Origin of the sequence: Nocardioides sp. (genome assembly GCF_044226765.1) — a bacterium.
Classification (GTDB): domain Bacteria; phylum Actinomycetota; class Actinomycetes; order Propionibacteriales; family Nocardioidaceae; genus Nocardioides.
Genome location: NZ_JBGAGJ010000006.1, coordinates 1 through 112,861, shown reverse-complemented (window position 1 = coordinate 112,861; position 112,861 = coordinate 1). Strand labels below are relative to the sequence as shown.

At 72.6% G+C, this 112,861-nt stretch carries 112 protein-coding genes and 2 tRNA genes (1 of these 114 cut by a window edge); 80 read left to right on the top strand and 34 right to left on the bottom strand.

Annotated features, from left to right (window positions below; genetic code table 11):
* The 4 genes from ACILRH_RS14220 to ACILRH_RS14205 form a co-directional block, all read left to right on the top strand.
* Positions 1–86, top strand: partial view of an NAD(P)H-dependent oxidoreductase gene (locus tag ACILRH_RS14220; protein WP_395694313.1) — the 3' end only. It extends 478 nt beyond the left edge of the window; the window shows 86 of its 564 coding nt (coding positions 479–564); its start codon lies beyond the left edge, outside the window; its stop codon occupies positions 84–86.
* Between the two features lie 25 nt (positions 87–111).
* Entirely contained in the window at positions 112–1,512 is a 1,401-nt protein-coding gene (locus ACILRH_RS14215; RefSeq protein WP_395694311.1) for an amidase, read from the top strand.
* 374 nt (positions 1,513–1,886) lie between these two features.
* Entirely contained in the window at positions 1,887–2,543 is a 657-nt protein-coding gene (locus tag ACILRH_RS14210) for an SDR family oxidoreductase (RefSeq protein WP_395694309.1), read from the top strand.
* A gap of 28 nt (positions 2,544–2,571) precedes the next feature.
* Positions 2,572–2,973, top strand: a complete 402-nt coding sequence (locus tag ACILRH_RS14205; RefSeq protein WP_395694307.1) for an MmcQ/YjbR family DNA-binding protein — start codon at positions 2,572–2,574, stop codon at positions 2,971–2,973.
* A gap of 19 nt (positions 2,974–2,992) precedes the next feature.
* On the opposite strand, the gene ACILRH_RS14200 is transcribed toward ACILRH_RS14205, so the two are convergent.
* From ACILRH_RS14200 to ACILRH_RS14190, 3 genes are read right to left on the bottom strand one after another with little or no spacing between them, the layout of a single operon-like run.
* Positions 2,993–3,604 carry an energy-coupling factor transporter transmembrane component T family protein gene (locus ACILRH_RS14200; protein WP_395694305.1) on the bottom strand — a complete coding sequence of 204 codons (612 nt, stop codon included), beginning with the start codon at positions 3,602–3,604 and terminating at the stop codon, positions 2,993–2,995.
* Positions 3,601–4,290: an energy-coupling factor ABC transporter ATP-binding protein gene (locus ACILRH_RS14195; RefSeq protein ID WP_395694547.1), complete on the bottom strand. Its 690-nt coding sequence runs from the start codon at positions 4,288–4,290 to the stop codon at positions 3,601–3,603. Before ACILRH_RS14195 ends, ACILRH_RS14200 begins: the two co-directional genes overlap by 4 nt.
* Before the next feature lie 20 nt (positions 4,291–4,310).
* Entirely contained in the window at positions 4,311–4,919 is a 609-nt protein-coding gene (locus ACILRH_RS14190) for a biotin transporter BioY (RefSeq protein WP_395694303.1), read from the bottom strand.
* Between the two features lie 139 nt (positions 4,920–5,058).
* Between ACILRH_RS14190 and ACILRH_RS14185 the strand changes: the two genes are divergently transcribed.
* On the top strand, positions 5,059–5,652 hold the full coding sequence (locus tag ACILRH_RS14185; RefSeq protein WP_395694301.1) for a TetR/AcrR family transcriptional regulator C-terminal domain-containing protein: 594 nt from the start codon (positions 5,059–5,061) through the stop codon (positions 5,650–5,652).
* 10 nt (positions 5,653–5,662) lie between these two features.
* Entirely contained in the window at positions 5,663–6,112 is a 450-nt protein-coding gene (locus ACILRH_RS14180) for an iron chaperone (RefSeq protein ID WP_395694300.1), read from the top strand.
* A 37-nt stretch (positions 6,113–6,149) separates the two neighbouring features.
* Here the strand turns inward: ACILRH_RS14180 and ACILRH_RS14175 are convergent, their stop codons facing one another.
* Genes ACILRH_RS14175 through ACILRH_RS14145 form a run of 7 tightly spaced genes read right to left on the bottom strand, consistent with a single transcriptional unit; the run spans position 6,150 to position 9,331 of the window.
* On the bottom strand, positions 6,150–6,740 hold the full coding sequence (locus ACILRH_RS14175) for a pentapeptide repeat-containing protein (protein WP_395694298.1): 591 nt from the start codon (positions 6,738–6,740) through the stop codon (positions 6,150–6,152).
* A complete protein-coding gene (locus tag ACILRH_RS14170) occupies positions 6,733–7,014 on the bottom strand; it encodes a DUF2087 domain-containing protein (RefSeq protein ID WP_395694297.1) in 282 nt (93 codons plus the stop codon). The genes ACILRH_RS14175 and ACILRH_RS14170 overlap by 8 nt, the downstream gene beginning before the upstream one ends.
* Positions 7,011–7,583, bottom strand: a complete 573-nt coding sequence (locus tag ACILRH_RS14165; protein ID WP_395694295.1) for a M23 family metallopeptidase — start codon at positions 7,581–7,583, stop codon at positions 7,011–7,013. Before ACILRH_RS14165 ends, ACILRH_RS14170 begins: the two co-directional genes overlap by 4 nt.
* Before the next feature lie 10 nt (positions 7,584–7,593).
* A complete protein-coding gene (locus tag ACILRH_RS14160) occupies positions 7,594–8,025 on the bottom strand; it encodes a VOC family protein (RefSeq protein ID WP_395694294.1) in 432 nt (143 codons plus the stop codon).
* Positions 8,022–8,228, bottom strand: coding sequence for a DUF6767 domain-containing protein (locus tag ACILRH_RS14155; protein WP_395694292.1), 207 nt, complete (start codon positions 8,226–8,228; stop codon positions 8,022–8,024). The genes ACILRH_RS14160 and ACILRH_RS14155 overlap by 4 nt, the downstream gene beginning before the upstream one ends.
* Before the next feature lie 9 nt (positions 8,229–8,237).
* A complete protein-coding gene (locus ACILRH_RS14150) occupies positions 8,238–8,429 on the bottom strand; it encodes a DUF6767 domain-containing protein (protein ID WP_395694290.1) in 192 nt (63 codons plus the stop codon).
* Entirely contained in the window at positions 8,426–9,331 is a 906-nt protein-coding gene (locus ACILRH_RS14145) for a 3-methyladenine DNA glycosylase (protein ID WP_395694288.1), read from the bottom strand. The genes ACILRH_RS14150 and ACILRH_RS14145 overlap by 4 nt, the downstream gene beginning before the upstream one ends.
* A gap of 54 nt (positions 9,332–9,385) precedes the next feature.
* On the opposite strand from ACILRH_RS14145, the gene ACILRH_RS14140 reads away from it, so the two are divergent.
* The 6 genes from ACILRH_RS14140 (at position 9,386) to ACILRH_RS14115 (ending at position 15,463) form a co-directional block, all read left to right on the top strand.
* On the top strand, positions 9,386–11,803 hold the full coding sequence (locus ACILRH_RS14140) for a penicillin acylase family protein (protein WP_395694286.1): 2,418 nt from the start codon (positions 9,386–9,388) through the stop codon (positions 11,801–11,803).
* A 37-nt stretch (positions 11,804–11,840) separates the two neighbouring features.
* Positions 11,841–12,650 (top strand): fumarylacetoacetate hydrolase family protein, encoded by an 810-nt coding sequence (locus tag ACILRH_RS14135; RefSeq protein WP_395694284.1) that lies wholly within the window; start codon positions 11,841–11,843, stop codon positions 12,648–12,650.
* Positions 12,647–14,134, top strand: coding sequence for a glutamate--tRNA ligase (gltX, locus tag ACILRH_RS14130; RefSeq protein WP_395694283.1), 1,488 nt, complete (start codon positions 12,647–12,649; stop codon positions 14,132–14,134). The genes ACILRH_RS14135 and gltX overlap by 4 nt, the downstream gene beginning before the upstream one ends.
* 13 nt (positions 14,135–14,147) lie before the next feature.
* The gene (locus tag ACILRH_RS14125; protein WP_395694282.1) at positions 14,148–15,119 is read left to right on the top strand and encodes a lysostaphin resistance A-like protein; all 972 of its coding nucleotides are present in this window, start codon (positions 14,148–14,150) and stop codon (positions 15,117–15,119) included.
* 76 nt (positions 15,120–15,195) lie between these two features.
* Positions 15,196–15,267: transfer RNA gene (locus ACILRH_RS14120), tRNA-Gln, on the top strand.
* A 120-nt stretch (positions 15,268–15,387) separates the two neighbouring features.
* Positions 15,388–15,463 (top strand) — tRNA-Glu (locus tag ACILRH_RS14115).
* 254 nt (positions 15,464–15,717) lie between these two features.
* Here the strand turns inward: ACILRH_RS14115 and ACILRH_RS14110 are convergent.
* Positions 15,718–17,223, bottom strand: a complete 1,506-nt coding sequence (locus ACILRH_RS14110; RefSeq protein WP_395694280.1) for an aldehyde dehydrogenase family protein — start codon at positions 17,221–17,223, stop codon at positions 15,718–15,720.
* Between the two features lie 365 nt (positions 17,224–17,588).
* Between ACILRH_RS14110 and ACILRH_RS14105 the strand changes: the two genes are divergently transcribed.
* Positions 17,589–18,251 carry a DUF4389 domain-containing protein gene (locus ACILRH_RS14105; protein WP_395694278.1) on the top strand — a complete coding sequence of 221 codons (663 nt, stop codon included), beginning with the start codon at positions 17,589–17,591 and terminating at the stop codon, positions 18,249–18,251.
* A 13-nt stretch (positions 18,252–18,264) separates the two neighbouring features.
* Here ACILRH_RS14105 and ACILRH_RS14100 read toward each other — a convergent pair whose 3' ends face one another.
* From ACILRH_RS14100 to ACILRH_RS14090, 3 genes are read right to left on the bottom strand one after another with little or no spacing between them, the layout of a single operon-like run.
* The gene (locus tag ACILRH_RS14100; RefSeq protein WP_395694276.1) at positions 18,265–20,928 is read right to left on the bottom strand and encodes an MGH1-like glycoside hydrolase domain-containing protein; all 2,664 of its coding nucleotides are present in this window, start codon (positions 20,926–20,928) and stop codon (positions 18,265–18,267) included.
* A complete protein-coding gene (locus tag ACILRH_RS14095; RefSeq protein ID WP_395694275.1) occupies positions 20,906–22,447 on the bottom strand; it encodes a hypothetical protein in 1,542 nt (513 codons plus the stop codon). Before ACILRH_RS14095 ends, ACILRH_RS14100 begins: the two co-directional genes overlap by 23 nt.
* Before the next feature lie 24 nt (positions 22,448–22,471).
* Positions 22,472–23,542, bottom strand: coding sequence for an LCP family protein (locus ACILRH_RS14090; protein ID WP_395694273.1), 1,071 nt, complete (start codon positions 23,540–23,542; stop codon positions 22,472–22,474).
* Positions 23,543–23,711: 169 nt separating this feature from the next.
* Here ACILRH_RS14090 and ACILRH_RS14085 point away from each other — a divergent pair, with 169 nt between their 5' ends.
* Both ACILRH_RS14085 and ACILRH_RS14080 read left to right on the top strand, forming a co-directional pair.
* A complete protein-coding gene (locus ACILRH_RS14085; protein WP_395694272.1) occupies positions 23,712–25,226 on the top strand; it encodes an AlkA N-terminal domain-containing protein in 1,515 nt (504 codons plus the stop codon).
* Position 25,227: 1 nt separating this feature from the next.
* Positions 25,228–25,707 carry a methylated-DNA--[protein]-cysteine S-methyltransferase gene (locus tag ACILRH_RS14080; RefSeq protein ID WP_395694270.1) on the top strand — a complete coding sequence of 160 codons (480 nt, stop codon included), beginning with the start codon at positions 25,228–25,230 and terminating at the stop codon, positions 25,705–25,707.
* A 227-nt stretch (positions 25,708–25,934) separates the two neighbouring features.
* Here the strand turns inward: ACILRH_RS14080 and ACILRH_RS14075 are convergent, their stop codons facing one another.
* Positions 25,935–26,660 carry an IclR family transcriptional regulator gene (locus tag ACILRH_RS14075; protein WP_395694268.1) on the bottom strand — a complete coding sequence of 242 codons (726 nt, stop codon included), beginning with the start codon at positions 26,658–26,660 and terminating at the stop codon, positions 25,935–25,937.
* Positions 26,661–26,745: 85 nt separating this feature from the next.
* Between ACILRH_RS14075 and leuC the strand changes: the two genes are divergently transcribed.
* The 3 genes from leuC to ACILRH_RS14060 all read left to right on the top strand — a co-directional run bounded on the left by leuC (position 26,746) and on the right by ACILRH_RS14060 (position 29,734).
* Complete coding sequence (gene leuC, locus ACILRH_RS14070) at positions 26,746–28,179, top strand: 3-isopropylmalate dehydratase large subunit (RefSeq protein ID WP_395694267.1); 1,434 nt, start codon at positions 26,746–26,748, stop codon at positions 28,177–28,179.
* On the top strand, positions 28,179–28,787 hold the full coding sequence (gene leuD, locus ACILRH_RS14065) for a 3-isopropylmalate dehydratase small subunit (RefSeq protein WP_395694265.1): 609 nt from the start codon (positions 28,179–28,181) through the stop codon (positions 28,785–28,787). Before leuC ends, leuD begins: the two co-directional genes overlap by 1 nt.
* A 266-nt stretch (positions 28,788–29,053) precedes the next feature.
* Positions 29,054–29,734, top strand: a complete 681-nt coding sequence (locus ACILRH_RS14060; RefSeq protein ID WP_395694263.1) for an HU family DNA-binding protein — start codon at positions 29,054–29,056, stop codon at positions 29,732–29,734.
* Between the two features lie 73 nt (positions 29,735–29,807).
* On the opposite strand, the gene cofC is transcribed toward ACILRH_RS14060, so the two are convergent.
* Complete coding sequence (cofC, locus tag ACILRH_RS14055; protein WP_395694262.1) at positions 29,808–30,443, bottom strand: 2-phospho-L-lactate guanylyltransferase; 636 nt, start codon at positions 30,441–30,443, stop codon at positions 29,808–29,810.
* A gap of 43 nt (positions 30,444–30,486) precedes the next feature.
* On the opposite strand from cofC, the gene ACILRH_RS14050 reads away from it, so the two are divergent.
* Together ACILRH_RS14050 and ACILRH_RS14045 are read left to right on the top strand one after the other, a co-directional pair.
* The gene (locus ACILRH_RS14050) at positions 30,487–31,248 is read left to right on the top strand and encodes a lysophospholipid acyltransferase family protein (protein WP_395694261.1); all 762 of its coding nucleotides are present in this window, start codon (positions 30,487–30,489) and stop codon (positions 31,246–31,248) included.
* Positions 31,245–32,255, top strand: a complete 1,011-nt coding sequence (locus ACILRH_RS14045; RefSeq protein WP_395694259.1) for an NAD(P)H-dependent glycerol-3-phosphate dehydrogenase — start codon at positions 31,245–31,247, stop codon at positions 32,253–32,255. The genes ACILRH_RS14050 and ACILRH_RS14045 overlap by 4 nt, the downstream gene beginning before the upstream one ends.
* Positions 32,256–32,507: 252 nt before the next feature.
* Here ACILRH_RS14045 and ACILRH_RS14040 read toward each other — a convergent pair whose 3' ends face one another.
* A complete protein-coding gene (locus ACILRH_RS14040) occupies positions 32,508–33,572 on the bottom strand; it encodes a trans-sulfuration enzyme family protein (RefSeq protein ID WP_395694258.1) in 1,065 nt (354 codons plus the stop codon).
* A 43-nt stretch (positions 33,573–33,615) separates the two neighbouring features.
* Between ACILRH_RS14040 and ACILRH_RS14035 the strand changes: the two genes are divergently transcribed.
* Both ACILRH_RS14035 and ACILRH_RS14030 read left to right on the top strand, forming a co-directional pair.
* Positions 33,616–34,740, top strand: coding sequence for a D-alanine--D-alanine ligase family protein (locus tag ACILRH_RS14035; protein ID WP_395694256.1), 1,125 nt, complete (start codon positions 33,616–33,618; stop codon positions 34,738–34,740).
* A gap of 307 nt (positions 34,741–35,047) precedes the next feature.
* Positions 35,048–35,479: a hypothetical protein gene (locus ACILRH_RS14030; protein ID WP_395694254.1), complete on the top strand. Its 432-nt coding sequence runs from the start codon at positions 35,048–35,050 to the stop codon at positions 35,477–35,479.
* A 7-nt stretch (positions 35,480–35,486) separates the two neighbouring features.
* Here the strand turns inward: ACILRH_RS14030 and ACILRH_RS14025 are convergent, their stop codons facing one another.
* Both ACILRH_RS14025 and ACILRH_RS14020 read right to left on the bottom strand, forming a co-directional pair.
* Positions 35,487–36,032, bottom strand: coding sequence for a DUF3515 domain-containing protein (locus ACILRH_RS14025; RefSeq protein ID WP_395694252.1), 546 nt, complete (start codon positions 36,030–36,032; stop codon positions 35,487–35,489).
* Complete coding sequence (locus ACILRH_RS14020) at positions 36,033–36,269, bottom strand: Lrp/AsnC ligand binding domain-containing protein (RefSeq protein ID WP_028636164.1); 237 nt, start codon at positions 36,267–36,269, stop codon at positions 36,033–36,035.
* A 123-nt stretch (positions 36,270–36,392) separates the two neighbouring features.
* Here ACILRH_RS14020 and ACILRH_RS14015 point away from each other — a divergent pair, with 123 nt between their 5' ends.
* Positions 36,393–37,343 (top strand): thiamine-phosphate kinase, encoded by a 951-nt coding sequence (locus tag ACILRH_RS14015; RefSeq protein WP_395694251.1) that lies wholly within the window; start codon positions 36,393–36,395, stop codon positions 37,341–37,343.
* 354 nt (positions 37,344–37,697) lie between these two features.
* Here the strand turns inward: ACILRH_RS14015 and rpmB are convergent, their stop codons facing one another.
* Positions 37,698–37,883, bottom strand: a complete 186-nt coding sequence (gene rpmB, locus ACILRH_RS14010) for a 50S ribosomal protein L28 (protein ID WP_011756723.1) — start codon at positions 37,881–37,883, stop codon at positions 37,698–37,700.
* A gap of 170 nt (positions 37,884–38,053) precedes the next feature.
* Between rpmB and ACILRH_RS14005 the strand changes: the two genes are divergently transcribed.
* The 15 genes from ACILRH_RS14005 (at position 38,054) to ACILRH_RS13935 (ending at position 55,294) form a co-directional block, all read left to right on the top strand.
* Complete coding sequence (locus ACILRH_RS14005; protein ID WP_395694249.1) at positions 38,054–39,706, top strand: DAK2 domain-containing protein; 1,653 nt, start codon at positions 38,054–38,056, stop codon at positions 39,704–39,706.
* A gap of 27 nt (positions 39,707–39,733) precedes the next feature.
* On the top strand, positions 39,734–41,968 hold the full coding sequence (locus tag ACILRH_RS14000; protein WP_395694248.1) for an ATP-dependent DNA helicase RecG: 2,235 nt from the start codon (positions 39,734–39,736) through the stop codon (positions 41,966–41,968).
* Positions 41,965–42,537 (top strand): 16S rRNA (guanine(966)-N(2))-methyltransferase RsmD, encoded by a 573-nt coding sequence (gene rsmD / locus ACILRH_RS13995; protein ID WP_395694246.1) that lies wholly within the window; start codon positions 41,965–41,967, stop codon positions 42,535–42,537. Before ACILRH_RS14000 ends, rsmD begins: the two co-directional genes overlap by 4 nt.
* On the top strand, positions 42,534–43,013 hold the full coding sequence (coaD, locus tag ACILRH_RS13990) for a pantetheine-phosphate adenylyltransferase (protein WP_395694244.1): 480 nt from the start codon (positions 42,534–42,536) through the stop codon (positions 43,011–43,013). Before rsmD ends, coaD begins: the two co-directional genes overlap by 4 nt.
* A 270-nt stretch (positions 43,014–43,283) precedes the next feature.
* Positions 43,284–43,661: a YceD family protein gene (locus tag ACILRH_RS13985; RefSeq protein WP_395694242.1), complete on the top strand. Its 378-nt coding sequence runs from the start codon at positions 43,284–43,286 to the stop codon at positions 43,659–43,661.
* Positions 43,662–43,731: 70 nt separating this feature from the next.
* The gene (gene rpmF / locus ACILRH_RS13980) at positions 43,732–43,917 is read left to right on the top strand and encodes a 50S ribosomal protein L32 (protein WP_395694241.1); all 186 of its coding nucleotides are present in this window, start codon (positions 43,732–43,734) and stop codon (positions 43,915–43,917) included.
* 58 nt (positions 43,918–43,975) lie between these two features.
* The gene (gene rnc, locus ACILRH_RS13975) at positions 43,976–44,668 is read left to right on the top strand and encodes a ribonuclease III (protein ID WP_395694239.1); all 693 of its coding nucleotides are present in this window, start codon (positions 43,976–43,978) and stop codon (positions 44,666–44,668) included.
* A gap of 9 nt (positions 44,669–44,677) precedes the next feature.
* Positions 44,678–45,565 carry a bifunctional DNA-formamidopyrimidine glycosylase/DNA-(apurinic or apyrimidinic site) lyase gene (mutM, locus tag ACILRH_RS13970; RefSeq protein ID WP_395694237.1) on the top strand — a complete coding sequence of 296 codons (888 nt, stop codon included), beginning with the start codon at positions 44,678–44,680 and terminating at the stop codon, positions 45,563–45,565.
* 78 nt (positions 45,566–45,643) lie between these two features.
* The gene (locus tag ACILRH_RS13965; RefSeq protein WP_395694235.1) at positions 45,644–45,850 is read left to right on the top strand and encodes a hypothetical protein; all 207 of its coding nucleotides are present in this window, start codon (positions 45,644–45,646) and stop codon (positions 45,848–45,850) included.
* A 59-nt stretch (positions 45,851–45,909) separates the two neighbouring features.
* Positions 45,910–47,178, top strand: coding sequence for an MFS transporter (locus tag ACILRH_RS13960; protein ID WP_395694234.1), 1,269 nt, complete (start codon positions 45,910–45,912; stop codon positions 47,176–47,178).
* Between the two features lie 260 nt (positions 47,179–47,438).
* Positions 47,439–51,005 carry a chromosome segregation protein SMC gene (smc, locus tag ACILRH_RS13955; protein ID WP_395694233.1) on the top strand — a complete coding sequence of 1,189 codons (3,567 nt, stop codon included), beginning with the start codon at positions 47,439–47,441 and terminating at the stop codon, positions 51,003–51,005.
* Positions 51,002–51,457 carry an acyl-CoA thioesterase gene (locus ACILRH_RS13950; RefSeq protein WP_395694232.1) on the top strand — a complete coding sequence of 152 codons (456 nt, stop codon included), beginning with the start codon at positions 51,002–51,004 and terminating at the stop codon, positions 51,455–51,457. The genes smc and ACILRH_RS13950 overlap by 4 nt, the downstream gene beginning before the upstream one ends.
* A gap of 31 nt (positions 51,458–51,488) precedes the next feature.
* Positions 51,489–52,040, top strand: coding sequence for a hypothetical protein (locus tag ACILRH_RS13945; RefSeq protein ID WP_395694230.1), 552 nt, complete (start codon positions 51,489–51,491; stop codon positions 52,038–52,040).
* 75 nt (positions 52,041–52,115) lie between these two features.
* Positions 52,116–53,375 (top strand): nucleotide sugar dehydrogenase, encoded by a 1,260-nt coding sequence (locus tag ACILRH_RS13940; protein ID WP_395694228.1) that lies wholly within the window; start codon positions 52,116–52,118, stop codon positions 53,373–53,375.
* Positions 53,372–55,294, top strand: a complete 1,923-nt coding sequence (locus tag ACILRH_RS13935) for a glycosyltransferase (protein ID WP_395694227.1) — start codon at positions 53,372–53,374, stop codon at positions 55,292–55,294. The genes ACILRH_RS13940 and ACILRH_RS13935 overlap by 4 nt, the downstream gene beginning before the upstream one ends.
* Here the strand turns inward: ACILRH_RS13935 and ACILRH_RS13930 are convergent.
* On the bottom strand, positions 55,278–56,234 hold the full coding sequence (locus ACILRH_RS13930) for a class I SAM-dependent methyltransferase (RefSeq protein WP_395694225.1): 957 nt from the start codon (positions 56,232–56,234) through the stop codon (positions 55,278–55,280). The two genes, ACILRH_RS13935 and ACILRH_RS13930, sit on opposite strands and share 17 nt — an antisense overlap.
* 225 nt (positions 56,235–56,459) lie before the next feature.
* Between ACILRH_RS13930 and ACILRH_RS13925 the strand changes: the two genes are divergently transcribed.
* The 9 genes from ACILRH_RS13925 to ACILRH_RS13885 all read left to right on the top strand — a co-directional run bounded on the left by ACILRH_RS13925 (position 56,460) and on the right by ACILRH_RS13885 (position 66,292).
* The gene (locus ACILRH_RS13925) at positions 56,460–56,684 is read left to right on the top strand and encodes a hypothetical protein (RefSeq protein ID WP_395694224.1); all 225 of its coding nucleotides are present in this window, start codon (positions 56,460–56,462) and stop codon (positions 56,682–56,684) included.
* 24 nt (positions 56,685–56,708) lie between these two features.
* Positions 56,709–57,845: a signal recognition particle-docking protein FtsY gene (gene ftsY, locus ACILRH_RS13920; RefSeq protein ID WP_395694222.1), complete on the top strand. Its 1,137-nt coding sequence runs from the start codon at positions 56,709–56,711 to the stop codon at positions 57,843–57,845.
* Between the two features lie 372 nt (positions 57,846–58,217).
* A complete protein-coding gene (locus tag ACILRH_RS13915; protein ID WP_395694220.1) occupies positions 58,218–59,507 on the top strand; it encodes an ammonium transporter in 1,290 nt (429 codons plus the stop codon).
* Positions 59,504–59,842 (top strand): P-II family nitrogen regulator, encoded by a 339-nt coding sequence (locus ACILRH_RS13910; protein WP_395694218.1) that lies wholly within the window; start codon positions 59,504–59,506, stop codon positions 59,840–59,842. The genes ACILRH_RS13915 and ACILRH_RS13910 overlap by 4 nt, the downstream gene beginning before the upstream one ends.
* 116 nt (positions 59,843–59,958) lie before the next feature.
* The gene (locus ACILRH_RS13905) at positions 59,959–61,365 is read left to right on the top strand and encodes an ammonium transporter (protein WP_395694216.1); all 1,407 of its coding nucleotides are present in this window, start codon (positions 59,959–59,961) and stop codon (positions 61,363–61,365) included.
* A complete protein-coding gene (locus ACILRH_RS13900) occupies positions 61,362–61,700 on the top strand; it encodes a P-II family nitrogen regulator (protein ID WP_395694215.1) in 339 nt (112 codons plus the stop codon). The genes ACILRH_RS13905 and ACILRH_RS13900 overlap by 4 nt, the downstream gene beginning before the upstream one ends.
* 40 nt (positions 61,701–61,740) lie before the next feature.
* Positions 61,741–63,969 carry a [protein-PII] uridylyltransferase gene (locus ACILRH_RS13895; protein ID WP_395694214.1) on the top strand — a complete coding sequence of 743 codons (2,229 nt, stop codon included), beginning with the start codon at positions 61,741–61,743 and terminating at the stop codon, positions 63,967–63,969.
* Between the two features lie 240 nt (positions 63,970–64,209).
* Positions 64,210–65,784, top strand: coding sequence for a signal recognition particle protein (gene ffh / locus ACILRH_RS13890; RefSeq protein ID WP_395694212.1), 1,575 nt, complete (start codon positions 64,210–64,212; stop codon positions 65,782–65,784).
* 142 nt (positions 65,785–65,926) lie between these two features.
* Entirely contained in the window at positions 65,927–66,292 is a 366-nt protein-coding gene (locus ACILRH_RS13885; protein ID WP_395694211.1) for a hypothetical protein, read from the top strand.
* 88 nt (positions 66,293–66,380) lie between these two features.
* Here ACILRH_RS13885 and ACILRH_RS13880 read toward each other — a convergent pair whose 3' ends face one another.
* Positions 66,381–67,544: an ROK family protein gene (locus ACILRH_RS13880; RefSeq protein WP_395694209.1), complete on the bottom strand. Its 1,164-nt coding sequence runs from the start codon at positions 67,542–67,544 to the stop codon at positions 66,381–66,383.
* A gap of 134 nt (positions 67,545–67,678) precedes the next feature.
* On the opposite strand from ACILRH_RS13880, the gene ACILRH_RS13875 reads away from it, so the two are divergent.
* Both ACILRH_RS13875 and ACILRH_RS13870 read left to right on the top strand, forming a co-directional pair.
* Complete coding sequence (locus tag ACILRH_RS13875) at positions 67,679–69,637, top strand: glycoside hydrolase family 3 protein (protein WP_395694207.1); 1,959 nt, start codon at positions 67,679–67,681, stop codon at positions 69,635–69,637.
* Positions 69,638–69,658: 21 nt separating this feature from the next.
* On the top strand, positions 69,659–70,738 hold the full coding sequence (locus tag ACILRH_RS13870; protein ID WP_395694205.1) for an amidohydrolase family protein: 1,080 nt from the start codon (positions 69,659–69,661) through the stop codon (positions 70,736–70,738).
* Between the two features lie 338 nt (positions 70,739–71,076).
* Here the strand turns inward: ACILRH_RS13870 and ACILRH_RS13865 are convergent, their stop codons facing one another.
* Positions 71,077–71,670 carry a hypothetical protein gene (locus ACILRH_RS13865; RefSeq protein WP_395694203.1) on the bottom strand — a complete coding sequence of 198 codons (594 nt, stop codon included), beginning with the start codon at positions 71,668–71,670 and terminating at the stop codon, positions 71,077–71,079.
* 202 nt (positions 71,671–71,872) lie between these two features.
* Between ACILRH_RS13865 and rpsP the strand changes: the two genes are divergently transcribed.
* The 14 genes from rpsP to ACILRH_RS13795 all read left to right on the top strand — a co-directional run bounded on the left by rpsP (position 71,873) and on the right by ACILRH_RS13795 (position 83,332).
* Positions 71,873–72,403, top strand: a complete 531-nt coding sequence (gene rpsP / locus ACILRH_RS13860; protein WP_395694202.1) for a 30S ribosomal protein S16 — start codon at positions 71,873–71,875, stop codon at positions 72,401–72,403.
* A gap of 5 nt (positions 72,404–72,408) precedes the next feature.
* Entirely contained in the window at positions 72,409–72,651 is a 243-nt protein-coding gene (locus tag ACILRH_RS13855) for an RNA-binding protein (protein ID WP_395694200.1), read from the top strand.
* A gap of 97 nt (positions 72,652–72,748) precedes the next feature.
* Complete coding sequence (gene rimM, locus ACILRH_RS13850) at positions 72,749–73,300, top strand: ribosome maturation factor RimM (RefSeq protein WP_395694199.1); 552 nt, start codon at positions 72,749–72,751, stop codon at positions 73,298–73,300.
* Positions 73,297–74,472: a tRNA (guanosine(37)-N1)-methyltransferase TrmD gene (trmD, locus tag ACILRH_RS13845; RefSeq protein ID WP_395694198.1), complete on the top strand. Its 1,176-nt coding sequence runs from the start codon at positions 73,297–73,299 to the stop codon at positions 74,470–74,472. The genes rimM and trmD overlap by 4 nt, the downstream gene beginning before the upstream one ends.
* A 184-nt stretch (positions 74,473–74,656) precedes the next feature.
* Positions 74,657–75,007 (top strand): 50S ribosomal protein L19, encoded by a 351-nt coding sequence (rplS, locus tag ACILRH_RS13840; protein ID WP_395694197.1) that lies wholly within the window; start codon positions 74,657–74,659, stop codon positions 75,005–75,007.
* A 48-nt stretch (positions 75,008–75,055) separates the two neighbouring features.
* Positions 75,056–75,850, top strand: coding sequence for a signal peptidase I (gene lepB / locus ACILRH_RS13835; protein ID WP_395694195.1), 795 nt, complete (start codon positions 75,056–75,058; stop codon positions 75,848–75,850).
* A 34-nt stretch (positions 75,851–75,884) separates the two neighbouring features.
* A complete protein-coding gene (locus ACILRH_RS13830) occupies positions 75,885–76,691 on the top strand; it encodes a ribonuclease HII (protein WP_395694193.1) in 807 nt (268 codons plus the stop codon).
* Between the two features lie 25 nt (positions 76,692–76,716).
* Positions 76,717–77,025 carry a DUF2469 domain-containing protein gene (locus ACILRH_RS13825; RefSeq protein WP_395694191.1) on the top strand — a complete coding sequence of 103 codons (309 nt, stop codon included), beginning with the start codon at positions 76,717–76,719 and terminating at the stop codon, positions 77,023–77,025.
* A gap of 71 nt (positions 77,026–77,096) precedes the next feature.
* The gene (locus tag ACILRH_RS13820) at positions 77,097–77,564 is read left to right on the top strand and encodes a TadE/TadG family type IV pilus assembly protein (RefSeq protein ID WP_395694189.1); all 468 of its coding nucleotides are present in this window, start codon (positions 77,097–77,099) and stop codon (positions 77,562–77,564) included.
* A 1-nt stretch (position 77,565) separates the two neighbouring features.
* Positions 77,566–79,197, top strand: coding sequence for a pilus assembly protein TadG-related protein (locus ACILRH_RS13815; protein WP_395694187.1), 1,632 nt, complete (start codon positions 77,566–77,568; stop codon positions 79,195–79,197).
* Between the two features lie 101 nt (positions 79,198–79,298).
* Positions 79,299–79,673 (top strand): YraN family protein, encoded by a 375-nt coding sequence (locus ACILRH_RS13810; protein WP_395694185.1) that lies wholly within the window; start codon positions 79,299–79,301, stop codon positions 79,671–79,673.
* Positions 79,673–81,259 (top strand): YifB family Mg chelatase-like AAA ATPase, encoded by a 1,587-nt coding sequence (locus ACILRH_RS13805; protein WP_395694183.1) that lies wholly within the window; start codon positions 79,673–79,675, stop codon positions 81,257–81,259. Before ACILRH_RS13810 ends, ACILRH_RS13805 begins: the two co-directional genes overlap by 1 nt.
* Positions 81,256–82,365, top strand: coding sequence for a DNA-processing protein DprA (dprA, locus tag ACILRH_RS13800; RefSeq protein ID WP_395694181.1), 1,110 nt, complete (start codon positions 81,256–81,258; stop codon positions 82,363–82,365). The genes ACILRH_RS13805 and dprA overlap by 4 nt, the downstream gene beginning before the upstream one ends.
* A 28-nt stretch (positions 82,366–82,393) precedes the next feature.
* The gene (locus tag ACILRH_RS13795; protein WP_395694180.1) at positions 82,394–83,332 is read left to right on the top strand and encodes a tyrosine recombinase XerC; all 939 of its coding nucleotides are present in this window, start codon (positions 82,394–82,396) and stop codon (positions 83,330–83,332) included.
* Here the strand turns inward: ACILRH_RS13795 and ACILRH_RS13790 are convergent.
* The gene (locus tag ACILRH_RS13790) at positions 83,280–83,918 is read right to left on the bottom strand and encodes a M23 family metallopeptidase (protein ID WP_395694178.1); all 639 of its coding nucleotides are present in this window, start codon (positions 83,916–83,918) and stop codon (positions 83,280–83,282) included. The two genes, ACILRH_RS13795 and ACILRH_RS13790, sit on opposite strands and share 53 nt — an antisense overlap.
* A gap of 402 nt (positions 83,919–84,320) precedes the next feature.
* Between ACILRH_RS13790 and rpsB the strand changes: the two genes are divergently transcribed.
* From rpsB to rlmN, 7 genes are all read left to right on the top strand, one after another.
* On the top strand, positions 84,321–85,301 hold the full coding sequence (gene rpsB, locus ACILRH_RS13785; RefSeq protein ID WP_395694176.1) for a 30S ribosomal protein S2: 981 nt from the start codon (positions 84,321–84,323) through the stop codon (positions 85,299–85,301).
* A 39-nt stretch (positions 85,302–85,340) separates the two neighbouring features.
* Complete coding sequence (gene tsf, locus ACILRH_RS13780; RefSeq protein WP_395694175.1) at positions 85,341–86,153, top strand: translation elongation factor Ts; 813 nt, start codon at positions 85,341–85,343, stop codon at positions 86,151–86,153.
* 130 nt (positions 86,154–86,283) lie between these two features.
* Entirely contained in the window at positions 86,284–86,997 is a 714-nt protein-coding gene (gene pyrH / locus ACILRH_RS13775; protein WP_395694173.1) for a UMP kinase, read from the top strand.
* A gap of 45 nt (positions 86,998–87,042) precedes the next feature.
* Complete coding sequence (gene frr / locus ACILRH_RS13770) at positions 87,043–87,597, top strand: ribosome recycling factor (protein ID WP_395694545.1); 555 nt, start codon at positions 87,043–87,045, stop codon at positions 87,595–87,597.
* A gap of 16 nt (positions 87,598–87,613) precedes the next feature.
* Entirely contained in the window at positions 87,614–88,501 is an 888-nt protein-coding gene (locus ACILRH_RS13765; RefSeq protein ID WP_395694171.1) for a phosphatidate cytidylyltransferase, read from the top strand.
* 245 nt (positions 88,502–88,746) lie between these two features.
* Positions 88,747–89,136, top strand: a complete 390-nt coding sequence (locus tag ACILRH_RS13760; RefSeq protein ID WP_395694170.1) for a hypothetical protein — start codon at positions 88,747–88,749, stop codon at positions 89,134–89,136.
* Between the two features lie 63 nt (positions 89,137–89,199).
* Positions 89,200–90,321: a 23S rRNA (adenine(2503)-C(2))-methyltransferase RlmN gene (gene rlmN, locus ACILRH_RS13755; RefSeq protein ID WP_395694168.1), complete on the top strand. Its 1,122-nt coding sequence runs from the start codon at positions 89,200–89,202 to the stop codon at positions 90,319–90,321.
* Positions 90,322–90,324: 3 nt separating this feature from the next.
* Here rlmN and ACILRH_RS13750 read toward each other — a convergent pair whose 3' ends face one another.
* The 5 genes from ACILRH_RS13750 to ACILRH_RS13730 all read right to left on the bottom strand — a co-directional run bounded on the left by ACILRH_RS13750 (position 90,325) and on the right by ACILRH_RS13730 (position 95,543).
* Complete coding sequence (locus ACILRH_RS13750; RefSeq protein ID WP_395694166.1) at positions 90,325–91,950, bottom strand: TIGR03767 family metallophosphoesterase; 1,626 nt, start codon at positions 91,948–91,950, stop codon at positions 90,325–90,327.
* A gap of 28 nt (positions 91,951–91,978) precedes the next feature.
* Positions 91,979–93,061 (bottom strand): LOG family protein, encoded by a 1,083-nt coding sequence (locus tag ACILRH_RS13745; protein ID WP_395694164.1) that lies wholly within the window; start codon positions 93,059–93,061, stop codon positions 91,979–91,981.
* Between the two features lie 33 nt (positions 93,062–93,094).
* On the bottom strand, positions 93,095–93,958 hold the full coding sequence (locus ACILRH_RS13740; protein WP_395694163.1) for a serine protein kinase RIO: 864 nt from the start codon (positions 93,956–93,958) through the stop codon (positions 93,095–93,097).
* A gap of 218 nt (positions 93,959–94,176) precedes the next feature.
* Positions 94,177–94,770 (bottom strand): rhodanese-like domain-containing protein, encoded by a 594-nt coding sequence (locus ACILRH_RS13735; protein ID WP_395694161.1) that lies wholly within the window; start codon positions 94,768–94,770, stop codon positions 94,177–94,179.
* Positions 94,767–95,543, bottom strand: a complete 777-nt coding sequence (locus tag ACILRH_RS13730; RefSeq protein ID WP_395694159.1) for a hypothetical protein — start codon at positions 95,541–95,543, stop codon at positions 94,767–94,769. Before ACILRH_RS13730 ends, ACILRH_RS13735 begins: the two co-directional genes overlap by 4 nt.
* A gap of 79 nt (positions 95,544–95,622) precedes the next feature.
* Here ACILRH_RS13730 and ACILRH_RS13725 point away from each other — a divergent pair, with 79 nt between their 5' ends.
* The gene (locus tag ACILRH_RS13725) at positions 95,623–97,116 is read left to right on the top strand and encodes a M1 family metallopeptidase (RefSeq protein WP_395694157.1); all 1,494 of its coding nucleotides are present in this window, start codon (positions 95,623–95,625) and stop codon (positions 97,114–97,116) included.
* 4 nt (positions 97,117–97,120) lie between these two features.
* Here ACILRH_RS13725 and ACILRH_RS13720 read toward each other — a convergent pair whose 3' ends face one another.
* Entirely contained in the window at positions 97,121–98,536 is a 1,416-nt protein-coding gene (locus ACILRH_RS13720; RefSeq protein WP_395694155.1) for an NAD(P)/FAD-dependent oxidoreductase, read from the bottom strand.
* Entirely contained in the window at positions 98,521–98,991 is a 471-nt protein-coding gene (locus ACILRH_RS13715) for an Lrp/AsnC family transcriptional regulator (RefSeq protein ID WP_395694154.1), read from the bottom strand. The genes ACILRH_RS13720 and ACILRH_RS13715 overlap by 16 nt, the downstream gene beginning before the upstream one ends.
* Positions 98,992–99,177: 186 nt before the next feature.
* On the opposite strand from ACILRH_RS13715, the gene ACILRH_RS13710 reads away from it, so the two are divergent.
* From ACILRH_RS13710 to ACILRH_RS13695, 4 genes are read left to right on the top strand one after another with little or no spacing between them, the layout of a single operon-like run.
* Positions 99,178–100,359, top strand: a complete 1,182-nt coding sequence (locus ACILRH_RS13710) for an extracellular solute-binding protein (RefSeq protein WP_395694152.1) — start codon at positions 99,178–99,180, stop codon at positions 100,357–100,359.
* On the top strand, positions 100,343–101,506 hold the full coding sequence (locus ACILRH_RS13705; protein WP_395694151.1) for an ABC transporter ATP-binding protein: 1,164 nt from the start codon (positions 100,343–100,345) through the stop codon (positions 101,504–101,506). The genes ACILRH_RS13710 and ACILRH_RS13705 overlap by 17 nt, the downstream gene beginning before the upstream one ends.
* Positions 101,506–102,417, top strand: a complete 912-nt coding sequence (locus ACILRH_RS13700) for an ABC transporter permease (protein ID WP_395694149.1) — start codon at positions 101,506–101,508, stop codon at positions 102,415–102,417. The genes ACILRH_RS13705 and ACILRH_RS13700 overlap by 1 nt, the downstream gene beginning before the upstream one ends.
* Complete coding sequence (locus ACILRH_RS13695) at positions 102,414–103,217, top strand: ABC transporter permease (RefSeq protein WP_395694147.1); 804 nt, start codon at positions 102,414–102,416, stop codon at positions 103,215–103,217. The genes ACILRH_RS13700 and ACILRH_RS13695 overlap by 4 nt, the downstream gene beginning before the upstream one ends.
* 496 nt (positions 103,218–103,713) lie before the next feature.
* On the opposite strand, the gene ACILRH_RS13690 is transcribed toward ACILRH_RS13695, so the two are convergent.
* Positions 103,714–105,141: an aspartate aminotransferase family protein gene (locus ACILRH_RS13690; RefSeq protein WP_395694145.1), complete on the bottom strand. Its 1,428-nt coding sequence runs from the start codon at positions 105,139–105,141 to the stop codon at positions 103,714–103,716.
* A gap of 106 nt (positions 105,142–105,247) precedes the next feature.
* Between ACILRH_RS13690 and speB the strand changes: the two genes are divergently transcribed.
* From speB to ACILRH_RS13670, 4 genes are all read left to right on the top strand, one after another.
* Positions 105,248–106,249 (top strand): agmatinase, encoded by a 1,002-nt coding sequence (gene speB / locus ACILRH_RS13685; protein WP_395694144.1) that lies wholly within the window; start codon positions 105,248–105,250, stop codon positions 106,247–106,249.
* Positions 106,249–107,871 (top strand): amidohydrolase, encoded by a 1,623-nt coding sequence (locus ACILRH_RS13680; RefSeq protein ID WP_395694143.1) that lies wholly within the window; start codon positions 106,249–106,251, stop codon positions 107,869–107,871. The genes speB and ACILRH_RS13680 overlap by 1 nt, the downstream gene beginning before the upstream one ends.
* 72 nt (positions 107,872–107,943) lie before the next feature.
* Entirely contained in the window at positions 107,944–109,377 is a 1,434-nt protein-coding gene (locus ACILRH_RS13675) for a gamma-aminobutyraldehyde dehydrogenase (protein WP_395694141.1), read from the top strand.
* Between the two features lie 123 nt (positions 109,378–109,500).
* The gene (locus ACILRH_RS13670) at positions 109,501–110,709 is read left to right on the top strand and encodes a saccharopine dehydrogenase family protein (protein WP_395694139.1); all 1,209 of its coding nucleotides are present in this window, start codon (positions 109,501–109,503) and stop codon (positions 110,707–110,709) included.
* Positions 110,710–111,057: 348 nt separating this feature from the next.
* Here the strand turns inward: ACILRH_RS13670 and ACILRH_RS13665 are convergent, their stop codons facing one another.
* Together ACILRH_RS13665 and ACILRH_RS13660 are read right to left on the bottom strand one after the other, a co-directional pair.
* Positions 111,058–111,411 carry a hypothetical protein gene (locus tag ACILRH_RS13665; RefSeq protein ID WP_395694137.1) on the bottom strand — a complete coding sequence of 118 codons (354 nt, stop codon included), beginning with the start codon at positions 111,409–111,411 and terminating at the stop codon, positions 111,058–111,060.
* A 2-nt stretch (positions 111,412–111,413) separates the two neighbouring features.
* Positions 111,414–112,304, bottom strand: a complete 891-nt coding sequence (locus ACILRH_RS13660) for an alpha/beta fold hydrolase (RefSeq protein ID WP_395694136.1) — start codon at positions 112,302–112,304, stop codon at positions 111,414–111,416.
* A gap of 132 nt (positions 112,305–112,436) precedes the next feature.
* On the opposite strand from ACILRH_RS13660, the gene ACILRH_RS13655 reads away from it, so the two are divergent.
* Positions 112,437–112,802: a 2Fe-2S iron-sulfur cluster-binding protein gene (locus ACILRH_RS13655; protein ID WP_395694134.1), complete on the top strand. Its 366-nt coding sequence runs from the start codon at positions 112,437–112,439 to the stop codon at positions 112,800–112,802.
* Positions 112,803–112,861 lie beyond the last annotated feature (59 nt).

The window sequence follows — 112,861 nt, the reverse complement described above, 5'->3', positions numbered from 1 at the left end:
TGCTCACCGACCCCGACGTGCTGGAGCGCCTCACTCGCGCGGTCCGCACGCTGGCCGACCACGACGTGACGACGGTCGCGGCCTGACCCTCGCGTCGCCTACGGTCGGCGCATGGCAGAGCTGCACGACCTGACCGCGTTGGAGCAGGGCGAGCTGGTGCGCCGCCGGGAGGTATCGCCCCGCGAGCTCGCCGAGCACTACCTCGGACGCGCCGACCGGCTGGACACGGTCGGCGCGTTCGTCACGCTCACCCCCGAGCTCGCCCGGGCCCGCGCCGACGCGGTGGGGGCACCCGGTCCCGAGCGCTCCCCGCTCTTCGGGGTCCCGACCGCGATCAAGGACCTCAACCTGACGGCGGGCGTGCGCACCACGTTCGGGTCCGCAGCCTTCGCCGACTTCGTGCCCGACGTCTCCGACAACGTCACGCTCTCGCTCGAGGCGGCCGGGATGGTCAGCCTCGGCAAGACGAGCACGCCGGAGTTCGGGTCGCCCTGCTACACCGAGCCGGACGTCGCCCCGCCCGCGGTGACGCCGTGGGACCGCTCGCGGACGGCCGGTGGCTCCTCCGGTGGCGCGGCAGCCGCGGTCGCCGCCGGCCTGGTGCCCGTCGCCCAGGGCTCCGACGGCGGCGGCTCGATCCGCATCCCGGCGTCCTGCTGCGGGCTCGTGGGCCTCAAGCCCACGCGCGGGCGGATCAGCGGTCACCCGATGTACGGGGACCCGGTGGGTCTCGCGACGGCCGGGCCGATCGCCCGGACCGTGCGCGACGCGGCGGCGATGCTGGACGCGCTCGCCGGTCGTCGGGTGGGGGATCCCTCCTGGGCGCCACCTCCCTCCGAGACGTTCCTGGCTGCCTGCGACCGCGATCCGGGGCGGCTGCGGGTCGCTCGCTTCATCACACCGGTCATCACCGACACCCCGGTCGATGCCGACTGCGTGCAGGCCTGGGAGGACGCCTCCCGCCTGCTGGAGTCCCTCGGCCACGACGTCGTGGACGTCGACGTGCCGTTGCCGCGCGAGGCCGTGTCGACCTTCGAGACCTGCTGGGCGGTGCTGACCGCGCTGTCGGTGGTACCCCCGGAGAAGGAGCACCTGCTCCGCCCCCTCACCCGCTGGCTCGGCGACCGCGGGCGCGCGGTCAGCGGGCCGGAGTTCGGGCTGGCGATCGGAGCGATGCGTCGCTACGCCGCCGGCGCCCTGGAGGTGCTCGCGCCGTACGACGTCGTGCTCACGCCGACGCTCGCGACCCCGCCCCTGCCGGTCGGGGCGATGCGCGACGACGAGCACCCCGAGCGCGACTTCGAGGCACAGAAGGCGTTCACCCCGTGGACCTCGGCGTGGAACGTGACCGGCATGCCTGCCGTCTCGCTCCCGCTGCACTGGACCCCGCAGGGCCTGCCGGTCGGCGTCATGCTCGCCGCTCGTCCCGCCGAGGAGGAGCTGCTGCTCGCCCTCGCCGCCCAGGTCGAGGCCGCCGCCCCGTGGGCGCACCGGCGGCCGCCGGGCTGGTGAGCCGCGCGCGGACCGTCGGCCCACGGGCCCCAGCGGCCCAGCCGTCGCAGCTTCATCACGGTATGCAGGTGAACCGGCACTTCCCCTGGCGTGCCCGCCGTGGGAGGTGCAGGTTCGACGACAGACCATGGTGAACCTGCGGCGACGGCGACCCTCGCCCACTCGCCCGCCGCCGCCCCGGCGGCCCGGACCCCCAGCCGTCGCAGCTTCATCACGGTATGCAGGTGAACCGGCACTTCCCCTGGCGTGCCCGCCGTGGGAGGTGCAGGTTCGACGACAGACCGTGGTGAACCTGCAGCGGCTCGCCGCCCGCGGCCCACCCGCCCGCGGCGCCGCGCCGCGCCGCAGATCCGCACCACGCCTAGGCTGGCTGCATGAGCAGACCGGTGGTCGTCGTCGTCGGAGCAGGTCCGGGGGTGAGCGGATCGGTGGCGCGCCGCTTCGCGCGCGAGGGGTACGACGTCGCGCTGCTCGGGATCGACGAGGAGCAGCTGCTCACGCTCGCCGGTGAGCTGGGCGAGCTCGGTGCGACCGTCGGGCACGCGGTCGCGGACCTGACCGACACCGAGGCGGCGACCGCGGCGGTGCGGCGGTTCGGCGAGCACACCGGGCGCATCGACGTCCTGCACTTCAACCCGAGCGCGTTCCGGGACCGGGACCTGTTGGAGCTGACCGTGCCCGAGCTGCTCGAGGACGTCGCGCTCGGCGTCGGTGGGCTGCTCACCGCGGTGCAGGCGGCGTGGCCGTTCATGTCCGCGGGCGGCCGCATCACGGCCACCGGCAGCATGGCCGCCGACGAGCCGTGGCACCGGGCCGCGACGCTCGGCGTACAGAAGGCCGGCCTGCGCAACCTGGTGCACAGCCTGGACGCCGCGCTGGTCGGTGACGGCATCCGGGCCGTCTCGGTGACGGTGCGCGGCACCCTGGCCCGGGAGGGCGCGTTCACCCCCGACCGGGTGGCCGAGGCGGTCTGGGCGGCCGCCACCCAGGACGAGGGCACCTGGCGCAGCGAGGTGCCGTACGCCGGCTGACCCGGCGTGCCCGGCGTACGGTGACGCCGTGGCCACCGTCGACGACGTGCACGAGCTCGCGCTGGCGATGCCGCACGTCACCGTGGTCCACGGGGAGCGGGCGCGGAACCCGGTTTACCAGGTCGGGGGGAAGTCGTTCGTCTTCTTCCGCACCCCGCGACCCGACGCGTTCGACCCCGAGACGGGGGAGCGCTACGACGACGTGATCGTGCTGTGGTGCTCGGCGGAGGACAAGGAGGCGCTCGTGCAGGACGAGGCGTCGCCGTTCTTCACCACGCCCCACTTCGACGGCCACCCCTCGGTGCTGGTGCGGGCGAGCCGCCTCGGCGAGGTCTCCCGCGAGGAGCTGGCCGAGATCGTCCAGGACGCCTGGCTCTCGCGTGCCTCCGCGGCCCGCTGCCGAGCCTGGCTCGCGCAGCGCGGCGACTAGTCGAGCAACCGGGCCGAGGTCAGTCGTCGCCGATCCCGCGGGCCTGGAGCGCGTCGCCGGTCTCGTGGGCGCGGGCGACGACGCGGATGACGAATGGCGTCAGGTAGGCGCGGGGATGCCGCAGCCCGCGGGCGCGGGCGGCCTCGCGGGTCTCGATGGCGAGGGCGACGGTGCCGGGCAGCGACTGGATGGCCAGGCCGATCGTGAGCGCGACGCGGTCCGGGTCGACGCCCACGCGGCGCAGCGGCGTGATCCAGCGGATGAACGCGTCGAGCATGTCGTTGACCTGGGTGGTGGTCGTGACCACGATCGCGGCCAGCGCGAGGGTCACCAGGTCGACGAGCGTCTCGGTCGCCTTCGCCGGGCCGTAGAGCAGCCACTGCAGCGCGGCGAACACCGCGGCGAAGAGCACCACGGAGCGCAACGAGCGCGCGAGGAGCCGCAGGTCGATGCGGGCGACCAGAGCGGCCAGCACGGCCACGGCCAGGAACCCGAACGCCGCCGGCATGCTGCGGACCAGGACCACTGCCAGGCTGAAGACCGACAGGCCGGCGATCTTCAGCCCGACCGGCGCCCGGTGGAGCAGCGACCGGCCGGGCTGGTAGGTGCCGAAGAGGTAGCCGGGGTTCACGGCGCGACCGTCCCCAGGTAGTCGGCCACGGCCTCCTCGGCGGGCCCGTCGAAGCGGACGCGGGCCCGCTCGACCACGAGCACGCGGTCGCAGCGGCGGGCCAGGTCGAGGTCGTGCGTCACGAGGACGAGCTGCTGCGGGAGCCCGAGGAGGACGTCGCCGACCCGCCGGGTGTTGGCCAGGTCGAGCAGGGTGGTGGGCTCGTCGGCCACCAGGATCGCCGGCTCGGTCGCCAGCACCCCGGCGAGCGCGAGCAGCTGTCGCTGGCCGCCCGAGAGGCTGTGCACGCTCAGCTCCGCCTGGGCGGCCAGGCCGTAGCGGTCGAGGACCTCCAGGGCCCGGCGCCGCCGCTCCTTGGCGTCCTTGACCGAGCGCCGCAGGGACAGCTCGACGTCCTCGACGCAGGTCGGCATCACCAGCTGGGCCGACGGGTCGGTGAAGCAGAAGCCCACCCGTCGGCGTACGGCGGCGCCGTCGCGCGCCACGTCGACCCCGTCGACCAGCACCCGACCCGCGGTCGGCGTGACCAGTCCGTTGACGAGCCGGGCGAGGGTCGACTTGCCCGATCCGTTCGCGCCGATCAGCCCGATCCGCTGCTCGGTGAGGGACAGCGTCGTCGGCTCGAGGATGGTGTGCTCACCGCCCGTGACCGGGACCGTGACCGCCGCGTGGTCGAGCTCGATCAGGGGCACAGGAGCAGTGTGGCCTAGCGGCCGAGCAGGCGCGGGAACGCCCGGTGCACCTCGGCGGCGACGACCGCCACGACCAGCGACTTCACGATGTCGCCGATCCAGAACGGCGCGTCGAAGGTGAACGCCTGCTTCCAGGTGACGTCGAAGTAGATCTTCATCCCGACCACGCCGCAGACGTGGTTGAGGACGGTGCCGGCCATCGCGGCGAGGAAGACCCACAGGGCGCGGGTGCGGTGCTCGGGAAAGACGTACTGGACCAGGAAGCCCGCCAGCGCCGCGGCGAACGGGAACGAGATCAGGTAGCCGGCCGACGCGCCGGTGAACACCGAGAGCCCGGCCGAGTGACCGGCGAAGACCGGCAGGCCGATCGCCCCGAGCAGCAGGTAGAGGCTGACGGCGAGGAAGCCGCGGGTCATCCCGAGCACGCAACCGGCGAGCAGCACGCCGAAGGTCTGCAGGGTGATCTCGACGTTGCCGCCACCGGCCGGGATGCCCCCGACGACGGCGCAGGCGGCGATCAGCGCGGCGAAGGCGGCGATCAGGGCCAGGTCGGTCGAGGTCGAGCGCCGGCGCGGGGCGTCGGTCGCAGGGCTGGGGGTGGGGGCGGTCTCGGCCATGGCCATGCTCGGTTCCTTCGGGTGCGGCTGGTCTCGGGTCATGCAGGGGGAGGAGCCACCTGAACGCTGGTCAGGTGAACGGCGTTCAGGTTAGGGTCAGGGCCCGCACGGGTCAACGGTGACCGGTGGGTAGGGAGGGTGTGAGGTGCGTTACCGCCGCGAGGACGTGGTCGACCGGGCGCTCGGCGTCCTGGACGCCTACGGCCTGGCCGACCTCACCATGCGCCGCCTCGGCGCCGAGCTCGGGGTGCAGCCCAGCGCGCTCTACCACCACTTCGCGACCAAGCAGCTGCTGCTCGCCGCCGTCGCCGACGAGATCCTGGCCCGGGGACCGCACACCTCGCGGCCGGACCGCTGGGACGACGCCGTCGCGCTCGCCTGCCGCGACCTGCGCGACGCGGTGCTCGCCTACCGCGACGGGGCCGAGGTGGTCGCGACCTCCTCCGCCTTCGGGCTCGGCGCGGCCGCGCCGTACGACGACCTGGTCGGTGCGCTCGCGGCGGCCGGCCTCGACGCGGACCTGGTGCCCGTGGCCGCGCGGACGCTCCTGCACTTCGTGCTCGGCCACGCCACCGACGAGCAGACCCACCTGCAGGCCGGCAGCGCCGGCGCGATCGAGGACGACCCCCGGCCGGACTCCGACTTCGCCGCCGGGCTCGGCCTGGTCCTCGACGGGATCCGGCTCCGCGCCCAGGATCGATCAGGAATCGAGAAGCGTCCGACCCGACCCGGTGCCTAGCGTCGTCGGCATGACGACACCGACCGACAAGACCGGCCAGCACACCGGATTCACCGCCGCCGAGCGGGCCGCCATGAAGGAGCGGGCGGCCGAGCTCAAGGCGGAGGGCCGCAAGGGCGCCAGGAAGGCCGACGACCTCGAGGCCCTGCTGGCCAAGGTCGCGGAGATGCCCGACGCCGAGCGGGTGATGGCCGAGCGGGTCCACGCCATCGTCACCCGGGTCGCTCCGCAGCTCGACCCGAAGACCTGGTACGGGATGCCCGCGTGGGCGCGCGACGGCAAGGTCGTGTGCTTCTTCAAGCCCGGCTCGAAGTTCGGTGCCCGCTACTCCAACCTCGGCTTCAACGACCCGGCCCACCTCGACGACGGCGACATGTGGCCGACCGAGTACGCCCTGCTGCGGATCGGTGCTGACGAGACCGCCAGGATCGAGGAGCTGGTCGCCCGGGCGGCGGGCTGAGGGCGCTGCGGGTCCACGCCGACCCATCCGCGGCCCCTCAGCCGACGTCCACGACGGCGCCGTGCTGCTCGGCGAGCAGCACGGCGCCGTCGAGGTCCAGCGCGGTGCGGTCGAGACGGGCCGAGGCGAGGTCGACCCCGTCGAGCCGGGCGCCGCGCAGGTCGGCCCCGTCCAGCACCGCCTCGCGCAGCGTCGCGCCGGTCAGGTCGCTGCCGCGCAGCGAGGTGCCCCGCAGGTCGGCGAGCGAGAGGTCGGCGTCGCGCAGGTCGACGCCGTCCAGCTCGAGCCCGGACAGGTCGGCGCCGCGCAGGCCGACGCCGCGCCACACCCCGCCGCGCACGGCCAGCGGCCGCAGCGTGCACTCGGAGAACGTCGAGCCGGTGAGCTTGCAGCCGTCGAGCATCGCGTCGAAGAAGCTGCACCGCCGGAAGTCGCACGAGACGAACGCCGACGCCACGTGCGTCGACACGTTGAACCGGCAGGTGTGGAAGGTGCACCGCTCGAAGACGGCGCCGCGGGTGATCGCCTCGGTGAGGTCGACGTCGGTGAAGGTGACGTCCGCGTACGCCGCCGCGCCGAGCTCCTCGCCGTACCAGTCCAGGTCGCGCAGCTCCCGCACGTCAGACATCGACGGTCCCGCCGCTGCGCCAGTACACGCCGTCCTCTCGGCTGAGGAACCCGTTCTCGACCAGGTAGCGGCGTAGCGCCGCGCAGTCGGGATGGACCCGCCGCAGCACCAGGTTGACCTCCGACTCGTCGTAGCGCGCTCCGGGCTCGAAGGACTGGGCGAGCCGATCGAGGACCACGAGCAGCTTCGCGTGCCTGCTGGGGATGGTGTGCAGCGTGCCGTCCTCGGCGAAGAACGCGCGCAGCACCTGTTCGTCGCTCCGCGACCCGCTCATGCCGGCCCCGCCGGCGTCAGGTGCATCAGCGTCCGCGGCGACACGGCCGTCGACAGGTCACCGCCGAGAGCACGGCGCTCCAGGTGCAGGTGGCACCCGTCGGGTGCCCCCCGGTCGTTGGCCCGGGCGAACAGGGTGCCCCGGGGGACCACCTCGCCCTCCTGCACGTAGACGCGCCGGGTGTGCCCGACCACCAGGTCGAGGTGGTGGCGCCGGCTGCGCAGCAGCACCGGGTTGTCGCCGTACGCCGGCCCGAGGGTCGCGTTCGACACGACCCGCAGCCGCAGGCCCGCGTAGAGCGGCGTGCCGCAGCGCATCGCGACGTCGATCCCCTGGTGGAAGCCGTGCCCGTGCGCGCAGCGGGGGTCGGGGCTGTAGTAGGGGGCCCGGGTGCAGCCGAAGGGCACCATGATCCGGTGCGCGCCGGCGAACCACGGGGACGAGTAGCGGGTGGTGTCGTGGGTGTAGAAGACCCACCGCGGGTCGCCTGCCCGGGCCGGCCCGGTGAGGGCCGGGACCAGGACCGCCGCGAGGAGGAGACCCGCCAGGACCGCGCCGAGACGTCGCATGCCCGCCAACCTAGGCCGTCCCGCCGGCACCGAGGCTGAACTCGCCCGGGGCGAGGCTGCGCAGGACGCAGAGCTCGTTGCCCTCGGGATCGGCCATCACCACCCACGACACCTCGCCCTGGCCCACGTCCACGCGCCGGGCACCGAGGCCCTCGAGACGCGCGACCTCCTCGGCCTGCGTGCAGTCGACGGGGGAGAGGTCGAGGTGCAGGCGGTTCTTCACCGTCTTGCCCTCCGGCACCCGGGCGAACACCAGCGACCCGGCGACCGGTGCCCGGCGGATCGCCTCGAGCAGCTCGGCGTCGTCACGCCCGGGTGGTCCGATCTCGACCAGGTCGTCGTCGGCGTGGAGGACGGTGTAGTCGAGGGCGGCGCACCAGAAGGCGGCCAGGGCCGCAGGGTCGGCGCAGTCGACGGAGGTCTCGGTCAGTCGGGAGGTCACCCGACCAGTCGACCACCGGAGACGGCTCGCGCGCGACGGGATTGCCGCGCCTCCTCGCGCAGCTCGTGCAGCTCCACCTCGAGGTCGGGGTCGACGAGCATCAGCCAGACCACGCCGCAGGACCCGGGCCCGCTGGCCCCCGGCGCACACTGCGTGCACGGGTCACCCGGACGGACCGGGCAGAGCTCTGTGGTGAGCGTCACACCCGCAGGTTAGCGGGTGGTGGCGGCCTTCTGCTCGCGCCGCAGCTCGGCGAGCCGCTCGCGCAGGTCCGGGTCGTTCATGACCAGCCACACCAGGCCGCAGTCCTCCGGGCCGGTCACGCCGGGCTCGCAGAGCGTGCAGGGCTCGCCCACCCGGATCGGGCACCGGGGGACCGGCTGGTGCTGGACGGCTGCGCTCACACCCCGACGCTAGGCCGGGTGCTCCGTGTCTCGTAGGGCCGAACGTCACCGGCGGCCAGCAGCCGGTCGCACTCCTCCGCCAGCCGCCGGCGCAGGGGCGCGGCGCGGCGGCTGAAGTCCTCCTGGGCCGCGGCGTACTCCGCCTTGCCGGCGGCGGTCTCGACCCGCACCGGCGGGTAGCCCAGCTCGTCCAGGTCGTACGGCGACGCGCGCATGTCGAGCTCGCGGATCTCCCACGCCAGCTCGAAGCAGTCGGCCACCAGGTCCGAGCACACCATCGGGCTGAGGCGGAAGGCGTGCTTGTAGAGGTCCATGCCGGCGTGCAGGCAGCCGGGCTGCTCGAACTCGGCGCGGTCGTGCGGACCGGGGTGCAGCGTGTTGCGGGGCTCCGCGGCGGGGGTGAAGAAGCGGTAGGCGTCGAAGTGCGAGCAGGCGATCCGGTGGGACTCCACGACCGCGTCGGTGCCGGCTGGGCCGAGCCGCAGCGGTCGGGGGTGCCGGGCCCGCCCCTCCGGCAGCCGGTAGACCATCGCCCACTCGTGCATGCCGAAGCACCCGAGGTGCGCCGGCCGCGCGGCGGTCGCCCGCAGCAGCCGGCCGAGGGCGACCAGCAGCGGTCGCTGCGAGGCGACGTACGACGGGGTCACGCCCACCGCGCCGCCGACCTCCTCGTAGGCCTTCAGCCGGGCGTGCTCGGCCGCGTCGGCGAGCGCGACGCCGTAACCGGGGTGCCAGCGGCGCAGCTGGGCCGGGCGGTGGGAGTAGTAGCCGAAGAGGAAGTCGTGCACGGGGTGGGCCACCCCCGCCTCGCGCCGCGCCAGGTGCGGCCGGAGGTAGGGGTCGAGCCGCCGCGCGTGCGCGTCGGCACGCGCCTGCCACGACTCCCGGTCCAGCACCCGCACACCAACAGCGTAGATATCGAGCGGACGGGCCGACCGGCGGGTTAGTTTTCCGTCGTGCCTCTTCCGTATGAGCGTCGTCACAGTCGGTTCGCGCGCCTCGCCCTGGCCACCGTCCTTCTCGCCACCCCGGCCGCGCTCCTCGCGACCTCGACCACCTCGGGTGCGGACGCGTCCGCACCGCGGGGCGGAACGTCGCCGTACGCCGCCACGGTCACGATCACCCGGCACGGTATCCCGCACGTGCGGGCGAAGACCTTCCCGGGGGTCGCGTACGGCGCCGCCTGGGTCACCATGTCCGAGGCGACCTGCACGATGATGGACATGCTGCTCACCGCGCGCGGTGAGCGGTCGCTCTACCTCGGTCCGGACGGCACCTACAAGGACAACGTCGGCGGGTCGGGCACCAACCTGCAGTGGGACACCCTCGTCGGTGACCTGCACAACCGGCACGTCGTCGAGGACCTGCTCGCCGACCCGGTCCGCGGGCCGAGCTACCGGGCCAAGACGATGGTGGCCGCCGAGACCGCGGCCATCAACGACTGGCTCACGAAGAACCCGGTCACCGACCCGGAGTGCGCCGAGCAGACCTGGATCAAGCCCGACGTGACCAGGATCGACGTCTGGTACGCCTTCTACCTCGCCCAGCTGATCTCATCGGAGACCCGGCTGCTCACGGCGATCACCGACGCCGCGCCGCCGTCGGGCCGTCCCCGGCCCACGCCCCGGCCGACCGGGGCCCAGCTGCGGGCCGCGCTGACCGAGCACGACTTCGGCTCCAACGCGACCGCCATCGGCGGCGCCGACTCGTCCACCGGCCGGGGGATGATCCTGGGCAACCCGCACTTCCCGTGGCTGGGTCGCTACCGGTTCACCCAGATGCACCTGACGATCCCGGGGACCCTCGACGTGGCCGGTGGCGCCCTGACCGGCTTCCCGGCGATCAACATCGGCTTCAACAAGGACGTCGCCTGGAGCCACACCGTGTCGACGGCCTACCGCTTCACGCCGTACCAGTACACGACCGCCGGCTCGCCGACCACCTACGAGACCGACGGCGGCGGGACCGCGGAGCTGGAGAAGCGCACGGTCGACGTCCAGGTGAAGACCGATGACGGCGTGGAGACGGTGACCAAGTACCTCTACCGCACCCCCGAGGGCTACGTCATCAACGCTCCGAGCCTCTTCATGTCGTGGAACGACTACAGCTTCTGGGCGATCCGCGACGCCAACGCCGAGCACCTGCGGACCTTCGACACGTTCTTGTCGATGAACATGGCGAAGAACGTCCACGACCTGCTGGCGCGGCAGGACCGGGGCGGCGGCATGCCCTGGGTCAACACGATCGCTGCCGACCGGACCGGCGAGGCCCTCTACGCCGACCACTCGGTCGTCCCGAACGTGAGCAACGCGCTGGTCAAGCGGTGCCTGACCCCGACCGGCACGCTGATCTACGGCAAGGCCGGGCTCCCGGGCCTGGACGGGACCCGCGCCCAGACCTCGTGCAGGTGGGGCACCGACAAGGACGCGGAGCGGCCGGGGATCCTCGGACCGAAGAACCTGCCCGCGGTGTTCACGCGGCACTGGGTGATGAACGCGAACGACTCCTACTGGACGCCGAGCAGCACCATCCGGCTGACGGGCTACCCGCGCATCATCGGGTGCGAGGAGAACGGCAAGCCGGTCGTCAACGAGTCGGCCTGCCAGCGCACGATGCGCACCAAGATGGTGATGCGGTACGTCACCGACCAGCTGAAGTTGGGCAAGGAGACGCCGGCGACGCTCGCCTCGCACGAGTACGCCAACCGCGTGTACGCCGCCGAGGTCGCGCGGGTCGGCGGCCGGCTCGACCAGGTGTGCGACGCCACCGGCCTCACCGAGGCGTGCCAGGTCCTCGCCGACTGGGACGGCCGGTCGGACGCGTCCTCGTCGGCCGGGGCGGCGATCTTCGAGGAGTTCGCCTACCTCGCCAGCTCGCGTGGGGTGACGCTGTGGAAGGTGCCCTTCGACCCCGACCACCCGCTGACGACGCCGCGCACGCTCTCGACCGACCAGACGGTCGTGGACACCATGGCGGACGCGATCGAGAAGGTCACCGACCGCGGCGAGCTGACGGACACCTACGGCGACTTCCACCGCTCCGGTGATCGCGGCGACCCGGAGCCCGGCTACCCGCTGGGTGGGGGTCTCGGTGACACGACCGGTGACGCGAACGCGGTCAGCAGCACGCTGGGCGACCCGGTGCTCGACCCGGTCACGCGCGGGTCGTCGTACATCCAGCGGATCGCGTTCACCGGGAAGACGGGCATCGACGCCAAGACGATCCTGACCTACAGCCAGTACTCCGACCCCGCCTCGCCGTGGGTCTCGGACCAGACGAAGCTGTTCTCGCAGGACCGGTGGGTGTCGTTCCCGTGGACCTCGGCGCAGATCTCGGCGCAGCGGGTGCAGACGTTCCAGCTGCCCGCGACCTGAGCCACGCCCCGTGGGCGGCGGTCGCTAGGCTCGCCCGGTGCGCATCGCGAGATTCACCACCGGCGAGGACCCGCTCTACGGCGTGATCACCGGCGAGGTCGACGACCTCGGCGAGCCCGACCCCGACAGCGTGGTCGTCGCGCTCGCCGGCGACCCGTTGTACGTCGGGGTCAAGCTGCTCGAGGAGCAGCACCGGCTGGCCGACGTACGCCTGCTGGCCCCGGTGCTGCCGCGCAGCAAGGTGGTCGCCATCGGCAAGAACTACGCCGCGCACGCAGCCGAGATGGGCGGAGAGCCGCCGGCCGAGCCGTTGATGTTCCTCAAGCCGAACACCAGCGTCGTCGGACCGGGCGACCCGGTCTTCTACCCGCCGCAGACCAGCGACCTGCACTTCGAGGGCGAGCTGGCGGTCGTCATCGGGCGGATCTGCCGCGACGTGCCGGCCGACCAGGCGACCGACGTGATCCACGGCTACACGATCGCCAACGACGTGACGGCGCGCGACCTGCAGCGCAGCGACGGGCAGTGGACCCGCGCCAAGGGGTTCGACTCCTTCTGCCCCCTCGGCCCGTGGATCGAGACCGACCTGGACCCCCACGACTTCGAGGTCGGGCGCAGCATCCAGACGCACCTCAACGGCGATCTGAAGCAGGACGGCAACACCCGCGACCTGATCTTCGACATCCCGACCCTGATCGCCCACGTCACCAGCGTCATGACCATGCTGCCCGGTGACGTGATCCTCACCGGCACCCCCGAGGGCGTCGGTCCCATGCAGGTCGGCGACGAGGTCGAGGTCTCGATCGCCGGGCTCGGCACCCTCACGAACAAGGTGGTCCAGCGGTGAGCGACCGTCCCGTCCGCGTCCGCTTCTGCCCGTCGCCGACCGGCTCGCCGCACGTCGGCCTGGTCCGCACGGCGCTCTACAACTGGGCGTTCGCCCGGCACGCCCAGCTGCACGGGGCCGGCGGCTCGATCGTCTTCCGGATGGAGGACACCGACCGGGAGCGCAGCACCCAGGAGTCCTACGACGCCATCGTCGACCTCTGGCGCTGGCTCGGGCTCACCTGGGACGAGGGCATCGAGGTCGGCGGACCCCACGGTCCCTACCGGCAGAGCGAGCGCGGCGAGATCTACGCCGACGCGCTCGCCCGGCTGCGCGCGTCGTCGTACACCTACGACTGCTTCTGCACCACCGAGGAGGTCGACGCCCGGCGCAAGGCCTCCGGCTCCAAGGTGATGGGGTACGACGGCTTCTGCCGCGACCTCTCCGGCGAGCAGCGGGCCGCCTTCGAGGCAGAGGGGCGGCGGCCGGTGGTGCGGTTCCGGATGCCCGACGGGTCGATCACCTGGACGGACCTGGTCCGCGGCGACATCACCTTCGACACCGAGCACGTGCCGGACTACGCGCTGTGCCGGGCGAACGGCGACCCGCTCTACACCTTGGTGAACCCGGTCGACGACGCCCTGATGGAGGTCACCCACGTCCTGCGTGGCGAGGACCTCCTCTCCAGCACGCCCCGCCAGATCGCGCTCTACGCGGCGCTCACCGAGCTGGGGATCGCCCGGGGGACGCCCGAGTTCGGCCACCTGCCCTACGTGATGGGCCAGGGCAACAAGAAGCTCTCCAAGCGCGACCCCGAGGCCCACGCGCTGGCCTACCGCGACCAGGGGTTCCTGCCCGAGGGGCTGCTGAACTACCTCGCCCTGCTCGGCTGGGCGATCGCCGCCGACCGCGACGTGTTCACGCTCGAGGAGATGGTCGAAGCCTTCGACATCCGCGACGTCAACCCCAACCCGGCCCGCTTCGACCTCAAGAAGGCCGAGGCGATCAACACCGCCCACATGCGGCTGCTGTCGGTCGACGAGATGACCGACCGGGTCCTGCCCTACCTCCGGGACGCCGGCGTCGTCTCCGACCCGCTCGGTGACGCCGACGCCCAGCTGTTGGAGCAGGCGATGCCGCTGGTCGCCGAGCGGATCAACAAGCTCACCGAGGCCGCGGGCATGCTCGGCTTCCTCTTCGTCGACGAGGCCGACTTCCGCGTCGACGAGGCCGACGCCGCGAAGCTGCTCGACGAGAGCGGGCGGGCGGTCGTGCAGGCGTCGTACGACGCGCTGGCCGGTCTCGGCTCGTGGTCGACCGCCGCGATCCAGGACGCGCTCCAGGCGCGACTGGTGGACGAGATGGGCCTCAAGCCGCGCAACGCGTTCGGCCCGGTCCGGGTCGCCGTGACGGGGCGCCGCGTGTCCCCGCCGCTGTTCGAGTCCCTGGAGCTGCTCGGGCGCGAGCGGAGCCTGGGCCGGCTGCAGGCGGCCCTCACCCCATGAGCGGGGCCTGACGGTGCCCGCCGACGTGGAGGTGCCGGGACTCGCCTACCCCGAGGTCCAGCGAGCAGGCCATCGGGGCGCCTGGCGCTCGGTGCTGGGCATGGTGCTCCTGGGCCTCGCCATCGTCGCCGTCGTCCCGGTGCTGCTGCAGGTCCCGTTCGCCCTCGGGTTCGCGGTCGCGGGCCGCGACGTCGGGTCCAGCATGAGTCGGCTCGTCCACCTCGACGACCCCACGCCCCTCGGCCTGGCCTACCTGAACCTCGCGCTGGCAGCGGCGATCCCGGTGACCTGGCTCCTGATGCGGACCCTCCACGGGCTGCGGCCACGCTGGCTGGCCTCGGTCGCCCCGCGGATCCGCTGGCGCTGGTTGGTCGTGTGCTTCGGCCTCTCGCTCGTCTCCCTGGTCGCGACGCTCCTGGTGTCCTCGTTGGTGCCGGCTACCCCGGACAGCGCGGAGGTCGGCACCCACCTCAACGACTTCACGTCGACGACCCGCGACTTCCTCGTGGTCCTGGTGCTGCTGACGCCGCTGCAGGCGGCGGGGGAGGAGTACGCGTTCCGCGGCTACCTCACCCAGGCGTTCGGCAACATCTTCGGCTCCTGGTTCGGGCGGCCGGTCGCCGCCGTCCTCTTCCCCGCCCTGCTGTTCGCCGCCGCGCACGGCGCGCAGAGCCCGCCGGTCTTCTTCGACCGGTTCGCCTTCGGGATCGTCGCCGGCCTGCTGGTGGTGCTCACGGGCGGGCTCGAGGCCGGCATCGCGATGCACGTGCTCAACAACTGGCTCGCCTTCGGCCTGGCGCTGGCGTTCGGGGACATGGCCTCGACGCTCAACCCCGTGGGCGGGAGCTGGTGGACGATCCCGGTGACGCTCACCCAGTCGCTCAGCTACCTCGCGCTGGTGCTGCTGGCCGGTCGCCGACGACAGGTGCAGCGCAGGACCGCGGAACCGCCGTACGTTTTGGCCGGGTCGAGCCGTCGCGTGTAGTGTTCTCCACCGTGCCCGGGCGCTTCGGCGGACGGGCATTCGACACCGGAAAGCTACCCAATCAGTAGTAGACCAGTGGGATATGGTGTAATTGGCAGCACGACTGATTCTGGTTCAGTTAGTCTAGGTTCGAGTCCTAGTATCCCAGCGAGATCGCCGCTCCCGAGCGGCGATTTTGTGCGAGTGAGCGGCCACGGATAGAGTTCGGCAGGTTGCTCGTCGAGCACCCGCCCCCGGTGGGGTGGAGACAACAACTGAACAACCGCATGCCCCGTTCGTCTAGCGGCCCAGGACGCTGGCCTCTCACGCCGGAAGCACGGGTTCGAATCCCGTACGGGGTACCAGCACAGAGGCTCAGGTGGTCAGATGACCACCTGAGCCTCTGTCGTCATGTCGGGCCACTCTCGCCGGCGCTGTCCGTCGCCCCCACGGCCGACCAGGCCGCCACGCACCCCGGGCGTCACCGCCTGGGACGTCATCCGGGGCGGTCGCCGGGGCTGCCACCTCGTACGACGTCCCGTGGGGGCGGGGAGACGTCATGCGGGGCGGTCGCCGGGGCTGCCACCTCGTATGACGTCCCGAGGGGCAGGGGGAGGGGTCAGTCCTTGGCGCCGCGGCCGTGCATCACCCCGATGAGCTTGGCGAAGCGCTGGTCGGCCTTGTCGGTGCGGTCGAAGGTGGTGAGCTCCAGCGCCGGCTTGAACCTCTGCCGGGCGATCGCCTTGGCGTAGGTGAACTCCTTGAGCCCGTCGGCACCGTGGATGCGGCCGAAGCCGGAGTCGCCGATGCCGCCGAAGGGCAGGCTCGGGATCGCCGCGAACGTGATGACGCCGTTGACCGCCGACATCCCCGAGCGCACCCGGTCGGCGATCGTGACGCCCTCGGCCTTGCTGAAGACGGTGTTGCCCAGCCCGTAGCGCGACGCGTTCGTGAGCTCCACCGCCTCGTCCATGTCGCGCACCTTGGTGATCGTCAGGGTCGGCCCGAAGGTCTCCTCCTGGACGGCGATCGAGTCCTCCGGCACGTCGACCAGGATCGTCGGCTGCACGAAGCGGTCGCCGACGGCACCGGCACCCCCCACCACGGCGCGGCCGCCGCGGTCGAGGGCGTCGCGGACGTGCGCGTCGATGGCGTCGAGCTGGCTCGGCATGGTGATCGGGCCGATCTTGTCGTCGGGGCCGGCGTGGAGCGCCTGGGCCTTCGCGGTGATCGCGCTGACGAACTCGTCGTAGACCTTCTCGTGGACATAGGCGCGCTCCACGCCGATGCAGGTCTGGCCGGCGTTGCTGCAGGCTCCCCACAGGGCCGCGTCCGCGGCGGCCGGTACGTCGGCGTCGGCGTCGACGATCACCGAGTCCTTGCCCCCGGCCTCGATCAGCACGGGCGTCAGCGTCTCGGCGCACGCGGCCATGACCCGCTTCCCGGTCGCGGTCGAGCCGGTGAACGCGAGCTTGTCCACGCCGGCGCGGCACAGGGCGGCGCCGGTCGGTCCGAACCCGGTGACGACCTGGAGCACCGGGCGCCCCACGGCCTCCGTGAAGCGCGCCGCGAACCACTCGCCCACGCCCGGGGTGTACTCGCTCGGCTTGAACACCACGGCGTTGCCGGCAGCGAGGGCGTAGGCGATGGACCCCAGGGGTGTGAACACGGGGTAGTTCCAGGGCCCGATGACGCCGATCACGCCGAGCGGCTTGTAGGCCAGCGACGCCGACTGGTTGACCATCGTCAGTCCCGACGGGACGCGTCGCCGGCGCAGCACCCGCTTGGCGTTCTTGGCGGCCCACGCGATGTGCTCGACGGCGAGCCCCGCCTCGAGCGCGGCGTCGCCGCGCGGCTTGCCGCCCTCGCGGTGCATCAGGTCCACCAGCTCGGGCAGCCGCTGGACCATGGCCGCCTTCCATGCCGTCAGGTGGCGCCGACGGTCCGCGAAGTCGAGACCCGACCACCATTGCGCTTCGACGCGTGCCCGTTCGACGGCGGCGCGCACCTGCTCCTCGGTGTGCACGGGGTGGGTGCCGACGACCTGCCCGGTCGCCGGGTCCAGCGAGTCGAACGTCGTGGCCGCCGGGTGCTCCTGTGCCGGCGCCTGGTCGGTGATGCTCATGTGGTTCCCCTGTCGTCGATGTGCCCATGATGGCGCGCCGGGCGTGATCGTGCCCGCACCTGTCCAGCCGTGCGTGGGTCGGTCCCCGAGACCGGCGGTCGGGGGCCGCGCACGCACGGGTGCGGCAGCACCGACCAGGCGGGGCCCGGGCCGGCCCAGGCCTTTGGTCCGCCTTCCGGCAGGGACCAGTGCCCCGTACCGCGTGGCCTCGGCCTCTGGGGGCATCTGGTGGTGGCCGAGAGGCTGGTGGGGTGAAGGCGTCGGTCGTGCACGCCTCCGCTCGCACGAGGAGACGGTGCGGTCCGTCGCCACCGACACCGTGATCGGCCTGACCTGACCGGTCCCCTCGACGTCAGGAGCACCACATGTCCACCCCTGCCCAGCCGACCGTGCCGACGCCGGCGGCCTACCCGGCCCGGCTCGACGTCGACTTCGAGCCCGAGCACCACCGCGTCACGACGCTGTTCCGGCTCGTGCTCGTGATCCCGGTCGCCATCGTCTACGGCGCGCTCACCGCCGGTGCGACGAGCACCGTCGTCTACGAGAGCGGCCGCACGGTCACCACGAGCACCGGTGGGATCGTCGCCGGCCTGTCGACGGCGACCATGCTGATGATCCTGTTCCGCAAGCGCTACCCGCGGTGGTGGTTCGACTTCGCGCGCGAGCTCACCCGGTTCGCGACCAGGATCGGCGCGTACGTCGTGCTGCTCACCGACGACTACCCGTCGACGGTCGACGCGCAGAAGGTGCACCTCGACCTCGACTACCCCGACGTCGAGCGCGACCTCAACCGCTGGCTGCCCCTGGTCAAGTGGTTCCTCGCGATCCCGCACTACGTGGTGCTGTTCTTCTTGTCGATCGGCGCGTTCTTCGCGGTCGTCGTCGCCTGGTTCGCGATCCTCTTCACCGGCCGCTACCCGCGCTCGCTGTTCGACTACGTCCTCGGTGTCGGACGCTGGGCGCTCCGCGTGAACGCCTACGCGTTCCTGCTGCTCACCGACCGCTACCCGCCCTTCTCCCTCCGCTGAGCGGGGTCCGGCGTCAGCGCCGCACGTCGAAGAGCCGGTGCGCCCGGGCCGGCGGGTCCAGGAGCAGGTCCACGACCAGCGCGGTCCACCCGGTCTGGTGGCTCGCGCCCAGGCCCGCGCCGACGTCACCGTGGAAGTACTCGAAGAACAGCAGGTTGTCGCGCCAGGCCGGGTCGTCGGCGAGCAGCGGCTGGTCGCCGTGCACGGGCCGCCGGCCGTGCTCGTCGGGCAGCCAGATGCCCACGAGCCGGTCGGCCAGGTCGGACGCCACCTCGCGCACGGTGAGCCGCGTGCCCGACCCGGTCGGGTACTCCACGGTGAAGTCCTCGCCGAGGAACTCGTCGTAGAGCAGCAGCGAGCGGACCACGAGGTAGTTGGTCGGCATCCAGACCGGTCCGCGCCAGTTCGAGTTGCCGCCGTACATCGGGGTGGTCGACTCGGCCGGCTCGTAGTCGATGACCGCGTCCGGCAGGCCCGGGACCGAGTACGGCTGGACGTGCCTGCGCGAGACCGAGCGGAGCCCATGCGGGGACAGGAAGCCCTCCTCGTCGAAGAGCCGCTCGAAGGTGCGCAGTGCCTGTTCCGGCTTGACCAGCGCGACCACGGCGCGCTGGGTGCCGTCCCGCCCGGTGACGGGCAGCACGGGTCCGGCGGCCCGCTCCGCCCCGTCGAGGCGGCGGGCGAACCGCTTGCGCAGGGCGGCGAGCCGCTCGATCTGGTCCAGCGGCACCGACGCGGTGGCCAGCACCGGGATCACGCCGACCAGGGTCTGCACCTTGATCGGCGTCCGGTTCCCCGCGGCGTCGACGAGCCGGTCGTAGAAGAAGCCGTCGTCCTCGTCGTAGAGCCCGGAGGACTCCAGGGCGTCCGAGATCAGCAGGAACTGCTCGAGGAACTTGACCACCATGTCGTCGTACACGGGGTTCTCGGCGGCGAGGACGAGCGCGAGGACCAGCATCACCAGCGAGTACTGCGCCATCCACGCCGTCCCGTCCGCCTGCTCGATCCGGATCCCGTCCGGCAGGTGGGAGCGGTCGACCGGGCTGATGTTGTCCAGCCCGAGGAAGCCGCCGCCGAACAGGTTGTGGCCCTCAGGGTCCTCCCGGTTCAACCACCAGGTGAAGTTGACCAGCAGCTTCTGGAAGATCCGCTCGAGGAAGGCCACGTCGCGCGCGCCGTCGATGACGAAGACGCGCAGCGCGGCCAGCGCGTGGACCGGCGGGTTGACGTCGTCGAAGTTCCACTCGTACGCCGGCAGCGCGCCGTTGGGGTGCTGGAACCACTCGCGCAGCAGCACGCTGAGCTGGTACTTGGCGAACGCCGGGTCCAGGTGCGCCCAGGAGATCGCGTGGAAGGCCAGGTCCCACGCGGCGAACCAGGGGTACTCCCACGGGTCGGGCATCGCGAGCACGTCGAAGGAGTCCAGGTGCCGCCACCCGGCGTTGCGTCCGTGACGGTGGGACTCGGGCGGAGGTGGGCCGGCGGGGTCGCCGTCGAGCCACCGGCTGACCCGGTAGGGGTACATCTGCTTGCTCCACACGAGTCCGGCCGACGCCTGCCGCAGCACCCGCATGCGCTCCTCGTCGAGGTCGGCGCCGATCGCGCCGTAGAACTCGTCGGCGTCCGCGCGCCGCTCGGCGAGGACCCGGTCGACGGCGACGTCGTCCCACGCCGCCGGCGCCGCGGGCCGGTGCAGGCGCAGCCGCACCTGGCGCGTCTCCCCGGCCGGCACCGTCAGCCGGTACCAGAACGCGGCCTTGGTGCCGTGGCCGTCGGGAGCGACGGTGGCGGCGCCGCTGACGACGTGGTCGTTGATGCCGTCCTTGGGGTGGTCGGTGAGCGGTGGGGCGTCGTACAGGCGCGGCATGTTGGTCTCGTTGTCGCAGAAGAGCGCCTCCGGGCGGGTGCCGTCGGGAGCGTCGGCCGCCTGCAGCCGGTAGCCGCCGAGCCGCGGGTGGTCGACGACCACGGCGCCGCCCGAGAGCGACAGGTCCGGCAGGTCCGTGCGCCCCGACCACCGCCAGGTGTTGCGGAACCACAGCGTCGGCAGCACGTGCAGCGTCGCCTCGTCCGGACCGTGGTTGGTGACGTCGATGCACATGGCGATGTCGGTCGGCGAGGCCTTCGCGTAGGTGACATCGACGCCCCAGAAGCGACCGTCGTCGAAGACACCGGTGTCGACGAGCTCGTGCTCGAGGTCGCCGAGGCCACGGCGGGCGTTCTCCTCGACCAGCTCCTGGTAGGGGAACTCGGCCTGCGGGTAGTGGTAGCGCCACTGCAGCAGGGCGTGGCTCGGCAGGCCCTCGAGGTACCACCAGTACTCCTTGGCGTCCTCGCCGTGGTTGCCCTGCGGGCCGGTCAGGCCGAACATCCGCTCCTTGAGGATCGGGTCCCGCCCGTTCCACAGCGCCAGCGCCAGGCACAGCTCGTGGCGGATGTCGGAGATCCCGGCCATGCCGTCCTCGTTCCAGCGGAACGCCCGCGACCGCGCGTGGTCGTGGGGGAAGGAGGACCAGGCGTCGCCGTCGGAGCTGTAGTCCTCGCGGACCGTGCCCCAGGCCCGCTCGGCGAGGTAGGGGCCCCACTCGTACCAGGGGTTGGCGTGGAACAGGCCGTCCTCGGCGCGTCCGGTCGCCTCGGCGAGGCGCCGGTGCTCAGCGGTGGGCGGGGGTGTCATCGGTATCCTCCTCGAGGGCTGCGCTGACGCGGAACAGGTGCCATCCCCACGCGGGGAGCTCGACGTAGAGGCCGTCGACGAGGTCGTCGCCCGAGCGCTCGTACGCCGCCGCCTGCGTGGGGTCGTGCAGCAGCAGGCGTGCACTGCGCAGGTCGGGCCACGGCGTGGCCACGTGTGCCGCAGCCGGGACCTCGCCGAGGTTGACGACGACCAGCCACCGGGCGTCACCGGACCAGCACCACGACACCACCTGCGCAGCGGCCGGGTTGCCCTCCCAGCCGGTCGTCCGGCACAGCTGCCAGCTGCCGGTGCGGAAGGTCGGGTCGAGCAGCGCACCCAGGAGCCGCCGGTAGAAGGTCTCGAGCTCCGCGTCGACGGGCTCGTCAGGGTAGCGGCCCAGGAACACCGGGAGCCGGGTGCGTCGTCCCACGGTCTGGCCGTCGTGGACCAGCCGCAGGCCGCACTGGGTGAGGGTGGCGACCGCAGCGGCGCGGTGCCGTGCCGGGTCCAGCACGGCAGCGGCGCGGGGCTCGTCGTGGTTCTCCAGGAAGCGGACGAGGCGCCGCTGGTAGGCCGGTTCCGCGGCCAGGTGGGCCGCGACGTCGGCCGCGGGCGCACCGTCGACCAGTCGGTCGTAGAGCCGCTTGTCGTAGCAGTGGTCGAAGCCCTGGTCCTGCAGGGCCGCCTCGCGGTCCCAGTAGGCCTCCGCCAGGAAGAGGAAGCCCGGGTGGGTCTCCCGCACGGCCTCGACCACCTCCGGCCAGTAGGGCCGAGGCGGCGGCTCCCCGACCCGGTCGCCCCAGGTGCCAGCGAACACGTCGTCCATCACGAGCATCGCCATGTCGCAGCGCACGCCGTCGCACTGGCCGGCGATGTCGCGGAGCGTGCCGACGACGGCGGCGCGCAGGTCGGGGGAGAACGCGTCGAGCTGGACCACGTCGGGCCACGGCGGGAAGTAGGGGTCCCGACCCAGAGCGACGACGTGACCGGCCAGCTCGACGTACCCGGACGGGTCCTGCGCGAGGTCTTCCGCGGACCCGAGCACGAACCGCTCCGGGTGGCTCGACACCCACGGGTGGTCGGGCGCGACGTGGTTGGGGACGAAGTCGAGCACCAGACCGACGCCCCGGGCCCGCAGCTCGGCGCGGGCGACCGCGAGGGCGGCCGGCCCGCCGAACCGGTCGTCGACGACGTAGTCACGAACGCAGTAGGGCGACCCGACCACGTCGGCGTCGGCCAGGTCGGGCAGGGCGGCCCGGAAGGACGCGACGAGACCGGTGTCCGCGCGGGCGACGGCCACGCCGGCGGGGCTGCGCTGCCACACGCCCATCAACCAGACCAGGTCGTAGCCGCCGTCGGCCACCTGGTCCCAGACGTGCGGCGGCACCGTGGCGAGGTCGAGCTCGCGGCCCGCGGCCGCGGACAGGCCGGACAGCCACGGCCAGGTGTCGATCTCCAGGAGGAGCGGGTGTGCCGGGGCCCTCCTCGCGTCCGTGCGTCCCGACGGCTGCCCCTCCACGTGCCCGAGCCTAGGGCGAGACAGCTAGGCGCAGAGGCCGTTCTCCGCAGCCGACTGCTTGTCGCCGTGGGGATTCTTGGCGCTGACGGCACCCTTGCCGAACGCGCCCAGTGGCTGGTCGTGCCGCACCTTGCGCCAGAGCACCTTCGCGTCGGGCGTGAGCTGCAGCCGGCCCCAGTTCGGGTCGCCCACCGGGAAGTCGGTGGTCGGGGCGGTGACGAACTTGATGTGCTGGAGGTCCGCGTGCCGCAGCGAGGCGGCGAGCTGGACCAGCTTGCCCGCGCTGGCGATGTCGGGGCTGGTCTGGATCGAGTCCGCCAGGCTGGACGCGAACCGGTAGAGCCGGTCGGGGCGGGTCAGGGTCCCGGTCGACTTCACCTTGGCGATCATCGAGGCGATGAACGCCTGCTGGCGCTTCATCCGGCCGAGGTCGGAGTTCGCCGTGGAGTGCCGCTCACGCACGTACTGCAGCGCCCGGTCGCCGTCCAGCGTCTGCGTGCCGGCGTCGAAGTGGATGTGCGCCACGGTGTCGTCGATCGGCTGCGGGATGCAGACCTCGACGCCCTTGAGCGCGTCGACCATGTCCTTGAAGCCGCCGAAGTTCACGGTGATGTAGGAGTCGATGTAGACGCCGGTGACCGCCTCGACCTGCTCGACGGTGCACTCGGGACCCCCGAGGGCGAAGGCCTGGTTCCAGATCACGTCGTCGGCGCCCGGCACCACCGTGTCGCCGTTGCGGCACTCCGGACGGTCGACCAGCGTGTCCCGGGCGATCGAGATCCCGTACGCCGAGCGGCGTCCCTCGGCGATGTGCAGCAGGATCGTGGTGTCCGAGCCGCCCTCACCGGCCTCCTTGTCGATCCCGCAGCCGTCGCACGAGCGGGAGTCGGTGCCCATCACCAGGATGTTCATCGCCGAGGTCGGCGGCGGCTTCCGGGCGTGGTGGTGGATCGGCTCACCGGCCGAGATCTTGTGGTCGACGTGCTGGTAGGCGTAGACGACCCCGGCCCCGGTGAGGAGCGCGACCACGAGCTCCGCGACGACGATGACGCGGAGGACCGCCAGGCGGTGGCGACGACGCTCGGCCTCGGGCACGCACGGTTCCTTCCCGGACCCTCCCAGATCCTGGGCACACCCTACGGACCTCCCGCAACACCGGGTGACCGATGTCCCGCACGGCGGCCGATCGGGCGCGGGGGCCTAGGCTGGCCCTCGTGTCCGATTCCCGCCAGAAGCTGTCGGCGGCACCGGTCAGGATGGGCGCATGACCAGCGCGACGGCGTACCGCCAGCACCTCGACCCGGAGTCCTGCTACCGGGCCGTGAAGTCGCGGGACCGTCGCTTCGACGGCGTGTTCTACACGGCGGTGCGCACGACCGGGATCTACTGCCGGCCCTCGTGCCCCGCGCGGACCCCGGCGTACGCGAACGTGACCTTCCATCCGAGCGCGGCGTCCGCCCAGGCGGCCGGGTTCCGCGCCTGCAAGCGCTGCCTGCCCGACGCCACCCCCGGGAGCCCCGACTGGGACGTCGCCGCGACCGCGGCCGGCCGGGCGATGCGGCTGATCGCCGACGGCGTCGTCGACCGCGAGGGGGTCGAGGGGCTGGCGCGGCGCGTCGGCTACACCCCGCGGCACCTGACCCGGCTGCTCACGGCCGAGCTCGGTGCCGGGCCGCTCGCCCTCGCCCGCGCCCGGCGGGCCCAGACGGCCCGGGTCCTCATCGAGACGACCGCGCTGTCGTACGCCGACGTCGCGTTCGCCTCGGGGTTCTCCAGCGTCCGCCAGTTCAACGACACCGTCCGGGAGGTCTACGCGTCCTCGCCGACCGAGCTGCGCGGGCGTCGCGGTGACCGGTCCACGACAGGGACCGTCGTGATGCGGCTCGGCGTGCGCACCCCGTTCGCCGGCGGCGCGCTGCTCTCCTTCCTGGCCCACCACCTGGTGCCGGGCGTCGAGGTGGCGGGGCCGGGCTGGTACGCCCGCACCCTCGACCTCCCGCACGGACCGGGGACCGTGCGGGTCGACCTCGGCGACCTGCCCGCGACGTCCGGTGCCGCGTTCGTCACCGCGACGTTCGAGCTCGCCGACCTGCGCGACACCGCGGCCGCGGTCGAGCGCACCCGGCGGCTGCTCGACGCCGACTGCGACCCACTGGCCGTGGACGACCACGTCGCGGGTGACCCGCTCCTGGGCCCGCTGGCACGGCGGTGCCCTGGTCTGCGGGTGCCCGGTCAGGTCGACGGCGACGAGACCGCGGTCCGCGCGGTGGTCGGCCAGCAGGTCAGCGTCGCCGGGGCGCGCACCGTGACCGGCCGGATGGTCGCCGCCCACGGGCGCCCGGTGTCGACGACGGTCGCCGGGCTCACGCACCTGTTCCCGGACGCGGCCACCCTGGCCGCCGTCGACCCGGCGACACTGCCGATGCCCCGGTCGCGTGGCCGGGCCCTGGTCGGCCTGGCAGCGGCGCTCGCCGATGGCACGGTGTCCCTCGACCGGGGTCCCGACCGGGACGCCGTCCGTGGTGCGCTGCTCTCGCTGCCGGGCATCGGGCCGTGGACCGCCGACTACGTGGCCCTGCGGGCGCTGGGTGATCCCGACGTCTTCCTGCCCACCGACCTCGGGGTGCGCAACGCCCTGGTCGGGTTGGGGCACGACCCCGCCGCCGAGCTGGCCCGGCAGGACGCCTGGCGGCCGTGGCGGTCCTACGCCCTGCTGCACCTCTGGAACACCCTGATGCCACCTGCCCCCGCCGCGACCTCCCACAGCAAGGAGAACTGACATGTGGACCGTGATGGAGTCCCCGATCGGACCGCTGCGCATCGTGGAGCGCGACGGCGCGATCACCGCGATCGAGTTCACGCCCTTCCACGACTCCGACGGGCGCCCCCGCGGCGACCGGGACGACGCGCAGCCCGTCCTCACCGAGGCCGTGCGTCAGCTCGAGGCCTACTTCGCCCGCGACCTCAAGGAGTTCGACCTCCCGCTGGCGCCCGCGGGCAGCGCGTTCCAGCAGCGGGTGTGGGCCGAGCTGCTGGGCGTCGGGTGGGGGGAGACCGCGTCGTACGGCGAGATCGCCCACCGCCTCGGGATGACGAACGCAGCCTCCCGTGCTGTCGGGCTCGCCAACGGCCGCAACCCGATCCCGATCGTCATCCCGTGCCACCGGATCATCGGCGCCAACGGGACCTTGACCGGGTACGCCGGCGGCCTGGACCGCAAGCAGCGCCTCCTCGAGCTCGAGCAGGATGCCTTGTTCTGACCGGATCGCGAAGCGATCCGGTCAGCGTGACAAGGCAGGTCGAGTGACCGCGCGAGCGAGGGACGAGCTCGCGACCGGTCGTATCGAGACCTGGTGAGACGAGAGCCAAGCTCTGGACCCTCGGCTCACCGGGTCTCGATACGCGCGTCGCGACCTCCTTCGTCGGTCGCGGCGCTACTCGACCTGGCTGCAGATTCTCGGACCTCGCACGCTCGGTCCGAGGCAGCTCAGTCCGCAGCGGCAGCCCGCCGCAGCGACTCGCTGAGCCGCTCGGCGGCGGCGAGGACGGCCGGGGCGTGCATGCGGCCCGGCTGGCGCGAGAGCCGCTCGAGCGGCCCGGACACGGAGACCGCGGCGATGACCTTGCCGCCGGGGGAGCGCACGGGTGCGGAGACGGACGCGACGCCCTGCTCGCGCTCGCCGACCGACTGCGCCCAGCCGCGACGGCGGATGCCGGACAGGGCGGCGGCCGAGAACGCGGCGTTCTGCAGCCCCCGGTGCATGCGCTCGGGGTCCTCCCATGCCAGCAGCACCTGGGCGGCGGACCCGGCGCGCATGGTCAGCTGCGAGCCGACGGGGATCGTGTCGCGCAGGCCGGACGGGCGCTCGGCGGCGGCGACGCAGACGCGGTGGTCGCCCTGGCGGCGCCACAGCTGTGCGGACTCGCCGGTGATGTCTCGCAGGCGCGCGAGCACCGGACCGGCCGTGGCCAGCAGCCGGTCCTCGCCGGCCGCGGCGGACAGCTCGGCGAGGCGGGGGCCGAGGACGAAGCGGCCCTGCATGTCGCGCGCGACGAGCCGGTGGTGCTCGAGGGCGACGGCGAGCCGGTGCGCGGTCGGCCGCGCCAGCCCGGTGCCGGCCACGAGTCCGGCGAGGGTGGCCGGCCCCGACTCGAGAGCGGTGAGCACGAGGGCGGCCTTGTCGAGGACGCCGACGCCACTGGTGTTGTCCATATGGCAATACTGACGTCTCAGGGAGTGGGATGCAAGCGGTACAGTCGACGACTGCCAGCACCCGCGCAGAGAGAGGGAGTGTGCCATGGGCAAGACCTTGGCCGAGAAGGTCTGGGACGAGCACGTCGTCCGGTCGACACCGGGGGAGCCCGACCTTCTCTACATCGACCTCCACCTGATCCATGAGGTGACCTCGCCGCAGGCGTTCGACGGTCTGCGGCTGGCGGGTCGGTCGGTGCGTCGTCCGGACCTGACGATCGCGACCGAGGACCACAACGTCCCGACCGTGGACTGGGACAAGCCGATCGCGGACCCGGTGTCTCGCACGCAGGTGGAGACGCTGCGTCGCAACGCCGAGGAGTTCGGGGTGCGGCTGCACCCGCTCGGTGACACCGACCAGGGCATCGTCCACGTCGTCGGTCCGCAGCTCGGCCTGACCCAGCCCGGGATGACGATCGTGTGCGGCGACAGCCACACCAGCACCCACGGTGCGTTCGGCGCGATCGCGTTCGGCATCGGGACGTCGGAGGTCGAGCACGTCCTCGCCACGCAGACGCTGCCGCAGGCCAGGCCGAGGACGATGGCGGTCACCGTCGACGGCAGCCTGCCCGAGGGCGTGACCGCGAAGGACCTGGTGCTGGCGCTGATCGCGCACACCGGCACCGGTGGCGGCCAGGGCTACATCGTGGAGTACCGCGGTCAGGCCATCGAGGAGCTCTCGATGGAGGGCCGGATGACGGTGTGCAACATGAGCATCGAGTGGGGCGCCAAGGCGGGTCTGATCGCGCCGGACCAGAAGACGTTCGACTACATCGAGGGCCGTCCGGAGGCGCCGACGGGCGCGGACTGGGATGCCGCGGTGGAGCACTGGCGCAGCCTGCGCACCGACGACGACGCCGAGTTCGACGCCGAGATCGTCCTGGACGCCACGACGATGACGCCGTTCGTCACGTGGGGGACCAACCCGGGCCAGGGCGTGCCGCTGGGTGGCACCGTGCCGGACCCCGAGGACTTCGAGGACGAGTCGGACCGGGTCGCGGCCGAGAAGGCCCTGCAGTACATGGGTCTGGAGGCCGGCACCCCGATGCGCGAGGTCAAGGTCGACACGGTCTTCATCGGGTCGTGCACCAACGGCCGGATCGAGGACCTGCGTGCCGCGGCCGCGGTGGTCAAGGGTCGTCACGTCGACCCCGACACCCGGCTGCTGGTCGTCCCGGGCTCGGTGCGGGTGCGCCTGCAGGCCGAGGACGAGGGCCTCGACGTGATCTTCAAGGAGGCCGGCGCCGAGTGGCGCGGCGCGGGCTGCTCCATGTGCCTGGGCATGAACCCCGACACCCTCTCGCCCGGCGAGCGCAGCGCGTCGACCTCCAACCGCAACTTCGAGGGCCGGCAGGGCAAGGGCGGTCGCACCCACCTGGTGTCGGTGCCCGTCGCCGCGGCGACCGCGATCCGCGGCACCCTCTCGTCCCCCGCCGACCTGCCCGACCTGCCTGACCTGTCCGCCGAGGAGGAGCTGTGATGGAGAAGTTCACGACCCACACCGGCATCGGCGTGCCGCTGCGCCGCAGCAACGTCGACACCGACCAGATCATCCCGGCCGAGTACCTCAAGCGCGTGACCCGCACCGGCTTCGAGGACGGCCTGTTCGCGGCCTGGCGCAACGACCCGTCGTTCGTGCTCAACGACCCGGCGTACGCCGCCGGCTCGGTGCTGGTCGCCGGCCCCGACTTCGGCACCGGCTCCTCGCGTGAGCACGCGGTTTGGGCCCTGCAGAACTACGGCTTCCGGGTCGTCATCTCACCGCGGTTCGCCGACATCTTCCGCGGCAACTCCGGCAAGGCCGGCCTGCTCGCCGCCCAGGTCGACGAGAAGGTCGTCCAGCAGCTGTGGGACCACCTCGAGGAGCACCCGGGCGCGACCGTGACCGTCGACCTGGAGTCGCGCACGGTGCGTGCCGGTGAGGGCCCGGACGCCATCGAGGACTCCTTCGACATCGACGACTACACCCGATGGCGACTGCTGGAAGGTCTGGACGACATCGGCATCACCCTCGGGCACGCCGACCAGATCGCCGCCTTCGAAACGAGCCGTCCGAGCTGGAAACCGGTGACGATCCACGCCGACTGATCGACTGCGGTGGTGGGCGAATTCCCAAGCGGGCTTGGGGATTCGCCCACCTGCTATTTGCGGCCGGCGTACTTGCCAGATGTCGGAAGAGACCGAATGTGGCTCTGCTGAACGCTTCTGAGCCCGATCGGCGCTGGGAAATGATCCGAAAATGCTCCCAAGAAACGCGGTCAAGGTGATTGTGGCCACGGCCGCGAATACCTAGCGTGCGAAGCAGCTAGTCGAGCATGGGCTCGACCATCGGTCGTTCATTGGAAGGGAAGACAGTGAACAAGTCAGAGTTCATCGACGCACTCTCGGCGCGTTTCGAGGGAAACCGCAAGCAGGCTGCGCACGCCCTCGAGTCCGTGCTCGACACGATCACCCGCGAGGTGGCCAAGGGTGAGAAGGTCGCGATCACGGGCTTCGGCTCGTTCGAGAAGCGCGTCCGCGAGGCCCGTTGGGTGCGCAACCCGCAGACGGGTGCGCGGATCAAGGCCAAGAAGACGGCCGTGCCGAAGTTCACCGCCGGCGCCGAGCTGAAGAACGTCGTGTCGGGTGCGAAGAAGCTCCCGAAGCTCACGATCGCGACCGGCACCGCCGCCGCGAAGAAGGCGACCGCCCCGGCCAAGAAGGCGGCGGCGGCTGCGACGAAGAAGGCGGCTCCGGCCAAGAAGGCGGCTCCGGCCAAGAAGGCGGCGGCCCCGGCCAAGAAGACCGCTGCGAAGTCGACGCCGGCCAAGAAGACCACGACGGCGAAGACCGCCGCCAAGAAGGCGCCGGCGAAGAAGGCGCCCGCCAAGAAGGCGCCCGCGAAGAAGGCTCCGGCCGCGAAGAAGGCTCCGGCCAAGAAGGCGTCGGCAGCGAAGAAGGCGCCGGCGAAGAAGACCACCACGGCGAAGAAGGCGCCCGCCAAGAAGGCTCCGGCCAAGAAGGCACCCGCCAAGAAGACGGCCAAGAAGGCCTGACCTCTCGGGACCCACGGAAGACGGGCCGCCACCTCCTCGGAGGTGGCGGCCCGTACCGCGTCCGGGGCGTGCGTCAGGTGAGGGCCGCGGTCGCGGGCCCGACGCCGAGGGCCACGGCGTCGCGCAGGTCGTCGAGGTCGTCGACGTCGCGGCGCACGGACGCGGCCGCGCCCAGGATCTCCCGGGCGCCCGCGTCGAGGTGCGCCTCCCGGGAACCGACCCCGAACCGTGGGTCGAACTCCTCGTAGGTCGCGGTGTAGAGGGTCGTGCCGACCCCGGCCGCGTCCGGGACGAACGCCGGGTGCGGGCCGGCGGCGGCGAGCGCGGCGTCGAGGTCCGCCGGCCGCAGCGCCGGCAGGTCGGCACAGAGCGCGACCGGCCGCAGCGCGGGCCACCTCCGGTGGGCCTCGGCGGCCGCCTGGCGCAGCGTTCCGTTCAGGTCTCCGGCGACACCGTCGGGGATCGCCGCGGTGCCCAGGCCGGCCAGCCGGGTCGAGAACCTGGCGTCGTCGGTGACCACCAGCACCTCCGCGACGGTCGCTGCGGCCACGCAGGCCGCGACGGTGTCCAGCGCGAACGCCTCCGCCAGCGCGCGCCGGTCGGCGGCGCCCACGGCGTGCAGCCGGGACTTGCCGACGGCGGGGGGCTTGACGGGCACCAGCACGACGTACCGCACCGGCGGGTCGGAGGAGGGGGTGGACACGGTCATCGTGTGCCGATCCTGTCAGGTCCCGACCGAGTAGCCTGCGCCTGTGGTCGTTCGCAAGATGCAGGAGAAGCGCAGCTGGGCGTGGGTCGTCGCCGAGCCCATCGTGAGGGCTGCGCTCGTGGCCACCACCAAGCCGCAATGGGTCGGCGGGGAGAACATCCCGGCGGCCGGCGGCTGCATCCTGGTGCTCAACCACGTCTCGCACGTCGACCCGCTGACGGCGGCCCACCTGGTCTACGACCACGGCCGACTGCCGCACTACCTGGCGAAGTCGGGGCTGTTCAAGAACAAGGCCTTCGGCCGCTTCCTCCTCGCGGCGGGCCAGATCCCGGTCGAGCGGCTCAGCAAGAACGCCGCCGGCGCGTTCGACGCCGCGGTCGAGGCGGTGCGCGAGGGCAAGTGCGTCGTCGTCTACCCCGAGGGCACCATCACCAGGGACCCCGACGGCTGGCCGATGACCGGCAAGTCCGGCGCCGCCCGGATCGCGCTGGAGACCGGGTGTCCCGTCATCCCCGTCGGGCAGTGGGGCGCGCAGGAGCTGCTGGCGCCGTACGCGAAGAAGCCCGACCTCTACCCGCGCAAGGTGGTGCAGATGAGGGTGGGTGAGCCCGTCGACCTGTCGGACCTGGTGGAGAAGCCGCGCACGGCGCAGGTCATCTCCGAGGCGACCGACCGGATCATGGACGCGATCACCGTCCTCGTCGCGCAGGTGCGTGGTGAGAGCGCACCGCGCGAGCGGTTCGACATGAAGAAGGCAGGCGTGAAGCAGACCGGCAACCCCCACAAGCAGGAGCGGCGGGCATGAGGGGGCACGGCAAGGTCGCCGTCTTCGGCGCCGGGTCCTGGGGCACGGCGTTCTCGATCGTCCTCGCGGACGCCGGCAACGACGTGACCATCTGGGCGCGGCGCGAGGAGGTCGCCGAGGCCATCAACGGCCGGCGCGAGAACACCGACTACCTGCCCGGGATCGAGCTCCCGCCGCAGGTGTCGGCGACGCACGACGTCGAGAAGGCCGCCCACGACGCCGACCTGGTCGTCCTGGCCACGCCGTCGCAGACGCTGCGCGCGAACCTGGTCGACTGGGCGTCGTACCTCGAGCCGGACGCCGTGCTGGTCTCGCTGATGAAGGGCGTCGAGCTCGGCACGCTGGAGCGGATGAGCCAGGTGATCGGCGAGGTCACCGGCGCCGGGCCCGAGCGCATCGCCGTCGTCAGCGGTCCCAACCTGGCCAAGGAGATCGCGCGCCGGGAGCCCGCCGCCTCGGTCGTCGCCTGCGCGGAGGAGGACGTCGCGCGAGCCCTGCAGGCCCGCGTGCACTCGCCGGCGTTCCGCCCCTACACGAGCCCCGACGTGCTGGGGTGCGAGCTCGGCGGCGCCTACAAGAACGTCGTCGCGCTCTCGGTGGGGATGGCGGTCGGGCTGGGTTTCGGCGACAACACGACGGCCTCGGTCATCACCCGGGGACTCGCGGAGACGGCCCGTCTGGCGACGGCGCTCGGCGCCAACCCGCTGACGCTCATGGGCCTGGCCGGGCTCGGCGACCTGGTGGCGACCTGCTCGTCGCCGCTCTCGCGCAACCGCACGTTCGGCGAGAAGCTCGGCCAGGGCATGACCACCGCCGACATCATCGCGGCCACCCGCCAGGTCGCCGAGGGCGCGAAGTCCTGCTCGTCGCTGCTGGCACTGGCCGAGCGGACCGGCGTGGACGCGCCGATCGCCCACCACGTCGACGCGGTCGTCGCCGGACGGATGACGGCGCAGGAGATGATGGACTCCTTCATCGCCCGCGACACCAAGGCCGAGATCTACTGAGCCGAGCAGCGGCGCGCGAGGGACGAGCGCGTCGCGTGGGCTCGGCCAGGTCGAGTAGCGACCGCGGCTGAGGAACGAAGCCGCGTCGGAGCGTATCGAGACCCGGCGACCTGTCGGGGAGTTCCTGACGTTGTCAGGCGTTGCAACCCCCGACAACGTCATGAAGTCCCTGACAACCCCGGATGAATCCCCGGCCGACCGGGGACTCATCCCCTTCCCACGACCGACCTGCACCCGACCGGCGCCGGACAGTCAGCCCAGGTCGTCCAGGGCGGCCCGGAGGTCGTCCCAGAGGTCCTCGACGTCCTCCACGCCCACCGACAGGCGCACGAGGCCGTCGGGGATCGTCGCAGGCTCCGCCTTCCAGCGCCGGCGCCGCTCGAACGTCGACTCGACCCCGCCCAGCGAGGTCGCGTGGACCCACAGCCGGGTCTTGTGCACGAGCAGGTCGGCGGCCATCGCGCCCTGGGCGAGCACGATCGAGACGATCCCGCCGAAGCCGGGGTAGCGCACCTCGGCGACCGCCGGGTGGTCGGCGAGCCGCCCGGCCAGTGCGGTGGCATTGGCCTGCGAGCGCTCGACGCGCAGGTGCAGGGTGCGCATCCCGCGCAGCGCCAGGAACGCCTCGAGCGCCCCGGGCGTGGCGCCGAGCAGGTCGCGACGACCCTTCAGCACGCCGTGCAGCTGCTCGTCGGCAGTGACGACCGCGCCCATCAGGACGTCGCTGTGGCCGGCGAGGAACTTGGTCACCGAGTGCACGACCAGGTCGGCGCCCAGGCTCAGTGGCTGCTGGAGCAGCGGGGTCGCGAACGTGTTGTCCACCACGACGTACGCGCCCGCATCGTGGGCGGCCGCGGCGATCCGCGGGATGTCGGCGACCTCGAGCGCCGGGTTGGTGGGCGACTCGAACCACACCAGCGCCGCGTCGTCGCACGCGGCCACGACCGCCTCGGTGTCGGTGATGTCGACCAGGCGCGTGCGGAGCCGGCCGCGGCTCTCGAGGTCGGCGAGGTGGAGCAGCGTGCCGGTGTAGGAGTGGGCGGGCGCGACGACCAGCGCGTCCTGTCCGACCAGGTCGAGGACCGTGGTGACGGCGGCCATGCCGGAGGAGAACGCCAACGCCCGACCGCCCTCCAGCACCCCCAGCGCGTCCTCGAACGCCGTCCAGGTGGGGTTGGCGTAGCGGCCGTACTCGAGGTCGCCGCCGGCGACGTACGTCGACGCCAGCGTGAGCGGGGTGTTGAGCGGCTGGTCGGGCTCGTGCGGCGGCCGTCCCGCCGTGACGGCGACCGTGGCGGGCTTCCAGGCGTCGGTCATGCCCTGAACCCTAGGCCGACCCTGCCGGATAGGGTCATCGGCGATGACCGAGCCCTCCCGCCGCAAGCCACGCGTCGCCGTCGTCTTCGGCGGGCGCTCCAGCGAGCACGCCATCTCCTGCGTCACGGCGGGCAGCGTGCTGGCCGCGATCGACCGGGACGCCTACGACGTGGTCCCGATCGGCATCGCGACCGACGGTCGCTGGGTGCTCGAGTCGGGTGACCCGGAGCGGCTGCGCATCGAGGGACCGGACCGGTTGCCCGAGGTGGACGGTGACCGCGCGACGATCGCCCTCGCGCCCGAGGCGGCGTCGACGGGCCTCGTGGTGACCGAGCCGGCGCAGCCGCCGCGGACCCTGGGCGAGGTGGACGTGGTCTTCCCGCTGCTGCACGGACCGTGGGGCGAGGACGGCACCATCCAGGGCATGTTCGAGATGGCCGGGGTGCGGTACGTCGGCGCCGGCGTGCTCGCGTCCGCCGTGAGCATGGACAAGGCGTACATGAAGGTGGTGCTGGCCGCTGCCGGGCTGCCCGTGCTGCCCTCGACGACCGTCACGGCGCGCCAGTGGGCGGCCGACCCGGCCGGCTGCCGCGACCGCGCTGCCACCCTGGGCTACCCGCTCTTCGCCAAGCCCGCCCGCGGCGGGTCGAGCATCGGCATCTCCAAGGTGCACGACGCCGGCGAGCTCGACGAGGCCGTCGAGGAGGCGCTGCGCTACGACCCCAAGGTGCTGCTCGAGACCTACGCAGCGGACGCCCGCGAGGTCGAGTGCGGCGTGCTCGAAGCCCTCGACGGCACCCCGGAGACCAGCCTGCCGGCCGAGATCCGGATCTCGGGGGAGCACGAGTTCTACGACTTCGCCGCGAAGTACCTGCCCGAGGAGCACACCGAGCTCGACGTGCCGGCGGTCCTGCCCGACGACGTCACCGCGCGTGTCCGGGAGATGTCGGCACAGGCCTTCGAGGCCGTCGGGTGCGAGGGTCTGGCCCGGGTCGACTTCTTCCTGCTCCCGGACGGTCGCGTGGTCGTCAACGAGATCAACACCATGCCCGGCTTCACCCCCACCTCGATGTACCCCCGCATGTGGGCGGCCTCCGGGGTGGACTACCCGGCCCTGGTGGACCGGCTGCTCCAGCTCGCGCTGCGCCGCGAGACCGGCCTGCGCTGACGCGGAGGAGGCCGGCCCCCCGGACCTCGTGATGCTGGCGGGAGGACTCGGGGGAGATGGAGGATGGTCGTCGTGACCGACCCGGAAGGGCGACCCGTCGCCCGTGGCTGGCGGATGAGCGGTGGGGACCTCGACGACCGCGCGCTGACCGGCGCGATCTGTGACGAGTTCGTGCCGCGCCTCGAGGTGGTTCCGGGCTACCTGGGCGTCGTCGTCCTGCTCGACCGGGGCCGCAAGGTGCTGCACGGGGTGTCTCTGGGACGGGGAGGAGTCGCGGGCGCGATCCGCGCCCGAGGTCGGACGTCTGGTGGCGGCGACGACGGCGCTCGCGGGGGTCGAGCTCGGGGGTCCCTGGGACGTCGACATCGCCTTCAGCTGGCTCAACGCCCTCGCGCTGCGGGTGGACCGCTCGACGGACGTCCAGAGCCTCTGCGTGCGGCTGGCGAGGCTCGAGGGCGGTGACGCCGCGGAACCGCACCTGGTCGATCGGCTGCGGCGCCACTCGTCGGACTCGGTGGCCCCGATGCCGGGATGCGTGGGCGTGCTCCTCCTCGTGGAGCCGGACGTCCCGGCCACGACCGCGGCGACCTTCTGGACCGATGCGACCTCGGCGGCACGCACCGACCGGGGGAGCGAGGAGGTGCGCGCCGCGGTGGTCGCGTCGGTGGCCCACACCTCCACCTCCTCGGGGATCTTCGAGGTCCTGGTCAGCCGGCCGATGACCCGGCTGGTCCGCTGATCCGCCCTCAGTGACAGCGGCCGACCCGCTGCAGGTGCTGCTCGACCAGCTTGCCGACGGCACCGATCGAGTTGGTGAACCCGTCGGGACGCAGCTCCCCGGGCACGACCAGCTCGACCCGGGGGCGGTAGTTCATCTCGGTGGTCGTCACGTCGAGGGTCTCGTCGTCGGAGAGGAGCACGTCGTCGGGGACGTACCAGCCGGTGCGGTCCATCTGGACGCAGGTCGAGGTGTCGGTGAAGCCGTCGGGCTCGCCGACCCCGCAGGTCAGCACGATCGAGGGGTCGCCCCAGGCGGCGCCGTACGCCGTGTCGCCGGTGACGTCGACGCGGTCCTGGCCGGCCAGCGTGTCGGGGAGCGCGGCGACCAGGTCGCGGCACGCGGCGGCGTCGGCCGGGGACGGGTTCGGGGCGACGATCTCCGGGCTGCTCGACGAGCAGCCCGCCAGCGCGATGACCAGGGCTACTACGACCGGCCCCACGACCAGCACGGACGCGACGACGCCCCGCGTCCGGGCGGACTCGGGGCGTCGGCGACGTGCGGCGGACGGCACCTAGATGTGCACGACCGGGCAGGTCAGCGTGCGGGTGATGCCGTCGAGGTTCTGGACCTTGGAGACCACCAGCTTGCCGAGCTCGTCGACGTTGCGGGCCTCGGCGCGCACGATCACGTCGTACGGGCCGGTGACGTCCTCGGCGAGCGTCACGCCCTTGACCTGGGCGATGGCGGCGGCGACCTCCGCGGCCTTGCCGACATCGGTCTGGATCAGGATGTACGCCTGGACGACCATCGGGCTCTCCCTGTGGGGTTCGGGTCTGCTGGCTCTGACCGGGTCAACCTACCGTGCGGTCACAGCACGCCGGTAGGGACGGTCGTCCCGGGTGCGGGGTGCGGGATCTGGTGGGATGGGCGCATGCCGATCCCCGCAGACGCCACCCTCGCCGACGTCGGCGAGTTCGGACTCATCGACGAGCTCGTCGGCCTGTTCCCGCAGGGGGAGCAGGTGCTGGTCGGGCCGGGCGACGACGCCGCGGTGCTGCGCGTGCGGACCGGCCACGTGGTGGTCTCCACCGACCTGGTCGTCGAGGGTCGCCATTTCCGCCGCGACTGGGCGAGCGCGGAGGACGTCGGGCACCGGGCCGCCGCCCAGAACCTGTCCGACGTCAACGCGATGGGCGGCCGGGCCGGCTCGCTCACCATCGGCCTCGCCGCCCCCGCGGACCTGCCTGCCCGGTGGGCGCTCGACTTCGCCCGTGGGTTCGCCGACGAGTGCTCGCTGGTCGGGGCGTCGGTCGTCGGCGGCGACCTCACCCGCGCGGACCAGGTGGTCATCGCGGTGACGGTCATCGGGGCGTGCACGCAGTCACCGGTGCTGCGCTCGGGTGCCCGGCCCGGGGACGTGCTGGCCATCACCGGCCGTCAGGGATGGTCCGCCGGGGGGCTGGCCGTGCTGGGCCGGGGCTTCCGGTCGCCGCGGGTCCTGGTCGAGGCCTACCGCCGGCCGGAGCCGCCGTACGCCGCCGGCCCCGTCGCGGCCGAGGCCGGCGCGACGGCGATGATCGACGTCTCCGACGGTCTGCTCGCCGACGCCGGCCACCTCGCGGCGCGGTCGGGCGTCGCGATCGACGTGCACGCGGCGGCGTTCGAGGTGCCCGAACCTCTCCACGCGGTCGGCGCCGCGCTCAACGCCGACCCGCTCCAGTTCGTGCTCGGCGGGGGCGACGACCACGCGCTGCTCGCGACGTTCGAGCACGTCGAGGACGTGCCGCCGGGCTGGGCGGTCATCGGCGAGGTGGTCGCCGGCGAGGGCGTCACGGTCGACGGTGCGGCGTACGACGGCCCGACCGGCTGGACCCACTTCTGAGCACCGCCCAGCCTGAGCTCGCGAAGGCTGGGATCCCGGTGCCAGGCCGAGTAGCGCCCGCGACCGAGGAACGAGGTCGCGACGGCGCGTACCGAGACCGCGGTGAGCCGAACACCGGCACCGAGCGCCGGCAGAGGGGTCTCGATACGCTCGCTGGCGCTCGCTACTCGACCACCGAGGAGAGGGCGCTCGCTACTCGACCACCGAGGAGAGGGCGCTCGCTACTCGACCACCGAGGAGAGGGCGCTCGCTACTCGACCACCGAGGAGAGGGCGCTCGCTGCCCGACCGGCAGGTGCCGGACGCATGCGAAAGGCCCCGACCGATCGGTCGGGGCCCCTGCGAGGTGCTCAGGTCAGCGCGTGACCTTGCCGGCCTTGAGGCAGCCGGTGCAGACGTTGAGACGCTTCGGGGTGCCGTTGACGGTGGCCCGGACGCGCTGGATGTTGGGGTCGAAGCGACGCTTCGTGATCTTGCGCGACCACGGCCGGTTGTTGCCGAAGCCGGGCTTCTTGGCGCAGATGTCGCAGACGGCAGCCACCGTGAACTCCTGAAGAAATCGAAGATGCTTGACGTGTGAGGGCCCGGCGCGGGGCGCTGGGCAACCGCACCAGCGTATCCGACCGACCCGGCGGGGCGGAAATCGTGCCCGCGCCGCGGTGCCCTACCCTGTGGCACTCCCTCTCCAGTGCACCACGAGCGAGGACGGCGATGGAAACTCCCGGCAGCGGACCCATCACGCTCGGCGTCGTGCTGCGCTTCGTCGACGTCGCCGTGGACGCGCTCGACGAGGCCCGGGAGGAGATCGACGCCCTCAACGTCTATCCCGTGCCGGACGGCGACACCGGCACCAACATGTACCTCACGGTCTCCGCGGCCCGGGACGCGGTGCGCGAGGCCAGTGGCGGCGATCCCGGGTCCGACCTCGGGGCGGCGTTGACCGCGTTCGCCCGGGGCGCCCTGCTGGGTGCCCGGGGCAACTCGGGGGTGATCCTCAGCGAGATGCTCGGCGCGATCGTGCGGCGCATCGCCCGGGCCGGCGCGGAGGAGCGCAACGCGATCGTCATGGCCGACGCGCTGCGGCAGGCCTCGGACGCCGCGTACGCCGCGGTGGGGGTGCCCGTGGAGGGCACCATGCTCACCGTGGCCCGGGCGGCGGCCGAGGCCGCCGAGAGCGTCGCCGCCGCTGACGGCGTCCGAGCGCGCGACGTGTTCACGGCGTCCGCGGCGGCCGCCCGGGAGGCGCTCGCCCGCACCCCCGAGCAGCTCGAGGTGCTGCGCCACGCGGGCGTGGTCGACGCCGGCGGGCGGGGTGTCAGCGTCATCCTGGACGCCGCCGAGACAGTCCTGACCGGCCGGCGCCCGACGCCGGTGACGGGTCCGGCCGGTCACCGCATCCCGATCCCGCAGCTGCCGACCGGTGACCTGACCGCGGACGGCCCGGCCTACGAGGTGATGTACCTGCTCGACGCCGAGGACGACGCGATCCCCGGCCTCCGGGCCGGTCTCGCCGACCTGGGCGACTCCCTGGTCGTCGTGGGCGGCGAGGGCCTGTGGAACGTGCACGTGCACGTCGACGACGTCGGAGCGGCGATCGAGGCCGGCATCGCGGCCGGCCGGCCGCACCGGGTCCGGGTCACGCACTTCGCCGAGCAGATCGCCGAGGTCCGTCACCGTGGGCCGGCCCGCACCGGCCGGCGCGTGGTGGCGGTGGCGGCCGGCCCGGGCCTCGCCGGGCTCTTCGCGGAGGCCGGTGCCGTCGTCGTACCAGGTGGACCCGGACGGCGACCCTCCACCGGGCAGCTGCTCGAAGCGATCGTCGCCTGCGGCGCGGCGGAGGTGGTGGTGCTGCCCAACGACTCCGACACCGTGCGGGTCGCCCAGATCGCCGCGCGGACGGCCGAGGCCGACCACGAGGGCGCCCTGCGGGTCGCGGTGATCCCGACCCACGCCCAGGTCACCGGGCTCGCCGCGGTCGCGGTCCACGAGCCCGGACGCGCCTTCGACCAGGACGTCCTGGAGATGAGCGCCACCGCCTCGCACGCCCGCCAGGGTGCGGTGACGGTCGCCGCGCGCCAGGCGATGACGATGGCCGGCCCGTGCGAGCCCGGCGATGCCCTCGGTGTCGTCTCCGGCGACTTCGTCGTGGTCGGGCACGACCTGTTCACCGTCGCCGTCGACATCCTCGACCGGCTGCTGGCCGGTGGCGGCGAGCTGGTCACGATCGTGGCCGGGGCCGACGACCCGGACGGCGCCCTGGCCACCCGCTGCGCGGCGTACGTCGAGCAGCACCACCCCGTTGTCGACGTCGTGGTGTACGACGGGGGGCAGGAGCGCTACCCGCTGCTGGTGTCCGTCGAGTGAGGAGGAGACCCGGATGAGAAGGCCAGCGTGATCGGTCTCGACTCGCCCGTCGTCGCGGTCCTCGGTGACAGCGCCAAGAAGCGCAAGGCCGTCGAGGAGCGGCTCGGCCTGCGCACCGTCGACGACCTCCTGCACCACTTCCCGCGCCGCTACGTCAAGACCGGCGAGCTGACGCGCGTCGACGAGCTCCGCGAGGGCCAGGTGCTGACCCTGTCGGGCCGGATCACGTCCTCGGAGGTCAAGACCTACCGCGACCGGCGCAGCGGCCGGATGGCGTACCGGCTCGAGGCCGTGCTGCAGGCCGACGGCCCACCGTTGACGATGACGTTCTTCGCCAAGACCGAGCGGGTGGCGACCTGGAACGCACGCCGTCTGGCCCGCGGCCGGCGGGGGGTGTTCGTCGGCAAGGTCAGCTCGTTCCGGGGCCGCTGGCAGCTCACCAACCCGCAGATGGTGCTCTTCGGCGACGCGGGGGAGGACGCCGCGCAGCTCTCGCTGGACGCGATCCACGAGTACTACCCGATCTACCCGCTGACCAAGGACCTCGACAGCTGGGACATCCAGCGCGCGGTCGCGTTCGCGCTGACCGTCCTCGACGAGTTCCCCGACCCCGTGCCCGACGCGGTCCGCGAGCGCTACGACCTGACCGACGTGCGCACCGCGCTGGAGTGGGTCCACACCCCGCGCGACCCCTCCCAGATCAGCCGGGCCCAGCGGCGGTTCCGGTTCGAGGAGGCGCTGGTCACCCAGCTGGTGCTGGCCAAGCGGCGCCGGGACGTCCGCGCGCAGGGCGCCCAGGCTCGCGCGGGGGGTGGTGGGCTCCTCGCCGCCTTCGACGAGCGGCTGCCGTTCGAGCTCACCGCCGGCCAGCGCGAGATCGGGGCGCAGCTCGAGCACGACCTGGCCCAGCCGCACCCGATGAACCGGCTCCTCCAGGGCGAGGTCGGGTCGGGCAAGACGCTGGTCGCCCTCCGCGCGATGCTCCGCGTCGTCGACTCCGGCGGCCAGGCGGCCCTGCTCGCCCCGACCGAGGTCCTGGCGCAGCAGCACCACCGGTCGATCGTCGGGCTGCTCGGCGACCTCGCTGCGGGCGGCATGCTCGGCGGGGCACCCGAGGCGACCGCCGTCGAGCTGCTCACGGGCTCGATGACCAAGGCCCAGCGCACCGGGCCCATGTCGCGCATCGCCACCGGTGAGGCCGGCATCGTGGTCGGCACGCACGCGCTGCTGGAGGAGAAGGTCCTCTTCGCCGACCTCGGGCTGGTCGTCGTCGACGAGCAGCACCGATTCGGCGTCGAGCAGCGCGCGGCGCTGACCGACAAGGCCGGCACCCCGCCGCACGTGCTGGTGATGACCGCGACCCCCATCCCGCGCACCGTGGCGATGACCGTCTTCGGCGACCTGGAGACGTCCACCCTCACCGAGCTGCCGGCCGGCCGGGCGCCGATCCAGACCACCGTCGTCCCGCTCGCCGAGCACCCCGGGTGGATCTCGCGGGTCTGGGAGCGGGTGCGCGAGGAGGTCGACCGTGGGCACCAGGCATACGTCGTCTGCCCCCGCATCTCCGGTGACGAGCCGGAGGAGGGCGAGACCGATCAGCTGGACCTCGACGAGAACGGTGATGCCGTCGCCGCCCCGACGGCCGAGGTCGGCCTGTCCGCGGTCGAGGAGGTCGCACCGCAGCTGGCCGAAGGACCGTTGGCCGGGCTCCGGGTCGAGGTGCTCCACGGCCGGATGGCCCCCGACGACAAGGACCGCGTGATGCGCGCCTTCGCGGCCGGCGAGGTCGACGTCCTGGTCTCGACCACCGTCATCGAGGTCGGTGTCGACGTCGGCAACGCCACCGCCATGGTGCTGCTCGACGCCGAGCGCTTCGGCGTCTCCCAGCTCCACCAGCTCCGGGGCCGGGTCGGTCGGGGAGGCCACCCGGGGCTCTGCCTCCTGGTCTCGCGCGCCGAGCCGGGGTCGCCGGGCCGCGAGCGGCTCGAGGCGGTCTCGGCCACCACCGACGGCTTCGAGCTCAGCCGCGTCGACCTCGAGCAGCGCCGCGAGGGCGACGTGCTCGGGGCGTCCCAGTCCGGCTACCGCTCCAGCCTCCAGAACCTGCGGGTGCTGCGCGACGAGAAGACGATCGTCGAGGCCCGCGAGGCGGCGGTCGCGCTGCTCGAGGCCGATCCCGACCTGCGGCAGGAGCCGGAGCTGGCCGCCCTGGTCACCCGGCTCGAGGAGTCCGTGGCGTCGCAGTTCCTGGACAAGTCGTGACGCGGATCATCGGCGGCTCGGCCGGCGGCCGGCGGATCGCCACGCCCCGCGGCGACGCCACCCGGCCGACCAGCGACCGGGTCCGCGAGGCGCTCTTCTCCGCGGTGCAGTCCTGGTGCGGCTCCCTGCAGGACCTGCGGTTCCTCGACCTGTACGCCGGCTCGGGCGCCGTCGGGCTGGAGGCGTGGTCGCGCGGCGCCGGTGCGGTCACGCTGGTCGAGTCCGACCGTCGCACCGCCGCCCTGATCGCCACCAACGCCCGGTCGCTGGGCTTCGCCGGGGCCGACGTCGTGGCCGCCTCGGTGGCGACCACGCTCGGCCGGCCGCCGGCGGCGCCGTACGACGTGGTGTTCTCCGACCCGCCGTACCCCCTCGACGAGGACCGCCTCGCCGAGGACCTGCGGCTCCTGGCGACCCGCGACTGGCTGGTCCCCGGCGCGATGGTGGTGGTCGAGCGGTCCTCCCGCAGCCCCGAGCCCACCTGGCCGACCGGCATCGCCGGCGTGCGGAGCAAGCGGTACGGCGAGACCACGCTCTGGTACGCCGAGGCGGTATCTTCCACGCCATGACGCGCGCCGTGTGCCCCGGATCGTTCGACCCGGTGACCAACGGGCACCTCGACATCATCCGGCGCGCGTCGGCGCTCTTCGAGGAGCTGGTCGTGGCCACGGGGACGAACGCGTCGAAGTCGCGGCTGTTCGACCCCGATGAGCGCCTCGAGATGCTCCGCGAGGCGTGCGCGGACCTGCCGAACGTCTCGGTGCGCGGCTTCACCGGTCTGATCGTGGACTTCTGCCGCGAGATCGACGCCCAGGCGATCGTCAAGGGCCTGCGCGGGGGCAACGACTACGAGTACGAGCTGCCGATGGCGCAGATGAACGCCCACCTGACCGGCGTGGAGACCGTCTTCGTGCCGACCGATGCCTCGCTCGGCTACGTCTCGTCGACGCTGGTCAAGGAGGTCGCCACGTTCGGCGGCGACGTCTCCGGCCTGGTGCCGCCCGCGGTGCACCGGCGGCTGCAGGAGCGGCTCGGGCGGGCCTGAGCCGCGCGCCCCTGTCGAGCGTTTTGCCCGGTCACGGGCCCGCCGGGTACGCTTCTCGCTGATCTGATGGTGCCTGAATCCGGAAGTGGAACCCTGACCAGCCTGGACCCGAGAGCGCCGCTCGTGCTCGACACCCGCGAGCTCGGCCGCCGCCCGGGGTCCCAGCGACAGGTGACGCGGACGGTTCCGGCACCCGCAGATCTGGGCATCGAAGTCCTCCGTGTCCCGGAAGGCTCGCCGGTCGACCTCGACCTGCGGCTGGAAGCGGTCATGGAGGGGGTACTGGTCACCGGTTCGGCCTCGGCCGAGCTCACCGGCGAGTGCGTGCGGTGCCTGGAGCCGATCACCGACGAGATCGAGGTCGACCTCCAGGAGCTGTTCGTGTACGACGACCGGGACCACGACTCCGAGGAGGACGACGAGGTCAGCATGCTCCAGGACGACCTGCTCGACCTGGAGTCCCTGCTGCGGGACGCGGTGGTGCTCGCACTGCCGTTCCAGCCCGTGTGCGAGGACGACTGTCCCGGACTGTGCCCCGAGTGCGGGGCCCGGCTCCTGGACGACCCGGACCACGCGCACGAGGCGCCGATCGACCCGCGGTGGGCAGGGCTGGCCGCCCTCCAGCAGGACCAGCAGCACCGAGAGTGACCAGCAGCACCGAGACTGACCAGCAGGACCAACAGGCCGGGGAGACCCGGTCCTCGACGAGGAGATCACAGTGGCTGTCCCGAAGCGGAAGATGTCGCGCAGCAACACCCGGCACCGCCGTTCGGCCTGGAAGGCCGTCGCGCCCACCCTGGTGACCTGCACGAACCCCGCCTGCGGTGCCAAGCACCTGCCGCACCGTGCGTGCGGCGAGTGCGGCCAGTACGGCGCGCGCGCCGACCGTCGTCAGGTCCTCTGACCGGTCCGGTCCGCTGACCGACTACGCGCCGCTGCGCACCGCGCTCGGGGACCCCGTCTTGGACCCCGAGCTGCTCGAGCGCGCCCTCACCCACCGCTCGTACGCCTACGAGAACGGCGGCCTGCCGACCAACGAGCGTCTGGAGTTCCTCGGCGACTCCGTGCTCGGCGTGGTCGTCACCGAGACCCTCTACCGCACCCATCCGGACCTCTCCGAGGGGCGGCTGGCCAAGCTGCGCGCTGCGGTGGTCAACGCCCGCGCCCTGGCCGAGGTGGGCCGTGACATCGGCGTCGGCGATCACGTGAAGCTCGGCCGCGGCGAGGAGTCGACCGGCGGCCGGATGAAGGCGTCGATCCTCTCCGACACCGTCGAGGCCGTCATCGGCGCGGTCCACCTCAGCGGCGGCTTCGAGAGCTCCGCCGCCGTCGTCCACCGGCTCTTCGACCCGCTGATCGAGGCAGCCTCCGCCCTCGGCGCGGGCCTGGACTGGAAGACCTCGCTCCAGGAGCTGACGGCCGAGCACGGGCTCGGTGTCCCCGAGTACGTCATCGAGGACGAGGGCCCCGACCACATGAAGACCTTCACCGCCCAGGTCCGGGTCGGCGAGGACCTCTACGGCAACGGGGTCGGCCGGTCGAAGAAGGAGGCCGAGCAGGCCGCGGCCGAGACGGCGTACGGCGAGATCGCCGCCTCCGTCGGCGTCGAGGACCCGGCCGCCGACGCCGCGGCCCACACCGCCCACCAGGGCTAGGACGCTCCGGTGCCCGAGCTGCCGGAGGTCGAGGTCGTCCGCTCCGGGCTGGAGCGGCACGTGGTCGGCGCCACGATCACCCACGTCGACGTCCTCCACCCGCGGCCGGTGCGTCGCGACCCTCGCGGACCGGCCGGCTTCGCGGCCGCCCTCGCGGGGCGCCGCATCGAGGCGGCCCGCCGACGCGGGAAGTACCTCTGGCTGCCGCTCGACAACGGCGACGCCCTGCTCGGCCACCTCGGGATGAGCGGGCAGATCCTCGTGCAGCCGCCCGCGGCGCCCGACGAGCGGCACCTGCGCGTGCGGTTCGCCCTGGCCGGTGCCGCGGAGGGGCGGGAGATGCGGTTCGTCGACCAGCGGATGTTCGGCGGCGTCTCGATCTCGGCAGGCGGGGCCGACCTGCCGCCCGAGATCACGCACATCGCGCGCGACCCGCTCGACCCGGAGTTCGACGACGACGCCTTCGTGCGCGCCGTCCGCCGGCGCACGTCGGGTGTGAAGCGGCAGCTGCTCGACCAGAACCTGGTCTCGGGGGTGGGCAACATCTACGCCGACGAGGCGCTCTGGCGGGCCCGGATCCATGGCGACCGGCCGGGGGACCGGCTCAGCGCGTCCCAGGTGCGCGAGCTGCTCGGCCACGCGCGAGAGGTCATGGTCGCGGCCCTGGGCCAGGGCGGGACGTCGTTCGACGCCCTCTACGTCAACGTGAACGGCGAGTCCGGCTACTTCGACCGGTCCTTGCACGCCTACGGCCGCGAGGGCGAGCCCTGCGAGCGGTGCGGCACCCCGATCCGCCGGGTCGCCTTCATGAACCGCTCGTCCTACTTCTGTCCCACCTGCCAGCCCGTACCGCGCCGCCGCCGGTCGCCGCGCCAGGCTTTGCCCGTGCCGGATTGACCGGCAGGCGTCCCAGTGGGACTCTTGAAGACGGCCCGCCATCGCGGGAGACCCCCCACGACCCGGAAGGTCCCATCCATGGCCAAGGCGCTGATCGGATACATGAACAGCGACCTGCGGACCCCCGCCCGACTCGTAGCCGACAACGCTCGGCTGCGTGCGCGCGTGGGCGAGCTCGAGGCGCTGGTCCTGCGCCTCTCGGAGGAGAACGACAAGCTGGCGGCCCGCGCCGCCGACCTGCTCGACCTCGAGACCGCGTCCCTGCAGGAGATGCAGCCCGCCTGACGGCGGACGTCGAAAACCGGGTCGCCTGGCGCGGTCCGGCGCACTAGCCTCGCGACCTTGTGAGCACCGTCGCCCACCTCGTCGAGGTCGTCGTGCCCCGACGGTTCGGCAGAGGCTTCCGCTGGCTCGTCGCGTCCTCGTGGGTCTCCAACCTCGGCGACGGGATCGCCCTGGCGGCCGGCCCGCTGCTGGTCGCGTCGATGACTCACGACCCGTTCGTGGTCGCGCTCGGTGCCCTGCTGCAGTGGCTGCCGCCGCTCGCCTTCGGGCTGCTCGCCGGCGCCCTGTCCGACCGGCTCGACCGACGGCGGATCGTGGTGACCGTCGACCTGCTGCGGGCCGCGGTGCTGGTGCTGCTCGGCGCGACCGTCGCGACCGGCACCGCGACGATCGCGCTGGTGCTGCTCGCGATGTTCCTGCTCGGCACGGCCGAGGTGTTCGCCGACAACACCACGTCGACGCTGATGCCGATGCTGGTGCACCGCGACGACCTCGCGATCGCCAACTCCCGGCTGATGACGGGGTTCATCACCGTCAACCAGCTGCTGGGACCGCCGATCGGGGCGGCCCTGTTCGCGGTCGGCCACGCCGTGCCGTTCTCCGCCCAGGCCGCCCTGGTCGCGCTGGGGGCCGTCCTGGTCTCGCGGGTGGTGCTCCCGCCACACCGGCGCGAGCGGTCACCCGAGACCCACCTGCGTCACGCCCTCTTCGGTGACGTCACCGAGGCGTTCCGCTGGGTCCTGCACCACGCCGCCGTCCGGACGCTGGTGCTGACGATCTTCACCTTCAACATCACCTTCGGTGCCGCCTGGTCGGTCCTGGTCCTCTACGCGACGCAGCGGCTCGGGCTCGGTCCGGTCGGGTTCGGCCTGCTGACGACGATCGGGGCGCTCGGCGGCCTGCTCGGCACGCTGTCCTACGGGTGGATCACCCGCCGGGTCAGCCTGGGCGACATCATGCGGATCGGCCTGGTCGTCGAGACCTTCACCCACCTCGCGCTCGCGGTGACCCGCACGGCGTGGGTCGCCCTGGTGATCTTCTTCGTCTTCGGCGCCCACGCGTTCATCTGGGGCACGACGTCGATGACGGTGCGGCAGCGAGCGGTGCCGACCGAGCTGCAGGGGCGGGTGGGCAGCGTCAACCTGGTCGGCACGTACGGCGGCCTGGTCATCGGCTCGCTCCTGGGTGGTGCCCTCGCGCAGCGCTGGGGCGTGACCGCGCCCTTCTGGTTCGCCTTCGCCGGCTCCGCGGTCTTCGTCGTCCTGATCTGGGGCCAGCTCGCACACATCGCCCACGCCGACGAGGCCGACGCCCCGGCCCCCGTCTGACCGCCGACTCGGCGCTACTGCCGCCTGAAGAGTGGCCGAGTCGGCGCCACTGCCGGCCGGAGCACCTGGGCAACCCCACCCTCCCGGCGCGGCCGTAGCGCCGACTCGCGGGCCCCGGACCCGGCAGTAGCGCCGAGTCGGCAGGTAGGGTGAGGCTCGCTGAGCTTCCCCCAGGCCGGCTGCCATGATCCTCCGGGTCCCGCGGCCGTCGTCCTCAGCGGTGACCAGACCGCCGTCTCCGACCAGCCGGGAGCCAGACGTTGTACCTGAAGAGCCTGACCCTCAAGGGGTTCAAGTCCTTCGCCTCCTCGACGACGCTGCAGCTCGAGCCCGGCATCACCTGCATCGTGGGGCCCAACGGCTCGGGCAAGTCCAACGTCGTGGACGCGCTCGCCTGGGTGATGGGCGAGCAGGGCGCCAAGTCGCTGCGCGGCGGCAAGATGGAGGACGTCATCTTCGCCGGCACGTCCGGCCGCCCGCCGCTGGGCCGCGCCGAGGTGCTGCTCACCATCGACAACGCCGACGGGGCGCTCCCGATCGAGTACGCCGAGGTGACGATCAGCCGCACCATGTTCCGCAGCGGCGGGTCGGAGTACGCCATCAACGGGAACCCGTGCCGCCTGCTCGACGTGCAGGAGCTGCTGTCGGACTCCGGCATCGGCCGCGAGATGCACGTGATCGTCGGCCAGGGCCAGCTCGACTCGATCCTGCACGCGACCCCCGAGGACCGCCGCGGGTTCATCGAGGAGGCCGCCGGCGTCCTCAAGCACCGCAAGCGCAAGGAGAAGGCGCTCCGCAAGCTGGACGCCACCGAGGGCAACCTGACCCGGCTCAACGACCTGCTGGTGGAGATCCGGCGCCAGCTCAAGCCGCTGGGCCGCCAGGCCGAGGTGGCGCGGCGTGCGGCGACCGTGCAGGCCGACGTCCGCGACGCCAAGGCCCGCCTGATGGCCGACGACCTGGTCGTCGCCCGCACGGCCCTCGAGCAGGAGATGGCCGACGAGTCCGTGCTGGTCGCCCGCCGTGAGCAGGTCGAGGCCGAGACGGCCCGGACCCGGGAGGCGGAGGCGGCGCTGGAGGAGGCGCTGCGCACCGACCTGCCGGCGCTTGCCCGCGCGCAGGAGACCTGGTACGCCCTGTCCGGCCTGCGCGAGCGGCTGCGCGGCACCCAGTCGCTGGCCGCTGAGCGCATCCGCAACGCGGCGGGCACCGCCGACGCCGAGGAGGCGCGGTCGGGCCGCGACCCCGAGCAGCTCGAGGCCGAGGCCGAGCAGGTCCGGGAGCAGGAGCAGCGGATCGCCGCCGAGGTCGAGGCCAGCCGGACCGGGCTCGAGACGGCCGTCACCGCGCGCCGTGCCGCCGAGGACGCCGCCGCGGAGGAGGACCGCCGGGTCGCGGCGCTCCAGCGCGCCGCCGCCGACCGCCGCGAGGGCCTGGCCCGGCTCACCGGCCAGGTGAACGCGATGAAGTCGCGGGCCGCGGCCGCCGACGAGGAGGTCGGGCGGCTCGGCAGGGCGCGCGAGGACGCGCTCGCGCGCGCCGAGCGGGCCCAGCGCGACTTCACCGCCCTGGAGACCAGGGTCGCCGGGCTCGACGCCGGCGAGGAGGGGCTCGACGCGGAGCACGAGGCGGCGTCCGCCGCCCTCGACGACCTCGAGGAGCGGCTCGCCAAGCTCCGCGACGAGGCGCTGCAGGCCGACCGCGACCGCACCGGCCTCGCCGCCCGCAAGGACGCCCTCGAGATGGGGCTGGCGCGCAAGGACGGAGCCGGCGCGCTCCTCGCCGCCTCCGACTCGGTGTCGGGCCTGCTCGGCTCGGTGGCCGCGCTCCTCAGCGTGCGGACGGGGTACGAGACGGCCGTCGCCGCCGCGCTCGGCGCCGCCGCCGACGCCGTGGTCGTTGCCGATGCCGACGCCGCGGTCCGTGCGATCGACCACCTCAAGGGCGACGACCTGGGTCGCGCCAGCCTGGTGCTGGGCGGTGCGCCCGCCCCGGCCGATGGAGCAGGACGGGACCGGCCCGCGCTGCCGACCGGCGCGACGTACGCCGTCGATGTCGTCGAGTGCCCCGAGCCCGTGCGCCCGGCGCTGGTGCGCCTGCTGGACCGGGTCGCGGTCGTCGACGCCCTCACGACCGCCCGCTCGCTGGTCCGCGACCACGCCGATCTCACCGCGGTCACCCGCGACGGCGACGTGCTCGGCGCGCACTTCGCCGCCGGCGGCTCCTCGAGCCAGCCCAGCCTGATCGAGGTCCAGGCCGCGGTCGACGAGGCGACCGAGCGCCTGGCCGAGGCGACCGCGGCCGCCGAGCGGCTCGGCTTCGACATGTCGCGGCTGGAGGCCGAGCGCCTCGAGGCCCAGAAGCGTGTGGACGTCGCGCTGGCCAAGCTCCACGAGTCCGACGCGACGCTGGCGGCGGTGGCCGAGGAGCTGGGGCAGCACGGCTCCCTGGCCCGGGCCGCCCGGGGTGAGGCGGAGCGCCTCGCGCAGGCCATCGCGACCGCCGAGGAGGCCCGTGCGCAGGCGGTCGCCGGGCTCGCCGAGCTCGAGGCCCGGCTCACCTCCGCCGCGGACGCCCCGGAGGAGGAGCCCGACACCAGCGTGCGCGAGCGCCTGGTGGAGGAGGCCCGGGCTGCCCGGCAGGCCGAGACCGAGGCCCGGCTGGCCCTGCGCACCTCCGAGGAGCGGGCCCGAGCCCTGCACGGGCGTGCGGACGCCCTGGTGCGGGCGGCCACCGCAGAGCGGGAGGCCCGCGCCCGGGCCGCGGAGCGCCGGGCCCGGCTGATCCGCGAGGGCGAGGCCGCGACGGCCGTCAGCGCCGCGGTCGGCTACGTGCTCGGCCGTCTCGAGGTCTCGATCCACCGCGCCGCGGAGGCCCGGACGGCGGTCGAGCAGTCCCGCGGCGGGCGCGAGCAGGAGCTGCGCGAGGTCCGCGCGCGGCTGCGCCGGCTCGGGCAGGAGCACGACGACCTGGTGAGCTCGGTGCACCGCGACGAGGTGGCTCGCACCCAGCAGCGGATGCGGATCGAGCAGCTGGAGGAGCGGGCGCTCGAGGAGCTCGGGATCGAGGCCGACAGCCTGGTCGCGGAGTACGGGCCCGACGTGCCGGTCCCCTTCTGGGGTGAGGTGCCCGAGGGCGAGGAGCCGCCGGAGCCGGTGCCGTACGTCCGTGAGGAGCAGCAGAAGCGGCTGCGGGCCGCCGAGCGCGCGCTGCGCGAGCTCGGCCGGGTCAACCCGCTCGCGCTCGAGGAGTTCTCCGCGATGGAGGAGCGTCACCAGTTCCTCTCCGAGCAGCTCGAGGACCTGCGCCGCACCCGCAAGGACCTTCTCGACATCGTGCGCGAGGTCGACCAGCGCGTGGAGCAGGTCTTCACCGAGGCGTACGCCGACGTGAGCAAGGCCTTCGACGCGACCTTCGCGCGGCTGTTCCCCGGCGGTGAGGGTCGGCTGGTGCTCACCGACCCCGACGACATGCTCGCCACCGGCGTCGAGGTCGAGGCCCGGCCTCCGGGCAAGAAGGTCAAGCGGCTCTCGCTGCTCTCCGGCGGTGAGCGGTCCCTGGTCGCGGTCGCCTTCCTGGTGGCGCTCTTCAAGGCCCGTCCGTCGCCGTTCTACATCCTCGACGAGGTCGAGGCGGCGCTGGACGACACCAACCTGGGCCGCCTGCTGGAGATCTACGAGGAGCTGCGGGAGAACTCCCAGCTGCTGGTCATCACCCACCAGAAGCGCACGATGGAGGTCGGCGACGCCCTCTACGGCGTCACGATGCGCGGCGACGGCGTCTCCGCGGTGATCAGCCAGCGTCTGCGCGACGCCGAACCGGCGTGACCACCGCACGGCCCACGCGCGCCGACTACGTCCACTGGGAGCAGGTCACGACCCGGTGGGCCGACATCGACGTCTACGGCCACATGAACAACGCCCGCTACTTCGAGATCATCGACACGGTGGTCAACAACCACCTCGCGGAGGCGACCGGCACCGACATCCGCGCGCTGGACGCGATCGGCGTCGTGGCCGAGGTCGGCTGCCGCTACTTCGCCGAGGTCGGCTACCCCGAGCCCGTCGACGTCGGCGTGGTGGTGGACAGGGTCGGCCGGTCCTCGGTCGTCTACCGGGTCGGGCTGTTCCAGGGCGAGGGCGACCACGCCGCGGCCGAGGGTCACTTCGTCCACGTGTACGTCGACAACACCGACCCTGGCCGCCCCGTGACACCCCTGCCCGACCTGGTCCGCACCGCGGTCGAGCCGCTGCTGCGCGCCGGGGACGGCCCGGGGTGAGCGTCGCTGGGACCCGGAGGAGAATCGCGCGGTGAACGTCTTCGTCCTGTGCACCGGCCGGTGCGGCTCCATGACGTTCGTCGAGGCGTCCCAGCACCTCACGAACTACACCGCCGGCCACGAGAGCCGCTCGGCCCGCATCGGCGCGGCCCGCTTCGACTACCCCGAGCAGCACGTCGAGGTCGACAACCGGCTGTCCTGGCACCTCGGCGGCCTCGGGCGGGCCTACCGCGACCGGGACGTGCTCTACGTCCATCTCAGGCGCGACCCCGAGGCGGTCGCCCAGAGCTTCCTGAAGCGGTGGGACTCCACGTTCCGCCCCTCGATCATCCGGGCCTTCGGCCACGGCATCGTCCAGCGAGTACGCGACTGGCCGGAGGAGCGGCGCATCGACGTCTGCCGCCACTACGTCGACACCGTCACCGTCAACATCGAGGAGTTCCTCCGCGACCGTCCGTCGATGTCCGTGGAGCTCGAGACGGTGGCGGCCGACTTCGGTCGCTTCCTGGACCGGATCGGCGCCGAGGGCGACCGAGCCGCGGCGCTCGCGGAGTGGGGCGTGCGGCACAATTCGTCGCAGTGACCGGTCCCCGGACGCCTCCACGCGAGGAGCCCGCGGGACGCCGTACGTCGAGCCGGACGTCGAAATGAGGATCGTGTGAGCAAGCTCGTGGCCGTGGTCGGCCAGGGTTACGTCGGCCTGCCCCTCTCGATGGCGGCCGTGGGGGCCGGCTTCGACGTCGTCGGGGTCGATGTCGACCAGTGGCGGGTCGCCCGGCTGGCGGCGGCGGACTCGTTCATCGAGGACATCTCCTCCGCCGCGCTCCGCACCGCGCTGGACACCGGCCGCTACCGCGTGACGACCAGCTGGTCGGAGGCCGACGGCGCCGACGTCTTCGTGATCACCGTCCCCACGCCGCTGCGGGAAGGTGCTCCCGACCTGACCTACGTCGAGGACTCCGGGCGTGCGGTCGCCGGGCTGCTGCGACCCGGCGCGACCGTGGTGCTGGAGTCGACGACCTACCCGGGGACGACCGACCAGGTCCTGCTGCCGATCCTCGAGGAGGGGAGCGGGCTCCGGGCGGGCGCCGACTTCCACCTCGGCTACAGCCCCGAGCGGATCGACCCGAGCAACCCGTCGTGGGGCCTGGCCAACACCCCGAAGATCGTCTCCGGCATCGACGACGAGTCGCTCACCCGGGTCCGCACCTTCTACGACGCCTTCGTCGAGCGGACGGTGCCGGTCTCCAGCACCCGCACCGCCGAGCTCGCCAAGCTCCTGGAGAACACCTTCCGACACGTCAACATCGCGCTGGTCAACGAGATCGCCACCGTCACCCCCCAGCTGGGCGTCGACATCTGGGAGGCGATCGAGGCGGCGGACAGCAAGCCGTTCGGGTTCATGCGGTTCACGCCCGGGCCGGGCGTCGGCGGCCACTGCCTGCCGATCGACCCGTCCTACCTGCTCTGGCAGGTCCGGCAGACGTCCCGCAGCGACCTGCGCATCGTGTCGGCGGCGAACGAGATCAACGACCACATGCCCGACTACGTCGTACGCCGGGTGCAGGCCGGGCTGAACCAGCGGCGCCTGGCCGTCAACGGCGCCCGGGTCCTGGTCCTCGGCCTGGCCTACAAGAAGAACGTCGGCGACATCCGCGAGTCGCCCGCCCTCACCGTCACCCAGCAGCTGCTCGCCCTCGGCGCCGAGGTACGCGCCGTCGAGCCGCACACCGAGCCCGAGCTGCTGCCCGCCGGGGTCGACGTCGTCGACCTCGACGAGGAGGTGCTGCGGTGGTCCGACGTGGTCGTCCTCCTGACCGACCACGACGACCTGGACTACGACCTCGTCTCGCGGACCGCCGGCTACGTCTTCGACACCCGGCACCGGTGCGGCGGCGAGAACGTCGAGCAGCTGTGACGTCCGTCCCGGACGTCAGCGTCGTCATCCCTGCCTACAACGCCCTGCCCTACCTCCACCGCTGCCTCGAGTCGGTCGTCGCGCAGACGCTGGGCACGGACCGGATCGAGGTCGTCGTCGTCGACGACGGGTCCACGGATGGCACCGGGGCCGCCGTCGACGAGTGGGCGGACCGCCACCCCGGCCTGTTCCGGGTGGTGCACTTCCCGGTCGGGTCCGGCGGACCCGCGGGTCCGCGCAACACGGCGCTCGACCTGGCCACCGGCCGCTACGTCTTCTTCCTCGACGCCGACGACCACCTCGGCCACGAGGCCCTGGAGCGGCTGGTCGCGGCGGCCGACGAGAACGGGTCGGACGTCGTGGCCGGCCAGATGGCCACCACGTCGGGACGCGGCCTGCCCGGCCGCACCTTCCGCCGGACCGACCTCGACGCCGACCTGGCCACCTCCGGCGTCTACTGGAGCCTGTCGGCCCTCAAGCTCTTCCGGCGCGGCTTCCTCGAGGAGCACCACATCCGGTTCCCGACCGAGTTCCCGGTCCTCTCCGACCAGCCGTTCACGGCGCTGGCCTACTTCCGCGCGTCCCGCATCAGCGTGCTGGCCGACTACGACTACTACTTCGCCGAGTGGCGCGACGACGGCAAGCACGTGACCCGGTCCGGGTCGGTCGCCGACCGCATCGACGTGGTGGAGGCGATGTGCGCGCTCGTGGTCCGCGAGGTCACCGACCCCGCGCGGCGTACCCGCCTGATGCACCGGCACCTGCAGGGCGACCTGTGGCGGGTGATGCGGATGACCACGGAGGTCCCGGCCGAGGAGCAGGAGGCCCTGCTGGCGCGCTGCGCCGAGCTGGTGCGTGCGCGCCTCGACCCGGAGCTCGACGCGACGCTCACGCCGGACCGGCGGGTCGTCTACGAGCTGTGCCGGCGCGGCCTCCTGGACCAGGCCCGGTCGGCGCTGGCCGCGACCGACGAGGACTTCTCGGCGGAGGTCCTCGTCGAGGGCGGCCGCGCGTACGCCGACCTGCCCTTCTTCCGGGACCCTGCCGTGGGGCTGCCCGACGAGCTCTTCGAGACGACCGACCGGCTCCGGCCGCACGAGGCGGTGGAGCGGTTCTGGTTCACCGGGTCGACCCTGCACCTGCGCGGTGCGGCGGGCCTGCGCCGGGTCACCCGCCGCCCCACGGTGACCGTCGTGCTGCGACACCTGCGCCGGGCCGCGCCGGAGCGCTCCGTGCCGGCGACCGTCGACGACGACGGCTTCAGCGCGTCGATCGACCTCGACCACCTCGCCGACGGCGACCCGCTGCCCGGCGGCACCTGGACCGTGCACCTGCGGATCGAGGTCGACGGGATCGTCCGCACCCCTCGCCTGGGATCCGCCGACGGCGAGAGCCCCACGCTCCCGGCCGCGGTCGGGGTCGCGCGTTCCGCCGCGGGCGGTGGCCGGGTCGTCCGCGCCCGGGTGGCGCCCGGCGGGCTCGTGCTCCAGGTCGGCCGGCCCGCGGTCCGGCCGGCGGAGGTCGCGCACGCGTGGGACACCTCGTGGGACGGCGCGGACCTCGTCGTCCGGGTCGACACGGACGGCCGGGTCGACGCCCCGGCCGCGGTGGAGCTGGTCGCCACCGGGGGAGCGGTCCAGCAGGGGCTCGTCACGGTGGCCGACGACCACCTGGAGGGCCGGGTGCCGGTGGCGGGGCTCGCGGAGGGCCGCTGGACCGCCCGGCTGCGCTGGGGCTCGGGGGCCGAGCACCTCACGCTCCCCGTCCCCGCCGACGGGGCCCTGCCGCCGGTCAGGTGGCGCCAGGGCACACGCGTGCTGGCCGCGACCCCGGAGGATGCCGGAGGAGCGCTGGCCCTGCGGGTCGGACGGGTGGGCCTGGCGGAGCTGGTCCGGGAGCGGGTCAGGCGTCGAGCGTGAGGAGGGCGGCGCCCTTCTCGAGCGGAACCTTCTCCAGCGTCAGGCGATCGCCGTACTCGGCCTGCCAGCGGGCGACGACGTCGCGCTCCTTCTCCCGCCGGTAGTCGTCGAGCACCACGTGTGAGCCCGGCGTGAGCCGGTCGACGAAGAACGGGATCGACGGGTAGCGCGAGAGGGGGGAGAGCGAGCCGGGAGGTCCGTCGACGAACAGCAGCTGCACGTCGCGGAGGTCCTCCCACGCCGACCGTGCGTACCAGTCGACCGCGACGTCGCCGATCTCCACCGGCTCCAGGGGCGCGGACCGCACCTCGGCGATGTCGTCGACGCCGTGGCGTCGCAGCAGCTCGCGGGTCTGCTCGGCGTACTGCTCGAGGTGCTCGAGCGCGACGACCCGGCCGTCGATGCCCTGGCGGCGCATCGCGAGCGCCAGGCAGAGCGTCGAGAGGCCGCTTCCACACTCCACGACCAGCGTGGGGCGGTGCCGGTCGACCAGGTCGACGAGGAGCAGCAGGAGGTCGGGGGAGGCGGGCCATCCCCGCGAGGCCGGGAGGGCGTGCTCGATGTCGATGACGGCGTAGAGGTTGTGCAGCGCCTCGACCTGGCGGAACGTCCGGGACAGCTCGCGGTCGACCGTGCGGTCGACGGTGCGGGCGACGTCCCGGCTCACCGCGCGGCTCACCTCACGGGTGATCGCCTTCCGGGACCCGGGCGCGATCTCGCTGGCGCGCGGTGCGGGCCGGGGCTTCGCCGCCCGAGCCGCCGCCTCCTCCACGCGGCGAAGCGCGCGGATCGTCCCGAGAGAGGCGACCAGGGCCGCGACGGCCAGCAGGCCGACCAGGCCGAGGAGGACGGCGACGCCGGCGTCGAGGTCGGACGCGACCGACACCACGAGCACGACCACCACCCACGCCGCGCCGCCCGTGAGTGCGAGCCAGCGCATCCGCATCGTGCGTCGTCCAATCGTCGGGGGCGCGGGCCCGCGGGCACGGCTCGCGAGACGGCCGTGCAGGTCACCGGGATCGTAGAACAGACCGACCCGGGCCTCGTCGGCGGTCGGGCCGCGCGTGTGATCCCTGACGCATTCGGGCGCCTGCAGCGCGCTCGGCGGGACATCGCCCCACCGTCGTGGCACCGTGGAAGATGGTTCCCCATCTCGGAGGTGTGTGTGCTCGTCGTCGTGATCGCGATGCTCGTCATCCTGGTCGTGGCCGGCCTGGTGGTCGTCTACGCCGCCTACCCACAGCGGGGGGAGGAGGTCCCGGCCGCCCCGTGGCTTGGCCGCGCGATGAACCGGGCGGCCGATGCGGCTCCGGTGCTGGGGCCCGACGAGGCCGCCGAGTACTCGCCTCCTCACCAGCAGTCCTACGAGGACGTCGAGCCGCGGCGCTAGACCGTCCTCTGATTGGATCAAGCCATGGGTGACTGGCTCTACCTGATCATCGGCATCGCGGTCCTCGCGGTGCTGACCGTCGTCGGCTTCATCGTCGCGCGCGCGCCGGGCCGACGCGGCACCGGCGCCGACGTCGTCGCGCCACCGGCGCCGGCCGACGTGGCGGCACCGGTCGAGCTGGAGCCGACCGCGGAGCCGCTGGTCGTCGAGCCCGAGGCCCCGGCGGCCCCCGCACTGGAGAAGCCGGAGGGTACGGCGTCGCGCCTGGTGCGGCTGCGCCAGCGGCTGGCCGGCTCGCAGGGCGCCCTCGGCCGTGGCCTGCTCGCGCTGCTCTCGCGCGACCGCCTCGACGAGGACACCTGGGAGTCGATCGAGGACACCCTGCTCACCGCCGACGTCGGCGTGGCCCCGACCCAGGAGCTCGTCGAGCACCTGCGCACCCGGCTGCGCGTGGAGGGTGCGCCCGAGGACGCCCGCGACGTGCTCCGCGAGGAGCTGCTCGCCCTGGTCGGTCCGGACATGGACCGGCGGTTGCAGGTCAGCGGCGCCGCGGGCCAGCCCGGCGTCGTCCTCGTGGTCGGGGTCAACGGCTCCGGCAAGACCACCACCGTCGGCAAGATCGCGCGCATCCTGGTCGCCGAGGACCGCTCGGTCGTGCTCGGCGCCGCCGACACGTTCCGGGCCGCTGCGGTCGAGCAGCTCGCCACCTGGGGCGAGCGGGTCGGGGTCGACGTGGTCCGCGGCCCGGAGGGCACCGACCCCGCGAGCGTCGCGTTCGACGCGGTCAAGGAGGGCGTCGACACCGGCGCCGACACCGTGATCGTCGACACCGCCGGCCGGCTGCAGAACAAGGCCGGGCTGATGGACGAGCTCGGCAAGGTCAAGCGCGTGATCGAGAAGCAGGCCCCGGTCACCGAGGTGCTGCTGGTCCTCGACGCCACGACCGGTCAGAACGGGCTCATCCAGGCCCGGGTGTTCAGCGAGGTCGTCGACGTGACCGGCATCGTGCTGACCAAGCTCGACGGCTCCGCCAAGGGCGGCATCGTGGTCCAGGTCCAGCGCGAGCTGGGAGTGCCCGTGAAGCTCGTCGGCCTCGGCGAGGGTGAGGACGACCTGGCGCCGTTCGACCCCGGTGCGTTCGTCGACGCCCTGCTCGGCTGAGCGGGACGTCATAGGACCTGGTTGCCCGGCCTGCCGCTTCGTATGACGTTGCCGGGACGTCAGGCGACCTGGTCGCCCGGCCCGCCACTTCGTATGACGTCGCCGAGGGCCCTGGTCACCGGAACCCCCGGTGCGTTCGTCGACGCCCTGCTCGGCTGAAGCGGACCCGGCGCGTCCTGAGGTCGTAACACCGAAGTAACACCGGGCCGGAACTCGTTGCACGACCGCAACACGTGACGGTCAGGACTGAAACCTCGCCCGCCGAGGGTCTTCCTCAATGGGGCTGACCCCGGAGTCGACAGAGCAGTCGGCGCGGTGTCGCCCTCCCGAGATGTGATCCCTGGAGGTTCAGTGGACGGCTACTACGCCTTCATGTTGGTGGCGACAGCCCTCGTCCTGATGATGACGACGCCCGCACTGGCACTGTTCTACGGCGGCATGAGCCGGTCGAAGTCGGTGCTCAACATGATGATGATGTCCTACCTGGCGCTCGGCGTCGTCGGCATCGTCTACGTGCTGTGGGGCTGGTCGATGTCATTCGGTCCCGACGACATCGGGGGTGTGTTCGCCAACCCCTTCAGCCTGTGGGGCCTGAAGGACGTGGGCACCGACAGCTACATCTTCGTGGTGTTCCAGCTGACGTTCGCCGTGATCACGGCGGCGCTCATCTCGGGAGCGATCGCGGACCGCGTGAAGATGTCGGCCTGGGTGGTGTTCCTGCCGATCTGGGTGACGCTGAGCTACTTCCCGATCGGCCACATGGTCTGGGGCGGCGGCTTCATCTCCGAGCACTTCCACGCCCAGGACTACGCCGGTGGAACCGTCGTGCACATCAACGCCGGCATGGCCGGCCTGGTGCTCGCCCTGGTCATCGGCAAGCGGGTCGGGTTCGGCAAGGAGCCGATGCGGCCGCACAACCTGACCCTCACCATGATCGGTGCCGGCCTGCTGTGGTTCGGCTGGTACGGGTTCAACGTCGGCTCCATCGTCCTCACGGGTGAGAGCGAGAAGGCCGACATCGCACAGTTCGGCTCCGAGACCGGTGTCACCTTCATGAACACCACGATCGCGACCTGCGCCGCGATGCTCGGCTGGCTGCTGATGGAGCGGATCCTGCACGGCAAGGCCACCTCGCTGGGCGCCGCCTCCGGCGTCGTCGCCGGTCTCGTCGCGATCACCCCGGCCTGTGGCGCGGTGAACCTCACCGGTGCCATCGCGGTCGGCGCGATCGCCGGCATCGGTTGCGCCTGGGCGGTGGGCCTGAAGTTCAAGGTCGGCATGGACGACTCGCTCGACGTCGTGGGCGTCCACCTCGTCGGTGGTCTCCTCGGCACGCTCCTGATCGGCCTGTTCTCGACCGCCAGCGCCCCCGGCGGCGTCGACGGTCTCTTCTACGGCGGCGGCTTCGAGTCGCTCTACGACCAGTTCATGGCGGCCCTGATCGCCGTTGCGTGGTCCGGGTTCTTCACCCTCCTCATCGCACTGGCCATCAAGTACACGCTGGGCTGGCGGATCACCGAGGAGGCCGAGGTCGAGGGCATCGACTTCGACCAGCACGGCGAGACCGCCTACGACCTGCACACCGGCCTCGGTGGCTCCGGGACGCCCGGCTCGATCCTGGCCGGCAGCACCGCCCCCTCGACCCAAGGAGCGCACGCATGAAGCTCGTGACCGCGGTGATCAAGCCGCACAAGTGGGAGGACGTCCGGGAGGCCCTCGAGACCTTCGGCGTGACCGGCATGACGGTCAGCGAGGTCAGCGGCTACGGCCGGCAGAAGGGCCACACCGAGGTCTACCGCGGCGCGGAGTACGACATCGCGCTGGTGCCCAAGATCCGCATCGAGATCGTCGTCGGTGACGAGGACGCGGACGACGTGGTCGGGATCGTGGTCAAGACCGCGCAGACCGGCCGGATCGGTGACGGCAAGGTCTGGGTCAGCCCGGTCGACACGGTCGTGCGGGTCCGCACCGGCGACCGCGACGACGCGGCGCTCTGACCGACCCGACCCACCCGTGGACACGCCCGCGACCCGGCTCCTCACGCAGGGGCCGGGTCGCGGGCGCGACTCGTTAACGCGGGCGAAACATTCCGCGCGGCCGGACGTAACAGCCGGTGGCCACGGTGAACGCCGTGATCGCGCTGCCGGCCGCCCTGCCCGCCGTACCGTCCGCCCTCGCCGCCCCGTCGTCGGGACTGGACACCGGTGACACCGCCTGGCTGCTCGCGGCCGCGGCCCTGGTGCTGCTGATGGCGCCGGGTCTCGCGCTCTTCTACGGCGGCATGGTGCGCTCCAAGAGCGTCCTGAACATGATGATGATGACGTTCGGCGCGCTCGCGGTCATCACGGTCCTGTGGGTGCTGGTCGGCTACTCGCTCGCCTTCGGCGACGACGTCGGGGCCGGCCTCGTGGGGGACCCGACGCAGTACGCCGGGCTCGGCCAGCTGATGTCCGCGGCCAGCAACGGGGCCTCGCACGTGCCGCTCATCCTCTTCGCGGTCTTCCAGGGCCTCTTCTGCGTGATCACCGGCGCGCTGGTCTCCGGCGCGATCGCCGACCGAGCCCGGTTCGGGGCGTGGCTGGTCTTCGTCGCGGTGTGGACCCTGTTGGTCTACGCGCCGGTCGCCCACTGGGTCTTCGACGTCGACGGCGACGGTCACAGCGGCGGCTGGCTGGTCAACCAGGTCGGCCTGGTCGACTTCGCCGGCGGCACCGCGGTCGAGATCTGCTCCGGAGCGTCCGGGCTCGCCCTGGCGCTGGTGCTGGGGCACCGGGTCGGGTTCGGCCGCGACCCGATGCGCCCGCACAACCTCACCCTGGTGATGCTGGGGGCCGGGCTCTTGTGGTTCGGCTGGTTCGGGTTCAACGCGGGCTCGGCCCTGTCCGCCGGCCAGACCTCCGCCGTCGTCTTCACCACCACGTTGGTCGCCGGCGCGGCGGGCTCGCTCGGCTGGCTGGTCCTCGAACGGTTCCGGGACGGCCACGCGACCTCGCTCGGCGCCGCCTCGGGGATGGTGGCCGGCCTGGTCGCCATCACCCCGTCCTGCGGCTCGCTCACCCCGTTGGGGGCGGCGGCGATGGGCGCGGTCGCCGGCGTGGTCTGCGCCTGGGCGGTCGGGCTGAAGTACCGCTTCCGCTACGACGACTCCCTCGACGTGGTCGGGGTGCACCTGGTGGGTGGCCTGGTCGGCACTCTCGGCATCGGGCTGATCGCCACGGCCGCGGCACCGACCGGGGTCGACGGCCTGTTCTACGGCGGCGGGCTGGACCAGCTCGGCCGCCAGCTGGTCGGTGCCGTCGCCGTGCTCGTCTACGCTCTGGTCGTCTCGGGCGTCATCGGCCTGGTCGTGGACAAGCTCCTCGGCTTCCGCATCGACGAGGAGCACGAGGTCAGCGGCATCGACATGGTGGTCCACGCCGAGACGGCGTACGACCTGCACGCCACCGCCGGCACCCGCTCGGCGGGACACGGGATGCTGGGCGGCATCGCCCACCACCGAGACGAGGAGCCACGCGCATGAAGCTGGTCACCGCGGTCATCAAGCCGCACAAGTGGGAGGACGCCCGGTCCGCGCTCGAAGCGGTCGGCGTCACCGGCATGACGGTGAGCGAGGTCAGCGGCTACGGCCGGCAGAAGGGCCACACCGAGGTCTACCGGGGCGCCGAGTACGACGTCACGCTGGTCCCGAAGATCCGCGTCGAGATCGTCGTGGACGACGGCGACGCGGACACGGTCGTCGACGCGATCGTCTCCAGTGCCGCCACCGGCCGCATCGGGGACGGCAAGGTCTGGGTGACGCCCGTCGAGTCGGTCGTCCGGGTCCGCACCGGCGAGCGGGACGAGGGCGCGCTCTGAGCACCCCGCCACCGGCGACCCCGCGGCGCGCGGGCGCGTCGTGACCGCGGCCGACCGCGCCCGGCGTACCGAGGAGGCCGACGCCCTCTGCGCCGGGGCCTACGAGCGCTGCGGCGGCCCGGAGACCGGGGCCGCCCTGGTCGCGGTGGGCGGCTACGGCCGCGGCGAGCTCGCGCCGTGCTCGGACCTCGACCTGGTCCTGGTGTCCGACGAGGGCGTCGACGTCACGGCGCCGGCCCAGGAGCTGTGGTACCCGCTCTGGGACTCCGGCACCCGGCTGGACCACTCGGTGCGCACGCTGCCCGAGATGGTGGGCGCCGCGGACCGCGACCTCAAGGTCGCGCTCGGCCTGCTCGACGTCCGGCACCTCGCCGGCGACCCGAACCTCACGCTGCGGCTGCGCACCACGATGCTCGCGCACTGGCGGCGCGGCTCCCGGGACCGGCTGCCGGCGCTGCGCGAGCTGGTGCGGTCGCGGCACGAGCGGGTGGGGGAGCTCGCGCACCTGTCGGTCCCGGACCTCAAGGAGGCCGAGGGCGGCCTGCGCGACGCCACGGTGCTCAAGGCGCTGGTGGCGACCTGGCTGGTCGACGTGCCGCACGTCGAGCTCGAGCGCAGCCGCGTCGCGCTGCTCGACGTGCGCGACGTCGTCCAGGAGGTCGCGGGTCGCCCGACCGACCGCGTCGCCCCGGAGGCGTGGACCGAGGTCGCGCACCGGCTCGGGCTGGACGACGCCCGCGCCGCCCAGGTGCACGTGCGCGAGCTGGGCCGCCGGATCGCGCACATCTCCCACCTGACGTGGCGCCGGGTCGACGCCGTGCTCGCCGAGCCCGCGTCGCTGCGCGGCCCGCGGCGACCGCCGATGGCGCCGCTGGCGCCGGGCGTGGCGCTGTCGGCCGGTGAGGTCGTCCTCGACAGGACGGCGCGTCCGGCCGAGGACCCGCTGCTGCTGCTCCGCGCCGCCACCGCGGCCGCCGAGCACGACGCCGTGCTCGCGCCGCCGACCGCGGCGCGCCTGGCACGCGAGTCGGCGCCGCTGCCGACGCCCTGGCCGGCCGAGGGCCGCCAGCTGCTGGTGCGCCTGCTCGCCTCGGGCCGCGGCCTGCTCGCGGTGTGGGAGACGCTGGAGGAGACCGGTGCGCTCGGCGGGATCCTCCCGGAGTGGGAGCGGGTCCGGCTGCTCTCGCACGCGTCGGCGATCCACCGCTTCACCGTCGACCGCCACGTCGTGGAGACCTGCGTCGAGGCGTCGGCGCTGATCCGCCAGGTCGCCCGCCCCGACGTGCTCATGGTGGCCGCGCTGCTGCATGACATCGGCAAGGGCAGCCTGACCGAGCACAGCGTCGCGGGGGAGCCGATCGCCCGCCGCATCGCCGAGCGCCTCGGCTTCACTCCCGACGCCGTCGACCTGGTCGCTCGCCTGGTCCGCTGGCACCTGCTCCTCGCGGAGACCGCGACGACGCGTGACCCGGACGACCCCGCGACCGTCGACCTGCTCGTCTCACGGATCGGCTCGGTCGAGGCCCTGGACCTGCTCCTCGCCCTCACCGAGGCGGACGCGCGCGCCACCGCACCCAAGGCGTGGTCGTCGTGGCGCGCGGGGCTGATCCGCGACCTCGCCAGCCGGGCCCGCGCCGCGCTCGGCTCCGGTGCCTCGTTGCCCCCGGTGGTCACCGACGACGTCACCGTGCCCCCCGCCGTCCGCCAGGGATCGGTCTCGATCGAGGTCGACGCCGCCTCCGACGGCTCCCGCGTCACCGTCATCGCGCCGGACCGGGTGGGGCTGCTCGCCGACCTCGCGGCGACGTTCGCCCTGGCCCGGGTCCCCGTGCGCGCGGCGCGAGCCTGGTCGCAGGACCACTACGGCGTCTCGGTGTGGGAGCTGGCCGATCCCGGCCTCGACGCGGGCGTCCTGCGACAGCGCTACGACGCGGTCGTCGAGGGCCGCGTGGACGTCGCCCGGCGGCTGGGTGGCGGCCGGGGTCCCGGCGAGCTCGAGCCGGCGGTCGTCGTACGCCCCGAGGCCTCGCAGCAGGCGACCGTGCTCGAGGTGCGCACGGCCGACCGGCCCGGTGTGGTCCACCAGGTGTGCGCGGCGCTGGCCGCCCTCGACGTCGCCGTCCGCTCCGCGCACGTGGACACCCTGGGACCGCAGGCCGTCGACGTGTTCTACCTCCAGGAGGCCTCGGCCGGCGCCCTGAGCGACTCCCGCGCCGCCGAGGCCGCCCACGCCGTGCGCGCCGCGCTCTCCGTGCCGCCGGCCGGCTGACCGCGGCCGTCTGCAGGTCGCCGTCGTCGCAGCTTCACCATGGTCTGTTGGTGAGCCTGCACGTCCCATGGTGGGCACGTCGTGGGACGTGCGGGTTCGCCTGCATCCCGTGATGAACCTGGGACATGAACCTGGGACCGGTCGGACCCCCACGAGCCCCCCGGACGTCGCCCGTTCCGGCTCGGCGCCCCCACCCGGTTAGGCTGGTCGGACGCACCGTACGACTGCTGAGGGACTCTCTTGTTCGCCACACTCTCCGACCGGCTCGCCGACACCTTCAAGAACCTCCGGGGCAAGGGTCGGCTCTCCGAGGCCGACATCGACGCCACCGCGCGCGAGATCCGGATCGCGCTGCTCGAGGCCGACGTCGCGCTGCCGGTCGTCAAGGAGTTCGTGGCGGCGGTCAAGGAGCGGGCGCGCGGCGAGGAGGTCAGCCAGGCGCTGAACCCGGCCCAGCAGGTCGTCAAGATCGTCAACGAGGAGCTCGTGACGATCCTCGGCGGCGAGACCCGTCGCCTGCGCTACGCCAAGTCCGGCCCGACCGTCATCATGCTCGCCGGCCTCCAGGGCGCCGGCAAGACGACCCTGGCGGCCAAGCTCGCGCTGTGGCTGAAGGAGCAGGGCCGCTCGCCGATGCTCGTCGCCGCCGACCTCCAGCGGCCCAACGCGGTCAACCAGCTGCAGGTCAACGGCGAGCGCGCCGGCGTCACCGTCTTCGCGCCGGAGCCGGGGAACGGCGTCGGCGACCCGGTCGCCGTGGCTCGAGCGTCGATCGAGGAGGCCAAGCGCACCCTCCACGACACCGTCATCGTCGACACCGCGGGCCGCCTCGGCGTCGACGCGGAGATGATGAAGCAGGCCGCCGACATCCGCGACGCCGTCCAGCCGGACGAGGTGCTCTTCGTCGTCGACGCGATGATCGGTCAGGACGCGGTGACCACGGCGCAGGCGTTCCTCGACGGGGTCGGGTACGACGGCGTCGTCCTCACCAAGCTCGACGGCGACGCCCGCGGCGGTGCCGCGCTCTCGATCGCGTCGATCACCGGCAAGCCGGTCATGTTCGCCTCCAACGGCGAGAAGCTGACCGACTTCGACCTGTTCCACCCCGACCGGATGGCCTCGCGCATCCTCGACATGGGCGACGTGATGACGCTCATCGAGCAGGCCGAGAAGGCGTTCGACGCCGAGCAGGCGGCCAAGGCGGCGGCCAAGCTCACCGGCCAGGGCGGCGAGTTCACCCTCGACGACTTCCTCGAGCAGATGCAGCAGGTGCGCAAGCTCGGCTCGATGTCGAAGATCATGGGGATGCTGCCCGGGATGGGCCAGTTCCGCGACCAGCTCGAGAACTTCGACGAGCGCGAGATCGACCGCATCCAGGCGATCATCCAGTCGATGACGCCGGCCGAGCGGGCAAACCCCAAGATCATCGACGGCTCCCGGCGCGCCCGCATCGCCAAGGGCTCGGGTCGCCAGGTCTCCGACGTCAACCAGCTCGTCGACCGGTTCTTCGAGGCCCGGAAGATGATGCAGTCCCTCGCCAAGGGTGGCGGGATCCCGGGCATGCCCGGGATGCCGGGCATGCCCGGGATGGGCGGCAAGCGGTCGAAGGCCAAGCAGGCGCCCAAGAAGGCCAAGGGCCGCCGGGTCTCCGGCAACCCCGCCAAGGCGGCGCAGCAGGCCGCGGCCCAGAAGGAGCGGGCCGCGTCGGCGGGGGCCAACCCGTTCGGACGGCCCGCGGGCGAGGAGCAGATCGACTACGAGAAGGCCGCCGCGGCGCTCGACCTGCCCAAGGACTTCTCGAAGTACCTGAAGTGATCAGGCGCCCAGCCGGCCAGGAGCGCAGCGAGCGGGCGGAGTCGGGCGACGAGGCTGAGCAAGCCCCGCGCCGGCGAGCTTGCGAGCCGACGCGACGGGCGCGTCGAAACCCAGTGGGATGGAAGGCGACGGTGATCTCGACATGACCACGCTCATCATCGACGCCGCCAACGTCGTGGGCACCCGCCCCGACGGCTGGTGGAAGGACCGGGCCGGCGCGGCCCGGCGCCTGCACGAGGCCCTGATGGTCGCCGACCTCCCGTACGCCGAGGTCGTGCTCGTCCTCGAGGGCCAGGCCCGGGGCGGGGTCCGCGTGGGCCGGGACGGGCACGTCAGCACGGTGCACGCGCCGGGTGAGGGCGACGACACGATCGTGAGCCAGGCGCGGCTCGCCGCGGTCCGGGGGCGCCGGGTCACGGTCGTCACCGCCGACCGGATGCTCCAGGCGCGGGTCGGCGGCGTGGGCGCCGAGGCGCTCAGCCCCTCCTGGCTGCTCGACCAGCTGTGACGCCCGACCAGCTGTAACGCCGGGTTGCTCCCTGTTCCCACCACGGTGCAGCATCCTGGGAACAGGCACTGACCCGGCGTTACAGCGGTCAGGCGGTGACCTTCGCGTTCGCCAGCGACACGGCGCCGACCACCGACGCCCGCTTGCCGAGAAGCCCCGGGACCACCCGCAACGCCGCGGCCGTGTCGGGCTGGGCGTAGCGGTCGACGGCCCGACGGACCGCCTCGCGCAGGGCGGGGGACGCGCCGAGGGAGCCGCCGATCACGACGACCTCGGGGTTGAGGTTGTTGCACAGGTCCGCCAGCGCCCGCCCGACGGCACGACCGGCGTCGGAGAGGACCCGCCGGACCCCGGCGTCCCCGGCCGTCTCGAGCTCGAGGGCCCGCTCCACGGTCAGCTCCCCGTCGTACGCCGGCTGCAGGACGCCGATGAGCCGGGAAGCCGACACCAGCGTCTCCAGGCAGCCTCGGTTGCCGCAGCGGCAGACCTGTCCGTCCTCGACGACCTGCACGTGACCGAGCTCCCCGGCCATCCCGGTGGTGCCCCGGTGCAGCCGGCCGCCGAGCACGATCCCGGCGCCGAGACCACTGGCGACCTTGACGTAGATGACGTCGGTCGCGCCCTTCGCGGCGCCGTGACCGACCTCGGCGATCGCGCCCAGGTTGGCGTCGTTGTCGGCGAAGACCGGGACGCCCAGGCGGCGGCGCAGCTCGTCGGCGGGGGAGACCTCCCGCCAGCCGGGCAGGATCCCGGTGCGGACCCGGGTGGAGCGGCGGTCCAGGGGCGCGGGCACGCACATGCCCACGGCTCGCAGGTCCTCGGCCGGTACGCCGGCGTCCCCGAGCACCCGGTGCACCATCTGCGCCGCGTGGTCGAGCGCGGCCTGGCCGTCGGGGTCCACGTCGATCGTCACGGTCTCCTCGGCGAGCACCGTGCCACCGCGGTCGGCGACGGCCACCCGGACGTGCCCGTGCCCGATGTCGACGCCGGCCACCCCGCCCGACTGGACCGCCAGCGCCACGAGGAGCGGCGGCCGTCCGCTCCCGCCCTTGTGCGGCCGGCCCCGGTCGGCCGTCTCGACGATGTGCCCGGAGGCGATCAGGTCGCCGACCAGGCTGGAGACGGTGGTGCGCGAGAGCCCGGTCCCGCGCACCAGGTCGGCGCGACTCATCGGGCCCTCGGCGGCGAGCAGGGTGGTGATCGCGCGCCGGTTGGTCTCGCGCAGGCGCTCGAGGGAGCTGGTGGCGACCATGCTCCGACGGTACGTCGATTGCTCCGGAGATCGCACTAAAAGACGCCTGTTGCACGTTCTTTACGCATTGACCCGGACGATTTCCCGTTCTTACGTTGGCGACTCCACTTCTTGATCGGGCAAGGAGAACCCTGATGATCCGTGCTGTCCTCGGCACCCTCGCAGCGGGCGCGCTGACCGTGACGCTGCTGCAACCCACCTCGTCCGCGGCCGGCGACGACCCGCCGCCGTACCAGGACCCCACCCAGCCCACCGCGGTGCGCGTCGCCGACCTGCTCGGCCGGATGTCGCTCGCCGAGAAGATCGGCCAGATGACCCAGGCCGAGCGCGCCGACGTCGCCGACGACCCGAGCCAGGTCACCGAGGCCCGGCTGGGCAGCGTGCTCTCCGGCGGCGGGTCCGTGCCGACGCCCAACACCCCGAAGGCGTGGGCCGACATGGTCGACACCTTCCAGCAGGCGGCCCTCGACACGCCGCTCGGCATCCCGCTGCTCTACGGCGTCGACGCGGTGCACGGCCACAACAACGTGCAGGGTGCGACCGTCTTCCCGCACAACATCGGGCTCGGCGCGACCCGTGACCCGCGGCTCGTGCAGCGGCTGGCCCACATCACCGCGCAGGAGATCCGGGCGACCGGTCCGCAGTGGGCGTTCGCCCCCTGCATCTGCGTCGTCCGCGACGACCGGTGGGGCCGCAGCTACGAGAGCTTCGGCGAGACGCCGGGGCTGGTCGAGTCCATGGAGACCGCGATCGACGGACTCCAGGGTGGGCCGGGGCAGCTCGACCACGCCGACCGGGTGCTCGCGACGGCGAAGCACTTCGCGGGCGACGGGCTGACGTCGTACGACGAGACGAAGGCCGGCACCGGTGCCTACCCGATCGACCAGGGGATCGACCGGGTCACCCGCGCCGAGTTCGACCGGCTCGCGCTCGCGCCGTACTGGCCGGCCGTGCAGGAGCACCACGTCGGCTCCGTCATGCCGTCCTTCTCCAGCACCGACTTCAACGGCGGCAGCACCGACGACGCGGTGAAGATGACCGCCAACCACGAGCTGCTCACCGACGTCCTCAAGGGCGAGATGGGCTTCGACGGCTTCGTCGTCTCCGACTGGCAGGCGGTCCGGCAGCTCCCGGGCAGCTACGCCGAGCAGGTCGCGACCGCGGTCGACGCGGGCGTGGACATGTTCATGGAGCCCTACTCCGGCAGTGACACGGGCTACCGCGAGTTCATCTCCACCCTCACCGGGCTGGTCGAGGACCACACCGTCTCGCAGGACCGCATCGACGACGCCGTCTCGCGCATCCTCACGGCCAAGTTCGAGCTGGGGCTCTTCGAGCACCCGCTGACCGACCGCACGCACCTGAAGCAGGTCGGCAGCAAGGCCCACCACTGGTGGGCACGCAAGGCGGCCGCGGAGAGCCAGGTGCTGCTGCGCAACCAGCACCGCACGCTGCCGGTCAAGCCGCGAACGCCGGTCTACGTGGCCGGCAGCAACGCCGACAACATCGGCAACCAGGCCGGCGGCTGGACGCTGACCTGGCAGGGCGGCTCGACCAACGTCGTTCCCGGCACCACGATCCTCGACGGGATCCGGCAGGACGCCCGCGCGAAGGTCGTGTACAGCGAGACGGCCGCCAAGCCGGTGCCGCGGCACTCGGTCGGAATCGTCGTCGTCGGCGAGACGCCGTACGCCGAGGGCTTCGGCGACGTGGGCGGCCCGCAGTGGGCCTACGACCCGGCCGACCACAACGTCCCCCGGCCGCCGCAGACGATGCGGCTGTCCGTGGCCGACACCCAGGCCGTGCGGACGGTGTGCGCCCGGGCCGAGCGCTGCGTCGTCGCGGTCGTCTCGGGGCGGCCGCTGGTGATCCCGCCGGCCCTGCTGAAGCGGACCGACGCGCTGGTCGCGTCGTGGCTGCCGGGCAGCGAGGGTGCCGGCGTGGCCGACGTGCTCTTCGGGCGGCGGCCCTTCACCGGCAGGCTTCCGGTGTCCTGGCCGCGGTCGCTGGCCCAGGAGCCGATCAACGTCGGCGACGAGGACTACGACCCGCTCTACCGGTTCGGCTTCGGGCTGCGGACCCACGGTCGCTGACGTCCCGGTAGCGTCCGGGGCATGCCAGCGCTGCGGTTCTCCGGTCCGGTCCTGCCCGACGGCGAGCCGCGCACGCTGTACGTCGTCGACGGCCGCGTCACCCTCGACCCCGTGCCCGGGGCCGAGGGTGGCGCGGACGGGTGGATCGTGCCGGGCCTCGTCGACGCGCACTGCCACCTCGGCCTCGACGACGACGGCGCGATCTCGGAGGAGGCCACCGAGCAGCAGGCGCTCGCCGACCGCGACGCCGGGGCGCTGCTGATCCGCGACTGCGGGTCGGCCGCCGACACCGCCTGGATCCACGGCCGCGACGACCTGCCGCGGCTGGTCCGTGCCGGGCGGCACATCGCCCGCACCCGGCGCTACATCCGCGGCTACGCCCACGAGGTCGAGCCGGCCGACCTGCCGGCGTACGTCGCTCGCGAGGCCCAGCGCGGTGACGGCTGGGTCAAGCTCGTCGGCGACTGGATCTCCCGGGAGGACGGCGACCTGCGGCCGTCGTTCCCGCCCGAGGCGTTCGCGGAGGCCATCCGCGTCGCCCACGAGCACGGCGCGAAGGTGACCGCGCACTGCTTCGGCCACGAGGTGCTGCAGGGCCTGATCGACGCGGGCATCGACTGCATCGAGCACGGGACGGGGCTGCACCAGGACCAGGTGGAGCAGCTGGCCGCGCGCGGCGTCGCACTGGTGCCGACGGTCATGCAGACCGACAAGTTCCCCGAGCACGCCAGCGGCGCGCGGGCGAAGTTCCCCGGCTACACCCGCACCATGACCGACCTGTTCGTCCGGCGCCGCGACACCCTGATGGCGGCGTACGAGGCCGGCGTCGCGCTCTATGCCGGCTCCGACGGCGGGGGCGTCACCCGCCACGGCAACATCGCCGGCGAGGTGATCGCCATGGCGGCGATGGGCCTCCCGGTCGAGTACGCGCTCGGCGCGGCCTCCTGGCGCGCCCGGGAGTGGCTGGGCTGGAACGCCGGGCTCGACGAGGATGCCCCGGCCGACTTCGTCGTCTACGACGCCGACCCGCGCGCGGACCTCTCGGTGCTGCTGCGCCCGGCCTGCGTCGTGCTGCGGGGTCGCGTGGTCGCGCCCCGGTGACGCCCCGGCGGGGCGGTGCCGTCCTCTGCCTCGTCGTCGTCCCACCCGCCTCAGGTTCATCACGGTATGCAGGTGAATCGGCACTTCCCGTGGTGGGCAGGCCGTGGGAGGTGCGGGTTCACCGACAGACCATGGTGAACCCGCGCCGGACCGGCCGCTGCTGTCCGCCCGGGCACGCCAACAGCTCCTCGTCCCACCCGCCTCAGGTTCATCACGGTATGCAGGTGAACCGGCACTTCCCGTGGTGGGCAGGCCGTGGGAGGTGCGGGTTCACCCACAGACCGTGGTGAACCCGCACCCGACCGGCCAGCGGCCGCGCCGAAGGCGGGTGGTGGTGCTCAGTAGCCCTTCGGCCGGGGCGGGCGGAGCGACCACAGGATCCCGGTCCACAAGATGACGACCAGCCCCACGAAGGCGACCAGCCCGGGCACGGCGATCCCGAGCACCAGGCCCGCGGCGGCGTTGCCGAGCCGGGGGTAGGCGCTGACCAGGACCGAGCCCGGCGCGGAGCCGTCGGTCTGCGAGCAGGTGATGCGCAGGTGCCCGGAGCCGGGGGAGAAGCGCAGCATCCCCTCGAAGTCGCCGTTCGAGTCCGACCGGGTGAACTCGCCGTCGACCGACCGCAGCGCGATCTCCTGCCCCGTCTCCCGGTCGACGACGGTGCAGGTCTGGGTGGTGGAGTCCATCCACAGCATCCGGTCCCGGTCGGTTCCGACGGTCACGGCCGTGGGCCGCCCGTCCGCGTCGACCAGGGCGTCGACGTCGAGGAGACCGACCAGCAGCCACACGAATGCGCCGACCGCGACCAGCGCGGCGACCACGAACATCGCGCACCCGAGGACCAGCCAGCCCGCGCTGGGACGGTACTTCTGCGGTCGTGGTGGCCCGGGGTGGCCGGGGGCCTGACCGTACGGTGGGGGAGCGACGCTCACGCGGTCCACTGTGCCGCACCGGGGGCGGCTCGCGCCCGATTTCCGCCGTCCCGGGGCGTCTGGCAGACTCTCCCGCTGAGTCCTGCGCGCCCGGCCCCTCTCATCCGGACGCTGCAGAGCCCATCGGCGAGCCGGACCGGTGCTTTCCCCACCTGGGCACGGTGCGCCACCCACATCACGATTCCGAGGAGACACCACAGACGTGGCCGTCAAGATCCGCTTGAAGCGCCTGGGCAAGGTCCGGGTGCCGCAGTACCGCATCGTCGTCGTCGACTCGCGCAAGAAGCGCGACGGCAAGGTCATCGAGGAGATCGGCAAGTACCACCCCAAGGAGAACCCGTCGTACATCGACGTCGTCTCCGACCGGGCGCAGTACTGGCTCGGCGTCGGCGCCCAGCCGTCGGACGCCGTCGCGAAGATCCTCAAGATCACCGGAGACTGGCAGAAGTTCAAGGGCCACACCGGCACCGAGGGCACCCTCAAGGTCGCCGAGCCCAAGCCCGACAAGCTCGAGGTCTTCAACCAGGCCCTCAAGGACGCGCAGTCCGAGCCCCGGGGCGAGGCCGTCACCAAGAAGTCGGCGAAGAAGAAGGCCGAGACGCCTGCCGAGGCGCCGGCCGACGAGGCTCCGGTCCCGGCCGACGAGACCCCGGAGGGCGCCGCGGCCGACGCCGAGGCCGCCGAGACCGCCGCCGTCGACGCCGAGAAGGCGTCCGACAAGGACGAGTCCTGAGCGCCATGCTCGCCGAGGCGCTCGAGCACCTGGTGCGTGGCGTGGTCGACCACCCCGACGACGTCCACGTCCAGGACAAGCAGCTGCGTCGCGGCTCGGTCCTCGAGGTGCGGGTGCACCCCGAGGACCTCGGCAAGGTCATCGGTCGCAACGGTCGGACCGCGACCGCGTTCCGGACCGTGATCTCGGCCCTGGCCGGGCGCGGCGGGGCCCGGGTCGACTTCGTCGACACCGACCGGCGCCGCTAGGTCCCGGCACGCGACGCGCTCGACCCGAGCGAACGCGCTTGAATGGGTGTCGCCCCCGCTTTGGGGGCGGCACCCGTTCGCGTCTGGAGAGGAACCCGTGGACACCATCGAGGTGCTGGTCGGCAGGATCGGCAAGCCGCACGGCCTGCGCGGTGACGTGACGGTCGACGTCCGCACCGACGAGCCGGAGCGCCGGTTCGCGGTCGGGGCCGTGCTGCGCGTCGAGCCGCCTCGCGGCTCGCACACGGCCCTGCGAACCCTGACGGTGGCCCACGCCCGCTGGCACCAGTCGGTGCTGCTGGTCGGCTTCGAGGAGATCGGGGACCGCACCGCGGCCGAGGCCGCCCGCGGCATCCTGCTGTACGCGGACGTGCCGGCCGACGCCACGCCGGACGACCCCGACGAGTACTACGACCACCAGCTCGTCGGGCTGGCGGCGTACGACGAGGACGGCACCGCCCTCGGCGAGGTGGTCGGCCTGGTCCACGGCGGGGCCCAGGACCTGCTCACGATCCGAACCCCGTCCGGACGGGACGCGCTGGTGCCCTTCGTCCAGGCCCTGGTGCCGGAGGTGGACCTCCCGGGTCGACGAGTCGTCGTCGCGGACCGACCCGGCCTGGTGAGGCCCCTGCCCGAGGACGACCGGTGACCGCGCGCCTGCGGATCGACGTCGTCACGATCTTCCCCGACTACCTCGCGCCCCTCGAGCTCTCCCTGGCCGGCAAGGCCCGCGACAAGGGCCTCATCGACGTGCATGTGCACGACCTGCGCCAGTGGACCCACGACCGGCACCGCACCGTCGACGACACCCCGTACGGCGGGGGCGCGGGCATGGTGATGAGGCCCGAGCCGTGGGGCGAGGCGCTCGACGCGCTCCTCGGGGAGGCGCCGGCCACCGGGACGACCGTGGTCGTCCCGACCCCGTCCGGGGTGCCGTTCACCCAGGCGCTCGCCCGGGACCTGGCGACCCGGGGCCGACTGGTGTTCGCGTGCGGCCGCTACGAGGGCATCGACCAGCGGGTCCTCGACGAGGCCGCCGCCCGCGCCGAGGTGCTGGAGGTCTCGCTCGGCGACTACGTCCTCAACGGCGGCGAGGTGGCGGCCCTGGCCGTCACCGAGGCGGTGGTCCGGCTGGTGCCGGGCTTCATGGGCAACGCCGAGTCGCTGGTCGAGGAGTCGCACGAGGGTGGGCTGCTGGAGTACCCCGTCTACACCAAGCCGGCGTCCTGGCGCGGTCACGAGGTGCCGCCGGTGCTGCTGTCGGGAGACCACGGCGCGATCTCCGCGTGGCGCGACGACCAGGCCCGCCGGCGTACGGCGCAGCGGCGGCCCGACCTGCTGCCGGTCGCGACCCCGCTCGACGGCGTCGAGGTCCGCAGCGCCCAGCTCGCCGACGCCGCCGAGCTGTACGTGCTCCAGCTCGCCTGCTGGGTGCAGGAGCAGCACGACAACCCCGGGGCGCGGATCCCCGCCCTGCACGAGACGCTCGACGACGTCCGGGCGTGGCTCGCGCGTGACACTGTGCTGGTCGCCCGGTCCGGCGGCCGGCTCGTCGGGGCCGTCCGCGGGTCGCTGGAGGGCGAGGTGTGGGAGATCGGGCGGCTCATGGTGGCCCCCGACCTCGCCGGTCGCGGTCTCGGGCGCGACCTGCTGGCGCGGATGGAGGGGCTGGCGTCGGCGGGCGCGACGTCCTACGCCCTCTTCACGGGCGCGGGCAGCGTGCGCAACCTGCGGATGTACAAGAAGGCCGGCTACCGGCTCACCGGCGCCGGCCCGGTGGACGGTGCGGTGCGCCTGACCAAGCGGATTTCTCGGCACTGAGAGCGCTGTGGCAGACTTGACCCTCGGTCCAGCCGGCCAAACACGGATCGCCCGAGGACACGTCCGAGGGGGTCCGCACCGGCTCCTGCCACAGGGGGAGCACGGCGCCGCCGGTCGACGAGGCTGGACACCCAACTGAACCGTTCCGTACCGCGGCTGACCTGTGGCACTCGCGAGGAGAGACATGAGCAACGTCATCGCCGAGCTCGGCAACTCGATGAAGCGCACCGACGTCCCGGACTTCCGGGCCGGTGACACCGTCAAGGTCCACGTCAAGGTCGTCGAGGGCAACCGCTCCCGCGTCCAGGTCTTCCAGGGCGTGGTGATCCGGGTCCAGGGCTCCGGCATCGGCCGCAGCTTCACCGTCCGCAAGGTCTCCTTCGGCGTCGGCGTGGAGCGCACCTTCCCGCTGAACTCCCCGATCTTCGAGCAGATCGAGGTCGTCACCCGCGGTGACGTCCGCCGCGCCAAGCTCTACTACCTGCGCAACCTGCGTGGCAAGGCCGCCAAGATCAAGGAGCGTCGCGAGTCCTGAGACCGCCCCTCCAGGCGTCCTCTCAGCGACCGCGGCTAGCCTCCGCCCGTGACCTCAGACGACCGCGATCCCACCTCCGTCGCCGACCCCGACGAGCCGGGACCGCGGTCGTCGCACGTCGCGGCCCGGTCCGAGCGCAAGCACCTGCCGGTCTGGCAGGAGACGATCCTGCTGCTCGGCATCGCGCTGGTGCTCGCCATCGTCATCAAGGCACTGTTCGTGCAGGCCTTCTACATCCCGTCGGAGTCGATGGAGCCGGGACTGGTCAAGAACGACCGGATCCTCGTGCAGAAGGTGTCCTACTGGTTCGGGGGCAGCCCGCAGCGCGGTGACGTCGTGGTCTTCAAGGACCCCGGTGGCTGGCTGAACGCCGAGGAGTCGGCGGGGCCCACCAACACCGCCGCGAAGCTCTTCTCCAAGGTCGGCCTCTACCCGTCCGGCGGTCACCTGGTGAAGCGCGTGATCGGCGTCGAGGGTGACGTCATCAAGTGCTGCGACGACCAGGGCCGGCTGATGGTCAACGGTCAGCCGCTGGAGGAGAAGCAGTACGCCCGGCTCGGCGGCGCGGACTGCTACGGCCCGATGCCGGCCGGTCGGTCGCACTGCAGCTGGCAGGTCGGCCCGGTCCCCGCCGGTCACGTCTTCGTGATGGGCGACAACCGCAACAACTCCGCGGACTCGACGGTCCACATGTGCCTGCGCAGCGACCGGGACTGCACCAAGAACCCGTACGTCGACGTGTCCGACGTCGTCGGCAAGGTGTTCGTGCTGCTGTGGCCGAGCGACCACTTCGGGTTCCTGCACCGGCCCGCGACGTTCGCCGACGTGCCGGACCCGTCCTGACGCAACCGGCCGGCGGCATCGTTATGGTCGGGGCATGAGCCCCGCACCACCTCCCTCGCTGCGGGTCGAGCGCCGTCTGCTGCGCGACGGGCTGGCGTCGCTCGCCGGGCTCGACGAGGTCGGGCGCGGCGCGTTGTGCGGCCCCGTGACGGTGGGGGCGGTCCTGGTGACCGAGCAGACCCGCACGGCGCCGCAGGGGGTGCGGGACAGCAAGCTGCTCACCGCCGAGGCGCGGCAGCGGCTGGTGCCGCGGATCCAGCGGTGGGCGACGGCGTACGCCGTGGGCCACGCCGGGCCCGAGGAGATCGACCGCTACGGCATCATCGCCGCGCTGCGGCTCGCCGGCCACCGGGCGCTGGCGGGCCTGGGCGTCGCCCCGGGGACGGTGCTGCTCGACGGCAACCACGACTACCTCAGCCCGCCCGCCCAGGCCGCGATGTTCGACGCGCCGACCGTCCTGGAGCGGGTGCCTCCGGTGGTGACGATGATCAAGGCCGACCTGCGCTGCGCCGCGGTCGCGGCGGCCAGCATCCTCGCGAAGACCGCGCGGGACGACATCATGGTCCGGCTGGCCGCCGACCACCCGGAGTACGGCTGGGCCGACAACAAGGGGTACGCGGCGCCGGAGCACCTCGACGCCCTTGCGGCGCTCGGCCCGACGCCCCACCACCGCGTCTCGTGGAACCTGCCCGGTCGCCCGCCGCCGGTGGACCCGGCGCCGGCCGAGCAGGCTCCCGCCGACGTCTGCGTCGACGACGTGGACGCCGGGCAGGCGCTGCTGGAGGAGGACGTGCGGCTGGCCGGGCCGGTGCCCCTGGCCGGGATAGAGTCGGCGTCGTGAACAGCTCACGACAGCCCGGAGCAGCATGAGCGCGGAGGATCTCGAGCGCTACGAGACCGAGATGGAGCTGACGCTCTACCGGGAGTACCGCGACGTCGTCGGGATCTTCAAGTACGTCGTCGAGACCGACCGGCGCTTCTACCTGTGCAACCAGGTCGACGTGAAGGCCCGGACCGAGGCCGGGGACGTGTTCTTCGAGGTCTCGATGAGCGACGCCTGGGTGTGGGACATGTACCGCCCGGCCCGATTCGCCAAGAACGTCAAGGTGCTCACCTTCAAGGACGTCAACGTCGAGGAGCTCAGTCCCGCGGAGATCGACCCGCCCAAGGCCTGACGCGGCCGCGGCCCGGCGTACCTGGACCAGACCAGCGGGAGAGCGTGCCCCGTCGTGGGTATGACGCCGCCATGGCTGGTGGAGTGGGCCGGCGTCGCGTCCGTGACGACCGGGGTTCGGCGGCGGTCGAGTTCGCCCTCGTCGTCCCGTTGCTGATGGTGCTGCTCTTCGGCGTGATCAGCTACGGCTACCTGCTCAGCTTCCGGCAGGCGCTGAGCCAGGGCGCGGCCGAGGGTGCCCGGGCCGCGGCCGTCTCGGCCACCACGACCTCGACGGCGCGCAGCGCGGCCGCACTCTCGGCGCTCAACAGCTCGCTGGACACCTACGGCGTCTCCTGCTCGGGCGGTGCGCTGGTCAAGGGCGGCTCGACCGTGGGCACCTGCTCGCTGTCGGTCGCGACCTGCTCGAACGACGCCAGCGCCCAGTGCGCGACCCTGGCGGTCGTCTACCAGTACGGTGCGCATCCCCTCCTCCCGGACCTGCCGCTGGTCCCCACGCCGGACGTGCTCCGCTACTCCGCGGTCGCGCGGGTGAGCTGACGTGCGACGGACCGAGGAGAGCGGGGCGGTCGTCCCGCTGGTGGCGGTGATGCTGACCGTCCTCGTCACGGTCACGGCCCTCACCGTCGACCTCGGCCGCCAGCGGGTGGCGCGCACCGACATGCAGTCGGTGGCCGACGTGGTCGCCCTCGACCTGGCCCGCGAGCTCGACGGGCGGACCGCGTCGGCGATCTCACCGACGCTGCAGGCGGCGGCGGACCGGAGCCTGGCCCGCAACCCCGACGCCTCGGGTGACGGCGTCTCGGTGGTGCCGCAGCTCGGGACCCTCGCCGCGGACGGCACGTTCACCGCGGTCAGCGGCGCCACCGTCCCCACGGCCGTCAAGGTCGTCGCGTCGACGTCCGTGGGCTACTTCTTCCGCGCCGGGAGCGGTGGCGCCCACCGGTCCGCCGTCGGGGTCGCCCGGGCCACCGCCTGCTACAAGCTCGGCTCGTGGGCGGCGCGGCTGAGCACGACCACGGACGCGAACGTCCTCTACCAGGCCCTGGCGGCGCACGGCGTCGGCGCCTCGGTGGGTGCGGCGACGTACCAGAGCCTCGCGGGGGCGCACGTCGACGTCGGTGCCTTGTCGACCGCTCTGGGCCTGGCCTCGCCCGAGGCGCTCGGCACGACGTCGGTCTCGTTGTCGACGCTGCTGACGGCCGTCGCGCAGGTCGTCGGCACCAACGGCTCCAGCTCCGGGCAGGTGAGCGCCCTGAACACCGTGCGCGCCGGACTCGGCGCGCTCGCGACCAAGCCGGTCGCCCTCGGCAGCCTGCTGAGCGTCGCCACCGGTGCCGGCTCGGGTCTCTCCGCGGCCGTCAACCTGGCGGACCTCGTCGCGGGCGCGGTGCTCGTGGCCGACGGCAACACCGCGGTGTCGGTGCCGGGGCTGACCACGGGCGTGCCCGGCCTGGCCTCCGCGACCAGCTCGCTGACGCTGATCCAGGCCGCCAAGGCGGCCTGCGGCTTCGCGGGGTCGACGCCGAACACCAGCAACCAGGTCGCGCTGACGACGACCGCGACGCTGGCTGGCGGGCAGACGGTCCTGACCTCGCTGGTGAACACCATCACCGGGCTCGTCGGGATCCAGGTGAACCCGCTGGCGGGCAACCAGGTGACGCTGTCGCTGAGCTCGGCCACGGCCACCTCCACGCTCGATGCCGTCAGCTGCAACGCCGGCACGAGGTCTGCGACGGTGGGTACGTCGGGCGGGCTCATCTCGGGCACCCTGACGATCCCCGTGTCGGTCAAGGTGACCACCCTGACCGCGCCGCTCGGTACGACGGTCACGGCGACCATCACGGTCACGCTCTCGTCGAGCGCCTCGGCCGCGACCGTCTCGATCGCGGTCCCCAGCCAGTCCTACGACACGCCGTACAGCAACGGGGGCACCGCGGCCCAGCTCCCGACGGCCACCACCCGGACGGTGGTCAACGCCGGGGGACTGACGGCCGCACAGGTCACCGACGTGCTGAACGCGGTCACGTCCACGGTGGTGAACCCGCTCGTGACCTCGCTCAACAGCACCGTCGTCGGTCCGCTGTCGGACCTCACCGGCCTCCGCACGGCCGGCGCCGACGTGCTGCTGCTCGACCACCCGAGCTGCACGGCGCCGTCGCTGCGCGGCTGACGACCCACCTTCCGTCCACAGCCCGGCCATCCGAGCCGGTCCTCCACAGCCCCGCCCGGCACGGCCGACAGGTGTCCGCAACAGCGGCGAGCCTGGCGTCCATGACGCGAACGACGACTGCGGCAGCCCGACTCGCCCTCGGTGCCTACGGGGAGGACCTGGCGGCCCGACACCTGGTGGGGCAGGGCCTGGTGCTGCTCGACCGCAACTGGCGGTGCGAGACCGGCGAGATCGACCTGGTGCTCCGTGAGGGTGACGTCCTGGTCGTGTGCGAGGTCAAGACCCGGGCCAGCACCGACTACGGCACCCCCCACGAGGCGATCTCCGAGGCGAAGCTCGACAGGCTGCGCCGGCTCGCCGTGCGGTGGGCCGCGGAGCACGGCGTCGCACCACCCGACATCCGCATCGACCTGGTCGGCATCGTCCGCCCCCGGCGAGGCCGGTCGCTCGTCGACCACGTCCGGGGGATCGGCTGATGACCTTCGCCACGACCCACACCGTCTCCCTGCACGGCGCGGTCGGCCACCTCATCGACGTCCAGACCGACGTGTCCCCGGGCCAGGTCGGGGTCACGATGGTGGGCCGCGCCGACACCACCATCAACGAGGCCCGCGACCGGGTACGCATGGCGATCGTGAACAGCCAGCTGGCGTGGCCGGCGACCCGACGGATCACGATCCTGCTGTCCCCGGCCGACCTGCTCAAGCGCGGCACCCACTTCGACCTCGCCATCGCGATCTCGGTGCTGGCGGCCGCCGGCGTGGTGCCGTCCACGGAGATCGTGGCCACCGCGTTCGTGGGTGAGCTGACCCTCGACGGCAACCTGCGCTCGGTCACCGGGGTGCTGCCGATGGTGCTGGCGGCCGCCGAGCGCGGCATCGGCGCGGTGTTCGTCCCCGAGCCCCAGGCCGCCGAGGCCCAGATGGTGCCGGACATGAGCGTGGTCGGCGTCCGCTCGCTCGCCCAGGTGGTGGCGGTGCTGCGCGGGGAGCGACCGCCCGAGGCCGCCCCCGTGGCGCCGACGTCCGGTGCGCGGTTGCTCGCGTGGCGCGGACAGGAGCGGCGAGACGAGCTCGACCTGGCCGACCTGGTCGGGATCGCGGACGCCCGGTTCGCGGTCGAGGTCGCCGCTGCCGGCGGCCACCACCTGCTCCTGTCGGGACCCAAGGGGTGTGGCAAGACCAGCCTGGTCGAGCGCATCCCCGGCATCCTGCCCGACCTGACGCCCGAGGAGGCGCTCGAGCTGAGCGCGATCCAGTCCCTGGCCGGGACACTCGACCCGGTGGCCGGCTTCCCGACCCGGCCGCCGTTCTCGGCTCCCCACCACGACGCCAGCAAGGCCAGCCTGATCGGAGGTGGCGCCGGGGTGGTCCGTCCGGGCGAGGTCAGCAAGGCACACACCGGGGTGCTCTTCCTCGACGAGTTCCCGCTGTTCCGCGCCGACGTCATCGAGGCGTTGCGCCAGCCGCTGGAGAACGGCGACGTGACGATCGCGCGGCGTGACGAGTCGGTCACGCTCCCCGCCCGGGGCATGGTGGTGCTGGCCGCGAACCCGTGCCCGTGCGGTGACTTCAGCACCGACGTGGGTCGGAGCCCCTGCACGTGTCGACCGGTGCAGCTGCGCGAGTACCGCACCAAGGTGACCGGGCCGGTTGCGGACCGGGTGGACATCGTCCGCCACCTGCGCCAGCTGCGCCGGTCCGACGGCGACAAGGACCTGGTGCGCCCGGAGTCCTCGGCCGACGTCCGCAGGCGGGTCGAGGCGGCGCGACAGCGCCAGGCAGAGCGCTACGCCGCGGAGAGCTGGCGCCTCAACGGGCACGCCCCGGGTCCGGTGCTGCGCGAGAGGTGGCCGCTCAGCCGGGCCGGACAGGCCATGGTCGACGAGCAGCTCTACGCCGGCCGGCTGAGCCGACGCGGAGCGACCCGGGTGCACCGGCTGGCGTGGACGGTCGCCGACCTGAGAGGACGCGACGAGCCGGCCCTTGACGAGGTCGACACCGCCCTGCGGCTGCGCACCGGCGACCCGTTGCTGCTCTCGATGCTCGAGCGCGCCGGATGAGCACCGACGACCGGCTGGCCCGGGTCGCGCTGTCCTGCGCGATCGAGCCGGGCGAGGACCGGATGCTCACGCTCGTGGGCGAGCTCGGTGCTGGGGCCGTGCACGAGAGGTTGCGCGGCGAGGAGTCCCTCCTGCCGAGGTTCCACGGCCTGGATCCCGAGCGGGTGCTGGCAGACGCCAATCGGGTCGGTCTGCGGTTCGTCGTCCCCGGGGACGAGGAGTGGCCCCCGGTGCTGGGCGACCTCACGACGGCGCCGGCGCTGCAGCGCCGCGGCGGCGTCCCGGTCGGATTGTGGGTACGTGGCCCGGTGCGGCTCGACCAGCTCGGCGGATCGGTGGCGGTGGTCGGCTCCCGGTCGGCGACGACCTACGGCGCCGACGTCGCGGCCGGGATCGCCGCCGACCTGGCCGCCGCGGGGCGGACGACCGTCTCCGGTGGTGCCTTCGGCATCGACCAGGCTGCGCACCGCGGCGCGGTCGCGGCCGGCGGCCCGACGGTGGCCGTGCTGGCGTGCGGTGCCGACCGGGTCTACCCCGAGGCCCACCGCCGAATGATCGAGCACCTCGCCGCCGAGGGCGCGGTCGTGTCCGAGACGCCACCGGGTGGGGCGCCGATGCGGATCCGGTTCCTGGCCCGCAACCGCCTCATCGCGACGCTCTCGTCGGGCACGGTGGTGGTCGAGGCGGCGGTCCGCAGCGGTGCCCTCAACACCGCCAACTGGGCCGGCCGGCTCAACCGGCACCTGATGGGGGTGCCGGGACCGGTCACCAGTGCGAGCTCCCAGGGCGTGCACCAGCTGGTGCGCACCGGCGCGGCCACCCTCGTGACCTCCGGTGAGGACGTCCTCGAGGTGGTCGCGGCAGCGGGCGAGCACCTGGTGGCTGAGCCCCGGGCGCCTGAACGCCGGCGTGACCGACTCAGCCATGGGCAGCGGCAGGTGCTCGACGCGGTCCCGGTCGCGTCCGGCGCGACCACCGACTCGATCGCACGGATCGCCGGCATGGGGCCTCGCCCGGTCCGCGACGCGCTCGGTCGGCTGGCCGAGCTGGAGCTCGTCGAACGCGACGGACCGGGGTGGCGGCTCGCCGCCGCGGCTCGCGAGTGACCGGCCCCGTCGTTCCTAGAGTGGAGGGGTGACCGACGACGAGGGTGCCAGCGGACTGCCGGAGCCCCTGGTGGGGGTGCTCGCCGCGTACGAGCGGCACCTGACCTCCGAGCGCGACCTCACCCCCCACACGGTCCGCGCCTACACCGCGGACGTCGCCGGGCTGCTCGACCACGCCGCGCGGCTCGGCCACGAGGACGTGTCGACCCTGGACCTGCGCACGCTTCGCAGCTGGCTGGCCAAGCAGCAGACCCTCGGTCGGTCTCGCACCACGCTGGGGCGTCGTGCGACCGCGGCCCGGGTGTTCACCGCGTGGCTGTGCCGGACGGGCCGGGCGCCGGTCGACGCCGGTGCGAGCCTCGGCTCGCCCAAGGCCCACCGCACCCTGCCGCCTGTGCTGCGCGTCGACGAGGCCGCCGACCTGGTCCGGGCCGCCGCGGACCGAGCCGACGACGGCAGCCCGGTGGGCCTGCGCGACGTCGCGATCCTCGAGCTCCTCTACGCCACCGGGATCAGGGTCGGCGAGCTGGTCGGGCTCGACGTCGACGACGTCGACCGCGAGCGCAACGTCGTGCGGGTCCTCGGCAAGGGCCGCAAGGAGCGCACGGTGCCCTTCGGACGGCCCGCCGCCCGGGCGCTCGACTTCTGGCTGCGCCAGGGCCGGCCGGCGCTCGCCGTCCCCGGCAGCGGGGCGGCCGTCTTCCTCGGCGCCCGCGGTGGTCGGATCGACCAGCGCGCCGTGCGCACCCTGGTCCACCGGCGGATCGCCGACGTGCCGGGCGCCCCCGACATCGGCCCCCACGGGCTGCGGCACACCGCCGCGACCCACCTGCTCGAGGGAGGGGCCGACCTGCGGTCGGTCCAGGAGCTGCTCGGCCACGCGTCGCTGGCCACCACACAGCTCTACACGCACGTCACCACGGACCGGTTGCGACGGGCCTACCAGCAGGCCCACCCCCGAGCCTGACGAGCGGGGACCACCCGGCGAGCCGCGGCGTGGTGTCCCCGACGCCGATGGGCACGGGCTCGTCGCGCCACAGCGGGAGCAGCCGCACGGGTCCGGCACCGACCAGCCGCAGCGGATCGAGGTAGGTGTCGCCCATGATCCAACCCCAATGCAGGCAGGACCGGGGCAGGCAGTGCGAGCCCGACCACTCGAGCCGACCGATCCGGTCGCCGACGGCCACCTGGGTGCCGACGGGCACCGTGGCCGCCACCGGCTCGTAGGTCGTGCGGGTGGCGCCGTGGTCCACCACGACCACGCCGCGTCCCGCGAGGACGCCGGCCCAGCTCACCGTGCCGGGCAGCGCCGAGCGGACCGGCTGGCCCACGGAGCCGAGCAGGTCGACGCCTCGGTGACCGGCGCCCCACGGGTCCGCCGGAGGGTCGAACGCACGCACCACCTCGGGCTCGGGTCGCAGGGGCCACACGCCGGTCGGGTCGGTGGCGGCGGACCGGGCGGGAGTCGCCAGCAGCACCGTGAGGACGGCGGTGAGGACGCCGGGGAGGACGGTCGCGAGGACGCTGCGCACCAGGGACGGACGGATGGTCATGACCCGATGCTGGTGCGGCAACGGGTCGGTCGCGACCGGACCGGCGTCGCCGGTGGACGAGCAGGTCCGCCGGCCCACCGGTGGACGTCAGCCGGGCCGATCCGCGCGGATTCGCAGTGCCCCGCGGCGTCGACTACTCTGGCGGGAGCAACCCGTGAGGGTTGACTTCGCACGTCCGCAGACCGCGACGGGCCCTGCACTCCGAGGACCCGGCCGCCCGCGGGCGTGGCCGTCAGTCCGGAGCTCCCGAGGTCCGGTCCGGCCACGCGCGGACGTCAGGGCCGAGGAGCACCCGCTCCGCGGCAGCAACTGAAGACCAATGCGAGCACGTCCCCTTCGTCCGGCCTGCGTCAAGGCCGGGCTCAGCGAGGGTGCGGGCTCCACCACCAGGAGAGATTCCCCATGGCAGTCGTGACCATGCGCCAGCTCCTCGAGAGCGGCGTGCACTTCGGGCACCAGACCCGGCGCTGGAACCCGAAGATGAAGCGCTTCATCATGACCGAGCGCAACGGCATCTACATCATCGACCTGCAGCAGTCGCTGTCCTACATCGACCGCTCGTACGCCTTCATCAAGGAGACCGTCGCCAAGGGCGGGACCGTGATGTTCGTCGGCACCAAGAAGCAGGCCCAGGAGGCGATCGCCGAGCAGGCGACCCGCGTCGGCATGCCCTACGTCAACCAGCGGTGGCTGGGCGGCATGCTCACCAACTTCTCGACGGTGCACCAGCGGATCAACCGCCTCAAGGAGCTCGACGAGATCGACTTCGACGACGTGGCCGGGAGCAGCCGCACCAAGAAGGAGCTGCTCCAGATGCGCCGCGAGCGCGACAAGCTGAACAAGTCCCTCGGCGGCATCCGCGAGATGAGCCGGACGCCCGCCGCCGTGTGGATCGTCGACACCAACAAGGAGCACCTCGCCGTCGAGGAGGCCCGCAAGCTGCGCATCCCGATCGTCGGCATCCTGGACTCCAACTGCGACCCCGACCTGGTCGACTACCCGATCCCGGGCAACGACGACGCGATCCGCGCCGTCGGCCTGCTGACCCGCGTGGTCGCCGACGCCGTCGCCGAGGGCCTGATCGCCCGCTCGGGCGCCAAGTCCGGCGAGGGCGAGGCCGTCGGCGCCGAGGAGCCCCTGGCCGAGTGGGAGCGCGAGCTCCTGGGCGGCGAGGCCGAGGCGACCGCCGTCGAGGCGACCGGCGGCGACGCCGCGGCCGAGGCCCCCGCCGCCGAGGCGACGGGTGCCGGCACCGAGGCCGCCGAGGCCGTCGAGGCCGTCGAGGAGACCAAGGCTGCCGAGGAGACCCCGGCTGCTGAGGCCGTCGAGGCCGATCAGGCCGCGGCCCAGGCGGCCGAGACCGCCGAGTCCGTCGAGTCCTGACCGTCGGTCCCGTCCGAAGAACTTCGAGGAAGAAGGAACATGGCTAACTTCTCCGCTGCCGACGTCAAGAAGCTCCGTGAGCTGACCGCCGCCGGCATGATGGACTGCAAGAAGGCGCTCGAGGAGGCCGACGGCGACTTCGACAAGGCCGTCGAGATCCTGCGCGTCAAGGGTGCTGCGAAGGCCGCCAAGCGCGGTGCCGAGCGCGAGGCCTCCGCGGGCCTGGTGGCCCACGCACCCGGCGTGCTGGTCGAGCTCAAGTGCGAGACCGACTTCGTCGCCAAGGGCGAGGACTTCGTCGCCACCGCGCAGCAGATCGCGGACGCCGCGTCCGAGGCGAAGGCCGCGGACGTCGAGGCGCTCAAGGCCGTCGCGCTGGGCGACCAGACCGTCGGCGAGGTCGTCGAGGGACTCGCGATCTCGATCGGCGAGAAGATCGAGCTCGGCCAGTACGTCTACTTCGACGGCCCGGTCGTGGCCTACATGCACAAGCGTGCGGCCGACCTGCCGCCGGCCGTCGGCGTCCTCGTCGAGTACGACGGTGACGCAGACGCTGCTCGCGCCGCGGCGATGCAGATCGCGGCGATGCGTCCCCAGTACCTCACCCGTGAGGAGGTGCCCGCCGACGTCGTCGCCAAGGAGCGCGAGATCGCCGAGGCCACCTCTCGCGAGGAGGGCAAGCCCGAGCAGGCGATCGCCAAGATCACCGAGGGCCGGCTCAACGGGTTCTTCAAGGACGTCGTCCTGCTCGAGCAGGCGTCGGTGACCGAGAGCAAGAAGACCGTCAAGGCGGTCCTCGACGACGCCGGCACCACCGTGAAGCGGTTCGCCCGTTTCGAGGTCGGAGCCTGACCGGATAGGTTCGCGTCCAGACATCACACGAGGAGGCCGGTTCGATGACAGCTCGACTGATCATCGGACCGGCCTCCTCGCATCTCCAGCGGCACCCTCAGCCGCGTCCTGCCCGTCGAAGGAGTCGCCCGTGACCGGATACCAGCGCGTCCTGCTCAAGCTCTCCGGCGAGGTGTTCGGTGGAGGGAAGGTCGGGGTCGACCCCGACGTGGTCCAGGCCGTCGCCCGCGAGATCGCGGCGGTCGCCCGGGCCGGCGTGCAGATCGCGGTGGTGACCGGTGGAGGCAACTTCTTCCGCGGCGCCGAGCTCCAGCAGCGCGGGATGGACCGGGTCCGTGCCGACTACATGGGCATGCTCGGCATCGTCATGAACTGCCTGGCGCTCCAGGACTTCCTGGAGAAGCTCGGCGTCGAGACACGCGTGCAGACCGCGATCACGATGGGGCAGGTGGCCGAGCCGTACATCCCGCGGCGCGCGATCCGGCACATGGAGAAGGGCCGGGTCGTCATCTTCGGCGCCGGCATGGGCATGCCCTTCTTCTCCACCGACACCGTCGCCGTGCAGCGCGCGCTGGAGAGCAAGTGCGACGTGGTGCTCGTGGCCAAGAACGGGGTGGACGGCGTCTACACCGCCGACCCGCACCTCGATCCCACCGCGACCAAGTTCGACGAGCTCAGCTACGACGAGGCGATGGCCCGGGGCCTGCGGATCATGGACCAGACGGCGTTCGCGCTGTGCGGGGAGAACAAGCTCCCCATGGTCGTCTTCGGCATGGAGCCGGAGGGCAACATCCTGCGCGTCGTGCAGGGTGAGAAGATCGGTACGCTCGTCAGCGCCGGCTGACCGCGCGGCGGGCACGCAACCAGTGACGAAGCAGGAGAAGCCGTGATCAACGACATCCTCAACGAGGCCGACCAGAAGATGGACAAGTCGGTCGAGGCGACGCGGGAGGAGTTCGCGGCGATCCGGGCGGGCCGCGCCCACCCGAGCATGTTCAACAAGATCGTGGTCGACTACTACGGCTCCCCGACGCCGTTGCAGCAGCTCGCGTCCTTCACCGCTCCGGAGGCGCGGATCATCCTGATCTCGCCCTACGACCAGGGCGCGATGCACAACATCCAGAAGGCGATCCGCGACTCCGACCTCGGGGTCAACCCCGCCGATGACGGCAAGGTGATCCGCTGCGTGTTCCCCGAGCTCACCGAGGAGCGCCGCAAGGAGTACATCAAGGTGGCCCGCCACAAGGCCGAGGAGGGCCGGGTCGCGGTGCGCAACCTGCGCCGTACGGCCAAGCACCAGCTGGAGAAGCTGGAGAAGGACGGCGACGTCGGGCAGGACGACGTCACCGGTGCCGAGAAGCGTCTGGACGGCATGACCAAGAAGCACACCGACGCGATCGACGACCTGCTCAAGCACAAGGAGGCCGAGCTGCTCGAGGTCTGAGCCGCTCGACTCCTCCATGACCGACGCGACGTCGCCGGCCCCCGTCCCCGCCAGCGCCCCGCAGAAGGACCACGGCAGAGCCGGCCGCAACCTGCCCGCCGCGGTCGCTTCGGCGGTAGTGCTGCTGGGCGCCATCGCGCTCTCGCTGCTGTTCTGGAAGACCGCCTTCATGCTGATCGTGGCCGCAGCCGCGGTGGTGGCGGTCTGGGAGCTGGGCCGCGGGTTCTCCGCCAAGCACATCGACCTGCCCGAGCAGCCCCTGATGGCCGGTGCCGTGGTCATGGTCGTGGTCGCGTACTTCTGGGGCACCGACGCGCTGGTCACCGCGACGGCGGTGGCCGCACTGGTCACGATGCTGTGGCTGTTGCGCCGCGGCGTCGACGGCTACGTCCAGGACGCGACCGCGTCGGTGTTCACCCTGGTCTACGTGCCGTTCCTGGGCTCTTTCGTCGCGCTGCTGCTGGCGGAGGGCGGCACCGACGGCGCCGGTCTCGACGACCCCGGCGTGCAGGGGATCATCACCTTCATCGGGGTCACCATCGCCTCCGACATCGGGGGGTACGCCGCCGGCGTGCTGTTCGGGAAGCACCCGATGGCTCCGGTCATCTCCCCGAAGAAATCCTGGGAGGGCTTCGCCGGCTCCGCGGTCTTCTGCCTGCTCGCCGGCTGGGCGCTCGTGGTCTACCTGCTCGACGGCGACTGGTGGGTCGGCCTGCTGCTCGGCCTGATCGCCGTCGTGATGGCCACCCTGGGCGACCTGTGCGAGTCGGTCATCAAGCGCGACCTCGGGATCAAGGACATGAGCCACGTGATCCCCGGCCATGGGGGCCTGATGGACCGCCTGGACTCCCTCCTCGCGACCATCGCGCCGATCTGGCTGCTGCTGCACTACCTGGTCTACTGAGGCCCGCTCAGCCGCCGACCCCGCCGGACGTCATACGGGTTGGTCGTGGGGGCGGCCGGGGCGTATGACGTCCCCGGTCCGGCGGCGGGAGGTCATGCGGGTTGGTCGTGGGGGCGGCCGGGGCGTATGACGTCCCCGGTGGCCGGGCCGCCCGCCGGTGGCACGCTGCCTGATCGCTCACACTCCGCGCCTCGCCCGGCACGCCGACGCACCGATCCGGCGCCGCTGCGCATAGCATCGAGATGATGTCGACCGAGCAGGAGGACGCCGAGCAGGCCGTCCCCGCGACCCAGGATCCCGCGGGCCAGGCGCCCGTCAGCGAGCGTGCGCCCGACTGGTGGCACCGCGACCACCCGACCTTCACCGCGATCACGGGCTTCTTCACCGGGCTCGCCTTCGTCATCGTCGTCCCCGGGCTGTTCGCGGCGGTGCTGGGGCTGCTCTTCGACTACCACACCGCCGAGGACCTGTTCCCGTTCGTGCTGGTCACCCTCGGCATCCCGATCGGTCTGGTGATCGTGCCGCGGACCCGCCGCTTCGGGATCTACATGGCCATCGGCATGGTCACGACCGCGCTGGTCGTGGGCGGGGTCACCGCCCTGGTGCTCTGGTACATGGTCACCTACCAGAGCTGACGTCTCGGCCGGTCCGAGCTCGTCGGTTGGGGTCCGGTGCCTGCCAGGTGGGACACTGGCCCGATGTCCGAGCCCACCCAGCTTCCCCTCGTCCTCGACGAGCCGCGCGGCCGCAGGAAGCCGCCGCCGCACCTGGCCGACCTCACGCTGGCCGAGCGGGTCGCCCGGGCCGAGGAGCTCGGCCTGCCGGGGTTCCGGGCCAAGCAGCTCTCGACGCACTACTTCGGCCGCCTGGTCGACGACCCGGAGCAGATGACCGACCTGCCCGCCGCCCAGCGGGCCGAGCTCGTCACCGGGCTGCTGCCGCCCCTGATGACGCCCGTCCGGACCCTCGAGGCAGACCGCGGCACCACCCGCAAGACGCTGTGGCGGCTGTTCGACGGCGCCCTCGTGGAGTCGGTGCTGATGCGCTACCCCGACCGCGCCACCATGTGCGTCTCCAGCCAGGCCGGGTGCGGAATGGCCTGCCCGTTCTGCGCCACCGGTCAGGGCGGCCTGCAGCGCAACATGTCCACCGGCGAGATCGTCGAGCAGGTCGTGGCCGGTGCCCGCTCCCTGGCCCGCGGCGAGGTGCCCGGCGGTCCGGCCCGGGTCTCCAACGTGGTCTTCATGGGGATGGGGGAGCCGCTGGCGAACTATCGCGCGGTGATCGGCGCCGTACGCCGCCTGACCGACCCGGCCCCGGAGGGGCTGGGCATGAGTGCTCGGGGCGTCACCGTCTCGACCGTCGGCCTGGTGCCTCGGATGCGCCAGCTGGCCGACGAGGGCATCCCGGTCACGCTCGCGCTGAGCCTGCACGCACCGGACGACGAGCTGCGCAACGAGCTGGTGCCGATCAACACCCGGTTCTCGGTGGCGGAGACGGTCGAGGCCGCCTGGCACTACGCGGACGTGACCCGCCGCCGGGTGTCGATCGAGTACGCGATGATGCGCGGCATCAACGACCAGGGCTGGCGGGCCGACCTGCTCGCCGACGTGCTGCGCTCGTACGGCGACTGGGGCTGGGTCCACGTCAACCTGATCCCGCTCAACCCGACGCCGGGATCGCGGTGGACCGCCTCCGACCCCGCCGACGAGCGGGAGTTCGTGCGGCGCCTCGAGGCTCGGGGCATCCCGACCACGGTGCGTGACACCCGCGGTCGGGAGATCGACGGGGCGTGCGGCCAGCTGGCAGCTGCCGAGTAGGTCTCAGCGCAGGAACGCCGGGGCCTTCATCACGAGCTCGACGTTGCGGTCGACCCGGCGGCCGCGACGGTTGTCGTCCCGCTCCTGCCAGTCGTTGGCGCCGAGCAGCCGGGAGAGCCCCGCGAGCCGCAGGGGGAGCTGCTCGTCGTTCGTGAGGTCGCCGTCCCACTCCAGGGTGCCGCCATGGTCGACCATGGTGGTGAAGATCGACAGCGTCCCGTCGCGGTTGTCGGCGATCTCGATGATGCGCGACTGCTGCGGCCAGTCGATGTGGGAGGCGGTGTTGATCTCCCAGAAGCCTCCCACCACCTTCTTGGTCCGCTTGTCCTTGCGCACGTGCGGCCAGATGTTGTTGTCGTGGGTGTGGCCGTTGACCCACGCGATCACGTTGTCGTAGCCGAGGAGCAGGTTGGTGACCTGGGTGGCGAGCTTCGGGTCCTTGAAGGACTCCAGCGGGTGGTGGCTGGCGAGCACGACCAGTCGCTTGCGGCTCGCGGCGAGCTGCTTCTTCAGCCAGGTGAGCTGCGCGGCGTCGATCGTGCCCTGCTCACCGGCGGGGAGGACGGTGTCGAGCACGATGAAGCGCACGATGCCCCGGTCGAAGGTGTAGTAGGCCGTGTCGTCGTCGAGGTTCTTCTGGGTGAAGCCGTGGCCGACGGGGGTGCCGGTGGTGTTGAAGTGCTCCTGCACCCATTCGTCGCGGTCGATGATCCGCCGGTCGGGGTCGGCGGTGACGGTCCGGGAGTCCACGCCGGAGATCGGCTTGACGTCGCCGATCGCCCTCGCGCGGAAGATGTCGTTGGCCGGGAAGTTGCCCTGGATCAACCCGTCGTGGTTGCCCATGGCCGTGTACCAGTCCATCGCGAGGCCCTCGGCCTGGAAGGGCAGGCGGGCCGCGTCGAGGACGCCCGGGATCTCGGGGAACCCGTACTTCGACCGCGGGTCGTCGTCGACCTTCCCCTCGGGCGTGCCGTCGGGGTGCCAGTAGCCGGTCATGTACGACGCGGCGTTCTGGTCCATCACGCCCTCGTACTTGGTGAGGTCGCCGGAGTCGACGGTGACCATCTCGCCGTCGAGGACGTCGATGTTCCAGCGGATCTCGTTGTACTGACGGGAGTCGGAGTTGTCCCCGGTCTGGATCGCGAAGGCGAGCTTGCGACCGGTGACCGGGCCGGTGCCGATGTCGTTGAGCGCGCGCACCATCGCGTCGGCGACGTGGCCGCTGAAGACCTCCTGCGGCCGGTAGGCGCTGGAGCTGAGCGACTCGCCGTACTCCAGCCGCATGGGCGACTGGGCGTCGACCACGTGGATGTCGCTGAGCTGGGCGAACGCGAGCAGCCCCCGACGCCGGGAGCGGCGGCTCTTGCTGGGCACCGCGCCGAGACCGCCACGGACGACCCAGGGCTCGCCAGGCCGTTCGACGACCGCTCGCCAGCCGCCGTCGCCTGCCGGACCCTTGCCGAGCACCGTCCGCCGGGTCGTGGTGCCACCCGCGGTCCGTGGAGCCAGGCGGGCCGCGGCACCCGTGCCGGCGACCGCGTCGGCGGACAGCGAGCCGAGGCCACCGAGCGCTGCGGCGCCGCCCACGACGAGCGAGGAACGGATCAGGTCACGACGAGAGAGCTGCACGCGCGTCAATCTAGGCTCGACCTGCTGTTCACGTCCCGGAAATCAGCAGGTCCACAGCTTCGTCGACCGCGTCGACCAGGTGCACGTGCGGCTCCATCGGCTTGCCACGCGCCAGCCGCTGTAGGAGCGGCCACGCCGGGAGCGTCTCGGTCCAGTACCGGGCGCCGAGCAGCACCATCGGCGCGACTGCGGTCTCCTCGGCGTAGTAGTTCTCGCACGCGTCCTGGAAGACCTCCTGCACCGTGCCGCCCGCGCCCGGCAGGAACACGATCCCGGCGTCGCAGACCTGGAGGAGGATCGCCTCGCGGGTCGAGTTGCGGAAGTACTTCGCGATCGCGGTGGCGAAGGCGTTCGGAGGTTCGTGCCCGTAGTGCCAGGTCGGGATCCCGAGCGTGTCGTCGGCTGCCGGGAACCGGTCGAGGACCGCGCGGGCGCGCCGGACCCACGCGTCCACCGACGGGCGGTACGACGGCACCTCGGCGAGCAGCGCGACCGCCTCGTCGAGGTCGTCGGCCCGGTGGGCGAACCGGCCGCCGAGGTTGGCCGCCTCCATCGCGCCCGGCCCGCCGCCGGTCGCCACGACCGCGTCCCGGCCCAGCGCGGCACCCAGCCGCGCCGCGTCGGCGTACCCGGGGTGGTCCCGGTCGAGCCGGTGGCCCCCCATGACGCCCACCAGGTGCCGGCCCTCGGTCCAGTCGTCCAGCGCGAGGTCGATCGTGTGGTCGTGCAGGGCCCGCGCCAGCGCGTCGTCGGCGCCGAAGGGACGCTGCGACCAGGCGTAGGCGCGGGCGTCCAGGGAGTCGGCGTAGCGGCGCGAGTCGTAGAGCTCGTCGGCGGTGTACAGCGCCTGGCGGGGCTCGACCGGCGCGTCGTCGGGCACCTGCAGGACGAGTCCGCCGCCGGCTCGGACCAGGTCCTCGTCGCCGGGCGCGAAGCGGCAGGCGAGGAAGGTCGCGCCCGAGGTGCTGACCGCCGCGAGCGTGTCGTGTCGACCGGTCAGGTCGACCCCGCGCACCCGCCACCCACGCAGCGAGGTGGCTCCCGCAGCCAGCCGGCGGTCGAGCTCCTCGAGGGTCTCGACGTGGACCAGCCGGCCGCGGGAGCGCTTCACGCCGCGACTCTAGAGGGACCGGGCGCGGCCCCTTCAGAAGGCGTGCGCGAGCAGGTCGCCGTACAGCGCGTGCTCGTCGGCCTCCAGCCCGCGCGCCCGGAACCAGCTGCACACGTTGGTGCAGTCGCGCAGGAGGAAGTCCAGGCCCTCCGGGTTGCCGACCAGGTCGACCATCTGCGGCAGGTCGATCACGACCAGCCGGTCCCCGGCCGCGAGGACGTTGTACGGGGAGAGGTCGCCGTGCACCAGGCCGTGGCGCGCCAGCTCTGCGAGGAACTCGCGCAGCTGCTCGAAGTAGGCCGTCAGCAGCGCCCGGTCGGGACGCGTCTGGGCCAGGCGCGGCGCGGTCTCGCCGTCCTGGGTGATCCACTCCATCAGCAGCTCGGTGCCGTCGACCTGCACGGGGTAGGGGACCGCGAGACCGAGCTGGTGGCAGCGCACCAGCGCGGTCCACTCCGCCCAGGCCCACTGCCCGGCCGCGACGGCGCGCCCGTGCGCGGACTTCTTCGCCATCGCCCGGTTGTCGCGGGTGTTGCGGACCTTGCGCCCAGCGGTGTAGGCGGCCGAGCGGTGGAAGTCGCGGTGCTCGGCACCGCGGTAGCGCTTGGCCACCATCACGACCGACGAGCCCGGGGCGTCCGAGCCGGGGACGGCGCGTTCCAGCAGGAACGCGTCGGCCTCCTTGCCGGTCTTGAGGACACCGAGCTCGGTGTCGACGGCGGCCTGCGACGTCACCACCCAGTCGGGGCGGGGCTCCGGGCCGCGGCACAGGGGCTCCACGTCGAGCCAGGTGGACCAGCGCTGGTCGTCGTCGAGGTCGTCAGCGACCTCGAAGTCGAAGACGAAGGTGGGGTCAATCCCCCCGAGGTCGGGTCGGGGACGAGAGAGGTCGGTCATCGGTACAGATGCTCCAGGGAGAAGAGAGGGGGCGGGCTGCTGCGGGCAGGCCACGGACAGTCGTGGACATGTCACGGCTCCTCTCCTCGGGCGCCCGGTCGGCCCGGGCGCTGCGACCAGCCTCGACCGTCGCCGGGCGCGGTCGCAACCGGTTTACGCATCGACGCCCCGCCCAGGGGGTGCACCCGGGCGGGGCGTCGGTCAGGGGGACGGCGGGCTCAGGCGGCCACGCCTCCGGTGGTGGTCGGGATCGCCAGCTCGGCGACCCGCTCCCAGGCGTCGTCGACGTGGACCACCCGACGCCCCATCCGGTGGAGGATGCTCGCGGCGATGCCGGCCCGGTAGCCGGACCGGCAGTGCACCCAGAGCTCGCCGGGGGGTAGGTCGGCACCCCGGAGGTCGACGTCCTGCACCGGCAGGTTGAGACTGCCCGGCAGGTGCTCCTGGTCGTGCTCGTCGCGCTGCCGGACGTCGACGACGACGGGGGCGACGGGCGCCTGCGCCACCTCGTCCCGGAACGCCGCCCAGTCCGCGCGCCGGTAGGTCGCGGGCAGCGGCGTGGCGACGTCCAGCAGGTGGGTCCGCGGGCCGTCCATCCCGATCGCCGCCAGGTCCCGCAGAGCGGACCCGAGGTCCTCGGGGTCGTCGCACAGCAGGACGAGCTCGTCCTCCCACGGGACCAGCCAGCCGACGTACGTCGCGAACTGGGTGCCGTACTCCATGCTCACCGTGCCGGGCAGGTGGCCCCGGCTGAACGAGGTGCGCCGCCGCAGGTCGACCACCCAGGTGCCGGCCAGGACCGCGTCGGTCACCTCGGCGGCGGTGACGGGCCGGGTCGGCCGGGGGCGGGCCCGGCCGACCCGGCCCGGTTGAGGGGAGCCATGTGCGGGTAGTAGCGCGGGTACGGCCCGTAGCCGGCCACCAGCTCGGCGACGAACCGGTCCCGGTCGGTGGTGAGTGCCGGGTTGGCCACCCGCTCGTCGCCGATAGTGCCCCCGGCGCCGGTGGCGGCCGTCGTCGCACCGGCGCAGAAGCTGCCGAACCCGTGGGTCGGGTGCAGCGTCGTCGCGGGGTCGAGTGCGCCGAGCAGCCGGGCGCTGGCCCACTGCCGGCCGGCGAGCTCGGCGGTCAGCCGCTCGTCGACGAGGTCGGTGCGGCCCACGGTGCCGCGCAGGAGGCTGCCCCCGCTGAACAGTGCCCCGGGCCGGTCCAGCTCGTCGTGCGAGCGCACGAGGAAGGCCTGGTGGTGACGCGTGTGCCCCGGCGTCGCCAGCACGCTGACGTCGAGGCGGCCGACGGGGACCACGTCGCCCCCGCGGACGCCCAGCCGCTCGAACTCGACCGGCTCGTCGGCCGCCAGCAGGTAGTCGGCGCCGTGCCGCCGGGCGAGGGCCAGCGCACCGGAGACGTAGTCGTTGTGCACGTGCGTGTCGGCCACGGCGGCGATCTCGACCTGCGCCTGCTCGGCCACCCTCTCGACGTCCGACACGTCGCGGGGCGGGTCGACCACCAGGGCCCGGGACCCGTCGTGGACCAGGTGGGTGCGGTTGCCGAGGGCCGGCACCTCGAGCGTCACGACCTCCATGCCGACCTCCCCATTATCAAAAGTCGATTGACTTACTCGAGTTATAGCACAGAAGTGGTGGTCGGCTAGGTTTCGCCGGGTGATCCGACGCCGCGTGCTCAGCCTCGCCGCCGTACCCGTGGTGCTCGCTCTCCTCGCTGCCGGCGCGGCTGCCGGCGCGGCTGCCGGCGGTGCTGCCGGCGGGGCCACCCCCGGCTCGGACGACGGCCCGCGGCATCGCTCGGCTCCCCACGGGTCCGCCGGGATCGGTGACCCCTACTTCCCGCTCGACGGCAACGGCGGGATCAACGTGATCTCCTACGACGTCCACGACCGCTACCGCTTCGACACCGGTCAGCTGTCCGGCTGGACCGCCCTGCGACTGCGCGCGACCCAGGCGCTCTCCGGCTTCGACCTCGACTTCCTCCTCCCGGTCTCGGCGGTGACGGTCGAGGGTCGACGGGCCCGCTTCGACCAGCACCGCTACCACGAGCTGTCGATCACCCGGGCGCTCGCCGCGGGCCAGACGGTGCGGGTCGTGGTCCGGTACGCCGGCCGTCCCGGCGACTACACCTACGCCGGGGAGTCGAACTGGCTCGCCGACAGCGGGGAGGTCGTCGCGATGAACCAGCCGCACATGGCGCCCTGGTGGTTCCCAGCCAACGACCATCCGCAGGACAAGGCGCGGCTGACCGTCTCCATCACGGTGCCCCGCGACCTCCAGGTGATCTCCAACGGCCGCCGGACCGCCCGGGTCGACCGCGGGAACGGCCTGGCGACGACGACCTGGCGCTCGGACGAGCCGATGGTGCCGTACCTCGCCTTCTTCGCGGCCGGCCGGTACGCCGTCGCCCAGGGGAGGGCCGACGGTCGTCCGTGGCTGGTCGCTGTCTCCCGGTCGCTGCCGGCCTCGTCGCAGCAGGCGGCGATGGGCCTGATGAAGCGGACCCCGGCGCTGCTGCACTGGCTGGAGACGGTGATCGGTCCCTACCCGTTCTCGACCAGTGGCGGCCTGACCACCGCCCTGGACCCCGGCTTCGCCCTGGAGAACCAGACCCGGCCCACCTATCCGTTCATGGGCGACGGACCGGGCGCGGTCAGCACGGTCGTCCACGAGCTGGCCCACCAGTGGTTCGGCGACTCGGTGGCGGTGCACCGCTGGCGCGACATCTGGCTCAACGAGGGCTTCGCCACCTTCATGGAGCAGTACTACGCCGAGACCCACGGCGGCTCGACCGCCCGGCAGTGGCTGCGCTCCTACTACGACGCCACGGATGCCGGCGACGGCTTCTGGGCCCACCAGGTCGCGGACCCCTGCCCCGACCACCAGGGCTGCGTCGGCCCGATCTTCGCCAGCTTCGTCTACGACCGGGGCGCGATGGCCCTGCAGGCGTTGCGCGACGTCATCGGCGACGACGACTTCTTCGAGCTGCTCGGCACGTGGGCCGCGACCCGGGCCGGCAGCACCGGCTCGACCGAGCGCTTCGAGGCCCTTGCCGAGACCGTCAGCGGCCAGGACCTCGACGGCTTCTTCGAGGCGTGGCTCCACAGTCCGACCAAGCCGGCCGACACCGCCGCCAACGGCCTGGGGTAGCCGGCTACCCCAGCAGCGGCGCGACCGCCCTCGCCGCCAGGCTGGGCAGGCGGGTCACCCGCTCCTCCGCGTCGGCAAGCGTCATCGCGCGCAGCCCCACGTTGACCCCCAGCCAGCGCAGCGGCTCCCGTTCCCAGGCGGGGGAGCGGTGTCCGACCCAGGGCAGCCTGGTCAGCTCGGTGTCACGACCCAGCACCAGGTCCCGCAGGGTGCGACCGGCCAGGTTCGTCGTGCTCACGCCGTCGCCGACGTACCCCCCGGCCCAGGCCAGGCCGGTCTCCCGGTCCAGCCCGACCGAGGCGCACCAGTCGCGGGGGATCCCGAGCGGACCGCCCCACGCGTGGGTGACCCGGGTCCCGGCCAGCACCGGGAACAGGTCGACCAGCGTGGCGTAGAGCCGGGCGAACACCTGCTCGTCGTGGTCGTACTCGGGTCGGATCCGAGACCCGAGGTGGTACGGCGCACCGCGGCCGCCGAAGACCAGCCGGTCGTCGGCGGTGCGCTGTCCGTAGACGATGAGGTGGCGGTGGTCGCTGAACGTCTCGCGGCGTCCCAGCCCGATCTCGTCCCAGGTCGAGGTGGACAGCGGCTCGGTCGCGATCACCAGGGAGTAGACGGGGATGACCGACCGGGAGTGACCCGGGAGCGCCGCGGTGTAGCCCTCGGTCGCCCGGACGACGGTCCGCGCCCGGACGACCCCGGTGCCGGTCGCCACGTGGCCGGGCTCGATCGCCTCGACGCGGGTGCGCTCGTGGATGGTCACGCCCCGGCGCTCGACGGCGTCGGCCAGGCCGCGCGCCAGCTTCGCCGGGTGCACCGCCGCGCAGTCGGGGGTGTACGTCGCCCCGACGGTCCGGCTGCCCCGCAGCGCGGCCGTGGCCTCGGCGCGGTCCAGCAGCCGCAGGTCGTCCTCGCCACGGCCCCACTCCCGCGCCGCCGCGACCTCGGCCCGGGCCCGCCGCCACTGGGCGCGGCTGCGGGCGAGCACGACGGTGCCGCCCTTGGCGATGTCGGCGTCGATGCCCTCGGCCAGCGCGGCACGGGCGACCTCGTCGACGGTCTCGCGCATCGCGCGGTGCTGGGCCGTGGCTGCGTCCCGGCCGGCGAGCGCCGCCAGGGTGGGCAGGGAGGCGGGGAAGAGGGCCGAGCACCAGCCGCCGTTGCGGCCGCTCGCGCCGAACCCGGCCGTCTCGGCCTCGAGCACGACGATGCGCAGGGCCGGGTCGGCCTCGGCGAGGTAGTAGGCGGTCCACAGCCCGGTGAACCCGGCGCCGACGATCGCGACGTCGGCCGCGGTGTCCCCGTCGAGCGCCGGCCGCGGGCTCCAGTCGGTGCGGACGGTGTCGTGCCAGAGGGAGAGCCGCTCCCAGTGGGGGTCGGGCCGGTGGGGGGCGGGTGCGCGGCTCAGCGCACACCCCACGAGTAGGTCTGCTTGCGCAGCCGCAGGTACATGAAGGTCTCGGTCGACGCAACGCCGTCGATCGCCCGGATCCGGTCGGAGATCAGCTCCAGCAGGTGCTCGTCGCTCTCGCACACGACCTCCACGAGCAGGTCGTAGGACCCCGCGGTGACCACGACGTAGTCGACCTCGTCGAGGTCCGCGAGCCGGTCGGCGACCGGCTCGAGGGCACCGGTGACCCGGATGCCGACCATCGCCTGCCGGGCGAAGCCGAGCTCGAGCGGGTCGGTGACGGCGACGACCTGCATCACGCCGCTCTCGATCAGCCGCTGGACCCGCTGGCGCACCGCCGCCTCGGAGAGGCCGACGACCTTGCCGATGGCGGCGTAGGAGCGACGCCCGTCCTGCTGCAGCTGCTCGATAATGGCCTTGGACACCTCGTCGAGCTGGGAGGGGCGCCCGGACTTCCTCGTCATGGCGGCATGGTTCCTCACCGAGAGCACGGCGGTCAAAGGTTTCCGGGGCGTGGAGCGAAGGATTTCGTTGCGAGGATGTTTCGGATCTGCGGGATCCCTTGTTCGACCGCCGTTCTCGTGGCACGATCCGATGGCTTGCCGATGGACCGGACACGTCGTCCGGCCCGCCTCAGCGGAAGGAGCCGCATGCCGCCGGACTCGCCCGGGATCTCCCGCCGGGGCCTCCTCAAGGGAGGCGGCGCCGTGGCCTTCGCGGGCGTCAGCCTGGCCGCCCTGAAGCTGCCCTTCTTCTCGACCGCCGGCGCCCAGCAGGACCCGGCCACCTGCCGCGCGACCGACCTGTCGGACAGCCAGAAGGAGCTGATCATCTCCAACTGGCCGGCCTACATCGACCCGCGCAAGAAGTCCGACGGGACGTTCCAGACCTTCGAGCGCGAGACCGGCATCACGGTGCACTACACCGACGACGTCAACGACAACTCCGAGTTCTACGCCAAGGTCCGCAACCAGCTCGGCTCCTGCCAGCCCGTCGACCGCGACATGATGGTGCTGACCGACTGGATGGCCGCGCGGATGATCGGCCTGGGCTGGATCCAGCCGTTGGACAAGGCGAACGTGCCCAACCTCCAGGACAACCTGATCGACCCGCTGCGCAACCGGCAGTGGGACAAGGACCTGACCTTCCACGCGCCGTGGCAGACCGGCCTGACCGGCATCGCCTACAACGCGTCGAAGACCGGCGAGGTCGGGAGCTTCGAGGAGCTCCTCACCCGCTCCGACCTCAAGGGCAGGGTCACGCTGCTCTCGGAGATGCGGGACACGATGGGCTTCATGCTCAAGGTGACCGGGGCCGAGCCGGAGCAGTTCACCGACGACGAGTGGCAGGTGGCGCTCGACGAGCTGAAGAAGGTCGTGCGCGGCGGCCAGATCCGCGCCTTCACCGGCAACGAGTACACGCAGGACCTGGCGGCCGGCAACATCCTCGCGTGTGAGGCCTGGTCCGGTGACGTCATCCAGCTGCAGTTCGACAACCCCGACATCAAGTTCGTGGCCCCGGAGGAGGGTCTGTCGCTCTGGAGCGACAACATGCTCATCCCCAACCTCGCGACCCACAAGGCCAACGCCGAGAAGTGGATCAACTACTACTACGAGCCCGCGGTGGCGGCGAAGCTCGCCGCCTACGTCAACTACATCTGTCCGGTCAAGGGCGCCCAGCAGGAGATGGAGAAGATCGATCCGTCGCTGGTCGACAACCAGCTGATCTTCCCCGACGACGAGACGCTGTCGGTGACCTTCGACTTCATGCCCCTCGACGACCAGCAGCAGATCGAGTACGAAGGAGACTGGGCCGATGTCACAGGCGGCTGACCTGGAGGAGGCCACCGCGGCCGGCGCGTCATACGACGGCCTGCGGCTGACCAGCGTCACCAAGTCGTTCGGTGCGTTCACCGCCGTCGACGACCTCGACCTGGACGTGCCGCGCGGCTCGTTCTTCGCGCTGCTCGGCCCCTCGGGCTGCGGCAAGACGACGACGCTGCGGATGGTGGCCGGCCTGGAGACGCCCACGTCGGGCTCGATCACGCTGGCCGGGAACGACATCACCTACGCCAAGCCCTACAAGCGGCCGGTCAACACGGTCTTCCAGAGCTACGCGCTCTTCCCGCACCTCGACATCCACGAGAACGTCGCCTTCGGCCTCAAGCGCCGCAAGGTCAAGGACATCGACACCCAGGTGCGCGACATGCTCGACCTGGTCGAGCTGACCACCCAGGCGCGCAAGAAGCCGACCCAGCTCTCCGGCGGCCAGCAGCAGCGCGTTGCCCTGGCCCGGGCGTTGATCAACAAGCCCGAGGTGCTCCTCCTCGACGAGCCGCTCGGCGCCCTCGACCTGAAGCTGCGCCGGTCCATGCAGATCGAGCTCAAGCGGATCCAGACCGAGGTCGGCCTCACCTTCATCCACGTCACCCACGACCAGGAGGAGGCCATGACGATGGCCGACACCGTCGCGGTGATGAACGCGGGCGTCATCGAGCAGATGGGCGCCCCGGCCGAGCTCTACGAGAACCCGCGCACGACGTTCGTCGCCAACTTCCTGGGCCAGTCCAACCTGATCGGCGGGACGATCAAGGCGCGCGCGGCCGACGTCGTCACCGTCGACATGCACGGGGTCGACGTCTCGATCCCGACCTCGCGGTCTCACGCCGAGGGCGACGAGGGCTGGATCGGCATCCGACCCGAGAAGGTGCTGATCGGTGAGCCCGGCGAGGTGCTCGACGCCCCGGGCAACTCGATCCCCGGTGGCGTGGTGAGCGACGTCAGCTTCGTGGGCGTCAGCACGCAGTACCTCGTGCGGATGCCGTGGGGCCAGGAGCTCCAGGTCTTCCAGCAGAACACCGGCCACCGCCGGCTCTTCCGCACCGGTGAGCCGGTCGAGCTGAGCTGGCGCCCGGAGTACGCGTTCCTGCTCGACCATGCCCAGGACGCGTCGGCCGGCGCGCAGCTGGGCGACGACTGATGGCGAGCACCGCCGAGGCCGCCGAGGTCGCCGTGCTCCACGCGCCGGCCACGGCGGAGTCGGGGCGTCGGCGCGGCTACCTGGGCTACCTGCTGCTGCTGCCCGCCGCGGCCTGGCTGATCGTCTTCTTCATCCTGCCGCTCTACTCCCTGCTCGCGACGAGCCTCTACGATCCGGCCGGGTCCGACTTCCGCGGCTACGAGATGACCTACGAGTGGAGCAACTACAGCAACGCCATCAAGGACTACTGGGGCCCGCTCGTGCGGGCGCTCTGGTACGCCGGCCTGGCGACGTTCTTCTGCCTCGTGCTCGGCTACGTGCTGGCCTACGCCATCGCCTTCAAGGCCGGGCGGTGGAAGAACCTGATGCTGGTCCTGGTGATCGCCCCGTTCTTCACCAGCTTCCTGGTCCGCACGCTCGCGTGGAAGCTGATCCTGGCCGACGACGGCTTCGTGGTGAACACGCTGCAGTTCCTGCACCTGCTCGGGCCGGACGGGCGCCTGCTGGCCACGCCGATAGCCGTCGTCGCGGGGCTGACCTACAACTTCCTGCCGTTCATGGTGCTGCCGCTCTTCGCGAGCATCGACAAGATCGACCACCGCCTGATCGAGGCGTCCAGCGACCTCTACGCGAACCCGTTCGTCGGCTTCTTCAAGGTGACCTGGCCGCTCTCGCTCCCGGGCGTGGTGTCCGGCACGCTGCTGACCTTCATCCCGGCCGTCGGTGACTACATCAACGCCACGCTGCTCGGCAACACCAACACCCGTGTCGTGGGCGCGGTCATCCAGAGCCTGTTCACCGACGCGAACGACTACCCGGCCGCCGCGGCGCTCTCGGTGATCCTGATGGCCCTGATCGTCGCCATGGTGCTCGTCTACGTGCGCCGGGCCGGGACGGAGGAGCTGCTGTGATCGGGCGGTGGGTGCGCGACAACCTCGTCCTCGTCCTCGGGCTCGGGGTGCTGGCGTACACGTTCGTCCCGATCGCCGTCGTGGTGCTGATGAGCTTCAACGCGCCCGCGAGCCGCAACGTCTACCAGTTCGACGGGTTCACCCTGGACAACTGGCTGCACCCCTGCGCCCCCGAGGGGATGTGCTCCGCGGTCGGGCGCAGCATCGAGATCGGCCTGCTGGCCACGTTGGTCGCCACGATCCTCGGCACGCTGGCCGCGTTCGCGCTGGTGCGCCACCAGTTCGTCGGCCGGTCGTCGAGCAACGTGCTCATCTTCCTGCCGATGGCCTCGCCCGAGATCGTGATGGGCTCCTCGCTCCTCGCCCTCTTCGTGGCGTCCGGCCTCGGTGGCAAGCTCGGCTTCTGGACGATCTTCGTGGCGCACGTGATGTTCTGCCTGTCGTTCGTGATCGTCACGGTGCGCTCGCGCCTGGCGGGCATGGACGACAACCTCGAGCAGGCCGCGATGGATCTCTACGCGACGCCGCAGCAGACCTTCTGGCGGGTCACCTTCCCGCTGGTCTTCCCGGGCATCCTGGGCGCGGCGCTGCTCAGCTTCTCGCTGTCCTTCGACGACTTCATCATCACCAACCTCAACGCCGGCACGACGACGACCTTCCCGATGTTCGTGTGGGGCGCCGCCCAGCGCGGCGTACCCATGCAGGTCAACGTCGTCGGCACCGTGATGTTCGTGATCTCGGTGCTCATCGTGGTGACCGGCGAGGTCAACTCCCGCCGCCGCCAGCGCGCGCTCTCCTGAGCCGACCGCGGGGCGCGGGACCGCTGCGGTCCCGCGCGTCGCCGTTTCACCATGGTGTGGTGGTGAACCTGCACATCCCATGGTGGGCAGGCCGTGGGAGGTGTCGGTCCGCCTGCATCCCGTGATGAACCTGCGGCAGCGGTGACCCCGAGCCGCGCCGCCGGCAGCGCGCGCCCTGCTGAGTCCGCCGCCGCCGCCCCCTGGGGGACGTCATCCGGGGTGGTCGCGGGGACGACCGGGTCGTATGACGTCCCGGCGGTGGGGCGGGGAGGTCATCCGGGGTGGTCGTCCCAGCGACCGGGTCGTCTGACGTTCTGGGGGCCGGGCGGGGACGTCAGACGGGGTGGTTGCGGGGGCGACCGGGTCGTATGACGTCGCGGGGGTGGGGTGGGGAGGTCATCCGGGGTGGTCGTCGGAGCGACCACCTCGTACGACGTCCTCCGCGGCCCGAAGCAGCCCCGCCGGGTCCTCTGCCGTCCCGACGGGCAGGCGCGGGTCAGAGCATCGAGTGGGCCTTGTCGAGGACGATGCGCAGGATCTGCTCCATCTCGTCGAAGTGCTGCTGGTCGCAGATGAGCGGCGGGGAGAGCTGGATGACCGGGTCGCCACGGTCGTCGGCCCGGCAGTAGAGGCCCTCGGCGAACAGCTGCTTGGACACGAAGCCGAAGAGGATCCGCTCGCACTCCTCGTCGCTGAACGTCTCGCGGGTGGCCTTGTCCTTGACCAGCTCGATCCCGTAGAAGTAGCCGTCGCCGCGGACGTCGCCGACGATCGGCAGGTCGAGCAGCCGCTCGAGGGTGGCGCGGAAGGCGCCCTCGGTCGAGCGGACGTGCTCGAGGACCTTCTCCTCCTCGAAGATCTCCAGGTTCTTCAGCGCGACCGCCGTCGAGACCGGGTGGCCGCCGAAGGTGTACCCGTGGGCGAACATCGCGTCCGAGCCGTGCTCGGCGCGGGCGCCCGGCGGGATGTGCTCCTGGTGGTCGTGGTGGGCCGCACCGGCGAACGGCTCCATCAGCCGGTCGCTGGCGATCATCGCGCCGAGCGGTGCGTAGCCGGAGGTGATGCCCTTGGCGCAGGTGATCATGTCGGGCTGGTAGCCGTAGCGCTCCGAGCCGAACATGTGCCCCAGGCGGCCGAAGGCGCAGATGACCTCGTCGGAGACCAGCAGCACGTCGTACTCGTCGCAGATCTCGCGCACCCGCTGGAAGTAGCCGGGCGGAGGCGGGAAGCAGCCACCGGCGTTCTGCACCGGCTCGAGGAAGACGGCGGCGACGGTGTCGGGGCCCTCGTTCTCGATCGCGACCGCGATCTGGTCGGCCGCCCAGCGACCGAACGTCTCGGGGTCGTCGCCGTGCAGGGGAGCGCGGTAGATGTTGGTGTTGGGCACCCGGAACGTCGAGGGCACCAGCGGCTCGAACTGCTGCTTGAGCAGCGGCAGGCCGGTGATCGACAGCGCCCCCTGCGTGGTGCCGTGGTAGGCGATGGTGCGGCTGATGACCTTGTGCTTCATCGGCTTGCCGGTGACCTTGAAGTAGTTCTTGGCCAGCTTCCACGCGGTCTCGACCGCCTCGCCGCCACCGCTGGTGAAGAAGACGCGGTTGAGGTCGCCGGGCGCGTAGCCCGCGATCTTCTCGGCCAGCTGGATGGCCGGCGGGTGCGCGTAGGACCACAACGGGTGGAACGCCAGCTGCTTGGCCTGCTCGGCGGCGGCCTCGGCGAGCTCGGTGCGTCCGTGGCCCAGCTGCGACACGAACAGGCCGGCGAGGCCGTCGAGGTAGCGCTTGCCCTGGGCGTCGTAGATGTAGGCGCCCTCACCGCGCACGATGATCGGCACGTCCGCCTGCGCGTACGACGCGTGGCGGGTGAAGTGCATCCACAGGTGGTCCTTGGCGGCCTGCTGCAGGTGGTCGTAGTCGGCGCTCATGGGGACCATGGTGAGTGGTCGACCGGGGTCGGCGCAAGTGAATCAGTCGCCGTGGCGCTCGGATTTCGCGAAATCCGTAGCATTCGAGCGTGACAGGATGTGCCCCATGACCCGCTACGGCCCGCAGTTCGGACCCGACATCACCTTCCTCGGCGTCGACCCCGTCGACGTCGAGGACCGGGCGGCGCTCGAGGCGGCGGACGTGGTCGTGGTCGGGGCGCCCTTCGACGGCGGGACGTCGCACCGGCCCGGCACCCGGTTCGGGCCGATGGCGATCCGGCAGACCGACTACCTCCCGCACGACGGGTCGCGCCCCCACCTCGCACTGCGTGTCGACGCCCTGCAGGACCTGCGCGTCGTGGACGCCGGCGACGTGGAGATGCCCCCCGGCGAGATCGAGCGGTCGCTGGGCGCCCTCGAGGAGGCGGTGTTCAAGGTCGCCTCGGCCGGCGCGGTGCCGCTCGTGCTCGGCGGTGACCACTCCATCGCGCTGCCCGACGCCACCGGCGTCGCGCGCCACCTCGGCTTCGGTCGGGTCTCGATGATCCACTTCGACGCGCACGCCGACACCGGCGACATCGAGTTCGGCTCGCTCTACGGCCACGGCCAGCCGATGCGGCGGCTGATCGAGTCCGGGGCGCTGCGCGGCGACCGGTTCCTGCAGGTCGGGCTGCGCGGCTACTGGCCGGGACCCGAGACGCTCGGGTGGATGGCCGAGCAGCGGATGCGCTCCTTCGAGATGACCGAGATCGGCAAGCGGGGGCTCGAGGCGTGCCTCGACGAGGCGTTCGAGATCGCGCTGGACGAGTGCGACGCCGTCTTCCTCTCCGTCGACATCGACGTCTGCGACCCCGGCCACGCGCCCGGCACGGGCACGCCCGAGCCGGGCGGGCTGTCGAGCCGGCAGCTGCTCGACGCCGTGCGCCGGATCTGCAGCGAGCTCCCAGTCGCCGGCATCGACGTCGTCGAGGTGTCGCCGCCCTACGACCACGCCGAGATCACGGCCTACCTGGCCAACCGGGTCTGCCTCGAGGCGCTCTCCGGTCTCGCCGTGCGCAAGCACGGGATCTCCCACGACCCTGCGGGCCCGCTGCTCGAGGGCCGCTGATGGCGACCCTGTTCACCAACGGCAGTCTCTTCGACGGGCACCGGCACGTCGGTCGGGGCTCCGTCGTCGTGGAGGGCGACCGGATCGTGTCGATCGTCCCGGAGGACGCGGGCTCCCTGTCGGGGCTCGGCAGGGACGTCGAGGTCGTCGACCTGGCCGGCGGCCTCCTGCTGCCCGGCTTCACCGACGCGCACGTGCACCCGATCCAGGGTGGGCTCGAGCGGATGCGGTGCGACCTCTCGGAGCTCGGGACGCGGGAGGAGTACCTCGCGGCCATCAGGGCGTACGCCGACAGCCACCCGGACGCGCCCTGGATCCTCGGCGGCGGCTGGGCGATGCCGGCCTTCCCGGGCGGCACCCCGACCGCGGCCGACCTCGACACGGTGGTGCCCGACCGGCCCGTGTTCCTGCCCAACCGCGACCACCACGGGGCCTGGGTCAACGCTCGCGCGCTCGAGCTCGCGGGCGTCGACGAGCACACACCGGACCCGCCCGACGGGAGGATCGAGCGCGACGCCGACGGGCGACCGAGCGGCACCCTCCACGAGGGGGCGACCGCCCTGGTCGCGCGACACCTGCCCCGCACCACCGGCGCGGAGTACTACGCGGCGCTGCTGGCCGGCCAGTCCTACCTGCACTCGGTGGGTGTCACCTCGTGGCAGGACGCGATCGTCGGGGCCTACTCCGGCATGGACGACCCGGCGTCGACCTACGAGCGCGCGGTCGCCAGCGGTGAGCTGCGCTCGCACGTCGTGGGCGCGCTGTGGTGGGACCGGCGGCTCGGCACCGACCAGGTCGGGGAGCTCGCGGCCCGGCGTGCGGCGATGACCGGCGGACGCTTCCGCGCCACGACCGTGAAGATCATGCAGGACGGGGTGGCCGAGAACGGCACGGCGGCGATGCTGTCGCCGTACCTCGACCCCTGCGGCCACCCCACCGACAACAGCGGGCACTCGTTCCTGACCGCCGACGCGATCCGCGACGCGGTGCGAGCGCTGGACGCCGCGGGCTTCCAGGTGCACGTGCACGCGATCGGCGACCGCGGCGTCCGTGAGGCGCTCGACGCCTTCGAGGGCAGCGACCCGGCGCTGCGCCACCACGTCGCGCACCTGCAGGTCGTGCACCCCGACGACGTGCCGCGGTTCGCGCAGCTGGGCGTGGCCGCCAACCTGCAGATGCTGTGGGCGTGCCTGGACGACCAGATGGTCGACCTGACCCTGCCCGTGCTGGGTGAGGAGCGCAGTCGCCGGCAGTACCCGTTCGGCGACCTCCACCGCGCGGGCGCCCGGCTCGTCGCGGGCAGCGACTGGCCGGTCAGCACGCCTGACCCGCTCCAGGCGGTCGAGGTCGCGGTGACCCGGAGCGAGCGCGGTGGGCGGGGCGCGCTGCTCCCCGAGCAGGCGCTCGGCCTCGCGACCGCGCTCGCGGCGTACACGTCGGGCTCGGCGTGGGTCAACGGCCGCGGGCCCGGCGACGCGCAGACCGCCGGCGTGCTGCGCCCCGGCGCGGTCGCCGACCTCGTCGTCGTGGACCGCGACCCCTTCGCCGGACCGGCCGAGGAGATCGGGTCGGCCCGGGTCGTGTCCACCTGGATCGAGGGAAGCCCCGTCTACACGGCCTAGATCAACGAAATCCGTCATTCGCAGCCGCGAACCCCTACAGATTCCGTTGCCCTGTCCACTAGGCTCGCGCGCATGGCCGACCAGACCTTCAAGAACGTCATCAACGGTGAGCTCGTCGACAGCGCGTCGGGGGAGACCTACGACATCGTCGACCCCACGACCGGCGAGGTGTACGCCCAGGCGCCGAGGTCCGGCGAGGAGGACGTCGACCGCGCGTACGCCGCGGCCGCGGCGGCCTTCGAGTCGTGGGGGAGCACCACGCCCAAGGAGCGCTCCGAGGCGCTGCTGAAGATCGCCGACGCGATCGAGGCGCGGGTCGACGAGATCAACGCCGTGGAGTCCAAGGACACCGGCAAGCCGCTCGGCCTCACGCTGAGCGAGGAGATGCCCTACGCGTCGGACCACTTCCGCTTCTTCGCGGGCGCCTCCCGCATCCTCGAGGGCCGTTCGGCCGGTGAGTACATGGCCGACCACACCTCGTGGATCCGCCGCGAGCCGGTCGGCGTCGTCGGCCAGGTCACGCCGTGGAACTACCCGCTGCTGATGATGATCTGGAAGATCGCCCCGGCGCTGGCCGGCGGCAACACCATCGTGCTCAAGCCGAGCGACACCACCCCGGCGAGCTCGACCCTGCTCGCCGAGCTCGCCCAGGAGTTCCTCCCGCCCGGCGTGCTCAACGTCGTCACCGGCGACCGCGACACCGGCCGTGCGCTGGTCGCACACAAGACGCCGCAGATGGTCGCGATCACCGGGTCCGTGCGGGCCGGCATGGAGGTCGCGGAGTCGGCCTCCCACGACCTCAAGCGCGTGCACCTCGAGCTCGGTGGCAAGGCGCCGGTCATCGTCTTCGACGACGCCGACATCGCCGCCGCCGCGGAGGGCATCGCCGGCGCCGGCCTCTTCAACGCCGGCCAGGACTGCACCGCCGCCACCCGCGTGCTCGTCGGCCCGGGCATCCACGACGAGTTCGTCGCCGCGCTCACCGAGGCCGCGAAGGGGATGCCGACCGGCATGCCCGACGACGAGGCGACCTACTACGGGCCGCTGAACAACCAGAACCAGCTCGACCGCGTCTCCGGCATGGTCGACCGGCTGCCCGACCACGCCAGCATCCAGACCGGCGGCACCCGCAAGGGCGAGCAGGGCTACTTCTACGAGCCGACCGTGCTGTCGGGCCTCCAGCAGGACGACGAGCAGATCCAGACCGAGATCTTCGGCCCCGTCATGACCGTGCAGAAGTTCACCGACGAGGCCGAGGCGCTGCGCTGGGCCAACGGCGTCGAGTACGGGCTGTCCTCCAGCGTCTGGACCAAGGACCACGCCCGGGCCATGCGGATGTCGCGCGGTCTCGACTTCGGCGTCGTGTGGATCAACACCCACATCCCGTTCATCAGCGAGATGCCGCACGGCGGGTTCAAGCACTCCGGCTACGGCAAGGACCTGTCCATGTACGGCCTCGAGGACTACACCCGGATCAAGCACGTGATGAGCTTCATCGGCGAGTAGGTCTCGATACGGCCGTCGCTCGTTCCTCGCAACGACCTACTCGACCACCGAGGTCTCGTCGGTCGAGTAGCGAGCGCCGGCGAGCGTATCGAGACCAACCGCAACGATCGGAAGAGTGACGAGATGAGAATCCTGCTGGTCGGCGCCGGCGGCGTCGGCGCCGCGTTCGCCGCGATCGCGGCGCGCCGCGACTTCTTCGAGGCGATCGTGGTCGCCGACTACGATCTGGCCCGCGCCGAGCGGGCGGCGGCCGACGACGGGCGGTACGTCGCCGCGCAGGTCGACGCGTCGTCCGCCGACGCTGTCGCGGCCCTGTGTCGCGAGCACCGGATCACCCACGTGATGAACGCGGTCGACCCGGTCTTCAACATGTCGATCTTCGACGGCGCGTTCGCGGCCGGCGCGGACTACCTCGACATGGCGATGTCGCTGTCGAAGCCGCACCCCGAGGCGCCGTACGAGAAGACCGGCGTGAAGCTCGGCGACGAGCAGTTCGCGGTCGCCGGGGACTGGGAGTCGGCCGGTCGGCTGGCGCTGGTCGGCATCGGCGTCGAGCCCGGCCTCTCCGACGTGTTCGCGCGGTACGCCGCCGACCACCTCTTCAGCGAGATCGACGAGCTCGGCACCCGCGACGGCGCCAACCTGGTCGTCACCGACGACGACGGCAACGAGATCTTCGCGCCGTCGTTCTCGATGTGGACCACGATCGAGGAGTGCCTCAACCCGCCGGTCATCTGGCAGGACGGGGAGTGGCACACCACCCCGCCGTTCTCCGAGCCCGAGGTCTTCGACTTCCCCGAGGGCATCGGGCCGGTCGAGTGCGTGAACGTGGAGCACGAGGAGGTCCTCCTCATGCCGCGGTGGGTCGAGTGCAAGCGGGCGACCTTCAAGTACGGCCTCGGCGACGAGTTCATCACCATCCTCAAGGTGCTGCACACCCTCGGCCTGGACTCGACCGAGAAGGTGCGCGTGAAGGGCGTCGAGGTGTCACCCCGAGACGTCGTCGCGGCCGTGCTCCCGGACCCGGCGACCGTCGGCCCGCGGATGAAGGGCAAGACGTGCGCCGGCCTGTGGGTCACCGGCAAGGACAAGGACGGCGCGCCGCGCTCGACGTACCTCTACCACGTCGTCGACAACGAGTGGACCATGCAGGAGTACGGCCACCAGTGCGTCGTGTGGCAGACCGCGATCAACCCCGTGGTCGCTCTCGAGCTGCTCGCGCGCGGCACCTGGTCCGGCGTCGGCGTGCTGGGCCCCGAGGCCTTCGACGCGGTGCCGTTCCTCGAGCTGCTCACCGAGTACGGCAGCCCGTGGGGGATCAAGGAGCTCTGATAGCGCGTGCCGCTGACGGCAGCGACACGGATCGCAGCAGCCCCATCGGACTGGCCGAGGTGTCCCGACCGCGGCTGCGAAGAGCTCAGGTCACTGCACGTCGTCCAGATGGCGTCACCACGAGGAGCGGGCTGGCGCGCTGGGTGACCGGAGTCGCTTCCGCTCAGAGCTGTGTGTCCTCGCAGTCTTCCCTCGACCGACCGAACCTCCCGCACCTTGCTGCGGGAGGTGCACACTCATGCCGATGGTCGGTGCTCCCAGAGCAGCCGGGCCCATGACGTCATGCGGTGGGTGCCACCGGTGGCTCCCACCGCATGACGTCTTGCCGACGTCACCACCCCAGCGCCGTCAGCGCTCGTGCGTCAGCACCGTGTGCACGCCGTCAGCACAGAGCGCGAGGACGGTGCCGAGCGGCACTGGGCGCCGTTGCGGGCCGTGCTCGGAGGTGACCAGCACCGAGCAGGCGAGGCGGTCCGAGCCGTCGACGTCGAGGCGCAGGGCGAGCGGGCGCAGCCCGGCGTCGCGCAGCGCCGACGCGGCGCGGGGGCTGGGGGCACAGGCGACGTGGAGCGAGGTGCGCCCACCGCCCGGGTCCTCGACGTCGAGCCGGCAGCCGCCGGTGCGCTGGTCGACGGCTCGGACCACGCCGTACGACGGGACGGCGCCGGTCACGGTCGGGTGATCGCCGAGCAGGGTCGTCATGGTCACTCCTCGGTCAGGAAGTCGAGCAGCAGGCGGTTGAAGGCGGCAGTGTGCTCGATCTGGGTCCAGTGGCCGCACTGCCCGAAGACGTGCAGCCGGGAGCGGGGGACCAGGTCGAGCAGGCGCAGGGAGGTGGCGAGCGGGATCACGCGGTCGTCGCGACCGTGGACCAGGAGCGTCCGGTGCGGCAGCGCCGCGATCGCCTCGTCCGGCGTCACCATCGCGTCCACCCAGCGCTGCCGAGGGGCGGGGAACATCGAGCCGAACGACTCCTGGAAGCCCGGCTGGATGCTGGCCCGGTAGCGGACCTCGGCGAGCTCGTCGTCGACCAGGTCCCGCGACCACGCGAAGTAGTCGAGCACCCGGCGCATCGCCTCGGGCGACGGCTGGTAGCCCCACACCGCGTCCAGGCCCTCGGTGATCGGGAAGGGGACGCCGACGCTGCCCATCAGTACCAGCCGGTCCACCCGGTCGGGGTGCTGCGTGGCCAGGGCCAGCGCGATCGCACCGCCGAAGCTGTTGCCGACGATGCTCGCCCGCTCCAGGCCCAGCGCGTCGAGGAAGCCGAGCAGCTGGTCGGTCCACGTCGCGAGCTCGTACCGCACGTCAGCCGGCCGCTCGGTGAAGCCGAAGCCGGCCATGTCCGGAGCGAGCACCCGGAGCTGCTCGGCCAGTGCCGGGATGGTCAGCCGCCAGTTCGCGTACGCCGACACGCCCGGACCCGAGCCGTGCACGAGGACGATCGGGCGGCCGGCGCCGGCCTCGAGGTAGTTGGTGCGGATGCCGTCGGCGACGACCGAGGCGCCGACCTCGGGCCGCGCCGACGGCACGCCGACGGTCGGGTCGACGGTCGGGTCGACGGTCGGGTCGACGGTCGGGTCGAGGGTCACCATGCCGGCCATGGTGTGCGGCGGCGGAGTCGATGGTCCCGGACCGTTCCTCCCTGAGGAACACCACTCGCCGGGGTGTGACGGCCGTCGCACGCTGTCGGTCGACAGCTTGGTTTCGACGAGAAGGGACGGCGGATGCCGATCGTCACCGTGGACCCGACGGGCGAGGAGATCTACCTGCCCGAGGGCCAGACGGTGCTGGCCGGCCTCTACGCCGCGGGCTACTCGTACACGATCGGGTGCCGCCGCGGCGGCTGCGGGGTGTGCAAGATCGACCTGCTCGACGGCGGCGTCACCTACGACCACCCGGTGGCCGACGAGGTGCTCAGCCGTGAGGAGCGGCAGGAGGGCGTGTGCCTGACCTGTCGCGCGGTCCCGGACGGCGACGTCACCGTCCGCTTCCGGACCGGGTCGCTCCGTCTCGTCCAGCCACTGCTGCGCTCCCTCAACGAAAAGTCCCGGCTGCAAGCCGCAGCCTCGGCGCCTCAACCCAAGGAGTGAGATCAGTGGGGATCATGCGGATGGGCTACGCCCACGTCCGGGTCACCGACCTGGCGGAG

Bases quoted from the DNA above. Each gene is read 5' to 3' on its own strand.
- ACILRH_RS13885 (WP_395694211.1), top strand. From the start codon at position 65,927: ATGACCACGCTCATCATCGACGCCGCCAACGTCGTGGGCACCCGCCCC.
- ACILRH_RS14040 (WP_395694258.1), bottom strand. From the start codon at position 33,572: ATGACCGACGCCTGGAAGCCCGCCACGGTCGCCGTCACGGCGGGACGG.
- ACILRH_RS14215 (WP_395694311.1), top strand. From the start codon at position 112: ATGGCAGAGCTGCACGACCTGACCGCGTTGGAGCAGGGCGAGCTGGTG.
- ACILRH_RS14085 (WP_395694272.1), top strand. From the start codon at position 23,712: ATGACCAGCGCGACGGCGTACCGCCAGCACCTCGACCCGGAGTCCTGC.
- leuC (WP_395694267.1), top strand. From the start codon at position 26,746: ATGGGCAAGACCTTGGCCGAGAAGGTCTGGGACGAGCACGTCGTCCGG.
- coaD (WP_395694244.1), top strand. From the start codon at position 42,534: ATGACGCGCGCCGTGTGCCCCGGATCGTTCGACCCGGTGACCAACGGG.
- ACILRH_RS13855 (WP_395694200.1), top strand. From the start codon at position 72,409: ATGCTCGCCGAGGCGCTCGAGCACCTGGTGCGTGGCGTGGTCGACCAC.
- ACILRH_RS14105 (WP_395694278.1), top strand. From the start codon at position 17,589: ATGTCCACCCCTGCCCAGCCGACCGTGCCGACGCCGGCGGCCTACCCG.
- ACILRH_RS13910 (WP_395694218.1), top strand. From the start codon at position 59,504: ATGAAGCTCGTGACCGCGGTGATCAAGCCGCACAAGTGGGAGGACGTC.
- ACILRH_RS14100 (WP_395694276.1), bottom strand. From the start codon at position 20,928: ATGACACCCCCGCCCACCGCTGAGCACCGGCGCCTCGCCGAGGCGACC.
- dprA (WP_395694181.1), top strand. From the start codon at position 81,256: ATGAGCACCGACGACCGGCTGGCCCGGGTCGCGCTGTCCTGCGCGATC.
- ACILRH_RS13700 (WP_395694149.1), top strand. From the start codon at position 101,506: ATGGCGAGCACCGCCGAGGCCGCCGAGGTCGCCGTGCTCCACGCGCCG.
- ACILRH_RS13810 (WP_395694185.1), top strand. From the start codon at position 79,299: ATGACGCGAACGACGACTGCGGCAGCCCGACTCGCCCTCGGTGCCTAC.
- rpsB (WP_395694176.1), top strand. From the start codon at position 84,321: ATGGCAGTCGTGACCATGCGCCAGCTCCTCGAGAGCGGCGTGCACTTC.
- rplS (WP_395694197.1), top strand. From the start codon at position 74,657: ATGAGCAACGTCATCGCCGAGCTCGGCAACTCGATGAAGCGCACCGAC.
- ACILRH_RS13715 (WP_395694154.1), bottom strand. From the start codon at position 98,991: ATGACGAGGAAGTCCGGGCGCCCCTCCCAGCTCGACGAGGTGTCCAAG.
- ACILRH_RS13660 (WP_395694136.1), bottom strand. From the start codon at position 112,304: ATGGTGACCCTCGACCCGACCGTCGACCCGACCGTCGACCCGACCGTC.
- cofC (WP_395694262.1), bottom strand. From the start codon at position 30,443: ATGACCGTGTCCACCCCCTCCTCCGACCCGCCGGTGCGGTACGTCGTG.
- ACILRH_RS14015 (WP_395694251.1), top strand. From the start codon at position 36,393: ATGCCGATCCCCGCAGACGCCACCCTCGCCGACGTCGGCGAGTTCGGA.
- ACILRH_RS13730 (WP_395694159.1), bottom strand. From the start codon at position 95,543: ATGGAGGTCGTGACGCTCGAGGTGCCGGCCCTCGGCAACCGCACCCAC.
- ACILRH_RS13915 (WP_395694220.1), top strand. From the start codon at position 58,218: ATGTTGGTGGCGACAGCCCTCGTCCTGATGATGACGACGCCCGCACTG.
- ACILRH_RS13870 (WP_395694205.1), top strand. From the start codon at position 69,659: ATGCCAGCGCTGCGGTTCTCCGGTCCGGTCCTGCCCGACGGCGAGCCG.
- ACILRH_RS14110 (WP_395694280.1), bottom strand. From the start codon at position 17,223: ATGAGCATCACCGACCAGGCGCCGGCACAGGAGCACCCGGCGGCCACG.
- ACILRH_RS13680 (WP_395694143.1), top strand. From the start codon at position 106,249: ATGGCGACCCTGTTCACCAACGGCAGTCTCTTCGACGGGCACCGGCAC.
- ACILRH_RS13690 (WP_395694145.1), bottom strand. From the start codon at position 105,141: ATGAGCGCCGACTACGACCACCTGCAGCAGGCCGCCAAGGACCACCTG.
- ftsY (WP_395694222.1), top strand. From the start codon at position 56,709: ATGGGTGACTGGCTCTACCTGATCATCGGCATCGCGGTCCTCGCGGTG.
- ACILRH_RS14175 (WP_395694298.1), bottom strand. From the start codon at position 6,740: ATGTCTGACGTGCGGGAGCTGCGCGACCTGGACTGGTACGGCGAGGAG.
- ACILRH_RS13740 (WP_395694163.1), bottom strand. From the start codon at position 93,958: ATGACCGACCTCTCTCGTCCCCGACCCGACCTCGGGGGGATTGACCCC.
- ACILRH_RS14180 (WP_395694300.1), top strand. From the start codon at position 5,663: ATGACGACACCGACCGACAAGACCGGCCAGCACACCGGATTCACCGCC.
- ACILRH_RS14005 (WP_395694249.1), top strand. From the start codon at position 38,054: ATGGAAACTCCCGGCAGCGGACCCATCACGCTCGGCGTCGTGCTGCGC.
- ACILRH_RS14190 (WP_395694303.1), bottom strand. From the start codon at position 4,919: ATGGCCATGGCCGAGACCGCCCCCACCCCCAGCCCTGCGACCGACGCC.
- ACILRH_RS14020 (WP_028636164.1), bottom strand. From the start codon at position 36,269: ATGGTCGTCCAGGCGTACATCCTGATCCAGACCGATGTCGGCAAGGCC.
- ACILRH_RS13670 (WP_395694139.1), top strand. From the start codon at position 109,501: ATGAGAATCCTGCTGGTCGGCGCCGGCGGCGTCGGCGCCGCGTTCGCC.
- ACILRH_RS13900 (WP_395694215.1), top strand. From the start codon at position 61,362: ATGAAGCTGGTCACCGCGGTCATCAAGCCGCACAAGTGGGAGGACGCC.
- ACILRH_RS14080 (WP_395694270.1), top strand. From the start codon at position 25,228: ATGTGGACCGTGATGGAGTCCCCGATCGGACCGCTGCGCATCGTGGAG.
- ACILRH_RS13985 (WP_395694242.1), top strand. From the start codon at position 43,284: ATGGAGGGGGTACTGGTCACCGGTTCGGCCTCGGCCGAGCTCACCGGC.
- speB (WP_395694144.1), top strand. From the start codon at position 105,248: ATGACCCGCTACGGCCCGCAGTTCGGACCCGACATCACCTTCCTCGGC.
- ACILRH_RS13765 (WP_395694171.1), top strand. From the start codon at position 87,614: ATGACCGACGCGACGTCGCCGGCCCCCGTCCCCGCCAGCGCCCCGCAG.
- ACILRH_RS13710 (WP_395694152.1), top strand. From the start codon at position 99,178: ATGCCGCCGGACTCGCCCGGGATCTCCCGCCGGGGCCTCCTCAAGGGA.
- ACILRH_RS13805 (WP_395694183.1), top strand. From the start codon at position 79,673: ATGACCTTCGCCACGACCCACACCGTCTCCCTGCACGGCGCGGTCGGC.
- ACILRH_RS13965 (WP_395694235.1), top strand. From the start codon at position 45,644: ATGGCCAAGGCGCTGATCGGATACATGAACAGCGACCTGCGGACCCCC.
- ACILRH_RS13790 (WP_395694178.1), bottom strand. From the start codon at position 83,918: ATGACCATCCGTCCGTCCCTGGTGCGCAGCGTCCTCGCGACCGTCCTC.
- ACILRH_RS13665 (WP_395694137.1), bottom strand. From the start codon at position 111,411: ATGACGACCCTGCTCGGCGATCACCCGACCGTGACCGGCGCCGTCCCG.
- ACILRH_RS14035 (WP_395694256.1), top strand. From the start codon at position 33,616: ATGACCGAGCCCTCCCGCCGCAAGCCACGCGTCGCCGTCGTCTTCGGC.
- rlmN (WP_395694168.1), top strand. From the start codon at position 89,200: ATGTCCGAGCCCACCCAGCTTCCCCTCGTCCTCGACGAGCCGCGCGGC.
- ACILRH_RS14170 (WP_395694297.1), bottom strand. From the start codon at position 7,014: ATGAGCGGGTCGCGGAGCGACGAACAGGTGCTGCGCGCGTTCTTCGCC.
- ACILRH_RS13930 (WP_395694225.1), bottom strand. From the start codon at position 56,234: ATGCGCTGGCTCGCACTCACGGGCGGCGCGGCGTGGGTGGTGGTCGTG.
- leuD (WP_395694265.1), top strand. From the start codon at position 28,179: ATGGAGAAGTTCACGACCCACACCGGCATCGGCGTGCCGCTGCGCCGC.
- ACILRH_RS13825 (WP_395694191.1), top strand. From the start codon at position 76,717: ATGAGCGCGGAGGATCTCGAGCGCTACGAGACCGAGATGGAGCTGACG.
- tsf (WP_395694175.1), top strand. From the start codon at position 85,341: ATGGCTAACTTCTCCGCTGCCGACGTCAAGAAGCTCCGTGAGCTGACC.
- ACILRH_RS14210 (WP_395694309.1), top strand. From the start codon at position 1,887: ATGAGCAGACCGGTGGTCGTCGTCGTCGGAGCAGGTCCGGGGGTGAGC.
- ACILRH_RS13760 (WP_395694170.1), top strand. From the start codon at position 88,747: ATGTCGACCGAGCAGGAGGACGCCGAGCAGGCCGTCCCCGCGACCCAG.
- ACILRH_RS13705 (WP_395694151.1), top strand. From the start codon at position 100,343: ATGTCACAGGCGGCTGACCTGGAGGAGGCCACCGCGGCCGGCGCGTCA.
- ACILRH_RS14075 (WP_395694268.1), bottom strand. From the start codon at position 26,660: ATGGACAACACCAGTGGCGTCGGCGTCCTCGACAAGGCCGCCCTCGTG.
- ACILRH_RS13655 (WP_395694134.1), top strand. From the start codon at position 112,437: ATGCCGATCGTCACCGTGGACCCGACGGGCGAGGAGATCTACCTGCCC.
- ACILRH_RS13820 (WP_395694189.1), top strand. From the start codon at position 77,097: ATGGCTGGTGGAGTGGGCCGGCGTCGCGTCCGTGACGACCGGGGTTCG.
- ACILRH_RS13830 (WP_395694193.1), top strand. From the start codon at position 75,885: ATGAGCCCCGCACCACCTCCCTCGCTGCGGGTCGAGCGCCGTCTGCTG.
- ACILRH_RS14045 (WP_395694259.1), top strand. From the start codon at position 31,245: ATGAGGGGGCACGGCAAGGTCGCCGTCTTCGGCGCCGGGTCCTGGGGC.
- ACILRH_RS13675 (WP_395694141.1), top strand. From the start codon at position 107,944: ATGGCCGACCAGACCTTCAAGAACGTCATCAACGGTGAGCTCGTCGAC.
- ACILRH_RS13875 (WP_395694207.1), top strand. From the start codon at position 67,679: ATGATCCGTGCTGTCCTCGGCACCCTCGCAGCGGGCGCGCTGACCGTG.
- ACILRH_RS13880 (WP_395694209.1), bottom strand. From the start codon at position 67,544: ATGGTCGCCACCAGCTCCCTCGAGCGCCTGCGCGAGACCAACCGGCGC.
- ACILRH_RS14165 (WP_395694295.1), bottom strand. From the start codon at position 7,583: ATGCGACGTCTCGGCGCGGTCCTGGCGGGTCTCCTCCTCGCGGCGGTC.